Source organism: Acinetobacter sp. WU_MDCI_Abxb74, from assembly GCF_025513915.1.
Classification (GTDB): Bacteria; Pseudomonadota; Gammaproteobacteria; order Pseudomonadales; family Moraxellaceae; genus Acinetobacter; species Acinetobacter calcoaceticus_C.
Genome location: NZ_JAHPRP010000001.1, coordinates 575,599 through 690,941, shown reverse-complemented (window position 1 = coordinate 690,941; position 115,343 = coordinate 575,599). Strand labels below are relative to the sequence as shown.

The following is a 115,343-nucleotide window of genomic DNA, read 5'->3' as shown; positions in this document are numbered from 1 at the left end:
CGGGAGATTTGCGTGTAGACCACAACTATCGTGGGAAATCACTGGTTAAGGTTTTAGCAAAGCATGTAAAACAAACCATGCATGAACCGAATTATAGCCAAATGATTATTTTTGATGATAATCACGCGGCGCGCGCTGCCATCCAAACGGGCAAAACTGGAATGCCTGATTATTATGATGAAGGACTTATCGAGACATTAAGTCTGACTAGCACTGGCGCTAAACGAAAAATCACGGCTTTTTTAAAGAAAGCTAATCAGAGTGATCTTCAAGAGATTCGCACATGTGTTGCAGAAGCTGAACATGTGGAAGCCATGAATCAGTTTATTGCCGATATGGCGCAGTTTTATAATTTTATACCAGCCTATAACTTTGAAGAACTGGCTCAAGGACATCACTATTTTTCAGGGATAAAACTCTCAGATTTTTTACTTTATTTTAAGGGTGAAAAACTAGTGGGGATGTTTGGCTTGTGGGATCAGCATAGCATTAAGCAAACTAAAATTTTACATTACAGTTCAGTCATTGGAATTTTTAGGCCTGTTTATAACTTATTGACTCCGCTAACTAAAGGCATGCGTTTGCCTAAACTTGGTGACTCTATTAAGTATCACGTGTTACACACCTTAATGTGCCATCCACAAGATTTGGCTTTGCATCATAAAATGCTTGAAGATGCCTATAACAAGTCAAAACAGCAGGGCGTTGGTGTGGTGAGCTTTACGCTTTCACATAAAGACCCGCGTTATCAGTTAAACCAGTTTTATAAAGGTGAACGCTTAACTGGAATGCATGGTTTTATTAGTTATGAAGGCGACCCAAGACCACATTTTGATAAAAACCTGATTCCATATTTAGAAGTTGGGCGTATTTGACTTAAGGCTTTGAATTACAAGTTGTACGTTCGGAGTTATGGGTTCAGCAATTAGATAAAATGTCTTTGTACTAGACTTAAATAAGCCCACGGAAGTGGGTTTTTTATGCCATTTTTAATACTGATTAGGGGACTTATAAATCAATTCATAAAAGAAAATATAGGAATAAATTATAATATAATTATTCAATTTAATATTAAATTTTATATTAAATAATAATGAGTTAATTTAATTTACTTTTAATTTTTTTAATATTTATTATGGCTAAGTCACTAAATATAAATATAGCGCAACTACTATACAAATCGAAATTCGACAACATAGTAGTTAAGTGATGAAAAAAAGTTTATTGGGCGGTCTTATTCTGTCTTTGTGTACAACTCAAGCTTTTGCACTAAATATTTTATTGGTTAACGATGATGGTCTAACCAGCAATGTCAAAGCACTTTATGATGAATTAAAAGCAAATGGTCATAACGTACTTGTGTCTGTGCCGTGTTCACCACAAAGTGGCCGCGGTGGCGCAATTGTGATGTACAGCTCAACGACCATTTCTGCGGATAATGATAAGCAAATTGCGGCTGAAAGTGGTTGCCATAATGGCGCAGCACCGATTGGTGCACCTGCTGCTGGAACCTTTACAAAAGCAGGTTATACCAATGGTGACTGGAATTACGCACATGGCACACCAGTCATGGCGACAATTTATGGCCTAGATATTGTTGCGCCAAAGCGTTGGGGTAAAGCACCAGACTTAGTTTTATCTGGTCCTAATGAAGGTCAAAATGTCGGCAAAGTTGTTGTGCACTCGGGTACGATTGGCAATGTACAGTTTTCAGCAGGACGTGGCATTCCGTCTATTGCTTTAAGCGCCGATACAAACACGGTAGACGATAAGACTTTAAACAACCCTAACTCTGCAATTGTGGCGAAACAAACCGTAGTGATATTAAAAGAATTACAAAATAAAGCAGGTAAGGGCCAATTGTTGCCAAAAGGAATTACGCTCAATGTTAATTTTCCAAAAAATTTAACAACCAGCACACCTTTTGCATTTTCAAAAATTGGTACTTATGATCTATATAAATTGAAGTTCCAAGTGACTAAAGACAATAAAGGCAATAACCAATTTGGTTTAGGAATTGATGCGGCACCATCGGCTCCAACAGCCGCGCAAATGTCGGATGAAAGCGCCGTCATGCAAAGCAAAATTGCTGTAACTGCAATGCAAGTTGCTTACGATCAGCGACCAGCAGCTCAAGAATGGCTCAAAATTCGTTTAAAAAGCCTATTTAACAAGTAAGGGGGAAAGACCATGAAACGTTGTTTGTTGGTTTTACTTCTTGGGCTTGGATTGGCGGCTTGTAATGACGATGATCATAATGACCAAACCTCGACTGAAAAACCTGCCTTAGCTCCGAGCTTAGATGTAGGTACCTATATTATTAGTACCGAAACTGAAGAGGAGTTGCCTATGGCGGGTAAATACTACTCTGGCACAGATGGTAATAAATTATTGGTTTTAGATGATGACGAAAATCGTGCCAAAATTGTGATGAGCTATGATGCAAAAACCAAAGCTTGGCAGAGCAATCAGTCTAATCAAGCGATGACAGTTGAATTAGCGCATTATGAAAAAATTGATGATCAAAAACTTTCGATTAATCAATTAGCCGGAACATACGATTTATCTTTTCCAGATGGAACAACGGTAAATGCCGAGGTCAACGCACAAGGTAAGATTGTCTCGAAAGACCCAAATTGTGTGTTTACAGGTGTTATTACTGAAAGTGCTTTAGCAAATACCGCAAACTATCAACTTATCGATAACAAGTGTGATGCGCTAAAAAATAACTCGAAAGGTTATGTTGTGGTAGATGAAGACTTAGAACCTATGAGTTTTAGACTTGTATCTGACACGGTTGCATCAAAAGATATTTGGGTATTTGCACAATCTTAAAAATAAAAGGGCAACGGATTCATTTCGTTGTCTTTTTACCCCAACCTATGTTGGGCTGTTGAAACAATTAACATGGTTTGAAGGTAATAATCTACACGTGATTGATTATTTTCCTTATGTGAGTTATGCGCATTAAAGGCTGCATCATGAAGTTTCACGACTCGAGCGATCGGATTCAAACTACAACGAATTAAATATTCTTCGCGTGTTTCACTTTCTCGTTTGGTTAATGCATCAACGGCATCACGGACTTCTTTTCCAAATAAGCTTTCGATTTTTTCTAGCGTAAGAGGTGTGTCTTCAACGCTATCGTGGAGAAGGGCCGTAATAATATAGACTTCTGAAAATCGATGCTCAATTAATGAATTGACCACACCTTTAATATGGTAATCAAAGTAATCATGAGGACCATACTTTTGACCTTGATGAGATTCTTTTGACAATTTCTCTGCTAATTCAACTTTATTTTGAGTCATTTTTTGCTCTTATCACTTTAAGTATATGACACGGCCTAATTTGCGAGATGGGTCGCTTAAATACAATTTTATACTGAATACTTAGATTAGGCATAACAGTAGTTACTCATTTTTATTTATTCATTCTTAGTTGAGATAGGTCAATCCAGAACTTAATGTTTTGAAATTTTAAACTTTAACTTAATGATATGAAAGTAGATTGTAAATATTACTTAAGAGTTTCCTTAATTATGTAATTAAATGAAAAATAATAACTATTTAAATATTTTCTAGCCAATTTCACATTGACACCTTAAATATTCAAGATTACCATTTGCGGGCTGGCCTACATTGCCAGTCGGTTGTCGCAGACCGTTTAGTAAAGTGCATCAGATTATTCCTTCTGAGGAGTATTCTTGTGTATATCGATCGTCCCTCGCTTGTTGCGGTAGGACGAGTGAGGGACACCTTCGGGTGTGCTGATTCTTTACTATCAGTCTGCGAACCCTTGCTCGTTCTGCCACCATAAATCTTATGCTTTGGCAGAACTCCCAATAAAAAGGAGTTGGCTTTGCACATTCATCATTTTTTGGCAGTCATTGCCAAAAGCTATAACAACACAGCTTAAAACACTTAACGCAGCTTGATCGCCGTAAGGCTTTTTCAGGCTTTAGCTCGTTATTACTTAAAACTTAGCAACAACTAAAACTTGAGATGTGCTGCGCACAGTCTTTACGGCTTTGCTATGCCTTTTTATATCTCATTTATATACAACAATAATTTTTTATAACGGTAAAACTATGCCACATTTAGATCTTCCATTTCGTGCTTTAAGCGTGCTTCATACCTCTCGCTATCTTTTTAATAAACACGGCTTTCATAATGTAGGGGTAGACCGAATTATTGAGTCGGCGAACGTCCCTAAAGCCACCTTTTATAATTACTTTCACTCTAAAGAACGTCTCATTGAAATGAGCCTAACCTTTCAAAAAGATGGTTTAAAAGAAAAGGTACTTTCAATCATCTATGTCCAGAAAGACTTAACGCTAGTTGAGAAACTCCGAACGATTTACTTTTTACATGCAGATTTAGACGGGCTTTATCATTTGCCCTTTAAAGCGATTTTTGAAATTGCTAAAACCCATCCAAAGGCTTATAGGACCGTAGTTGATTATCGAAATTGGCTGATTAAAGAAATTTATCATTTGCTTCTAACATTCAACGAAAATGCCTCAAAACAAGATGCACACATGTTTTTGTTTGTGGTTGATGGAGCAATGGTTCAGCTTTTAGATCCGAACAAACCAGATGAACGAAAGAGATTGCTTGAGTATTTTTTATTACAGTTGTTGTGAGATTTAGGAGTGTGCTTGAAAGAGACACATGCCGTCTTAAACCGCTATAAAATTCTGCTTTGTGATTTTATAATACACAGCAATAACGAAAGTTTAAGCGCCGTGCTAATAAGTAAGATTCAATAGGTACAGCGGTTTTATTAAACAATAAACTTAGAAAATTGAGTACTGGATGCCAAATCAATTTGAAACGCATACTTCAGATGCGGGAACTACGATTCATTTAAATATGAATGGGGAGCTTGTAGAAAATTTAATAGCTTTCGACTGTATAGCGATAATTTTGTTTGACATTCTATTTTTTTATGGTGTTTATGAAGTGTATGTAGAAAATGATGGTGTCCTAACATTTATTTTAATATTCCTAGTATTACCATTTATTTTCTACTTACATTATGAATATAGAAGAAATAAACGATGGGCTAAAAATGCAGAAGAAATATTTTTTATTTCTAAAAACAATCTTCGCATTTCCAAAGAATGCCTTGGGGAAAAATTGTTAACAAAGGATATTAATACTCAAAAGATTATTGAAATTGTATACAGACCTTGGGGTGGAAACTCAAATCCACCGTTTTTGCCAGATTGCAGCCAAGGTACTGTTCATTTAATTGGTTATGATGATGGTTGTTCATTTGGTATTAATCTTAACAAAGAAGAAGCAGAGGCATTTATTACTGAACTACGTTCTTTAATTATGCGATACCAAGAACCTCGACACTTTATTTTTGCCCCGCATATGCATTTAGCAAAAGATTGAGTTGAACTAACTGAGAAAAAATATGAAAGACATTGAAATTTTAGAGATAAAAGAAATTAGCAATTATGAAGAAGGCTTAACGTTATTATTAGAAGATTCTGTAAATAACGGAGCTTCAATAGGTTTACTAGCCCCTTTAAGTTATTGGAGTGAGGTCAACCATAAATTAGTACAAGATTATTACTAAGTTCATGAGCTAGAATGAAAAATAGTTACATCCACTTTTAAAATCTATAGAATAAATATAAATCATTATTTTTTTATAGAAATATTAAATGTTAAAGATTCATGTAATAGATGCGACTCATGGAGATTGTCTTCTTCTTGATTTCGATCATTCAAAAATTCTGATCGATTGTGGTCCAAAATCATTCAAAGCTCGTAGAGATGTACTAGCTAATATAGAAAAGATTTTAGGTGAAAATAGTGTTATTGATATAGCGATAGTCACTCATAATGATGATGACCACATCGGTGGATTTGAATTTTTGCTCGATACTTCTATCAAAATTAACACTATTGTTTTTAATAGTCTTCAAGATATTCCTGACATTATAAAAAACTCACAAAAACAAATTTCATATAACCAAGATAATGCTCTTAAGCAAAGATTATTGGCAGAACGAGGAATTAAAACTCTATGTTTAACAAGAGATTCTGGTCCATTAATAATTAATGATATTACGTTAACTGCGATAACGCCAACCGCTGAAGCGCTAGAATGCATGCTAAATGATGCCAATGTTCAAAAAGAAAGAGAAGAAAAAAAGAGAAGGCAAAAACAGATCTCAAGTTCGAAGACTGAAGAAATAAAGCCTGAGGAGGCTTTACAAAAAATTCAATCTGGTCAAGATGTTTTCGTAAAAGATACATCTATTACTAATAAATCAAGTATAGGATTAGTCATTCAATGCGGATTTTTCTCTGGGCTTTTTTTAGGGGATGCTCATGCTGAAGATGTGATTGAAGGGTTGAATATTTTAGGTTTTAATAATCATCAATTTGATGTGGTAAAAATATCTCATCATGGAAGTGAACGAAGTACAAATATTGAATCATTAAGTCTTTGGGGTAAGACTGACTATATATTGTGTGCAAACAATGAAAAGCATTATCACCCTAATAATATGACATTAGCTAGAATACTAAGTTTAGATAACACCCCAACTATTCATTTAAGCTCAGATAATCCTAGTCTATTGGAAAAAATTAATGATTTTAAAAAACTAGGTTTTAGTATTAATGAATCATATCCGACTAATGGCGTGAATACACTTTGCTATGAATACAAATAATCTAATACAAGTTAAAGTACTCCAAAACGAATCTAGTGGATTTTTTTTCAAGTCCTATGATGAAAATAAATCATTTGTCATCACATCAAAGCATAGTATTTGTGAGTTTAGAAGTACTTGCAATCTTATTGAAAGCTCAGTTAAAGATTGTTGCAGAACCTGTCCATTAGAATTTGATACTCAAAAAATTCAATTACTAAGTAATAATGTTTCTCTTCATGTGGAAAAAATATACTATGAAAAATCAAAAGACTTAGTAATTATCAATGTAACTGAAACAGCTAATGATACTTTAATTATTAATGAAAAAAGCATTAGTGATTACTATGTAAGTTTTGGGTTTAATAGTAGAGATTTTGGCGTAACACCCTTAGTATTTGATGCCCCAAGAATCGTTGATACACTTATTTATTACAATCTACATTCTGACCCAACTCCTAATCTAATAGAAAAAGAAGAAAATTTTAAAGGGATTTCAGGATCATTAATTTTTACACATCATGATTATCCCACAGCAAAAGCACTAATCATCCATAATGAAAATCATAATGATTTTGGAGCAGAAAGTCTTGATACTTTAAATTTCAGTGAAATCAATGATTTTTTTGATTGCAGAGTATTTGATCAGAGACTTTACATTCCAGAAGTACAAAAGATCAGAGAGATTAGTCGACAGGGCTTGGAGCAAGTGCTTAACACGATTGATGACTTTGAATTATCTAGACCTGAATTACACAGTGAGTTTGAAGAAAAATTCAATTCAGGACGATTTATCCAAATTACAGGTTTGTCAGGTACAGGTAAATCAGTTTTCCTCAGACAAATCGCAGAGTCAAAAGCTAATGGCTTACCATTTTTATTTATTAAATCAGATCAACTTACAGGAAGTAATAATTGGTTAGAATACCTATCTAGAGTTGGACTGCCGAGTTTTTCAATTACTGAGTGGCTAATAAGCTTGGAAGCTGTTGAGGGAGTTCCTATTGTCTTTATAGATGGCATAGACAGAGTTAATGAAAACAGTAAACCAATTATTGAAGATTTAATTCGTACAATTTTCAATAATCCTGATTTAACCAATTGGAAAATTATTACGACTTTAAGAGACACGGGACTTGAGCCATTAAAAACGTGGGTCGGTGATCTTTTGAAAAATACATCGATCGAAACTATAAACGTCGATCTTTTAAGTGATGATGAGTGTAACGAATTAGCTCAACGAATTCCTAGCATTAGTAAACTGTTATTTAGAGAGAGTAAAATAAGGAGCATTATTAGACGTCCATTCTTTACTAAAGTTTTAGTAAGTTTAAATTCTAATGATTTTGAACCTGACTCTGAATTAGAACTAATAAATGAATGGTGGAAACGTGGAGGATTTAATGCCACAGGACAAGCGATTTATAATAGACAAGACCTATTAAAAAATATTTCTGAAATCAAAGCTCAAAATCTTAGTAATAGCGTCAAGCGTAGAGAGATTCAGCCTATCGAAGCTTTAGATAGCTTGGTTGTTGATGGAATCATTCATGTAAATTCTAAAAGTTCTACCGTTGATTTTACACATGACATATTTTTTGAATGGGCGTTACTTTATGTTCTGCTTGAAGAACAAGAGGAATGGCTAAGTAAAATAGAAAGCTTTGGACAACCACCTTTTATAGCAAGAGTTGTAGAATTACTTGCTCAACGAGAATTTATTGACAATGAGTGGAGTAAGTATTTATCAAATCCAAAGTTTAAAGAGCTAAGATCCCAATGGTTGAGAGCATGGGTAATTGGTCCCATACAACATCCTAAGTTCATTGAATCAAATACGGAATATACAACTGCTTTAATAAAAAATGATTTTCATCTAGTTGATAACTTATTAATTTGGGTTCAAGCCGAAAAAACAAGAGCTAATCCATTACTTTTAAAACAGAAAAATCAAATAGAAGAGGCCATACATTTTGCTTGGCCATCAGATATTATATTATGGCAAAAACTATTGGATTATATTTTTAATTTAATCCCACGTACACCACATAGGCTTTACCCTAAAATTTTGAAAATTTTTGAGGTTTGGCAATATCTAGGCATTCATATACCTTCAAATCAAATGTCTAAAATGATTTTGGATGTATCAATTGACTGGCTTTTAGAAATTTCTCAACAAGAGAGGTCTAATGCTTGGAAACAAATAGTTAACTTAAAAGATTTTAAATTGGGGCTAATAAATTTAATTTTAGTTTCAATTCAATCAAATCCATCTTACATGGAAAGATATCTAAACTTTTTACTTTCGGAAAATGAAGTTTCTAGAGAAATTTATGCACATATAGTAAGTGCTTCACCTTTTGTTTCGCAACATTATCCAAAATTAATTGCTGATTTAACGCTAAAATTTTTATTAGATGAACTACCTAAGACACGAATAGAGCGTGAAAAAGCGATATATCAGAGAAAAAAACAATACATTAAAAAACTAATGTCTATAGCAGTTGAAGAAAGAACTCAAGAACAACAATCAAAAATAGATCATCGTTCTTTATATGTTAGTCAAGTGCCATATCAAAAAATTCAGCATAAGGATTGGGAAAATTTATCAATTAAATATGAATCTAGACACTTTTATCCTAGCTCACCTTTAAAAGAACCATTTTCTTCATTATTAAAGTATTCGGAAGATTATGGATTACAGCTCATATGTGACTTGTCTAACCATGCTATTCAAGCATGGAAACAATTATGTGAACTTTCTGAACAAACACCTATACCAACTACCATTGAATTTCCGTGGGGAGTACAAGAATTTTGGGGAAATGAAAAGCAATATATTTGGAAAAAACCTGTTTGGATAAATAATGTGATTTCATCGGCTTATATGGCATTAGAAAAATGGGGTTTTGATCAGCTTGAAAAAGGTAGAAATTTTAATGAACTTATTCAAAAAATCACATCAGGACATGAATCAGTAGCAATTCTTGGGGTAATAAGTGTTTTAGCTTTAAACAAGCAAGTTATTTCTAACTCTATATTACCAGTTGTTACTAATTTTAAAATATTGGAACTAGATAAGTATCGATTTCAGCAAGACTTACAAGAGCCTAATATAACTTTAATTTCTCTTCAAGGTGAATCAAAATATCAAAAAAATATTGAAGCTGTCACACACAACTACAATAGAGAAGGTCATAAATTAAATTTAGAGTTTTTACTACGAAGTTACTTTATCACCCCTGAATTTCATGAACTCACAAAAGATAAGTTATCTAATTTTAAAGCTGATCTTCCTTTTAATTTTAAACATGAGATGATCGATGAGACTAGAATTAAATTCTTAGAAGAGCGGGCTAATTTTTATTCGGAATACTGCAATTTGGAAAATTACTTTTATCAAAAAATTGATGAGAATCAAATTGGTATTTTGTTCAAACATCCTCAGTATAGAAAGCGAGCTGAATCGGAACAGCATAAACAACTGGATGAGTTTGCTTTATATTCTGGAGTAGTACATTGGGTTGAGAAATCATTAGAGACTAATATAATTCAAAATAACTACACCCTAAATTCAATTATTGAAGTATTCAAAGATTTAGAAGAAAAAGACTTATTTCAAGATGCTTGTGATTTGTATGAAGATTCGTCTACACGTAAAAGAATGAAACAAAGTGCTTTTAGTGGATTAGCTACCATAATCTTAGTATTTAGAGCTAATAGTAGAGAAGACGATCTAGAATGGGCTCGTGATATTTTAAATCAAGTAGTTCAACTACCATACAATTCTTATGAAGTAGACTGTCCACAAGCTTCCTTAACGTCTCATCCAAAGCAATTTCTTGCACAGGCTTTAGTCAGTGAAATTATTCATAACACTATAAATGATTCAACTTTGAGTAATCTTTTAAATATTGTAGCGAGCCCATCTCATCAAATTTCATTAGTGGCCTTAAAAGAATGTTTTAAATTATTTGATATACAACCTAAATTGACTTGGTCTGCAATTTATTTTGCATTTGCTCTATGTAAAGATTATTTAAAATATCGAATCTATCGATTAGATGAATATCCAGAAGCACAACAAGAGTTAAAACAAGTAAATGAACATCTAAACAACTATTTTAAATCTGAAGATGACTGGTGTTCATTACCTATACCAGATGCTCCTTGGACAAAAGATAATAAAAATGGGTCAAGATGGGTAGAAACAAATAATTGGGATAATGAGTTTTCAGGAAAAATTTTTAAATTACTACCTGAAAAATTACTTCGTAATACTACTCAAACCTATATTCTAGATTTTTTAGAAAGTTGCTTAGAATGGACTATAGAAAAACAAGAACCTTCTTGGCTCGAAGAGAACCAGAGGTTCGATGATAAAGATATTATTTATACATGGAATCATAGCATAGCTAGTGCTTTAGCAAGGGTTGTTGGAATATTTCCTACAGAAGAAATCAAATTACAATTTCTTATACCAATTCTTAATCTTAAAACAGATGTTTGCTGGGAATTGCTTTATCCTTTCATTGAGGATTATATTTGCCGTTATATTTATGATGCACAAAACATACCTAAAAATGCTTTAGATGTGCTGGATTTATGCTTGGAACGTTTTTTAAATGCATCCTTTTTTGATAAAAAAGGTTATAGAGCAGGGCGGATTTTTGGTTTTGATTTACCTAAGATTGCAAAATCACTAATGTTTGTATCAATAGATCAAAATGCACCATTAGCCAGTAGGTTTGTGAATGGTGATTGGTCTGAAATTGATATAATCTTACCTTTAGTTGATAAGTATGTCCTAACAGGAGGTTGGATCGAATATATTATTCAATTGTTCTTAAAATTGTGTGAACGATCAATTCAAAATTATCCATCAAATATTTATGCTGACCAAATCTTAGAACTAATATTATTAGATGAGCAATTGAATTGGAATGAGCAAGTATATCAAAGGATATCTAGCCTTATCCAAATTTTTATAGACAAGGAACAATCTATGCCAATAGAGTTACGACGAAAATTCTTAAAAATTATTGATTGGTTAGTAGATCATGGGGATCGCGGAAGTGCAGCACTTCAGCAAAGCAAATTTTTTCAAAATGTGAAGAGCTCCTGAGCTATATAGATGCAGAAGTTTATACAGCTTCTAATTTTTATTAAAACACTTATCTAATTGCATATACTATGAATAATGAGAACTTAATTAAAGTTATAAGCCCCGAAGAAGCAGAATCTACAGGGTATCTTTTTTTATCTTCTGATGAGAAGAAATCATTTGTTATCACATCTAAACATAGTATTTGTGAAGTAAGAAAAACATGTGATCTTATTATTAATTCAGTTAAGGATTGTTGCAGAACCTGTCCATTAGAATTTGATATTAATAAAATTGAGCTTTTAAAAGGTGAAAATGAAGTTCCAATTAAAATTGAAAATATTTATTACGCAAAAAATAAAGATATAGTTATTATAAAAACTAATGAAATTTCACATGTAAAATTAACTATTAATAAAGAAATTAATAGTGATAAATATATTGCTTCAGGTTTTAATGAAAAGACAAATGAATGGGTTGACTTAGTATTAGACACTCCGAGATGTAAAGATTCAATAATGTATTATAATATATATTCAAATACCACTCCAAATTTAATAGAAAAAAACAAGAATTTTCATGGTATGTCTGGCTCTTTAGTTTTTACTTATGATCCAAAAAATATAACTAAAACGGCAAAATCGGTAATTATTCATAACGAAAGTCATAATGACTTAGGAGGGGAAAGTTTAGATTCATTAAATTTTAAAGAAATTAATAGTTTTTTTGAATGTAATGTTTTTCAAACAATATTAGATATTGAATCAGCGGAACTCAAGCTTCTTTCACAAAAGAATCATGAATGGTTATTAGAATCTTTCTCCGATAATAGAGCAGCAAAACACAGTTTTGGTCAACCTTTAGCTCCAAATGATCCAAATTTGACTAAATTGTTACCTAGAACAACTTTAATTACTAATATCCATAATAGTTTATGTGAAAAGGATATTATTTTTATTTTAGGAAAAGAAGGTGTAGGTAAGTCATGGGTTGCCGCACAAAACTGGCTATCTCTAGAAGATAGACCTTTACATATTTTTCTGACTGCTCAGGATTTTAGTCAATTTAGTAATAATGACTTGGAATTATTTTTAATCAAAAAGATTATTGAACAAACAAATGATGAAGAAAGTGAAATCTCATTTAAAAAATGGTCAGATAGATTCAAAAAATGGGGAAATTATTCAGATGAAAATTATATAAATCTATTAGTAACTATTGATGGAATAAACCAAAAACCTAATATAGATTGGTCTGCTATTATCAATAAAATTTCTCATTTATTTGGAAATAAAAAAGTAAAAATTTTAGTTACATCAAGAACCATCTTTTTTAATGAAAAAGTTAGAAGGAAAATTATAGATGATCATAGAATAAATGTGTTAGCAGTTTCAGAATGGTCAGAATATGAACGAAACGAAATTTTATCTCAAAGACAGATTGATCCAAATTTACTAACATATAGTGTAGCAAAATCGTTATTAAATCCTAGATTGCTAAATATTGCTCTTGGTTTATTTGATAAACAAGAAATTCAAAAAATAGATGAATTAGATGTAAATAGAATACTTTTAGAACATATCAGACAAATGGAATCTGATAATTATGAAGATATATCATACCAAAACTTTTTAGAAAACCTTCAAATTCACGCAAAAGAAATAATTGGAAGATTAACCAAATCAGAAATAGAGGATCTCAATTATTTTAAAGGAAATGTAAAAGCTGCAGCTGAAGGGCGTTTTTTTGAAATTGTTGAAGATGATCTTAATTTATATAAATTAAGAGATGAAGGTCTAAGCTTTGCATTAGGTTTGGAAATAATTCTTCAGCTAAATAAAATGAAGCGAAATGGAAAAAATCTTGATGAAGGCATAGCTAAATTTATCGAACCAATAAATGCATTAGATAAAACATCAGATATTATTATATCTTGTTTAACTATATTGATTTTTGAACCTAAATACTATTCTAGTGAGGTCCTAAAAGCACTAATAATATGTTTTATTTCTCTACAAAATACTGATGAATCACATCTTCGTTATTTTACTACAATTGTTGAAAAGAAAATTTCTGATTTTATAAATATTTTGGAAGAATTGTGTTTAGATGGAGGAAATCAGCCAAATTTCAACTGGATTAAATCCTCAATTACCTGTATTCCTTTTACATCATCAGCTTGGTCAAGTATTGAAGAAAAAATAAAACAATGGCTAATATATTATTCTTTATCGCCAGAAAAAAATATTTCTTATTATTCAACAAATCAAAAAGAAGAACGATTGATTGAAACTAATAAAAATGAAGAAAAAATTTTAGAAAAATTAAAAAAATTATCAAAAGATGAGAATAGATTGTTAAGTCAATTAGTTGAAAATACAGGAAACATAGAGTTATTAGTAATTACGGCTTGTCATATACTAGCAGGTAAACCTTTAGTAAGTTTTGCCTCTGAATTTGTGAAATGGAGTTTTAGTTGTAGTTTAAATTCAAGTTATAACTCTCCTCATAAAGATTTTATCAGCTTAATTAGGTATAACCTTATTGATTGGAAAGAAACTAGAACTAAACTATTAAATGAAGCACAAATTTTAAATTCTTCAGATACTTCGGATATCGCAAAATTGGCATATGTCAGAATACTTTGTTCAACAGGAGATTCTAAAGATGACAATATTGCTGAAGAGATTATAAATAAACTTAGACCTACTGCTCACTCAATAGGTTGGCGGAGAATTGAAGATTATTGTTCTACTGACCCATGTGATCCTGAATCATTTGAACCAGAAAACATTGTAAATACAACTAAAAAATGTGAAGAACTTGATGTTAATCAAATTTGGAATGATCGAAATCAAACTTCAGAAAGTATTCTGCTACACGATATTGAGACAGGTTTAGCACGTTTTAGATCAGCAGAAATTATATCTAAATATAGAAAACTAATTGCTAATATTTTAAGCCGATCTCAGTACCCTTTACGATGTGGAATAATAAATATCTATCAACATAATGTTTTATTCACAAAGGAGCATATCGATAAATTATTAGATTTTCATAAAATAAATAAATATTCAGAAGTATTTAATCAATTGACTGAAAACGATAAAAATTTTGTTAACCAGTATTTGATCATGATGGCTTTACCTTATATTAAACCAATTCAACAGCTTGAAATTTTAATGAGCTTCAAAAAAGAAGATATAGCATTTATTAACCTTATTGAATATATGACAATTATATCATCTCAAGAATTTGAACTAATTCTTGATAGAAATTTATCAGAAAATCAAATTTTTAACCTGATTTGTTATGTAAATATTAAAAAAATAGAATTAAATCCAAAGTTTCGAAAAGTTTTAAAAGAAAATATAACGAGTCATAATTCATTTGTAAGAGCTGAGGTCTTTAAATCAATTTTATTATATGATGATATTGAATTATTGAATTTTTTTATTAGTGCTAGGTGGTCTCCTATTTTAGTAGATAATAATCATGAATTATTTTATGGGTCATCATTATGGTTGCTATCAGCAAAAAATCATTTGGTTACTGAAGAAGATGCTATAAAAAATATTAATCCTTGTGTGTTTGGTGTTGCTAATAAATATCTTTCTAATATAGGGCTTAAAAAAATAGCTTATATAATTAATTATATATTTAATAATATAAATAATACTAAAATTAATTTCCCGACTTTGGAAATATTTGAAAATATACTATTTCATGAAAGAAATTCTTCGATATTTTCAATTGATAAAAAAGAAAATCAGATTGATTTGGAGGAACATTTAAAATTTCTTTCTGAATCTGTTGAGGATTTTGAGAAAAGGCATGAAAATCAAAAGTTGGAATTTAAAAATTATATAAATTATTTAAAATCTGAAGGGGCTAATCTTATCTTGAATGGCATGTTACCAGAAGAATTTGCAAGTATAGTACATTCAGCGCCAGAATTAAAAGATAAATGGTTTAATATTTTTTATAATTTATCTGAAAGTCATATACCGAAATTTTATAACTTTATTTTACTACTAGCTTATGCTTTTTCAAAAAATGACCCTAAAAAATCTCAATTGCTTTGGGATAAAGTCAAAAATAATGAATCTATTATAAATATAACATTTGGTCCAGAAAAGATTTCGCTAAAGCGTATTTCAGTTTGGAGTGGTAAAAATCAAGATTTGAACTCATATCGATTTAACCTACTTGACCAAGCACTTTCAGATGAGGAAATATATAGTCATGTATTAGCAGCAATAGTAAGTAATAATGAAAATATTATTTATGATTATATTAATAGTAAAATTAATTGTGTAGAACCATCTCAAATTGCTAGAGGAGTTCTTGTTGCTGGATGTTTAGATGAAAACTCTTTATCTCAAGAAATTTTTAAAATATATAAAGATTATAAGGGGATAATTGGAGAAGCTTATAAAGCATCGTTGTATATGTATGAAAGAAACATTTGGTCGAAATATTGGTTTCAAAAAATGGTATCTGCAGAAAATAATGAAGATTTTTGGAAAAATATGATTTTATTTACAAAAATAGTAGATTCTAGATTTTATACATGGAATGAATCTATTTTAAATGAAAATATTCTTTTCTATAAATTTTATCAAAGTTTTACAAATGATATTAATAATCGTTGTAAAAAATGGCAAAAAGCAAGATCAAAAAAATTGTTTGGTAATGAGCCTCCAAACCCTATATATATTTATTCACAAGATTAATTGCCTTAACGCGATGGGCGCCAATAATTAAATTAAAGCTTGCAGAAGCAAATTTCTAACTCATCGCTTTATCGATACTAGAGTGGTATCAGTGATAATAACAGTTTTCATAGATATATTCACTTTGACAGGAGAGAGGGGGAAATGGGATGAAGAGGTAAAGTTCCTCGATTGAGAAACTTTCCAATATATAACTTAAAGATGCTTTTGAAAGAAAGGAATAATTTTTTCTAAAGTTTGAGCAACAGGTTTAGGTTGGTCATATAAGTCATAATGGCTCGCATTTTTCACCACAAAGAGGTTTTTATCTTTAGATGCAGCTTTGCTATATAGCTCATAACCGTCGCGATAAGAACCGAATCCACCCGCTATATCACCAATCACAATTTGTAAGGGTTGAGTGAGTAGGTGTTCTGCCAAATGAAATGCATCAAACCCAACAGCAGCGGCTAAACCTGAAAAACGGAGTTTATTTGGTGAACTTTCTGCCTGTCCACGAGAGGTTTTGTAGTAATCAATCGCTTCTTTGATATCAATATCATTGATTCCAGCTTGTTCACGCTCTTGTTGTGAGTTTGGAATGTACTGGGTAATAAAAGGTTCAGCACCACGCGCTTCGGCAGTTCGCTGTGCAGCAATGGCTTCTAAAGTTTTAATAGCAGCTTCTGGTGTCTGATCGCCCTCACGCATTAAACGACCATAGTTTGCTGCCACAACAGTTGCGACCGCTTTAAAACGGCGTTCGGTCATAGCCGCATTGACAGCATAACCACCGCCACCACATACGCCTAATACACCAATACGATTTTCATCTACATAATCGAGAGTTGTTAAATAATCGGCTGCACAACGGAAATCTTCTACACGAGTTGCTGGGTCTTCAAGGAAACGAGGTTCGCCACCACTTGCACCTTGGTAGGAAGCATCAAAAGCTAATGTAATAAATCCTGCTTCAGTGAGTTTTTCACCATAAATTGCACCTGAAGTTTGTTCTTTACAGCTACTAATTGGGTGGGCGCATACGATGGCTGCATATTTTTTGTTTTCATCAAAATCTTTTGGAAAACGAATGGTTGCAGAAACATCGATATTTTTATTTTTGAAAGTTACAGTTTTCATCATTTTATCTCTGAGAGAAGAACTAGGTCGATGAAACAAATATAACCATAGTGATTCATTATGATAATCCACTATAATCAGATAGCACTTATATTGAATACTTATAAATAATGAAAGAAAATTTAAATGATCTGCATACTTTTATGGTCGTTGCTGAAAAACGAAGTTTCACCCGTGCGGCTGCAAAACTAAGAACATCCCAGTCAGCCATTAGCCAAACACTCCGCAATTTAGAAGACCGAATTGGTATAAAACTATTATCACGAACCACAAGAAGCGTAGCGCCTACAGAAGCAGGTGAATATCTACTCAATTTGCTTCAACCTGCAATACAAGAAATAGAGCATGGCATAAATCAAATCAGTGCTTTAAAAAATGATCCAACAGGAACACTACGTATCAGCGCCGATGAATATGGAATCCAAAGTGTTTTATGGCCCGCAGTTGAAAAAGTGATCCAACAATTTCCTAAAGTTTCAGTAGAAATCATATCTGACTATGGTCTTGTGGATATTGTAGAGGGGCGTTTCGATGCAGGGCTTCGAAGAGGCGGTTTGGTTTCTAAAGATATGATCGCTTTACAAGTCAGTGAGCCAATACAAATGCTAACGGTTGCCACCAAAGAATATTTAGCTCGTTATGGTCACCCAAAGCAACCAAAAGATTTAGTTGAACATCAATGCATCAATTTAAGATTGCCTACACATGGTGAACTCTATCGTTGGCAATTTACTAAACAAGGTAAAACACAAACGATTACTGTTAACGCTAAAATTGTTTTTACAACCTTATCTCCAGTACTTCAAGCAGCAAGGAGTGGTGTAGGAATCGCTTATCTGCCCATTGATATGGTTCAGCCTTATATTGAAAATGGTGAACTAGAAGAAACACTTAAGGACTGGCGACATAGCTATGAACCTTATCACTTGTACTATCCACATAGACGTGAGCAAGCACCTTTATTGAATATCTTAATCAATGCCTTAAAGGAAAATTTTAATAAAATATAGTGCTTAATAAGGTTTATCTTTAAGCACATTCAATAATGTTGCATAGACAGTAAAGAGTAACTATTAATGCATTTATATATTAAATATATTTTGTCCGATTTGCGGACAGAAATCTCATAAAGCGGTATTTTCTCTATTCTTTTTATATCCTTAAATAAACTTAAAAATTAGTTTATCCATTACCCAATGGAGATTAATTTATGGAAATCTTAAAAACAAAAATTGCAATTATGGGCTCAGCGCTAACGGGCCTACCAAACAGTGAAATAGAGATTCTAGCGAATAGCGTAATTGAACTATCTAAAAGTATGAGTGGTGAGCAAACCGTAGTCGATGGATAGACCTCAGTGCTCAAAGACTGGATGTAAATATATCAACAAGAAGATTGGAAAACGATTATTAGAATTTAAATTATTTTTTGGAGTTAAATATGAGATTTAAAAAAGGATTTTTAGCACTCAGCCTAGGTTTGCTCTTTATAAACTTGGGATGTACAGACAATGATAGTGCCGACAATATTGGTGCTGAAAGTATTTATATTAATGGAAAAATTTATACCGCTAAAGATAAAGACTCTTTTCAGCAAGCCATCGCAATTGCCCATGATGGAACAATTATAAAAGTGGGGAGTAACGAAGAAATTAAAAAAATTGCAGATAGCAATACACAAGTTTTTGACCTTGATAACAAGGTTTTAATGCCAGGTTTAATTGATAGTCATATTCATGCCTTAGCTTCTGGTGTAGAGGCTGTATTAGCAACCATGGATAGTGACGATACAACAATAGATATTTCTAAGGTGGAAGCAAAACTTAGACAATCGAGTCTGGATGGTACGGGTGTTGCTGGAGATGTTCTATTTTTAAATGGTTTGTCATCAGAATATTGGGAATTAGCTGACCAACTATCCAATGTATTTAACAATAATGAATGGAAAGATCGTCCAATTGCATTAGTGGGTAGCGACCATCATACGGCATGGGCAAACCAAGCACTCTTAAAAAAGGCGGATATAGATGCACACTTCATTCAGCAATTAACCCCAGAGGATCAGCAAAATATTGCACATAATGACAAGTTTGAACCCACTGGTTTTGTGGTCGATTCTGGCTGGGATATGGTGAGTGATAAAATTCCATCTGTATCACATGATCTGCTTTATAAAGGCTCTAAAGAAGCGGTCAAATACTATAACAGTTTAGGCATAACGGCATGGATGGATATTGCTGCGAATGCCAGTCCCAATAAGGGAATTACCAATATTCATAATACAGAGGAAACACTGGGGATGATTCCTATGTATAAAGAATTATCTAAGAAAGGAGAGTTAACGGCGCGAGTTTCTGGTTTGCATGTAATCAACTCAAAAAGTACACCTCAAGTTTTTAACATCATTGAGTCAATCAATAGTAAATATAAAAACATAGATAACTTTAATTTAATTGGCGTAAAGGTATTTGCGGATGGAGTATTAGAGTTTCCAGCCCAATCAGCTGCACTACTTGGCCGATATTCTAATAGTAACAAGCAAGGGACTTTGTTATTCGATCCAAATACCTTTAAGTTGGTTGTTGATGAAGCTGACAAGCGGAATATGCTGGTTCATATCCATGCTGTTGGGGATAGAGCTGTACAGGAATCTTTAAATGCAATTGAATATGCTCGCTCAAAACGTCAGAGCAATGTCCCACATAGTATTACTCATCTCCAGCTCGTAGATCCTAAAGACTATAAGCGCTTTAAACAAAATAATGTGATTGCTTCTATGCAACTAGCATGGGCCTACGAAGACAGTTTTAACAAAGAACTGGTAAAACCTTATATTGATGCATCATCTTATAACGGGATGTACCCTGCGCATTCGTTGTTGGTTAACGGCGCGACAATTGCAGGTGCAAGCGATGCACCAGTTTCAACCGCCAATCCTTTTGTTGCTATGGCTACAGCAATTACAAGAAAAGGAATTGAAGGAGATGTTTTAAACCCAGCGGAAGCAGTTGATCGAGATACAGTATTTAAGGCTTATACGATTAATTCAGCTAAGGCACTTTATTTAGATAAAAGCATAGGCACGCTCGAACCGGGCAAAAAAGCCGATATGATTTTAGTAGATAGAGATATTTTTAAAGTTTCACCTGAACAGTTGGCTGAAACAAAGGTGGTATGGACTATTTTTAATGGGAAGAAAGTCTATCAACAGTAATCAGGCTATTTAGGTTTTAAAGTGGGCTGAGGAGAAATCAGCTCACTAGCTTGGCAGCTTTATAAAGCAATATTAAGCTAAAATTTGCTTCATATTACAAATATAGTGATGAGCAAATATTTGCGCAAAAATTAGAAATTTAAATAAAAATGCGCAAATATATTCACAAAATCTCTTTTTTATAGTATTTTTGAGAAAATATTTGCGCATTTGCTGCTATGAAAAAATTAACAATACAAGCCTTACTAGATAAAAACTGGGTAGATATAGCAGATCTAAAACTGCTAGAACCTAAGTTGGGTTCAACGAGTGGCAGTGAATTAGAATATGAATTGGATTATGCAATTCAATATTTAGACAGACGAGATGAGCATGCCTGTAGTCTATCACTTCCTGTACAAATTCTTATAAAACATGAATCGAACACATGGTTTGGCTTTTTGGATGATATTGTTCCTTCTGGCGCTGCACGCCGTTATTGGGTGAATTATCTAGATTTACAACGTTTAACCTATTCTGAGCAAGAAAGTATTTTGTTAGAAAAAGGGGGGATGGCACCCGTTGGTAATTTACGAATTAAGGAAGCCTTGCCTCCTATAAATCCAGAATCAACCTTACATTTACGTTATTTTAGCAAGGAAGATGTTGCTGAGCGTAATATTGATTTTCTGGAATATGCTCAGCAAATGGGTGCCATTAGTGGCGGTGCAACTGGCGCAGGCGGGGAAGCTCCCAAATTACTTATCCGTGTTTCACCAGAACAAAAAGTCTGGATTGATACTTATCAAGAAAATTTTAATCAGCCAGATCAACATTATTTAGTAAAATTTCCAAGAAATAAACGCAGCGAGATTGATTGTGACATTCTCAGAGCCGAATATTATTACTATCAGGTGCTCACTGAATTAGGTTTCAATACGATTGAAACAACCCAAATGAAGCTTATTGAAGGTACAAAATATCCGTCTTTGTGGCTACCAAGGTTTGATACAGAATGGCGTAATCAACAGTGGCATCGCCATGGTTTAGAATCTGTTTATTCGGTGCTAAATAAATCTTCTGGCAGTCATCTTAACCATTTTGACGTTATTGACGATTTATGTAATTTACTGACTAGCATTGACTCAGATTTTGATGCTTCACAATTCATTTGTGAGTGGTTACAAAGAGACTTACTCAATATTATTTTGGGTAATTCAGATAATCATGGTCGTAATACATCATTTCTAAAAAAATCTGGAAAAATTTCTCTTTCACCTATTTACGATTTTGCACCTATGAAAGCCGATCCAGAAGTTGTGACCAGATCGACGACTTGGGGAAGTCCGTATGAAGAAGGAGGTGAATACCGTTGGGCTCAAATTACTCAAAAACTTGCGCCTTGGTGTGATCCTGATTTATCTCTAGGAACATTAAAGTCTTTGGCAATTAATCTGCTTGGGTTAAAACAGCGATTAATTGATAAAGGAGTACCGAAAAATATTATTGAAATGCCAGCGCTATCATTTGATTACATAGAAGCTAAATTGAAAAGATGGGAACTGCTATGAATATAAAAAATCAGACTCAAGATCGTCAGCAAGTTCTTATCGATTTATATAAACAATATTTATTTAATGAAATTACGCTAGGACAATTGCTGTCGCATTTGCGAAAGAATGTACTGGGGTTGTCGCAAGAACAATATGCAGTTTTGGTGGGTATAAGTCGTCGAACATTAACTGATATTGAGCAGGACAAAGGTAAACTTACTCAATCAGTGTTAGATAAGGTGTTTAAGCCACTGGGTTTAAAAGCAGGTCTTGTACCTACGCATGAACATATTGTTGGCAAAATTATAAAGCCATCGGAGTGAGTGATTAAATTAATAAACGTTCACAAGGGTACGCTTGTGAACAGTGTTCTGGTTCTTTCCAATAAATTTCAGTTGTTTTATTTTTTCTTTTAAAATTTGGAAATTTACCCAATAGATGTTCCTTTCATTCACAATGCGTTTGAATGAGCTTCACCGTTAAACAATAAAAAATATGCAAAAATTCTAGTCAGGCAAATCACTAATTTGAATGAAATTAGTAATAGGAATGCCATTTATTTTTTAATTTAAAGGATTGAAGTAGCCATGACTAGCTTTTCAAATATTGAGTCTCAGTCACAGCAAGTTGTGCAGAAAGACATAAAAAAATCCTTAATTGCGAGTGGCATAGGCAATTTATTGGAATGGTATGATTGGACAATTTATGCTGTCGCTTCCGTATATATTGCTTCAGCATTATTTGATAAAACTGACCCAACATCAGCATTGTTAAATACATTAGCTGTCTTTGCTGTTGGCTTTGTTTCTAGGCCAATAGGTGGATTTGTATTTGGTCCACTTGCAAATAAATATGGCCGAAAAAATATTATGCTGGTCACCATGGTAATGATGGCTTTAGCAAGCTTAATGATTGCTTTTATTCCATCTTATGAAGAGATTGGAGCATGGGCATCAGGTCTATTACTCATTGCTAGATTGGTTCAAGGTTTCGCTCATGGTGGAGAAACCGCAACCTCATATGCATATATTGCAGAAATTGCTCCACCCAAAAGGCGTGGTTTATGGTCTAGCATGTCATTTTTTGCAGTGGGTGCTGGGTCATTATTAGCAACACTTTTTTTAGCATTACTCAATGTGACCTATACAGATCAACAAATGCACGAGTGGGCATGGCGAATTCCTTTTGCTATTGGTGGTGGGCTTGCATTTTTTGCAATTTATCTCCGTAGAAATATGATCGAAACACATATTGAAAAAAATAATGATCAAATGTCAGATGAGGTAAATTGGCCTTTTTCTAAAATTATGAAAGTTGGTATTAAGCTTTTCTTTTATGAAGCGGGTTCAACTTTAACCTTTTATACATGGGTCACTTGTGCAGCTATTTATGCAATTGGTATACAAAAAATGCCTGCAAAAGATGCTTTTATGATGAGCTGTATTGCACAAGTAATTTATCTGATCTGTCTACCATTTCAAGGGCGGTTATCTGATTACATTGGAAGAAACAATAACTCTTTAATCACTTACATTGGTTCATCTTTATTGCTATTCCCGTTGTGGTCATTAATTAGTAATGAGCCTTGGACTTTGTTAGTTGCTCAAAGCATTGGGCTATTTACAATGGGTTTCTTAATGTCTTGCAAACCAGCAGCCATGTCAGAACAAATTCCAACAAAATATCGAACTAATTTTCTCGGCTTCTTCATGTCTTTGGCAGTAACCATTTTTGGTGGTACGGCTTCCTATGTGAATACTTGGCTTTACTCAATAGATAAAGGTTGGATTTTTAATGTTTATCTAATTGTGGTGTCCATAATCGCTTCGATTGCAGTATTAACTTGGAAGAATAATAAAGGCATTGATTTAGATCAGGTTAAGTAAAAACTTAAAAGCAAAGACCGAAATAGAGGTCTTTGCTTTTTTTATGGAAATTTAAAAATATTTAACGGAGTTATAATGCAAAAATTATTTAAGGATAGAAAAGTCTTAATTACGGGTGCTGGTAACGGTATTGGTGCCGCAATTGCAGAGCATCTTGCCCAGTTAGGTGCGACAGTTGCACTAATAGATTTTAATTGCGATCTATTGGTCGCTAAGCATCAAGAGTTGGCAGATAAAGGCTATCACGTCAGTTCATTTTGTGCTGATATTGCTAATTATGAAGCTTGTCAGGCTGCCTATGAATATTTTTATAACGAAATAGGCTTTATTGATACTTTAGTAAACAATGCTGGGATTTCACCAAAGCATCAAGGACATGCCCATAAAATCTGGCAATTATCTCCGGAAGAATGGCAACGGGTAGTAGATGTTAACTTAAATGGATCTTTTAATTTGATTCGTATTTTAGTTCCTCAGATGATTAAACATAAGTTTGGAAAAATTATTAATACATCGTCAGTTGCTGCAAATGCATATCTTCCTGTGGTTGCTTGCCACTACAGTGCAACAAAAGCTGCAATTATTGGCTTAACTCGACACTTGGCTGGAGAGCTGGGTGCTTACAACATTCATGTAAACGCAATTGCACCCGGACGCATAGAAACGCCTATGGTTTTAGAAGTAGGCAATCAAGTAAACCAACATGTGATTGATGATACGCCTTTAGGCCGATTAGGTTCCCCGACAGAAGTCGCAAAAGTCGTAGAATTTCTGGCTTCAAATGACAGTAGTTTCGTCACTGGACAAGTGATTGATATAGCAGGTGGTTGGCTCATGCGATAAAAAAGGGAGAAGTCTCCCTTTTTTCTTTAGCAATAATGATTGGTTTTTATTATTGCCTGTTTCAGGTTTTCTTTATTCAGAGGAGGTTCAAAGTTTTTACTATAGTCATTTTGCAGTGTATGCATAATGATCGTTTCTAACATAGAATCACTGATCTCTTGATGATATCCCAGTTCAGCAATTGTGGTCGGTAAATCAACAGATTTAAGAAAATTAATCAGCTCAATAATAAAAATATGCTCTCTATTTTCTAATACAGCTTGAACAACGGTACCATAAGCCACTAACTCTCCATGTAAATTGGTAGCCAGTTCTGGAATGGCTGTTAAACCCCTTATAAGAGCATGTGCTAAAGATAAGCCGCCACTTTCAAAGCCTAAACCACTTAAAAGTACTGTCGACTCAACGACTCGTTCAACTGAAGGGGTAATATGGTGCTGTTTGACATCTTCATACGCTATTTTTCCCCATGTGATGAGATTACTATAAGTATTATTTGCTAATAATAATGCTGTTTCTAAAGGTGGTGTCGAAAATGAATTCAGGCCATGTGAGTTTTTACATTGGTTTACTTCAAACATTTTACTAATAGCATCCCCAATACCCGCAGCAAAAAAGCGAGCAGGCGCCTGCACAATAGTATCTAGATCAACTAATACAATATCTGGGTTTCGCTTTGTTTTTTCTACACCTTGAACCTTATGATTCGCATCATAAACAATTATGAGCCTACTTGTAGGGGCATCGCTAGACGCGACTGTAGGGCAAATAATAATGGCTATATTTAATTTTTTTGAAATACCTTTAGTGGTATCCATTGCTTTACCGCCACCTAGTGCAATAATGGAATCGATATCGTGTTGTTCCATACTACGACTAAGTCGCTCAATCGTTTCATAGGTACATTCGCCAGGAAACTTATAGCTAATAAAATCTAAATTTGACTGCTTAAGCGACATAGTGACTTTATCTAAAATAGGTCCCTCAATAGCTGGATCATAAATAATTCCAATTTTTTTAAATTGGTGTCTTGTTGCAATATCACCAATATTTCTTAGAGCATGTTCACCTTGAATATATTCACCAGGAAATCCCATTATTTTTAACATATCTAATCCTTTAATAAACTTGGTTAATTTTCAGTAGTAGAAAAGACAAAATGCCAATCACTTTACGAATTGGCATTTCTTTATAAAAGGCAGTTACTATCGGATGATTTTTTCTAATTCACTTTCAGGAATGCCAATATTTTTATAATGTTCTCGTGTGGCTTCTAATTTAGTAAACACATCTTCATAACCTACAGCTTTTCCAAATGGGTCTACATATGTATAGCCGCCATGCACGATAAATAGCGTAATCATTTCAGTAACATCTTCAGGTACGAAAAGAGTATGGGTTTCGCCAGGTGGTTCGTAAGCAAATGATTTTTCTTCTGCAATCCACTCATGCTCAAGATAATACCAACGACCTTTAAGTACGAATGCATGTACTGCTCCGGTATGACGATGTCTAGATAACACACCACTTTTTCGAACACGTAATAAGTTTATGTAGTAACCAGAACTAGTATTTAAAAGCAGAGGTTTAAAACTTACAGAATCAGAGGTAGGTACCCATAAATTATCGTCTTTCAAAGCCGCATCTAAAACGCCTGGAATTACAAGATCAGGCGACATATAGGGAACTTGTGGTAACTGAAAAGGCATAAGTTCTTCATTGGCTGAGTAATCCGGATTTCTTTGCTGTAGCATCACTTTCTCCTTGAAATAAAGCATTCCGATTGAGTTAGATACTAGCAAAAGCAATTTGATCGTAGATTGCATCAAATTCAAACTACATGTGAATAACAGGCAAAGTTTATGTAAATTAAAAGCTGTTATATTCAAATTTACTCTAATGATGTTTGAGAAAAATATTATGGACAATTATCGACAACTGATGGCCTTTATCTGGGCATACGAGCATGGAAGTTTTTCAGCAGCAGCAAGAGCAAATGATTTAACGCCATCTGCAATTAGCAAGTTAATTAACCGGCTAGAAAATCGTTTAGGTGTGCGACTTATTCAAAGAGGAGCAAGACAACTGACATTGACCGAAGAAGGCGTTGCATATTTAAAGAGTGCACAAAATGTTGTAGCTGCAATGAATGAGGCTGACTCTTTAGCTGAAGCATTTCCAACCCGTGTGAGTGGTGTTTTAAAAATTAGAACGATGCCAACTTTTGCACAACATCAAATTTTACCTTGGTTACCTGAGTTTCTAGATAATTATCCATCCTTAAGTGTAGATTTTGAGTTGAATGCGGTATATCAGGATGATTTTGATCGTGGTGTTGATATCGCAATCTATGGAGGAATACTTCCATCTTCATCAAGAATTGCAACTCGAATTGGAGATAGTGAGTGGATAACCTGTGCTTCACCTCAATATCTCGAAAAATATGGAACACCTAAACATCCTCAAGAATTATTACAGCATCGTTGTTTTCATTTTAATTTCTCAAGTAGTTGGAATAATTGGGATTTTGTTGAAAATAATGAAAGTTTTATTGTTCCTGTCAAACCGATCGCATCCTTTTCTCAAGGGACTTTTTTGAGAGATCTTGCATTAAGAGGAGAAGGGATAGTAAGACTAGCAGATTACCATATTGGTGAAGATATAAAACTTGGAAGACTGACACCGATTCTGGGGAATTTTCGTTCTGGAATAACTGAACCTCAGTATATTATTTATGCAAATCGAAAACTTCAAAGCCCTAGAATTAAGTGTTTTATTCAATTTCTACAGCAAAAAACCAAAAATAAACCGTGGCGAATTCACTAATATAAGTAGTAAAAGTTTTGATAGCTACGGTTTCTGTTTGGCTTTTTGGCGTAAGACATACAAATATAAGCTTTCTACTTTTTCACGTGCCCATGGTGTGGTACGTAAGAATCGCAATGATGATTTAACACTTGGATCTATGCAAAAACATCTAATTTCAATTTTACGACTTAAGCCTTCAAATCCACCGTAGTAATCCAATAATTCATCCAAAATGTCAGCAAGTTTTTTGCCGTGTAAAGGGTCATTGGAGGTGTTCATAATAGATCAACAATATTTTGGGAGGCTATTATTATAACCTGAGCTAGTTGGTAAATGAGAGGGTTAGATTGATCTAAACAAGCCATAGAGATTTGCTTAAATTTGTTGTGAAGCAAATTGAGTAGAGGTTTGATTTACACTTATGTTCACCTTAAGTGATATTTATAAATAAAATAAAAAATAAATTATTTAAAATTAATATCTTAATGTATTTATTATTAAATAATAAAAAATTGAGTTCATGAACTAAGGCATTTGATTAGTTTTGGAACAGTTTTATATGAGTATTTATGCATCAAAGAAGATAAGTTAGGAAGAATTACTAGTAATTTATAAATAAAGCCCTCAAAGAGAGAGCTTTTTAAAAACTTTAGAAGAATTAGTTGAATCTTTTAAAAATTAAGCATTTTGAGCTATACCATGATTAGTGTAATAGGCTCTAACGATATTAAATAAAATCAATTGACCAATAACCAAGATACAACCCATGATTCCAATTGCTTCAAAGCTAATATATTGAACTAAAGTACCCGCTAAAATTGGTCCTAAGGCTGCACCGAACATTAACATTGCAGGAGTTCCTGCAACAGCTCGTCCTGTTGGCTCAAGTCTAGCGAGTAAACCAAAAGCATAGGTATGAGTGAATAAAATAGTGAAAACCATACATGAGCCCGCAAGCGTATAAAGAAAGTAGTTATGGCTGTGGGTAAGCACTAATGAAAATATGGCTTGAAAGATGGGGCCAATACAAATAACGGCGAGTGGATTAAAATACTTTTGAGTGAAAGCCGCGATCGGTGCTGGAAAAATAGAAACAATACCGTAAATAATTAATGTGAGTGCGACAGAACTTTCTCCAAAACCTCGTGCAATTCCAATACGTTCATAAAAGCTGACATTCATAGAGTTCGTCATGGCCAATAGAGATATTCCAAAAATACAGCACCAAATGTATTTTGAAAATTTAGGACGATGGTACGATTCAAATTGAATATTGTCCTGTTTTTTATTGATTTGGGGGTAGAATAACAAAGCAATAAACGCGGCAACTGCCATAATTGAGGCAAGAATCAAAAATAGTGTAGAACCACCAAAATTTCTAATTAAATTTAAAGAACCAGCTAAAAATAAAATAGCGAAAATGCCAAGTGCTAATCCAGAAAATCCAAATATTCTATGAGGATTTATACTTCTTCCCATGGTGCCATGAGTAAAGCTCAAGGCAAGACCAGCAGAAAAACCACCTACCAGATGTAATATTGCTAATACTGAGAAATGAGTATTTTTAGAGGCTAAGTAGAAAGCAAAACAAGCAGAAAGGAACCCAATAAAAACGGGCCATTTAGGATTGAAACGGTTAAAAATAGGGGCAAATATCAAACTTGCCAGCATTGCTCCTAATAAGAACAGCGTAACTAGACCACCAGCTTGTTGAAAACCAAAATGATAATTTGCAATGAGTGTGCCTATCCAGATAGGTAAGGCAACCAAGTCAACCATGCCTGCACAGTGGGAGGTCATGAGCGCAAGCATTCCTCGCTTACTTTCGATTTTATACATAATCCTTATTCCTTTAAATAATCCCTTTAAAGATGAGATTTTTTCTTAATTCATCTTTTTATGAGTGAACAAAAAACACTCTGAATAAAAGATAAAATAGAATTAGTTGATGTGTCAACAATAATTGTTGACACATCAACTAATTTTGTATTTTAATAATTCCAGATGAATTAGAAACCTTTGAGTTTTTAGTTTGAAGTTTCTCAAATGGAGTTGAATGCATGAACATTCTTGGCTTAGAAAGTCTGGTTTTTGGAGTATTAGACTTAGATGCGTGTCACCAGTACTTACTTGATTATGGTTTAAATCTTGTTGAAAAAAATGAACGTGGTGGAACTTACGAAGCTTTAGATGGCGGTACTGTTATTTTTAAATTAGATACAGATCCATCGTTGCCAAAGGCGAATGCTCCAGCACCAAATATTCGTGAAACAGTGTACGGCGTTGCTGATCAAAATGAATTAGACCTTATTGCAGCAGAACTTTCTAAAGATAGAGAAGTGAGTGTTGACGATGAAGGAACAATCCATTCTTTTGATGATAGTGGATTTGCAATCGCATTCCGTATTACACGTAAACGTAAAATAGTTGCCCCCTATGTAGGGATAAATGTACCGGGCCAAGAACCTGGAAGAGCCATTAATGAATGTGGCGTATTGCTTGAAGGTCATAGTAAAACACCACGCTCTCTTTCCCATGTTGTTTATTTCGTCCCAGATCATAAAAAGGCTGAAGCTTTTTATGCTGATCGACTCGGTTTCATCACGACTGATCGTTTTATCAATATTGGACCTTTTATGCGTCCAGCTGGCTTAAATGAACACCATTCTTTATTTCTAATTCAAAGCTTTAATCCACATATGGTTGGGTTAAATCATTTTACTTTCCATTTCGGCTCAGGTTACGAGGTTTTAAGAAATGGTTGGGAATTTGCTCAGAAGGGATATAAGAGCTTCTGGGGACCGGGGCGTCATATTATGGGAAGTAATTTCTTTTGGTATTTTAATAGCCCATTTGGTGGAACGATGGAGTTTGATGCAGATATGGATTTGCATGATGACAATTGGACACCACGTGCAATGCCAATGGGAAGTGATACTTCACAAGTGTTCTTATTTGATCAACGTAAAAAATGGTCACCAGGGGAATAATGTTAAATAAAAAAATTTTTATAGCAAAAATTTCGGAACTTAGTCAGAGCAGTGCAAAAGGAATTTCATTAGACGGAGTAAATGATCAACTTTTTTTGGTCATGACAGAAACAGAAGTAGCGGTATGGGTAAATGACTGTCCACATAACCATCGTCCACTGGAATATCAAAAGGATAAGTTTTTATCGGCTGATGGGAAACATATTGTTTGTTATGCACATTCTGCACATTTTGACAAAATTTCTGGAGAGTGTTCTGCAGGCCCATGTAAAGGGAAAAAGTTAAGAAAGATTCAGCATCATGAAGTGAATGGTGAGATTTATGTTGAATCGAAAAGTTTAATCAATCTTAAGGATTAAGAGGTTTTTATGTTTGTTTATTTTCCAAAAAACTATGTTTGGAGTATGTCCACCGTTATTGCTGCAACACATGGTGGAAGTATCGGTGAAATTGATGAGTTTTGCCGTCCATTATTAGAAAAGTCTTCTGATGATGCAGATGTCGGAACTGTCGAATTTCTTCATGCGTGGATTGGCGGTGCAGATAAGCTGATTAAGATGGCTGAACAAGATCTTGAGAAAAACAGAGAATTGTCTGCCGCAAAAAAATATTATCGTGCTGCCTTATATTATTTAATTGCAGAGCGTATGCAAGAACAAGGTCATCCTGAACGTTTAAAAGTATATAAACGTTATTTAGAGTTAGCTGAGCTATACCGAAAATATAAAAAAGATGATGTTAAGCGAGTAGAAATTCCTTATCAAAATAGCCATCTAAGCGCGATTTATGCAAAAGGAAAAACTACGGATGAAAAGCAGGCCATTGTTGTGATGATGAATGGGCTTGATTCTACTAAAGAATTAATGTCTTACAGCCCCTTAGCTGATGAACTCGTAGAGCGCGGGATATCAGTACTTATGGTTGATCAACCGGGTACAGGAGAGGCGATTCGCTTACAAGATTTGCGTGCTGTCTATAACTCTGAAATATGGGCTACTCCAATTGTCGACTGGTTATGTGAACAACCAGAAATTGATCAAAATCGCATTGCCGCTTTTGGTATTTCTTTAGGTGGATATTATTGCCCTCGAGCTGTTGCTTTTGAACCACGCTTTTGTTGTGCAGCAATTTGGGGTGCAAATCATGATTGGCGAGCAGTTCAACAAGCTCGTCTAAAACGTGAAGGCGAGAACCCAGTTCCTCATTATTGGAAACATGTGGAATGGGTATTTGGGGCTAAAGACCAGAAAGAATTTTTTGAGATAGCAGAGAATATGCACCTCAATGGAGTTCTTGACCGTATTAAAGTGCCTTTCTTAGTAACTCATGGTGAGAAGGATCGCCAGATTCCATTGAAATATGCTTATGAAACTTATGATCAACTAGTTAACTCACCAGATAAAGAGTTATTGGTCATTGATGATGAGATGGGAGGCGTTGAACACAGTTCAATTGATAATCCATTAAATGCCGGTGCGTATATTGCGGATTGGTTGGCAGAACATTTAGGCGGTAGAACCTCAAAGTAAATTGGAGAAACAATATGACAGGGATCGTAGATATTGCCATTATCGGTGGTGGCATAGGTGGCATGTGTGCAGCCATCCAACTTAAAAAGCTTGGGAAAAACGTATCTTTAGTTGAAATTAAGGATACGCTCAAGCCCATAGGTGCTGGTATTACCTTAAGTGCGGCAACACTCCGTGCACTTAAAGAAATTGGGGTAGTGCAAGAGTTATTTGAAGTATCAGGGCAGTTTTCACAATTCGATATGTACACATCAGATGGTTATAAGATTGCCGAAGCGCCGATTAAGCCAGCAGTTGGTGCAGAAGATTTAGCTGCAAATAGTATTGGAGTGATGCGGACCAAGTTTGCTGAAGTATTGGAAAATAAATTACGTGAGCTAGGCGTTAACGTTATTTTAGGTACAACTGTCGATAAGTTGGAAAATAACAAAGATTCCGTCAAGGTCCTATTTACCAATGGGCAGGAGCAACAATTTGATTTAGTGATCGGAGCTGATGGCATACATTCAAAAATACGGCATCTGGTCTTTCCTGAATTACCTGAAAGTACCTTTACCCACCAAGGGGCATGGCGAATTGTTGTACCAAAATATTTTAATAACTTTTCAATGCTGATTGGTAAAACGCTTAAAGCTTCTTTTAGTCCTATTAGTGATTCGCAAAGTTATATGTGCGTATTAGACCGTCATGAAAGTGATGATTTTATTGAACAGCATCTATGGCCTGAAAAGTTATCTGGTTTATTAGCTGAATTTGGTAGCGTTGTTCAGGAAGTAAAAGCTGATATCGATCAAGGAAAAATTAAAGCAGAAGATATTCTTTATCGTCCATTACACACTTTACTGGTCGAAGAATCTTGGCATAAAGGTCGTGTTGTTCTATTGGGTGACGCCGTGCATTCCACAACTCCGCATCTGGCCTCAGGAGCGGGTCTCGCAATTGAAGGTGCTATTCTTTTAAGTGAAGAGTTAGCAAAAGATCAACCCTTAGAAAACGCTTTAAATCTATATCAGCAGCGTCATTTTGATCGAGCAAAAATGGTTATTAGTGTCTCGACTCGTCTAGGTGAAATTGAGATGAGTAATGGCTCACCTGTTGAGCATCGAGAGCTGGCAACAAAAGCATTTGAAGCATTAACACAGCCGCTTAAGGCGTAAAACTTAAAGCTGGCCCGAAGAAGTGCAAGATCTTTGGGCTTAATTTTTGAAAGAATAGAGGTGAAACATGAAGTTTGCCACATTAAAAAATGGAACTCGTGACGGTCAACTGGTCTTTGTAAGCCGTGAATTAAAATGGGCACGAACTATTCCGGAATTTGCACAAACTATGCTGCAATTATTAGAGCAATGGGATGAATTGGAAAATAAGCTATATGAAGCTTATGAATTATTTAATGAAAATCCTGAGCAAAATGGTTTTGGATTTGATACACAAAAAACTTTAGCGCCGTTACCACGCTGCTATCAGTTTGTTGATGGCTCTGCTTTTTTAAATCATGGCCGAATTATGAAAGAAGCCTACAAAATTAAAAATGAAGAACCAGAAGGGATTCCGATTTTAATACAACGCCAAAGTGACGACTTCCGTTCAGGCGTAGATGATTATGCTTTTCCCTCTACAAAAGATTTATGTGATTTTGAAGCAGAATTTGCTGTAGCAGTTTCAGATATTCCTATGGGAAGCTCAAAAGATACAATTAAATCTAGCATCAAGTTAGTCATGATTTTAAATGATGTGAGCATGCGAGGTATTTTAAATCGTGAAATAAAAATGGGGTTTGGTTTTATTCAGGCAAAAACCGCCACGATTTTTGCTCCGGTCGCAGTTACACCAGATGAACTTGGAAAAGCCTGGGATGATGAAAAAATTGGCCTAAATATCGAAGTTAAACGAAACGATCAATGGTTTGGGGCACCAAATGGAAAGGAGATGAATTATTCCTTTAGCGATCTTATTTCTCACCTAATTTATAACCGTAACATTAAGGCCGGCACCATTATTGGGTCAGGCACTGTATCAAATAAAGATGCAAAACATACTGGTTCTGCTTGTCTTGCCGAAAAAATTGCTTTGGAAATGATTGAACATGGTGCAGCCAAAAGTGAATTCATTCAATATGGTGAAACCGTCGAAATTAATGTCTTTGATAAAAGTAAGAAATCAATATTTGGACCTATTAAAACAAAGTTTATTCCTTGTTAATGATGACTAGCTTAAATTTTAAAGAGTATCCATCAAAAACAATGGTTGCTTAGTTAATAAAAAAGCTTTATAGAATAACTACCTACAAAGCTTTTTTATATTTTACATTTGATCAACTTTGTTACGCAGTTTTTTTAATAAATTGAATAACTGGTCTTTCTCAGACTCTTCCAGTTCTTCAAGAAGTTGCTTTTCTCTTTCAATTGCAAAATCTGATGCGACTTCATAAAGCTCTTGACCAGCTTGGGTTAAATTAATGACATATATTCGTTTATCTTCAGCATGTCCATTAACTTCAATATACTTTTTTTCCTCAAGCTTTTTAATTGTGCGACTAACGGCTGCCTTGTCTAGGCCCAAAATATCACTAATTTTTTGTACAGAACAATCGGAAGTACCAGATAAAACTGAAATGATCCGCCATTCTGTCATCCCGATACCAAATTTTTGTGTGTACGCGGTACTTGATTTCAACATAAGCTTGTTTGCCAACATGTTGATTTGTGCTGTTGCATGACGGTCAATCTTAATTTTTTGCATTCGATGATCGTAGTAATTAGAGGAGAGAATGAAATTATACAGAATCAATAAATTAAGGATATATTTAACTTTGTAGAAAAATATATCCTTAATATTTATCTTGTTTTTAATCTTTATAAGATAGCAACAGCACGCACAAAACCTGCGGAAGCATGTTTAATTTTATAAGGAAAACACGATACTAAAAATCCATAGTCAGGCAAGCTTTCTAGATTTGCCAATTTCTCCATTTGCCCGTAACCAATATCTCGACCAGCTTTATGTCCTTCCCAAATAATAGAAGCATCTTTTGTTTCGGTAAATCTCTCTTTTGTATATTTAAAAGGAGCATCCCAACTCCAAGCATCTGTACCTACTACTCGAATGCCTTGCTCTAACATCCATAAGGTCGCTTCACGACCAATACCGCAGCCTTTACCTAAATATTCAGGTTGTCCAAAATAAGCCCCAGCTGAGGTATTAATAAGTACAATATCTAAAGGACTAAGTGTATATCCAATTCTGCTTAATTCTTCTTGCACTTCAGATGCTGATACTACATGCCCATCTGGTTTATTACGAAAATCAAGTTTTACACCTGGTCGAAAACACCAATCTAAAGGTAGCTCATCTATTCCATAAGCAGGTTTTCCGCCATCAGTTGTAGAGCTGTAATGCCAAGGTGCATCCATGTGTGTTCCACTATGCGTGGTAATAATTAAACGCTCTGCAGCCCACGCTTCTTCTCCGGGTAAATCCTTTAACTCTAAACCTGGAAACATAGCCTCCATTTCAGGCCAACCTTCCTGATGATCCATATATTCAATTTTCGGGAGCAAAGGAGGAGGGTCCGTATATGGGTTATTCTCTAAAGTAACGGAGAGATCAATATATTTTCGATCTTTAAGAAAATTTTCCATAATTTTGTACCTTTGAAAAAATATTAATTCTTTTAAAATTTGATTGCTGCACTTAGCCAAAAAGTTTGACCTTCAGCTTTATTTTCAGAATCTACATCTTTAATCCAGCTCGCACTGACTAGTGGACCTTTTCCATTCATAAATTGATATTGGATAGCAGGACCAATAGAAAATGATTTCGTTTTTGAATCTTTAATTTCTTGCCCATCTAATTCGTCATTTTCAAGTTGAGTGTAATAATATCCAGTCGCCCCGAAGCGCCAGTTATTGCTGTGGTAAGCAAGTAAGTAATCAATGGTCAGTTCATTACCCGTCTTGTAATTAGAATCTGAATTTTTCCAGTTGAAATTAACCATCGGACTTATGGCTGCTTCAAGTCCATTTTCAAACTTATATTTAAGAGCTACGCGTGGTGCGATCGAAAAATAGTTGCCTGCAACATTCACATCATGACTTTTACTATAAGTGCCGATGGGTAAAACAAAACCTAAACCAGCAACCATTTGCCATTGTTTCTGTTGTCCTTTATTCCATTGAAGAATTAATGGCTCAAATAAAACATCGGAGAGCCCATCATCATTAAGTTTGACATCTCCATATGGCGTGTGTATTTGATTATTTAAATCAACATAAGTTCCGATAATCTCAGATATCGTAATATCTGATCCTAAGATTTTCTTATCCCAAGTGGTTGTAAGTCTTAAAGTTTGTGCAGCCACTTTAAGGTCTTGATCATATTTTTTATTACCATTCTGATCATTAAATTGATCCGCCGTAGAATAACTAGAAATAATTTGAAGATAATTTCCAGTAATTGGAGGAAATTCAGCAATAAAAAATTGGGTGGTGCCGCCAGGCAGAGTAGGGTTACCATTTGGCGCTGCTAAAGTCTGTCCTGATACTATAACTAATGAAAGGCTAGCTAGCGCAAGTAATTGAGGGTATTTAAAATGAATATACATTGTTTATTCCTTGTTCAATCCAAACAGTCCGATGTTTGGAGATAATCCTGTCATCTAGTTTTTTTAGAGCAATAAAGTTCCTTATCCACCTTTTAGAAAGATGAAAATAAAAATTAATTAATTTAACAACTTAAGTTTTATTTTTCTAAATGTTTACCGATCATGAGCATCTCCTATGCGTTTAAAATTCATCCGACAACCCATTAAATACCAACATTGTTGATGTGTCAACAATATAAATATTCTTGAGTTTAATAGCTCCTATAAAAATCCTTACTCAATAAAGAAAAAATGAGTAACATGAAACCTTAGAAGATTTATCATGCTTATTGATTATATGGAGTAGAGACAAAAGGAGAGAATATGAGGTCATTTCGCTTATCTATGTTCAAAAAGACTTAACGCTGGTTGAAAAGCTTCGTAAGATTTACTTTTTACATGCCGACTTAGATGGACTTTACCATTTGCCATTTAAAGCGCCATTTTTGAGATTGCTAAAACACATCCAAAGGCTTATCAACTTGTAATTGATTGTAGAAATTGGCTGATTAATGAAATCTATAATTTGCTTTTAACGACTAACGAAAATGCCTCAAAATAAGGTGCACACATGTTTTTAGTTTTAATGTTTAAAAGGCTATCTATAATAAGAAATCTATATAGCAGCCAGTAGTAGACGCAAAAATACATCTCGTAAAGATGATGTGCAATTCACTAGGGTAAATATAAAAGTGTAATTACAACTTACAGAAAGTTGTCTAAAGAATTACTCTGGCTAAAATTAGAAATAGGGTTAAGCCAATTTAAGTCGTTAAGTTTGCCGCGGCTTAGTAAATTGCTCAAGCAATAGATGCAGTTGAATAAGCTTTTAATAATTCAGTGTAGAAGCATAAACGGCCGTAGTAACAATGCAGAGTAGCCAGAGCCTTATATATGGTAGTTTTCCAAATCTTCTATTTAACATAATATACATTATACGAAGTATTACATATTTAACACTTTGTTTTATATAGCTTTCTTCGCACTAAAATCTAACGATACCAATACAGCCTTTGGCGCTTTGCCCGTAAAATCCCAATCAAAGATCATTGCAGCTTCGGCTGGTAACTTCTGATGAATGTAATCATTGAAGAACTGAGCGCCTTTAATTTTGTAGTCAGTCGATTTAAGACCGATTGCGCCTTGTTCTTTTTCTTTGGCTGAATATTCTTGAAGTACCGTTACGACCGTATTTGAAAACGTAATTTGTTTACCTGATGTCTGGTCACTGAAATCACCCGCAGATTTACGGATACCTGTAACTGTCATAATTGGATGTTGTGAATTGTTCATTTGCTCACCTATGCGATTTTATAGTTGAACTGCGAAACTGGCTCTTCATACCAGTTTGGCAATTGTTGATTGAAGTCGATTTCTACGAGCTTTACGAATGGAATGACGTTTGATGCCTTCTCATCATGAAGGTTCTGTAAATATGCTTTTGAAAAGCCACATTCACACAATTGGGAAACTAGGTTGTAAAATTGAGACTTACCGTAATTATTTTTAATTTCATCAAATCCTTTTTCACGGATAAGACAAAACATAGCGAATAAATTACGCACTTTAGTGTGGGAAACCTTGCCAGATTTGGTCATTACAACTTCTGAGCGTTCAATTGTTTCAAGTACACTTGTATCGTCTGTTAATTTCATAGTTTGACCTCGCAAGGCTTCAAAAATGCTATGAGTAGCTTTGTTCCAGAGTGTTTGAAGTAAATCAGGGTTAGAACGTTGAAACTTAATTAATTCAAAGAGATTGGTAGGAATTCCATTACGTTCAAGCCACCGTTTTTTTAAACGTGATTCGAAACGTAAAAGACCGACAGTCCAGTTAATCAGATCCGAATTGGACATGACATCAACAACTCTTTGAGCTGCCTTATTGTTCTTCTTTGCGAGCATTTTATACTCCTCAAATTGAGCAATAAATTCATCATGCTTCATATAACACTTGTGATTCACAAGTCTTGAAGTCTGACCTCCCCAATAGACTGAACTGTCGAAACGCTTGTTACTCAAACGAGTCTGGCCATTACTGACATTACTCAAGAAATCCAAAACTTTTTTAGCCGTGCTCTGGTCTTTCAATCGTGCTGAGTAAGTCACATCAATATGTGAAACCCAAGCACGAGGCCAATCTAACATGCGTGCAAGAAGCGGATAAGCTTCATGTAAGAAGCCGATCATTTCCATAGCACCCTGCTCTATATTGTCGCTACCAAAGACATTATGACCTTGAAGCAATTTCGCAGGTGAAGCCTTGATCTGTACAAAAGGTTCGAAACTAGAATCAAAAAATACTTTCATTGCCATACCCGTGTAATGAGTCGGAACTGACTCGAACGGATGAAATAGCGCAGCAGCAGAAATTGAACCATCGTCATTCTTATGAACAGAACGAGAAGCAAGCGGAATCTCAATAGAATGCAGATCAATATCTACAAAAAAATAACGCCCTTCAGCATCTACTGAATAGAAGCTGGACTCAAAAGGCGCATTTATGCAAATATGATCCAACATGGTGTGACACCGTTGCATGTGACTGTATGCTGCATTTGTATCACAGTTGCTTGTGACAATGCAACAGTGTCACAATGATAAAATATAAGAATCAACGAGCTTAGAGATGCGTGAAATGTCAAAGACGTATAGAGTTAAAACCGAATATGTGTCACTGATACAAAAAACACACATAGATTTTATTGTAAAAACAAGATTGCCGATTGATGAGGCCGATATCGTCAATGCTCTTATTGCAAAACACTTAAAAGATTTAAAAGCAGAAGACGTAATCGCTTGGCAGCAAGAGTACAAAGAGAAGTAAAATTCCGAAATATCGGACTAGAGTCCACCATTAGAAGACGTGGACTCCCCCAACCTTTCAAAGATTCGCATAATGCAGATTGATGTTAAAAAGCCCCGTGAGACTGGATAATCTTCTCACTGGGGCTTAGTAACATAATCTAGTGTCTATTATGCGAACTTTCAGACACTAAAAAATGCTCATTACTTGCGTTTAGCAAAAGGAGCAGAAACTATCGTAAAAAGTATAAGAAAACAGAAAAATCCAAAACCCAATCTAATAATTAAATCCATAAATAAGACCTCGAGTCAAAGTGTCTAGACTACGCCTTGAGACACGCAAAAGTATACAAAATTCAATGTTTTATGCGGTGTGTCTCAATTCCCCTGAAGACACTTTTTTGCTAAATCTACGTTACATCAAATAGTCGGTTTTTAGTAGTCAAAGAAGAAGGTTTTAAATTAAACCTTGTGACTTAGCTGCCTGATACTTAGCAATAAATTCCGCATCAAATTGTTGAACAGCCTGTGGCGCTTGCTGTACAGGTTGTTGCATAGGCTGGTTTTGTTGTTGCTGTTTTGCAAAGTAATTAAATGGTCTGTCACCATCTTCAATCAAACGTTTGCAATCAGACGAAGGAACATTAAGCCGTGTACCTTGCTGTGAAAATGCATAATATTTGCCCTTATATTTGACGCAACCTGCAAAAACAGGTTGAGCTGTAGCAACGTACTGAGCGTTACCAGATGCGCTGTAAGGATCATTAGGATCGTAGGATACTGGATAAGCAGTTGCAGCTTGAACTTGCTGATTTAAGCGATTCTGACGCTCTGTATTGAATTTTACGCACTGTTCAAGGTGTGAGTTCATTAGATCATTACAATCGACAGGTTTATTCTTTTCTTCTTCAGCAGCTTTCATTTTTGCATCGAGTTGTTTTTGCTGGTCAGCAATAGACATATCAGAGGCAGATTGTTCCGTTTTAACCTCATCATCACCAAAAAACTTATTAAAAAAAGGTGAATTTAAGGAATTTTTGAACGCAAAACCAAAAATAACTAGAGGTAAAAGTAACCAAAAAACCAACTGGAAAGGAATCTGTTTCGATGACTCATGCTCTTCAGCAGAAATATAGAATTTGTATAGCTGCTTAGGATATTTCCAGAACCTCCAAGTTAATGCGTTTTTCATAGTCGATAAACCGAACTGCTCTTGTAGTTCAGCAAATTGATATATGGTAGCCGCCTTAAGTTTAAATAAACGTCTTAAAATTATGTGTTCATTACACGAAGCCCTAACAGACGCATTTAATAAATATGGTTTTTGAGTAATAAAATAAATATCAATACCAAAGTGACCATGAAGGGTTAATGATCTACCAATATCTCTAATATCTTCCTTGGCTTTCTCTAAACGCATTTCCTGTTTTTTCTTTTCTTGGCGCACTAGCTCTTCTTTTTCTTTAACCTTCAAATTAGGGTCAATATTAATTTTAGCTACAGCCAAAATATATTCAGAATCATCAATTTCATAAGTCTTTAAAAGGTCATCTTTTGAAAATGCAGGGTGTTCATGGCATTCATCATAAATAAGGACTGCACCATTTGGTAAGTCACGCCAATCAAAGGGTTTATCCTGTGCTGAAGTAATAGCAATTACGCCTGGATAAGTACAACCAATAATATTTGTATAGATTCTTCTATGAGGTTCTTTTTTTGAAATTTTATCTATGACCTGCATGCAATACAGTGTTTTGCCTGTGCGAATTGGCGCAGAAACTACAATACTCATTAATATTACTCCTCTGTCACATCGTCAGCGTCGCGCGGGCGGCAGGACGCGCTTGCGCACATCCCACCGACCCCCGCCACGCTATCCGCTGCGCCCGATGACTACACGTGCTGTTTTTATATATGCCGCAATTGCGTATGCAGACAAAACCACTGAAATAGCTTGATCAACTTTGTAAAGTTGAATGAAAGCAAGCATATAAACAGGAAGCCCAAAAAATGCATTTTGGACTTGATCCCTAGCAGTCGAAACAAGCTCGTTCACAAAATAAAAAGAGATGATCGACAGACCAGTCGAAACGAAAAGTCTAAAAATAAGACTAGAAATTAAATAGCTTGCAAACCAAGCTAATAAAGGGCCTAAAGCTGGCATATCAAGCCCTCACCACAATGCCTGCTGCTACCATGTAAGCAAAGGCTAAAACTAAGTAACCAATCCAAGAAGATTGAGAACAAAGGTTTTCAAAAGAAATAGATTTATTAATTGTTCCAAAAGGTGTAGACCAATTAATCGGATAATCTGGAGGACAAGAAGAACCACCTGAAGAAATAAGACCAGTATTAAAAGATTGGTTAGTTAATTCCTTAGTCTCAATTTTTTCCCCATTATCTGTAGGTAAAGTTCCACCAGTTAGAAAATTTTTAATATCAGTAAGAAGGCTGTTTGTAGGCTCCATATTTGTTGCAGAACCACCACTACCAATAGGTTTATTATTAATTGCATTTACAACTTCATTTAGCTTATTAGCAGTTGAAGTAGTGTTTGCATCTACAGCACCTTTAACCGTGTTTGCATTCGCTTCTACAGCCGTTTTTACCGTTGTTGCATTAGCATCTACAGCAGCTTTTACATTGTTTACAGCAGCAGTGGTTTCTTTAACCGCAGCAGTGGTTTCTTTAACCGCAGCAGTGGTTTCTTTAACTGATGAATTAACAGTATCAAGCTTCTGGTTTGTTATGCCCAATGTTCTAGAAACATTATTAACCGAGTTAACAATCTCATCTTTAACCCAGCTCAACTTGTTATTAACAGCATTAATTGCATCCAAAATAGACCTTAAAATTGGACCATTATCAGGAGGTATTACAGGCGGAGGCGTAGAAGATGGAGGCGGATTATTAGGGTCATTTGGATCTGGTAAAGGAGGTTCCGAAGCCGGAGGCGGTTGATCGATTGGATCAGTAGGCGGTGGATTGCTATTTTTTACACAGATTTGCTGACCGTTAAAATTGCCCGGAACATAGTTTGAACCACATCCAGTTGGAGGCATATTGCAATATGTCGCATTGTTACTACAGCCCGTTTGAATTGGTGGCGGAGGTGTACCTTCTGGGCAATAAATAGAACCGTCTGCCATACGGTTACAACCATCATCAGGTGGTTTATAACAACCCCCATATGGGTCTTTAGGGTCACAAGAAGACTTTGAAAATTCAGGTGTACATGAAGGGCTTGGAATACTACTGATAGATTGCAAAACAATTTGCTGCTTTTCACTAAGTGAAATAACTAAAGGGTTAGCTTTATTTGCAGCATCATAAACGCAAAACGTACCGTCAGGATTAGCCTTACAAACACGTAAAGGAATAGGTGTATTAGGATCAAAATATACTGGAACTGGTGTGCCAGAATTAGGACATTGAGGCGGAGCGCAAGCAGGAATAGTAGAATTAGAAGTACAGGCTGATCTAATAACCATAGATGTAGAAAATCTATTAGGCTCCAAAGTAGTATTAAAGGTACATTTACCATCCCCATTAGATAAAACTTCTGTATTTGTAAGCTGGGCAGTGCCACTCGACATAATAGGTTTACCATTTATCCAGCCACAAGCAGCAGAAATACTAGAAAATGAGTTAGGATTAGGGAAAGCTTGAAAACCCTGATTCGATGTTAAATAACTCTGATGAACCCAATAATAGCCCGCAGCCGATACAGGTAGAGAAAATAAACTAATAATTATAAAAATCAAATATCTAAAATAATGCATAAATGAACCCCCACATTCATTTAAGCAATCGCGATAAAGCGAAGCACATCACTACGACAATAATCCAATTCATTAAAGATTCATTATTCATAATGATGTGCATCCCCTAATTAGCGACCGAAAATACTAATGAGTTTTCGACCACCAAAGATGACAACAGCGATACCCAACGCCCATAAATAACCCGCGTTAATAGTATCTTCAGAGCCAGACGCAGCAGTTGCCGTATTTACTTCAGCAGCAGTTAAAGCAAAAACACCAGTTGATGCAGCAAGAGCAAAAGCAGCTACTACAGCAATACCTACAACACTTTTATTGATTCCCATTGATTTATCTCCTATCGAAAATGGAAAGCACTCTTCTTGCAATGAACACCATTGCAAAAACCTTGATTACGTATTTAAGAATTTCGTCCCGTGCTTCATTAGACAGCTCAAGTAAACTTGCTGACTCAACACAACTAACCCCGTATTGAACGGAATCAATTATCTGAATTGTTTCGCACAGATACGCCATTATTAAATTTCCGCAATATATATCTGATGACTAAATAAATATTTGATAAAACGCCAGAAATGAAGAAATACCATACTAGTATTGTCATTAAGATATCCCCTGTGCTAATATCAAATATACTCTAAGTTATTGATTTATTTACATATTATACATTATACGAAGTATTACATATTTAACACTTTGTTTTATATAGCTTTCTTCGCACTAAAATCTAACGATACCAATACAGCCTTTGGCGCTTTGCCCGTAAAATCCCAATCAAAGATCATTGCAGCTTCGGCTGGTAACTTCTGATGAATGTAATCATTGAAGAACTGAGCGCCTTTAATTTTGTAGTCAGTCGATTTAAGACCGATTGCGCCTTGTTCTTTTTCTTTGGCTGAATATTCTTGAAGTACCGTTACGACCGTATTTGAAAACGTAATTTGTTTACCTGATGTCTGGTCACTGAAATCACCCGCAGATTTACGGATACCTGTAACTGTCATAATTGGATGTTGTGAATTGTTCATTTGCTCACCTATGCGATTTTATAGTTGAACTGCGAAACTGGCTCTTCATACCAGTTTGGCAATTGTTGATTGAAGTCGATTTCTACGAGCTTTACGAATGGAATGACGTTTGATGCCTTCTCATCATGAAGGTTCTGTAAATATGCTTTTGAAAAGCCACATTCACACAATTGGGAAACTAGGTTGTAAAATTGAGACTTACCGTAATTATTTTTAATTTCATCAAATCCTTTTTCACGGATAAGACAAAACATAGCGAATAAATTACGCACTTTAGTGTGGGAAACCTTGCCAGATTTGGTCATTACAACTTCTGAGCGTTCAATTGTTTCAAGTACACTTGTATCGTCTGTTAATTTCATAGTTTGACCTCGCAAGGCTTCAAAAATGCTATGAGTAGCTTTGTTCCAGAGTGTTTGAAGTAAATCAGGGTTAGAACGTTGAAACTTAATTAATTCAAAGAGATTGGTAGGAATTCCATTACGTTCAAGCCAACGTTTTTTTAAACGTGATTCGAAACGTAAAAGACCGACAGTCCAGTTAATCAGATCCGAATTGGACATGACATCAACAACTCTTTGAGCTGCCTTATTGTTCTTCTTTGCGAGCATTTTATACTCCTCAAATTGAGCAATAAATTCATCATGCTTCATATAACACTTGTGATTCACAAGTCTTGAAGTCTGACCTCCCCAATAGACTGAACTGTCGAAACGCTTGTTACTCAAACGAGTCTGGCCATTACTGACATTACTCAAGAAATCCAAAACTTTTTTAGCCGTGCTCTGGTCTTTCAATCGTGCTGAGTAAGTCACATCAATATGTGAAACCCAAGCACGAGGCCAATCTAACATGCGTGCAAGAAGCGGATAAGCTTCATGTAAGAAGCCGATCATTTCCATAGCACCCTGCTCTATATTGTCGCTACCAAAGACATTATGACCTTGAAGCAATTTCGCAGGTGAAGCCTTGATCTGTACAAAAGGTTCGAAACTAGAATCAAAAAATACTTTCATTGCCATACCCGTGTAATGAGTCGGAACTGACTCGAACGGATGAAATAGCGCAGCAGCAGAAATTGAACCATCGTCATTCTTATGAACAGAACGAGAAGCAAGCGGAATCTCAATAGAATGCAGATCAATATCTACAAAAAAATAACGCCCTTCAGCATCTACTGAATAGAAGCTGGACTCAAAAGGCGCATTTATGCAAATATGATCCAACATGGTGTGACACCGTTGCATGTGACTGTATGCTGCATTTGTATCACAGTTGCTTGTGACAATGCAACAGTGTCACAATGATAAAATATAAGAATCAACGAGCTTAGAGATGCGTGAAATGTCAAAGACGTATAGAGTTAAAACCGAATATGTGTCACTGATACAAAAAACACACATAGATTTTATTGTAAAAACAAGATTGCCGATTGATGAGGCCGATATCGTCAATGCTCTTATTGCAAAACACTTAAAAGATTTAAAAGCAGAAGACGTAATCGCTTGGCAGCAAGAGTACAAAGAGAAGTAAAATTCCGAAATATCGGACTAGAGTCCACCATTAGAAGACGTGGACTCCCCCAACCTTTCAAAGATTCGCATAATGCAGATTGATGTTAAAAAGCCCCGTGAGACTGGATAATCTTCTCACTGGGGCTTAGTAACATAATCTAGTGTCTATTATGCGAATAGGCTTATTATTCAGTGTTAAGCCTTTGATTTATATAGCTTTCTTTGCGTTAAAGTCTAATGCTACTAGTACAGCTTTCGGCTGTTTCCCAGTAAAATCCCAATCAAAGATCATTGCAGCATCTGCGGGTAACTTCTGATGCATGTAATCATTAAAGAACTGTGCGCCTTTAATCTTGTAGTCCGTTGATTTAAAACCGATTGCACCTTGTTCTAGTTCACGCTCAGAATAATTCTGTAATACCGTTACAACGGTATTTGAGAATTCAATAGTTTTACCTGAAGTCTGATCTTGGAAATCACCCGCAGCCTTACGGATGCCAGTTACAGTCATAATTGGTTGTTGTGAATTGTTCATTTGCTCACCTTTAAGCTACTGATTTAAATTGCGATACTGGTGGCTGATACCACTCAGGCAATTGTTGTGAAAAGTCGATTTCTACGAGCTTCATAAATGGAATGACGTTTTTAGCCTTGTTGTCATGCAAGTTCTGCAAAAATGCCTTTGAAAAGCCACAATCGCAAAGTTCAGATAAATGTCTATAAAACGTAGGCTTAGGAAGCATTTCCGCTAACTTCTCTAAACCATGTTCACGTACTAAGCAGTACGTAGAATAAATATTTCGAATACGTGTTTGAGAAACCTTACCGCTATTGGTAACGACAACTGGCGAGTTAGATATGGCTTCCAAAACACTTTCATCATTAATCAATTTCACAGTTTGACCTCTCATGGCATCAAATATTCCGTGCGTTGCTTTAGTCCAAAGTGTTTGAAGTAAATCAGGATTTGCCTTTTGAAATGCTATAAGTTCATAAAGGTTCGTTGGTACTCCATTGCGCTCAAGCCAACGTTTTTTTAAACGTGACTCAAAGCGTAAAAGTCCGACAGTCCAGTTAATTAACCTTGAGTCAGACATGACATCGACAACTCGTTGAGCTGACTTATCATTCTTTTTTGCCAGTTGTTTAAGTTCTTCGAACTGGCTAATAAATTCGTCATGCTTTAAATAGCATTTATGGTTTACGAGTCTGGAAGTCTGGCCACCCCAATACACAGAACTATCAAACCGCTTGTTAGAAAGTCTAGTTTGACCATTGCTGACATTAGCCAGAAAATCCAGAACCTTTTTAGCTGTTGTCTGATCTGACAACTTAGCTGAATACGTTACATCTATGTGAGAAACCCAAGCACGAGACCAATCAAGCATCTTAGTTAACACTGGATAAGCCATGTGCAAGAAGCCGATCATCTCATCAGCACCCTGCTCTATGTTATCGCTGCCAAAGACGTTATGACCTTGAAGTAACTTGGCAGGCGAAGCCTTAATTTGAACGTAAGGCTCATAACTTGAGTCAAAGAACACTTTCATTGCCATGCCCGTGTAATGGGTTGGCACACTTTCAAATGGATGAAATAAAGCAGCAGCAGAAATTGAACCATCTTCATTCTTATGAACCGAACGTGATGCAAGTGGTATTTCAATCGAATGTAAATCAACATCAATAAAAAAATACTCGCCCGCTTCGTTCACAGAGAAGAAACTAGACTCAAAGGGAGCATTGATACAAAGATGGTCGAGCATAACTATTACTCAAGACCACTAATAAAGATTTTTTCTATTTCCCCTACTTCTTTATTTTTATCCATGTTGCCCCCATATGTTTACATGCATGCATAAATGCAATGTAGAGGAAACTAACACAAATATACACGCATGCGCAATACATGCATGCAAAAATACATGTATTATCATCCGCATTGTGAGACAAGGTATGCATACTATGGTTAAGAGCGTTAGGATTAACGACGAAGAGCAAGAAAAACTTAGAAAAAAAGCAGTTGAATTAAACAAGGTTTTAATTCAAAAAGGTCAACAACCACTACGAGATAGTGAATTAGTTCATATTCTGATAGATGAGGGTTTAGATCAATTGGAAGTTGGTAACAGCGGTCAGGTTAAGATCATAAAGTAACCAATAAGACCTCGAGATAATCCGATAAATTCTCAAATTTGAGACTAGAGTCCACCATTAGAAAGCATGGACTCCCCGCCTCGGCTTCAAATTCGCATAATGCCGACTATGTAAAAAAACGCCGATTTGCAGTTGGAATAGTTGCAAATCGGCTATGTTACATAATCAGGCTCACATTATGCGAACTTTCAGACACTAAAAAATATGCTGAAAAATTTCAGTTTTAAAAGGGTAATTTAAGGGATGTATTGATCGTCATCTTGTTGCCATTTCATCTCGCGAATAAGCGAAACCGCCATTGATACTAAAATCAATGTAGCAGTAATAACACCCCAAATAGTGCCAAAGTTATCTTTAACAAATTGCCAAATAACCATCAAATTCCCCTTATTTTTAAAGTGTCTCAAGGCGAGATTAATACTTCTTAAGTGATAAGCTCTCTACCTTCAGAAATTTCCTATCCATTTTACAGCCACTTACCTTTTGCGGTGCCTACGACACTATGCATGTGCGTCGTGCTCGATTACGGCACCGCTGCAATCACGTTTTCCTTCCAAACTCCAGCAAACATTCTGAACGCTCACATATCATCATGTCGAAGTGTCTAGACTACGCCTTGAGACACTCATATTTTACGGTAAATCAATAGATTGTCACGATGTGTCTCAATTCCCCTGAAGACACTCCTTAATAACGCGACGTCACAACATATAGACGGATTTAGTAATCAAAGATGAAAAATTTAAGTGCTAGCAGTCGTAGTCGCAGCTTGAGCAAGTGTCGGTGCCTCAGGTTGAGCAAAGTAATTAAACGGACGATCACCCTTAATTATACGTTTACAATCGGACTGGTTAAGGCCATGAATAATCGTGCCCTGTTGCGTGTATCCAATTAATCTACCTTGACGATCTGTCATACACCCAGATAAGACAGGCTTAGTAGTAACTTGATAGGTCACATTTTCTTGAATTTGTTCAGCAGATTCAAATGGCTTAGAAGGATCATAACTTACTTGCTGAGCAGTTGCCCCCACAGATTCACCATTCTTAGTTAAACGATTAAAGTACTCGATACATTCAGGTTTCTGAACATTAATACCTTTACGGCAATCCTCATCACTCAACTTAACCTGATTAGTAACATCTTTCATAGGTTGGGAATCTTTTTTAGACGCAGAATTTTCAACAGCTTGGCTATATTTCTTAGCATCTTCTTTAGTACCTTTCATTAGATACCAAGCTAAACCCGCAATGATAGCCACAATGATGCACATGCCACCAATAAACCCTAACAACTTGATATTTCGATGAAATGCACGACCTGATGAATTGCCATCTTTTGTAGAGATATATAGCTTGTAAAACTTCTCTTCAATTGTGTAAGTATATTCATCATAAGCCTGTAATTTAGTCGACTTAGTGATTGAATTTTGTACCTTTGTAAAACAGTAGGCTTTAGAAGTTTTACTACCATTTGCCTCACAATAAATATACTGGTTTACCAATTTACGTACATCAGCATTCAATAAAGCAGGATCTGGTGAAGTCATCCAGATATCACAATGGTTATGACGCACCATAGTAATATCTACAATCTCAGAATCTCGACGGCTTGAGAAGTGCTTAGAAAACTTCTCATGTGTCTGTACTTCATCAATAATAATTAAGCTGTAATGTTCACAATCCCGCCAATCTTCAGGTAAAGGCCGAACATATTCACATAACTCTGCATGGCCACGGACATTTGAATAAATGTTCTTATAGATACCACTCTTGTGAGCAGCTACAGCATCTTTAACTGTTAAATATGTTTTGCCTGCCCCAAATGCACCACATGTTAAACGGAGTGTGCCACCCGCTTGAGATTGATCAAACATTATTGTTTTTTCCTTATCATTAATTTGCCTGAGTTAAGAGTCAGTAGAAACAAAGCAACAGAAACAAATGAACCAATAAAATGATCTATTCGACAAATCCCCATCATCTGCAAAAGAGTTGCAGGAATAGAATTAAGATCACCGATCATGGTATTAAATGCAGCTCGTACAGCCACTAAAATACCCACATAACCAACGACAGATAGACCGGCTCCGGCAATGACTTTCTGTACTGAATTTTTTAGAAGCCATTCACCCAGAACGGCAAGAAATTTAAGCATTACCGCTCCTTAAACCAATCATTAAGAAAATAAGACTTCCAAGATAACCAAGCCCCTGTATATAAGGCGCTGCTTGTCCACCAATAGTGCAGAAGAATGTTAAATCAGCATCAAATTCCATAGCACCCGCAATTCCCAAACCAATAACAACTCGTTCGGGGGCAAAAGGACACGTTTTGGCAAATACCACATGATCTTGACGTTGATAAGTTGCAATATCCTCTTGTTCTACTTCTAATTTTTCATCTTTTAATTGTGGTTCTTGTTTCATCCAGTTGTCTGTTTGTCTCCAAGCGTCATACCAACTACAAACAGTAAAAGCCCATTCACAAAAAACAGGGAATTTAATAGAAATTGACTGTGCTGGAGCGTTTGGATCAGATGGTTGTGCTGTACCGTCAGCAGTACCACCATCGGAAATCCATGAGCGATCATTCATATTTGGTGCAGACGGAGTTGGTGGATTTGAATATTGAGGAGCGCCAAAAGGTGCTGGCTTTCCATCTGGTGTCAAAGGAGCATTTTTAATTTTGTCATCCATTTCCTTTGCTAGATCATCACCTATACCAGTTGGATCATGCTCATATGAATTTGCAACTGATTGATTCATCTGACCATTGTTTGCAATTGGGTTGTATAGAGTTGGATCAACTGGATCGTTATAACCTTCACCCATCATGGCAGCGCCAAGCACTTCAGGAGTTAAGGGAATCTTTTCCTTTGCTGCATTTGGGTCATAATTTGGATTAACGTAAGTCAACAATGCAGAAGAACCAGTTTCTGTGGTGCCCGAACCACTAACCCAAGTAAAGCTACATTGTCTAGGACTCTCTGAAGAAGATTTAAATGCATAATTACGTGAAGGAAACTGTTTTTTTAAAAACTCTACTTCGAGCATACAAGAATCACGAACAGTACATGATGTTGTATTAGCTTTTCCGCCATTCTGTGCATAAGTTAGATTCTGACATGATTGATTAGTAGGCTTATATTTCACATATGATTTTGAGCCCTCATCCATAACCCAACCGATACCCTCAATTAGCTGTGAAACGGCATAAACACCCACCATTTGTACGCCTGGATTTCTAGCGTAGAAAGCAACACGTTGAAGCATTGTAGAACCGACTCGACTAGCTGTAGGTGTTGCTTCAGCGATTGCAATCTTAGTAACTGTTCTTGATTTTGCAGTAACGGGATCGGTTTCAACAAAAGACCGAGCAGAACGACCATAAACGCGCTTAGCGTAATCTTCTCGATTTTGCTGTAACGTGATTTCTCGTTGTAGCCACCAATCACCGTTGTCAGTAGCGCGAGCTTCAACAGTGAAAAAAGCAAGATAAATTAGTAATAAACGAATGATCATGCTAATCCCCTGATAAAACTATCCAAAATGCTGCTAGAACTACGACGATGAAGAAGAAAGTCATTTCATTTACTCCAATAAAAAAGGCGGATGCGGTGCGTACGGTCGTGCGCTCCTATCCGCCTTTTTTTTATTGTCCGTTAGCGAAGCATAGACAACGCTTTACGGATTCCCCAAGCTACATAAGTAGGTAACGCTTTAAGCGTACCTGAAGCCATCAAACCACCGATTACAGCAACACCCGCAAGACCAACAGTTAAGTCGATTGATGTAGGCGCATCTTCAGCAAATGCTGTACCCATTGTTGCAAGCGTTACACCTGCTGTAGCAATGGCATAGCGAACTGCTGAATTAGTTTTTTTGATAGCTTGATTAGTAGTGTTTTGGTCTTTAGTTTCCATGGCTATACCTCCGAATCGTTCGAGCCAAGTAGTTTTAAATTAGTACGTATCGCTGATGCGACGTACCATATCAAAGCCGTAGCGGAGATTAATGCAGCCACCTTTTCAGGCGGTAAGTTATTTAATTCATCCATCCAAGACTGTTGATGCAAGACGACGATGCAGTAATTTATGCCGTCAATCACAGTCGTAACCGAGCAATCATCTATTACCATCGCCAGAATCCTTTAGCCTTTACAGTTAGAGATATGAGCCATGTACACCCCTTCATAGAAGAACGTGTTTCCACACTCTTGACAGGTATAGATTAAGCAGCTCATAATATCCCCAATAATTAACGTAAGTTATTGATTTATTTACATATTATACATTATGCGAATAGGCTTATTATTCAGTGTTAAGCCTTTGATTTATATAGCTTTCTTTGCGTTAAAGTCTAATGCTACTAGTACAGCTTTCGGCTGTTTCCCAGTAAAATCCCAATCAAAGATCATTGCAGCATCTGCGGGTAACTTCTGATGCATGTAATCATTAAAGAACTGTGCGCCTTTAATCTTGTAGTCCGTTGATTTAAAACCGATTGCACCTTGTTCTAGTTCACGCTCAGAATAATTCTGTAATACCGTTACAACGGTATTTGAGAATTCAATAGTTTTACCTGAAGTCTGATCTTGGAAATCACCCGCAGCCTTACGGATGCCAGTTACAGTCATAATTGGTTGTTGTGAATTGTTCATTTGCTCACCTTTAAGCTACTGATTTAAATTGCGATACTGGTGGCTGATACCACTCAGGCAATTGTTGTGAAAAGTCGATTTCTACGAGCTTCATAAATGGAATGACGTTTTTAGCCTTGTTGTCATGCAAGTTCTGCAAAAATGCCTTTGAAAAGCCACAATCGCAAAGTTCAGATAAATGTCTATAAAACGTAGGCTTAGGAAGCATTTCCGCTAACTTCTCTAAACCATGTTCACGTACTAAGCAGTACGTAGAATAAATATTTCGAATACGTGTTTGAGAAACCTTACCGCTATTGGTAACGACAACTGGCGAGTTAGATATGGCTTCCAAAACACTTTCATCATTAATCAATTTCACAGTTTGACCTCTCATGGCATCAAATATTCCGTGCGTTGCTTTAGTCCAAAGTGTTTGAAGTAAATCAGGATTTGCCTTTTGAAATGCTATAAGTTCATAAAGGTTCGTTGGTACTCCATTGCGCTCAAGCCAACGTTTTTTTAAACGTGACTCAAAGCGTAAAAGTCCGACAGTCCAGTTAATTAACCTTGAGTCAGACATGACATCGACAACTCGTTGAGCTGACTTATCATTCTTTTTTGCCAGTTGTTTAAGTTCTTCGAACTGGCTAATAAATTCGTCATGCTTTAAATAGCATTTATGGTTTACGAGTCTGGAAGTCTGGCCACCCCAATACACAGAACTATCAAACCGCTTGTTAGAAAGTCTAGTTTGACCATTGCTGACATTAGCCAGAAAATCCAGAACCTTTTTAGCTGTTGTCTGATCTGACAACTTAGCTGAATACGTTACATCTATGTGAGAAACCCAAGCACGAGACCAGTCAAGCATCTTAGTTAACACTGGATAAGCCATGTGCAAGAAGCCGATCATCTCATCAGCACCCTGCTCTATGTTATCGCTGCCAAAGACGTTATGACCTTGAAGTAACTTGGCAGGCGAAGCCTTAATTTGAACGTAAGGCTCATAACTTGAGTCAAAGAACACTTTCATTGCCATGCCCGTGTAATGGGTTGGCACACGTTCAAATGGATGAAATAAAGCAGCAGCAGAAATTGCACCATCTTCATTCTTATGAACCGAACGTGATGCAAGTGGTATTTCAATCGAATGTAAATCAACATCAATAAAAAAATACTCGCCCGCTTCGTTCACAGAGAAGAAACTAGACTCAAAGGGAGCATTGATACAAAGATGGTCGAGCATAACTATTACTCAAGACCACTAATAAAGATTTTTTCTATTTCCCCTACTTCTTTATTTTTATCCATGTTGCCCCCATATGTTTACATGCATGCATAAATGCAATGTAGAGGAAACTAACACAAATATACACGCATGCGCAATACATGCATGCAAAAATACATGTATTATCATCCGCATTGTGAGACAAGGTATGCATACTATGGTTAAGAGCGTTAGGATTAACGACGAAGAGCAAGAAAAACTTAGAAAAAAAGCAGTTGAATTAAACAAGGTTTTAATTCAAAAAGGTCAACAACCACTACGAGATAGTGAATTAGTTCATATTCTGATAGATGAGGGTTTAGATCAATTGGAAGTTGGTAACAGCGGTCAGGTTAAGATCATAAAGTAACCAATAAGACCTCGAGATAATCCGATAAATTCTCAAATTTGAGACTAGAGTCCACCATTAGAAAGCATGGACTCCCCGCCTCGGCTTCAAATTCGCATAATGCCGACTATGTAAAAAAACGCCGATTTGCAGTTGGAATAGTTGCAAATCGGCTATGTTACATAATCAGGCTCACATTATACGAACAATTATATAATTCCTTATTATGTGTTTAGTTCTATCAAGCTTTAGCTACATTTTCTTCTTGCTGTTGCCTTACCATCACAGTTGTACGATAAAAAATATTGCTGCCATTGATGACAACGTCACTGGAATAAAGATTTCTTTATTCAGATAATATTTATAAAACTCAAATAAATGTTGATGATCTTCATGAAATTTAACTACCTGCATACATGACACCATTTGCTCAACTCCATGATCAAATTTCTGTGACTCTAGAATTAAACGAATATTCATTGTGCTTTTGTCTCCAGCACGTGCATCTACTTTGAGTAATTTTCCTTTAGATGTTGTATTTGAATACTACTTATCAGTCCTTTTCTCTAGCCCATATTTCTACCTGATATAGTTTTATTTTGAAAAAAATATACACATTTATATTCCAAGAAGAATTTTAAGAAGCCTTAGAAAGCTAAAATTAGCTTTTGCACCTTAATATATTTAAAATGTGTAATAATTTTTAAATTATGTCTATGTAGTGATCACTTTTGAAAAATAATTTAATTTCCACTTTGTAATTAAAAGGTGTAATTAATCACATTTTAAATAAAATTAGCATCTTACTTCTCTATAATTTATTTTAAATACAAATACTGAAATTATGAAAAATAAATTACATATTTATTAAATATTTAACCATATATTATTTTATTCTTTTATAAAAGTAAAATTCTTAAATTTATATAAATATCAATCATTTAGTTTGATATTGATGGTTTTTGTAGCATTATAATTATTATATTTATTAATAATATTGTAAGAATTTTAACCATTACCTTATTTAAGGTAGTTAATGTGATTTATATCACATGGAAATTAATAATTTTTATTGGTTTAAAGTTAATGATTGTTTTTAAATTAAAAATATTGTATCAAATATATATATAAACTATTTTATAAATAGGCATATAAAATGAAAAATAATATTTTTAAACTTCTTATTCTGATGGTGCTTTCTACTTCCCCACTATTTTGTTATGCAAATAACACAATAATGATAAGAGGAAATATTGTTGAAGATACATGTTCAACAGAACGTAGCGAGATAGAATGTGTTGAGGTAAATAATTTAAATATTAAACTTGATAGTGAATATTTAAACAAAAATAGTCTTTCTAACTTAGCTCAACATACTGAGAAAATGGACACTAGCATTGAAAGCATAGGTTCTAACCACAAAGTCGTGGTTATCAACTATCATTAACTTATTAGGCATAGCACTTAAGGCTATTCCTATAATAAGCTTCATTAAAGAGTGATTTGTCGAACTCATCGCATATTTTGATGAAAAATAGATAAATCACTCTTTTTCTATAAAAAGTGACTATTTGTATGTTTTTTCTGTATACATATGCATAATTTATTCTATATAATTGTATTCTAAGAATTTAAGCTTATTTTTCACATAAATTGTTCAATTCTTTTCTCTTTACATAGTGTTCTTATGTAACTTGCTTTTTTCCGTAATGTCTCTTTTTTATAAAATAAAAAAACTTTTATAAACAGCTATATAAGCTATTTCTTCTCGTTCTATATATCAAATAAAAAGTGTGATTCAATTAAAATTATGAAAAAATAATGTGATCTAGTTTGCATTTTGTTTAAGAAGTGTTAAGATCGCCGCATTACTTTTCAAGATGTCAAACACTGGAAAAGTAAGGAAATAAACTTTTATCCAGACTTTTGAGAAAACACTATGAAAAAACTTGCTTTGATCGCTGCTCTTTCGGTTGTAGGGATTGCGAATGCTCAAGCTGCTGATGGTACAATTACAATTAATGGTTTAGTTACAGACAAAACTTGTGACATCGTTACCCCAGCTGGTAAAGACTTCACAGTTACTCTTCCAACTGTTTCTAAACAAACTTTAGCTGTTGCTGGGGATGTTGCTGGTCGTACTCCTTTCCAAATCAACTTAGCTAACTGTTCACAAGGTAAAGTGGCTACTTACTTCGAACCAGGTGCAACTGTTGACTTTAATACTGGTCGTTTACTTAACCAAGACGCTACTGGTGCTAAAAACGTTAACGTTCAACTTTTAGGTAACAACAACAACTTCATCCCAGTACTTGCTGCGGGTGCAAATGGTGCTCAAGCTAACTCTCAATGGGTTGACGTAGCTGAAGGCGCAAGTGCTGACCTTAACTACTATGCTGAATACTATGCAACTGGCGCTTCTACTGCTGGTAAAGTAACTACTTCTGTTCAATACACAATTATCTATCAATAATTAATTGATAGCGGGGTTTCTATGTTCGCATGGAAGCCCTGTTTTGTGTAACACCTTCCCGAATCTTTCTTGGTTGAGAACTCGAAAAATGAAATTGAACAGTTATAATTTTTTGTTAGGTTTGGCATTTGCTTCAGCGGTTGTCGCACCTGCTACTCAAGCAGAAATTGTAATTCATGGCACCCGTGTAATTTATCCGTCGGATGCTAGAGAAGTTACGCTACAAGTTAGCAATAACGGTTCAAAGCCAGCACTTGTCCAAGCTTGGATTGATGAAGGTGACCCAAAAAGTACACCAGACCAATCAAAAGTTCCTTTTATGATTGCTCCTCCTATTTCTCGTGTTGAAGCAACGAAAAGTCAGACCCTCCGTATTACCGCTTTGCCAAATGCTTCTCAATTAAATCAGAAGCAAGAAACAGTTTTGTGGTTGAATATTTTAGATATTCCACCTAGACCTACTTCAAAAAGTGAAGATACGACACCTGATAATTTCCTGCAACTTGCAATTCGTTCACGTATTAAGTTCTTCTATCGTCCATCATCGATTAAAGAAGATGCGAATTTAGCATCAGATAAGCTTCAATGGATTAAATCTGGTCAAAGTTTAACGGTAAAAAATCCAACTCCTTTTCATATCACGTTGACTTCTGTTTACCAAAAGGCAGGTGATAAAAAAGTTGATTTATTACCTCAAGGGCTAATGATTAAGCCTTTTTCTGAAGCGTCAGTTCAGCTTAAGAATGGCAATCTTCAAGATATGAGTTTTATTAATGTCAATGACTACGGTGGTCGAGTCGAACACCCAATAAAACTTTAGTAATCAGATTTATCTTTTTAATAAATTTAAGCACCTATATGTGTAGGCGGACTTAGCTATGCCAAAAAAAAGGCAAGAATCTTATAAATTATTAAAACGCCATATTTGTTACTACTTGGCTTCTGGTGTTGTCACAATGACAATGCCTGTATTCGTGCATGCTGAAGAAACAGCTACGAGTGCTCCCGTAGAGGCTGAATTCGATTCTGCTTTTTTAATTGGGGATGCACAAAAAGTCGATATTTCTCGTTTTAAATACGGCAATCCTGTTCTACCAGGTGAATATAATGTTGACCTATATGTAAATGGCCAATGGTTTGGCAAACGTCGTATGTTTTTTAAAGCATTAGAATCAAATAAAAATGCTGTAACCTGCTTTACGGGAAATACTCTTGCTGAATATGGTGTTAAACAAGAGATTTTAGCGCAACACGCTCCTCTTCAAAAAGAAAATAGTAGTTGTTATAAAATTGAAGAGTGGGTTGAAAATGCATTTTATGAGTTTGACACATCTCGTTTACGTGTAGATATTTCGATTCCGCAAGTTGCTTTACAAAAAAATGCGCAAGGCTATGTCGACCCAAGTATATGGGATCGAGGCATTAATGCTGGTTTTCTATCTTATAGTGGTAGTGCCTATAAAACATTTAGTCAGTCTGGTGACCAAAGCGAAACAACAAACGCATTTATGGGCGTGACTGCTGGATTAAATATATCGGGTTGGCAATTACGTCATAATGGCCAATGGCAATGGCAAGATACCCCTGCTGAAAATCAATCTAAATCTGATTATCAAGAAACAAGTACATATTTACAAAGAGCCTTTCCTAAATACCGCGGTGTTTTAACGCTAGGTGATAGTTTCACAAACGGTGAAGTATTTGACTCTATTGGTTATCGTGGTATTGATTTCTCAAGCGATGATCGAATGTTACCAAATAGTATGTTGGGCTATGCCCCTCGTATTCGTGGTAATGCAAAAACCAATGCAAAAGTTGAAGTTCGCCAACAAGGCCAACTTATCTATCAAACAACTGTTGCGCCAGGTAACTTTGAAATTAATGACCTTTACCCGACTGGTTTTGGTGGTGAAATTGAAGTTTCTATTATTGAAGCAAATGGCCAAATACAAAAGTTCTCGGTTCCCTATGCTTCAGTAGTACAAATGTTGCGTCCAGGTGTAAACCGTTACTCTTTAACTGTGGGTCAGTTCCGCGATCAAGACATTGATATTAATCCTTGGGTTGTTCAAGGTAAATATCAGCAAGGGATTAACAACTACCTAACGGGTTATACAGGCCTACAAGCAACGGAAAACTATGCCGCTGTGTTATTAGGTGCTGCTTTTGCTACACCAATCGGTGCGGTTGCGTTAGATATTACCCACTCTGAGGCTGACTTTGAAAAGCAGTCATCACAATCTGGGCAAAGTTTCCGTTTAAGTTATAGTAAGTTAATTACTCCAACCAACACAAACTTAACACTGGCAGCTTATCGTTACTCGACAGAAAACTTCTATAAATTACGAGATGCTCTACTTATTCGCGATTTAGAAGAAAAAGGTGTCAATACCTATGCTGCTGCGGGTCATCAGCGCAGTGAATTCCAAATTACTTTAAACCAAGGTCTTCCTGAAGGTTGGGGTAATTTCTATGTGGTTGGCTCATGGGTTGACTATTGGAACCGTAGCGAAAGTACTAAACAGTACCAAATTGGTTATAGCAATAACTACCATGGTTTAACTTATGGTTTATCTGCAATTAACCGTAAGGTTGAGTATGGTTCAAATGATGCATCGCATGATACTGAATATTTAATGACGCTTTCATTCCCGATTAACTTCAAGAAGAATTCAGTCAACATCAATGCCACTGCTTCTGAAGATAGCCGTACTATTGGGGCAAGTGGGATGGTTGGAGATCGCTTTAGTTACGGTGCTTCAATGTCTCATCAGGACTACGCAAATCCATCATTTAACGTAAATGGTCGTTATCGTACTAACTATGCAACTGTTGGTGGTTCTTATAGTGTGGCTGATTCTTACCAGCAAGCAATGGTTAGCTTAAGTGGTAGTGTAGTTGCGCATTCAGATGGTATTTTATTTGGACCTGAGCAAGGCCAAACAATGGTGCTTGTGCATGCACCTGATGCAGCTGGAGCAAAAGTTAATAATACCGTTGGTTTAAGTGTGAATAAGGCTGGTTATGCGGTTATTCCTTATGTAACGCCTTACCGTCTTAATGACATTACTCTTGACCCACAAGAGATGTCGAGCGAAGTAGAACTTGAAGAAACAAGTCAACGTATTGCACCTTTTGCTGGCGCAATTGCTAAAGTAGATTTTGCAACTAAAACTGGTTATGCGGTTTACATTACTAGTAAAACTGCTGAAGGCAACAGTTTACCGTTTGCAGCGCAAGTCTTTAATCAGAAAGATGAAGCTGTCGGTATTGTTGCGCAAGGTAGTATGATTTACTTACGTACTCCACTTGCTCAAGATCGTCTCTATGTGAAATGGGGCGATGAAAGCAATGAGCGTTGTTCGGTTGAGTACAACATCAGTAATCAGTTGCAAAATAAGCAACAAAGCATGGTAATGACTGAGGCTGTCTGCAAATGAAAAGAATATTATTAACAGGTTTTTTATTTACGGCTGGCTTTGGCGTGTATGGTGAAGCTAACGCTTACTGTACATTAGACAATAAGAATTATGGAGCCTCATTTAGTACGGTTGACATTCCCATGGCTGTAGGTCGTGTTGTGGTCCGACCTAGTGACCCTGTTGGAACGATTTTAAGAAAAGCAACTTTTCCAATTAACGAAAATGGTTCAAGAGCTCGTTGTACTTCATATAGTGATACTATTACTGCCGCACTTACCCAAGGTTATGCATTAAGCCCACTAGGGAATAATATCTATTCGACGAATATTCCTGGGATTGGTATTCGTTTATACCGCGAAGCGGAAAATGCAACTAATTTTTCAGGGTATTATCCGTATACCCGTAGTTTAACACCAGGAACATATTATAATCTTGCAGTAGGATATTTTGTTGTCGAAATTGTGAAAACTGCTCCACAGACTGGTTCGGGTACATTAGTGCCTGGTTTATATAGTCGATACTATGTAAGCGGTTATACGAACCGACCTTTTTTAACCAGTACAGTTTATGGTAATGCAATTACTATTGCATCATCTTCGTGTGAAATTCAAGGTAATATCAATAAGGTTGTACAGCTTCCAACAGTAACAAAAGCAGGTTTCAAAGGCATTGGTTCCACTCAAGGTGAACAAACTTTTGATATGAATATCTTATGTAATGGTGGTATCAACCCTACGGGTTACGAAGAGAAAAACCTGATTAGTTTAACTTACGACTTTACCCAAGACGGAACAAATAATCAGGTACTGGCAAATACGGCTGCTGCATCTGAAAAAGCAAACGGCGTAGGTGTGCAGTTACTCTGGAACTATCAAAATAAAAATCAGGTTATCAAAAAAGGTGACAAATTAGCCCTAGGTACATTGTCTTCTAACCAGACAATTCAATATAACGTACCGATGACTGCCCGCTACTATCAAACAGCAACAAATGTGACTGCTGGTAAAGTACGTGCAATGGCTACTGTAACTATTGAATATGATTAATCATATTCAATAGTTTTTAAACCAAATAATTTCAAGTACATAAATATTAATAATAAATTTTACTTTATCACTACTTTCTAAAAATTTAATACTTAACTCGATAGGAATATTTTATAAAAAAATAGGCATAGTTGCTGTTAGTGCAGTGACATTATGTTGGGCTATGTATGAGGCATACCCTGATAATACCAATACAGTAACGCATAGCGAATCTAGCCAAAAAGTAGCATCTAAAACGATTTCATCAACTGCAAAGAATGAAAAATTAGCGCCTCAAATGCCCTTGGCGCAAACGAATTCCCTTAATTCTGCCCAAGTTTGCCGATACAGTTTTGATGCGACTCAAGAAGATTATGATCTTTGGAATAATGAAGACACTGACTATTGGTCTATGACAATATTCCCATTGATAACTGACCAAAAATTTAGTCTTAAAGTAGAGCCTATACCAGAAAATGAGTATGGTATTGTAGAGTATGTAGCTAGAAGTAAAGCTAGTCTTAATTCGTCTAATGACATTGGAGATTTAACAATACCTCACACAGGTATTGTTGCATTTGAAATAGAGCTTAAGATTCCAACATCAGCTCTTGGGAGCTCATCACTTGGAAACTCTACTTATTACTCCTCTGGCATTGGATTTAGTGGTGTAACAAATAATGGTTATACAGTTAGATCCAACTATTGGTTTGATATGGGCACTTATGATCCAGATTTTGGTGAGAATCCTGCTAGATTATACTATTCTGTAGCTTATCGACTTAGTGATAATAGCGGGCCTGACAATCCATATTATAAGGGTCAAAACATGACAAATAGTTCAAATGGATACCAGAGATTAGGCATATATATTAATCAGAACACTAAGCAGGTTGGCTTTATTGTAAATGGTGTTGATGAGGGATATAAATCTACTTTACCCGCTCCACTTGAGAATATAAGCTTTTCTGTCTCAAGTGCTATATCAATAGATGCTGAACAATTATTTGGACAAGAGTTGTCGAACGAACTGATTACTGACCGTAATTCGCTACAGTTTAACTACCCTCAGGGCACAACTGACATGTGTGGTAATGCAATTTAAGATATAAACTATGAAGTGTAAAAAAGGGCTGAATCACAGCCCTTTTTTTATTTCATTTAGAAATGAATGACAGTACGAATTGATTTACCTTCATGCATTAAATCAAAAGCTGTATTAATGTCTTGTAGAGGCATGGTGTGAGTGACAAAAGGTTCAAGTTGAATCTCACCTTTCATCGCATCTTCAACCATTTTTGGAAGTTGTGAACGGCCTTTTACCCCACCAAAAGCAGTGCCTAACCATTTACGACCTGTAACCAACTGGAATGGACGAGTCGAAATTTCTTGGCCTGCACCAGCAACACCAATAATGACCGATTGTCCCCAACCACGATGTGCACACTCTAGAGCCGAACGCATAACATTGACGTTACCAATACATTCAAATGAATGATCTACGCCCCAGCCTGTCATTTCTACAATCACTTGCTGAATAGGTTTATCGTAATCTTTAGGGTTTAAGAAATCTGTAGCACCAAACTGCTTAGCAAGTTCAAATTTATCTGGGTTTGTGTCTACCACAATAATTTGCCCAGCTTTCGCTTGACGTGCGCCTTGTACAACAGCTAAACCAATACCACCCAAACCAAATACAGCAACAGAGTCACCCTCTTGTACTTTTGCTGTGTTATGCACGGCGCCAATACCCGTAGTCACACCACATCCAAGTAAACAAACTTGCTCGTGATTCGCTTCAGGATTGATCTTAGCTAAAGATACTTCCGCAACTACCGTATATTCACTAAAGGTTGAACAACCCATGTAGTGGTAAATCGGTTCGCCATTGTAAGAAAAGCGCGTGGTGCCATCCGGCATTACACCTTTACCTTGAGTTGCACGTACTGCAACACACAAGTTAGTTTTTCCGGATTTACAGAATAAGCATTCTTTACATTCAGCTGTATAAAGTGGAATAACGTGATCACCTGGTTGAACGCTTGTTACGCCCTCACCGACTTCAACCACAACACCTGCACCTTCATGACCTAAAATTGCCGGGAAAACACCTTCTGGATCATCACCAGATAATGTAAAAGCATCGGTATGACATACCCCTGTATGGGTAATTTTTATTAAAACTTCACCCGCTTGAGGTGGCGCAACATCAACTTCAACAATTTCTAAAGGTTTTCCTGGGGCAAAGGCGACAGCTGCACGAGATTTCATCTTTGGGTTTCCTTTAAATCATTCGGTATTTATAGTCGAGCAAAATAGATTATGTAACAGTAATACAAGAGCTTAATTTGCTTAAATTAAAATTGGCTTTTATGACAAGCTATCACAGCATAGCCAGTCGGATACGTCTAAGCAAGCCCATGTTTCAAAAAGAAGGAAACCTCTTGCTTGAAGAGGTTTCTTATCAAATCACTTATCTTATAAACGGCTTATATTTACTTATAGGTAAATATCTGGTGGATATGGTGTGTTATCACTAATTGGAGAATAAAGCGTATTTTCTACAAAAAAGCCATTTGGGGCTTGAGTAGTATCGATGGTAATTGAATCAAACATGACTTGAGGGTATGCCCAGATAAATTGCTTCATTAAACCCAAAGAAACATTATTTTTCATGTCACCAAAAATTCGTTGCCAGATGGGTGTTCGATAAGGTTTTGTTTTATCAAATCCATAAATATAGGCAATAGATGCATCAGGAACGAATCCGGATAAATAAACGACTTTATTTGCAGGATAGCCCAAACCTTGTATAGGTATTTGGGAAACTGCCTGATGTGCTAAGTCTAAGCGAGCTTCTAATAGCCAGTCATAGGCTTCCGTCATCATGTAATCAAAATTAGGATATGAATAGTGCGTGCTTGGATAGTTAATATAAGTTGCTAGTGTCTGAATTGGAGATTGAATAGAAGGAAAGAAAATGAGTGGGCTAACTTTTGCACTGGAGTATTTGGCTTTGATAACGGTGCGAATGTTTTGACAGGTTTGTCCTAATTTATTTCTAAGCCATGTTTTAAACTCATCATACGGCGTTCCTGTTTTATTCATTGCCTCATAAATTGTGCCTAAATCTGGCGCATATAAACCTGTGTCTGCATTAAAGGCCAGTTTTGTTGGATAGTCATACACACAAGGTAAATTTGTGCCAGTGTTATACCACCACCAAGGTTCACCAATCTGCATGTTTACATCACATCCCCCGACAACCATTGCATCTGCAAACTCAATAAAGACTTTATGTAGATAGGCCAAAGCATTTTGGTCACTTAAACTAAAAAAATAGCTCGGTGGTTGGTAGCCTGTTTTACCCAAATTACTATTCCAGTCACGCTGTGCCCAAAATTCGTTGGCGCCCAAAGAATACATTTCAAAACTTACCCCAAAGATGGGTTGCATACTGGCGTTATGTAAAGCCTGAGCATATTTCTCATGCCATTTACGAGTACATGAGTTAACAACAGCCTCACCCGTCACCAATGTATCTGGTATTTGCCATTTATTAATATCACTTTTCCATTTCATTTCAGGGTAATGCGACATGCCACAATAATGATTAACCAAACCTTGATATCCCAAAGCAGCCATATTGTTGACTAAGCGCTGCGGGTTTAAATCGTAATGGTCGTCATAGCTGGTACAGATGCCATAGCTATGCTGAGGCACAACAACACGACTCAGATTTAACTTTGCATTTGTTCCGGTAACAACCGAGTTGGTTAGGCGAATGTAGCCATCTTCAGGCTGGCTTAAAGGTGTGGCTGATTGGCTATTATAATGGCTAGTGAAACCGGAAAATGAGATCCGCTGAATGTTAGTTACTGGGAAGCTATCTGTAGCAGAAAAGCCAGCTTTTACTGTATCCCAGTTAATGTGAATATGTGCTGTACGAGATGAAGGATTATTTGCATATCTAAATAAGACAACATAGGCAACTTTATCTACGCCATTTTCATTATAGTACACCGTTAAAGTTGGCGTTAAACTTGGATTGTTCAGCACTGGCATCGTGGCAGATAACTCAATATCGAAGTCCCAGACCACCCCTGCATAGCTATATTTGGTTTGATAAGCTAAAAATTTATGGTCTTTAATGTCATAAGAATCCCACGTAATTCCTACCAAATCATTTGCCATCCGCGCTCTAAAAGATGCTTCAAAACCATTTCCATAATTAGTAATAGCAAAAGACATCGTTTGTGGACCATCTATTCTCCAATAGATAGGACTAAACCGATCAATAAGTGTATTTTGAGTGATTGGGTGTAGTGATGAATTAGAATTATTTTGCATATTTTGTAGATTAGTTATCATGTCGTCATTCTCTTAATGTATTAAGAGGTTTTATATTAAATAATAATTCTTATTTTATTGTTCAGATAAGTAACAATGAGGTTTAGATTATTTACAGTTAATATTTTTATAAAGCTCAAAATAAAGTTAAACAATAAACTTAATATTATCCTAAAATATTTTTTGCACTGAGGAGATAATAAATGTCAAATTTTATACAGCCTATAAATTTTAAGGCATTGTTTGTATTTACTCCTCTTGTGTTTGCACTAACAGGTTGTAGTGAAGTTTTACATACCCAAAGAACTATACCAATAAAGATGTCTTCAGAAAGTATCGCTTATCCAGAAGTTGATACAGCTTTAGGGGAAAAGTTACAGCCTAATGAGGAAGTGTTAGCCCAGAACATAGCTCAAGTCATTGAAAAGTCAATTCGTGAACAATATACGGCGGGAAATGCTTTACGTGATGCCCACCCTAAAGCGCATGGTTGTGTTCGAGCTAAATTTCATGTCTCAAAAAATATACCGACTCAGTTTGCTAAAGGGGTGTTTATCCCCGACCAAAGTTATCAAGCATGGATTCGTTTTTCCAATGCTTCAAATGATGCCACTAGTGCTGACATTGACAAAGACGCACGTGGTATAGCGATAAAACTTTTAGGTGTATCTGGAGAGAAAATTTTAGAAAATGAAAAGCAAGCAACCACCCAAGATTTTATTATGATTAATCACCCAGTCTTTTTTGCGAATGATGCTAAACGATACCTTTCTTTTATGAATGATGTGAATAGCCATAATATGATTAGAAAACTTCATATTCCATTTGCCTTAGGCTTTAAAGGAACAATGAATGCACTGGGAGCACGCAACTCACAAATTGCAAATCCACTCCATGCGCGTTACTGGTCTATGGTTCCCTATCAGTTAGGGGTTGGTAATGATCGACAAGCAGTTAAATATTCAGTACGTGCTTGCTCAGTGACAGCAAACAATCTACCTAAAAATCCGAGTCATGATTTTTTAAGAGAAGCTTTAAAGAATACTTTGCAAAATACTGATGCATGTATGGAGTTCCTTATTCAGCCGCGGACCTCAAATAAAATGCTAGTCGAAGACTCGATGACAGAATGGGATGAGAAAGCGGCCCCTTTTTATCAAGTAGCGACTATTCATATTCCAAAGCAGGACTTTGACACACCTGAGCAAAATAAGTTCTGTGAAAATCTATCTTTTACGCCGTGGCATGCCTTGCCCGAACATAAGCCATTGGGTGCAGTAAACAGAATGCGTAAAATCATTTATGAAAATATAAGTAGAGTTCGACACGATATGAATTCAGCGCCTAAACAAGAACCTTGAAAGTGATCTTGTCTTACTAGGATCTTTCTCATTTGATGGCTGTTTTGCTGGTATCTACGGTGATTCGATCAATAAAATCTGCTAGCCATAAAATAAAGTCATCTTCATTTTTATGTTTTGGAATCAAACTCATATCTAATTTAATGGGTAACTCATTTTTTACACTCACAACCGTACCTTCGAAGTTCACAAAGTTATATAAAAATTTTAATTCTGTACCAGTAATGGCTTTTTTAATTTCTATAATGAGATTATTTAAGTTTTTAAAGTGATTGTTTGAAGACTTACTTTTAATATTTTTATTAATTTTTTCTGCTAATAATAAGTATTTTGGCATATTTATCTCCTTATTCGTTGTTTAAAAGATATAAGTATAAGATTTCAGTTATAAAAATAAGTTTATAATTTTTATTAAATTGTTGCTGTTTTTTAATTTTAATTGATAGGTTGTGTATAATGCAACTAGTTATTTTTTTGAAGTGTGATGGGGTTTGAATTATATTCTGATTAAATTGATTAGTATTTTAATTTCATCTAAAAGCCATCGATTCAAGTTCTATATTAAATAGGCTCAATATTTAAAATATTAAGCCTATTTAATTTTTAATCTTCACTTATGTCTAAAAGTACTAACCTAGATATTAAGTGAATTTTTGGGAACTCTTCACTTTGTGAATTTTTCCACATTTTCTGCATTCTTTAATTTCGTCATGAGCAATATCAAAATCATATTCCCAGATGTGAATACAGAAAACCTGTCTAAGATTGTGGAGCATAGACACCTCCTTATAAAGAACCAACTCAGCAGTAAGTTCTCTATGAATATACTTAGCTTATTTAGAGGAATTTTCCTCTTTAGCCTTTTCTTCCTTGTGTCTACAGCAGTAACCGAAAACAGCACCCGCACTAAAGAAAAACATAGCTTTGAACATATATATCTCCAAAAGGTAGTTAAGTAAATTTAAAACTAACATTGAAGGTTGTATCTGTTTTTAGTCTAATGAATCTGATTCTGTGCATTATGCAAACTTTTGTGAAAAGTTATAACAATATATTTTATAAGAATAAGGCGAGTTAAATTAAAAAACCGCCCCAGAAGGCGGTTGCTGAATTTACAGCGACATATAGAAGTGTAGTGGACGATCACTTCTATATTTTTTAAACTTATTTTTCTTCTTTTATAATTTTAGTGAAGGCATCTGATTTGAAATAATTAATAATCATCTCTCCATCATCACCTTTCGATGACACTTTAGGAGGCTCTTCATAGTTAAACTTAAAGTCTGGAGGAATAAATTTTGAGATCGGAGGAAGCTTAGCCTCTCCTCCTGTGGTAATTCTTTCAATAAAGCCGGCGAGCCAAAGTATATATTCATCTTTATTTTTATGGTTGGGCATGAGACTCATATCCAACTTAATCGCGCACTCTTCTAACGGCTTGGTTAAGCACTCCTCAAAATCGATAAAATTATATTTAAGTTTAAACTTAGTTCCTTTAATTTCCTTACGAATTACACCAACCAACTGATTTAAGTTCTCTGCTGAGTTTTCTGAAAATAAATTTTTGTCCTCAATCTTTTTGTACACATTCTCAGCAATGATTAAATATTGTGGCATCTCCTTTTCTCCCTTTTATTGTCCAGCTACTCATTCAGCTTTTTAAGGAAGTATGATAGATATTATGTTTTATAATGTAATTGTTGTATTGCTATTTGTAATTAACGTGTTTTTGTGAAACTTAAAAGCATAACCATCCGAAAAAATTAAAGTTTAAGCCTAATAGCAGTTAACTTTTGATTTTTCTGCTCTTCACTATCAGAGCATAATGAAGAAGCTATTAAGATTAATGCGTTAACCTTTTCAGGAAATTGTTCCGCTATAGATCTAGCAATATAGCCTCCAAGTGAGAATCCAATCAGAATAAAGTTTTTTGGTGCATTTTCAGCGATATTTTGGGCAATTTCTTTTATGGTCCGCCCTTCTTTTAAAGTAGCCCGAAATATTTCCCACTCTTTAGGCATCTCATTTACGGCTTCATCCCAGAGAGACTCATCAAGCATATAACCGGGAATTAAAACAACCGAAAGAGTCTCTTTATTCATACTTTTTAACACTTTAATAGGGATCCTTTATAAGTATTTACACTAATCTTAACTGAAATAAAATCACTATATAAATTAAACAGTATTAACTCTAGAAGAACACCAGACTATAAATGATCTTCTCTATCCTTCAAGGAGATATAAATGAAAATTAGAGCCTCACGTACATATTCTGCTGCTTCAAATATCTATTTTATTTCAAAAGAATATAACTGTACTGTTATTCCTGTAAAAGGTATGTGTTTTACAGATATGGGTTTAACTGAAGGTGGAGTAATTCAACCTGTAGAAATTACTGAGGTGACTATAGAGCCTGAGAGCAATTCGTATCATGTTCTTTTAGGGCGCGATACACGTGAATATGAAAAAGAAGAATTAAAAAGAAAGTTTGAAGATATGAAGTCTCATGGTTGGGAATACATAGAAGATTTGCTCTAATGTATGTTTATACCTAATATTCAGTCAGATTACTGACTAAAGTAGCCCTCGTCCGAGGGCTTTTATATAAATCTACATACTCACATCATTATTGAGAGATTAATTATTTTTCCTCAATACTGCCAAAAGCTTTTCTCCAAGCATGAGGACTTGTGCCATATTTTTCACGAAACGTTTTTCTAAACATAACCGTATTGTTGAAACCAGAGAGCTCGGTTATTTGTTCAATAGACAGTTTAGTTGTCTCCAATAATTCACAGCTGTACCTAATTCTTTCTGCGTTGATCCACTCTACCAAAGTCATTCCAGTCGCTTTTTTAAAATGCCGTGTAAATGTCCTACGCGTCATATGTGCTTTTTCAGCTAAGATTTCAATACTATGCTGCTGAGCTAAGTTTTTTCTTAAAAAATCGAGCAGGACATTAATTTGCGCATCTTGACTTGAATTCGCCACAGGTTGTTCAATGAATTGGGCCTGTCCTCCTTCTCGATGTGGGGGAATGACCATAACTCTAGATACTTTATTCGCAATTTGTGCGTTATATATTTCACGAACTAAGTATAAACAACAGTCAAGAGCTGCTCCTGTACCAGCAGATGTAATAATTCTCTGGTCTTCTATATAAAGAGCATCTGAGTCGAGTCTAATATCAGGAAATCTTTCGTTAAAATCTTGTTCGGCCAACCAGTGCGTAGTGGCTTTTTTATTGCTTAACAAACCAGCATACGCTAGTGCATAAGTGCCATAGCATAGACCAACAAGTTTATTCCCTTTTTGATACGCTTGTTGAAGGCTTTCAATAAGAGAAGGTTCTGGCTTATGGTTAAAATCATCCCAACCAGGGATAACGATAAGATCACATTCTGGAATTAGCTCTATTCCGCCATCAGGAATAATGACCATTGACTGTTCTGTTTTTACAGGTTGTCCATCCATCGAAAATATTTTTAGCTTAAATAAGCTCTTATCCTCAATTTTTATATTGAAAATGATATGAGGAATAGAAAAATGAAATGGATTTATATTGGGATAAACAAATAACCCAATGACTGGTATTTCCATACAAATTCTTTAGCTGTGAAAAGTATAAATATAGCATTTTGTCCTAATAGTTTCGATAGTTGTCCTTAAGGACAATTTTTTATATTTATCTCTTTCCTCATAATTTCAATATCAGTAAATTATCTGGAATTAGATATGAAAAAAATCTTAAATAGTTCTCTTATCGCTATTACTTTAGCAACTGCTTCATTCAATTTATATGCGAATGAAAGTGTCCAAAGAGATACGTCAAAGATAACTCATCTACAAGAAATTCGTAATGCAACGGTAAAAATTACGTATGCAGATACCACTTTTTTAGTTGATCCAATGTTTGCAAAAAAAGGTTTTTATGAAGGATTCCCAAATACTTACCGAAGTTATTTACGTAATCCCTTGGTAGATTTGCCTATTAAACCTGAAACGATTTTGGAAGGTGTTGATGCCATTATTGTTACACATACTCATTTAGATCATTGGGATGATGCCGCACAAGCAGCTATACCAAAGAACATGCCTGTTTTTGTACAAAACAAAGATGATCAAAAGACCATTCGGTCTCAAGGTTTTAAAGATGTACGTATCTTAACTCAGACCACATTTGAAGGTGTCAAAATAACTAAAATCGGTGGCCAACATGGTACTGATGAGATGTATCGCAATTCTAAGCTAGGGGCTGCTTTAGGTGAAGCCATGGGTATGGTTTTTGAAGCAGCTGGTCATGAAACAATTTATGTTGCTGGTGATACTATTTGGCGTCCCGAGGTCGATCAAGCTATAGAGAAATTTAAACCAGAAGTGATTGTATTAAATACAGGTAATGCTTTGATGGAAGGATATAAAGAATCCATTATTATGGGTAAAGAAGATACTTATCATGCTACTCAAAAAGCACCCAAGGCTAAAATTGTTGCTGTTCATATGGATGCAATTAACCATATGTCTGTATCACGTGCCCAGCTATCTGAATATGTAAAAGAAAAAGGTATTCAAGATAAAGTATCGATTCCTTTAGATGGTGAAACAATCTCTTTCTAAGTTTTAATACTCGCGTTAAGCTTACATTGGAAAGCCCTGATTGTTCAGGGCTTTTTTGACAAATTGTTTTTGATGCTATGTCACCAAACATACTTTCAAGTTTATTAATCTTGATGCGAATTGTTTCTTTAGATTTTAACTTTACGTCCTTTTCTAAATAATATTTCTCTCAGTGTTTTTTAATGAAAAATGCGGCTTACCACCTTTCTCTATTTCGGCCTTGCCAGATTTTAATTCAAGTAGCTTTAATGCTGCCCACTGCTCACATTCCTTTGCTGTATCCCGAGTACAAGAATATCTTTGTTTGTTAAAAGTCACGCTGATACGGTAAGTTTCCTCACGTTTAATAGGGTTTGGTAGCTTCATTTTTCTGGTGTAGATTTCTTTTTACTTTAACAATTTTATGCCAAATATAGCTATATAAATAACCTTTTGGCGCACATATAGATGACTATAAGATGGGTTTTAAGTAAAGATTATTTGGCTAACATACTGTTTTTTAATTAAATTATAATGGATGAAAATAAGTATGCTTAGAATTCATCAACTCTATCAGCAATATAGTAGTATGGCATTAAATGCTTGGTGCTTTACAAATACACCTTCGTATAACGATACATACGACCCTGATGAGAACGATACAGTGACGAATAGCTTTAATTGGTTAAATGATAAGCAAGCTACGGAAAAAACTAAACAAGGACTAACCGCTTTTGTAGCACTAGATGACGCCTTTATCAGTATCGCTTCTCGTATGTATCTCATTAGAAATGCAAAAGAAAAAATCGATTTACAATATTATATTTGGACAAATGATTTTGTTGGAAATTTAATGCTGCATGAATTACTTACGGCAGCAGATCGTGGCGTAAAAATCCGCTTACTCATTGACGATCAAAATGGCGTAAAGCTTGATGGTGTTCTCAGAAGCCTTCTCCACCACCCTAATTTTGAAATTCGCTTATTTAATCCATACAAATTCAGATATATAAGAATTTTAGACTATATTTTCCGTTTCAAAAAAGTAAACCATCGAATGCATAATAAATTAATTATTGCAGATGGAGTAATTGCAGTAACAGGTGGTCGAAATATCAGTAGTGAGTATTTTGATGCAAGTAGTGAGTTTCAGTTTACAGATCTGGATATTTTATTTTATGGGCATACAGTACAGCATGCTCAAGCCGTTTTTAATGATTTTTGGCAAAGCGAGCTAAGCCAAAACGCCACTGAGTTGGTCGGAACTTGTGCTGCCCACCACTTGCAATCTTTACGACAGCATTATCATGATCTACTTCATGAAAGTGAAAATCATACTCAAACTGAAGATAAGCTTTACGATGCACAAACTTATTTAAAAGAGCTTTTAGAAAGCTATCCAATTCAATGGTCAAAAGCGTATTTTGTTGCAGACTCACCTAAAAAAATTTTAGAAGTAGCTTCTAAAGAAGAGATGCTTTATGGACAAGTTATGGCCATTATGGGTGAACCGAAGCAGCATATAGAGTTAGCTTCAGCTTATTTTGTTCCTACCCAGCAAGGCACTTACTATTTAAAACAGCTAAAAGTGCAAGGGGTTAAAGTCAGGGTTTTAACCAATTCTTTTGCTGCAAATGATGTGGCAATTGTGCATGCTTTTTATAGTCAATATCGAGTCGAAATGCTCAAAAGTGGCGTAGAATTATTTGAATTTAAGCCATTTTTAGAACGCAGACGTAGAACATGGTATGAGGTTGTGACCGGAAGCGTTATCCCCGCAAAAGGTAAAAATAAATCGAGCTTACACGCCAAATTTTTTGATGTAGACGGTAAAGTATTTATTGGTTCATTTAATTTTGACCCACGCTCGACTTACTTAAATACCGAGGTTGGTCTTGTGATTGAGTCGAGTCAATTACAGGCTCAAATTTCTGTGATGCTCGATCAGCACTTACCTCAAGTCGCCTATCAGCTTAAGCTAAATAGTGAAGGGAAAATCATTTGGCTAGATTATCAATCGAATGGGAAAGTTGTTGAATATGAAAAAGACCCAGATACGAGTCTTTTTCAACGTACAATGATTAAAGCCGTTTCATATTTACCAGTTGAATGGATGATGTAAGGACGCTTCAGTTTTATTTATAAAAGACCAATCTCTTTAAAGAATTTTTGATAAGCCTCCGCTTTCTTTTCTAGTGCCAATGGATAAGCTCTAGAGGAAGATGGTAAGCGATATAAATTAATATCTCTTCCTGCAAAATAAGTCGATGTAGACATTCCTATAAGCGGCTTTTCGGTGTTCTCTGGTAAAACTGAAATTAAAGTGTCAGTTGCTTTATCACCTGTAGTCATGATGGTTTGACATAACGGAATCTGTTGAAGTAGAACCGCAAGATCTGTTGGCGTTACTATTTCAAGAAATTTATCGGCGGCATTCCCCTTTAATCGCTTAATTTGGTAAGCAGTATCAAAGATCGCAATACCTGTTTCAATCAAGAAGTTTCGGATACGTTCTTCATTAAAATTTTTTTGGTTTTCACTTAAAAAATAAGTTTTGTCTTGAAAAAAAATTAAACCAAAAATTCGCCACATATCATTTTGAAAGTTCGGATAGTAAAAATCCATTTTCCATTTATTACGAGGTGGTGGAAAACTACCTAACATTAATAGATGTGCATTTTTAGGTAAAAATGGTTCTAGTGGGTGTGTTTCTATCTCAATTATCATAAAAAATCAGTGTTTACTTAAAAACTTTATAAATAAATTAACCTATTTCTTAGCTAATCACGAGTCATGAAATGCAATTTATCTTCATTAAAGCGTTAATATAAGAAATTAGCTCTGAGTTAAATGCATTGAAGCGACACTTTTGGAAGAGCCGCTTCAATAATTTAAAACTTGCAAAGTGGATTGGTGGAACTAAAACTATTAAGAGTTCAGGACTTTAAACACCTTGCCTGTTCTTGGATGAGCAAAGGTATTATCTTGATCTAAATTAATAACTTTATCTGAAATCACAATTTTAGAAAGTGGCAACCAATTTTGCTCCCTCTCAGCTTCGACAAAGTTTTTTTCATAAATATTTTCATAAATTTGTTCAACAACAATTTCCATACCACACATACTTTTAGCGTTAACTTCTTTTAAAATATGGCGCTTTGACATTCTAGTCTCCATTTTTATTATCCGCATCGATAATAATAAAGACTCCACTGATACAGTATGTAAATTTTAATAATGAAAGTGTTTTTTTTGTTTTAATCATACTTTTGTAATAATTAAATGAATAGTTGAGTAATTATTTGAGTTAAAATAATATCTTTAAATTAATCTATTTAAAATAATTATGAGTTTTAATAAAAATTAAAGGGTTCAATTGAACCCCTTTTTATTTAAATTTAAACTTGTACAGTGTGATCCAGTGAACCATTAGTTTGATTTTGAGTCCTGTCTTTACTAGTCACTGAGTCAGTATCACTATCCGTGTTAAAACTTTTACTGTTCTTTTGCTTTTTCTTGTACATAGACATCCCAATCGCAATACCTGTACCTATTACTAAAATTGACTTTAACATTTTGCACCTCTTCGACTGATGGAGTAAATTTTGATAAATCAACTTAAATTAATAGCACATAATTTGTTATTTAACGGCTTTCATTTGCGCCGCTTTTGTAAGGTGTTTAATTTTTATGTTAATTGAAGAGTCCAATAATTAAAAAGAATAAATTTTGATACAAAGCAAAAAGCCTACTCAAATGGGTAGGCCTTTTACTGTATTTCAGGACTAAGCAGTATTATGAATTACTTTTAAGTAATTTTATTTATCTTTAAATACACTACAAATGTATTTAATGCAGATCTTTTAGTCAAGATAGGATTGAGAGAATGCTAATAATTAGTGATTATTGTGATTACTATCACGTTTATTTGATTGAGATAAGAAAAAACCCATTTCTACTTCTCATGAAGAAATGGGTAATGTGAAAACCACAAAAGACCTGAAATACTAAATGTTCTTACATTCAGTAAGGTTGAGTTTAGTGAATTTAACGAATGGTTGACAATTAAACCAATTGTATTTTTTTAAGTCATTTCGGCCAATCAAAAAATGCAAATAATTAGTTATTTTTAATATGTTTAGCTCTAAACTTATTTACCCAAAATTTGGTAAAGCACTTTTTTCCAATTCGTAAAACATAGTTTTTCAATGAGTTCGCTTGAATAATGACGTTGTTGCATACGATTGATCAGCTCGCGTAGCCCTGTAACATCTTCAAGCTCGGCCCCGATGAGCGCGCCGTCAAAATCAGAACCAAAACCCACATGTTCTTCGCCAAGTCGATCTATCAAATAATCTAGATGGTCTAAAATTATATCTATAGATGTATTTGCATTACGTTGTCCATCAGGCCTTAAAAAAGCAACATCAAAATTTACTCCGACCATGCCCTGACTATTTCGAATTTCTTTGAGTTGAGAATCAGTTAAATTTCGCGCTTGGGGACACAAGGCATGTGCATTAGAGTGTGTTGCTACGATTGGCTGTTGCAATAGATCTACAGTATCCCAAAAAGCCCGTTCATTCATGTGAGAAACATCAATTACCATTTTTTTATCGGCACAGCGCTTTACAAAGTCTTTGCCGTCTTGTGTAAGGCCTGCTCCTGTGTCGGGTGAGTGAGGAAACTTAGCATTTAAGCCATGTCCAAAGCGGCTTGGTCTATTCCAAAGTGGGCCGATACTACGAAGACCTCTGTCATAAAACACATCAAGTAAATCGGGGTTTTGTTGTAAAGCTTCTGCACCTTCCATATGCAGCACAATGCCCAGTTTCTGCATGTCTACACAACTCTGAATATCCTGAACTGATGTGCAAATTTGAATGTCTGTAGAACCTTTTGCGAGTTGGTGTGCTATATCGAGTTGCTCTAAGCAAATCTGTTCAATTTGCCGCTGGGTAAAATCAGAAGCATTTTGATCAAATAGTTTATTGGGATGATGCTGTTGAACATAGCTAAATGGAGGTAAAAAAATCGCAAACATTCCACCAACAAAACCTGCTTGCTGGCAGCGTTTTAAATCAAGATGGCCCTCTAGGCGTTCATGAATAAAAGCATGTACGGGATCTGCATGATCACTTAGCCATAGACGCGTTAATGCATCATTATGTCCATCAAAAACTGGAATATTGCTAGGCTTCATGAACATTCCTATTGCTTGCTATTTATCGGTAATTGTGTGGACTGGAATATTTTGTGTAGCACTTAAAGATTTAGAGTTTCTACTGTTCCGAAACACAAGTTGTTGTAGTGGAGCGGCTACATGACTTTCTGCCCGTGCTTGCTCAATCATTTGATGATACGGCGATTTACCACAGACAGGATCGGCATTAGCCGCATCGCCAGTCAACATATAGGCCTGGCAACGACATCCGCCAAAGTCACGATCTTTATCTGGGCAACTGCGGCAGCCTTCAGGCATCCATGCATCACCACGGAAATGATTGAATCCAGTTGATTTGTACCAGATATCTGACAATTTATGTTCACGGACGTTTGGAAATGAAATTGGTAATTGTCGTGCCGCATGGCAAGGCAGTGCCATACCATCTGGAGCAACTGTAAAGAATATTTTACCCCAGCCATTCATACAGGCTTTTGGTCGTTCTTCATAATAATCAGGCACTACAAAAATGAGTTTGCAGGGATGATTTTGCGCTTTTAATTTTTCTCGATATTCATTGGTAATACGTTCCGCACGTATCAGTTGTTCCTGTGTTGGTAGCAAACCTTGACGGTTTAAAAAAGCCCAACCGTAAAACTGACAAATTGCTAACTCGACGGTGTCTGCATTGAGCTCTAAACAAAGATCAATAATTTGTTCAATCTGGTCAATGTTATGCCGATGGATTACAAAATTGAGCACCATCGGATAATTATATTTCTTAACCAGCCGGCACATTTCATACTTTTGTTCAAAAGCATGTTTTGAACCTGCCAAGGCATCATTTACCACAGGATCACTAGCTTGAAAGCTCACTTGAATGTGATCTAGCCCTGCTTGCTTTAGATCGGCAATGCGTTGTTCGGTGAGTCCCATGCCCGAGGTAATCAGGTTGGTATAAAACCCTTGTTGGTGAGCATGTGCAACCAGTTGTTCTAAATCTTGGCGTACCAATGGCTCGCCGCCAGAAAAACCGAGTTGAACGGCGCCCATCTGGCGGGCCTGATCAAAAACATCAAACCACTCTTGAGTGGTCAGTTCATTTTTATGCTGGGCGTAGTCCAATGGGTTTGAGCAATATGGGCATTGTAGCGGACAACGATAAGTGAGTTCCGCTAATAACCATAAAGGTAGACCAACACCTTCTGTCATATTAAATCAATCCAGTGTTGCTGTTTTGCGACCAACATGTAATCCACTACATCTTGATCAATTTCAGCAATATCACCAAATTTTTGCTTTATCTGAGCAATAATTGCGGAAACATTTTGTTGTCCATCAATATATTGACCAATTGCCCCTGCACTTTCATTTAACTTGATCATGCCTTCAGGATATAAAATCACAAAACTATTTTGAGCTGGCTCGAACTGAAAACGGTAACCTTGTCGCCATCTCGGAACAAGGTTTAAATCAAACTGCTCTTTATTCATTTAAATAGTCCTTTGTGCCAAACCCGTTTGCTAGTCACACTGTGATACGGTGCTTCATTGTGAACATATGCCAAAGTTAAAGCATCTAAAATGCTCCATAAAATATCCAGCTTAAACTGCAATATTTCAAGCATTCGTTCTTGTTGCTCATGAGTCGTAAATGAATCAAGCGTAATTGTTAAGCCATGTTCAACGTCACGGCGTGCCTGACTTAAACGTGAACGGAAATACTCATAGCCTTTATCATCAATCCATGGATAGTGCTGTGGCCACGACTCTAGACGTGATTGATGAATTTTCGGGGCAAACAACTCAGTTAAAGAACTACTTGCCGCTTCACGCCATGAGGCACGACGTGCAAAGTTCACATAGGCATCTACGGCAAAACGAACACCTGGTAATACCAGTTCTTCAGAAATCACTTGTTCACGACTCAAGCCCACAGCTTCGGCTAACCGTAACCATGCTTCTCGGCCACCGCCATCAGGATATTCACCATCTTGATCAATCATGCGTTGAATCCATTCTTGACGAACGCGTTGGTCTGGGCAATTCGCCATAATGGCTGCATCTTTGAGCGGGATATTAATTTGATAGTAATAGCGGTTTGCAACCCAAGCCTGAATTTGTTGTTGAGTTGCTTTGCCTTCATACATCATCACATGAAATGGATGATAGATATGATAATACTGGCCTTTATCAATAATCGCTTGTTTAAATTGTTCGGTCGTTAAAGCTTCAGGTGTTTGAGTCATGTTTCACCTTAGAGTTCAATCTGCATGCCATCATAGGCAACTTCTACGCCATTTGCTTTAAGCTCAGCAAACTGGCTAGAGTTTTCATTTAAAATTGGATTGGTATTGTTAATATGGATGAGCACTTTTTTAGGTGTACTCAGCTGATTTAAATAAGACAGTGAACCACCTTCGCCACTAATATATAAATGCCCCATTTCACAGCCAGTTTTTTTACCAACACCCGTTTGTTGCATTTCATCGTCTGTCCAGAGCGTTCCATCAATCATGACGCAGTCTGAACTCTGCATAATTTGCATGATGTGATCATCAATTTTTCCAAGACCTGGTGCGTAAAATAACTGTTTTTGTGTTTTATGGTCTTTGATAATTAAGGCAATGTTGTCGCCGTCATGTGGATCATTTCGATGTGGTGAATATGGTGGCGCAGCACTTTTAATAATTAAAGGTAAAAATTCTAAATTTTCAAAACCATCAATTTTAAAAGCTTGTTTAGGGTTAATCTCGTGATATTGAAGACCACCATTCCAGTGTTTGAGCATATTAAAAACTGGAAAGCCAGTAGTCAGGTCCTGATAGACCATTTCTGTACACCACACATTCATTGGACAACCTTCACGTAAGGTTAAAAGCCCAGTGGTATGATCTAACTGACTATCCATTAAAATAACGCTAGTGATGCCTGTATCACGCAATTTACGCGCTGGTTGAGCTGCTTTAAATTCGAAAAGCTGCTGGCGAATGTCTGGTGATGCGTTTAATAAAATCCAATCTATTCCATTTTCAGAAACAGCAATTGAGGATTGAGTCCGTGCTTTAGCTTGGATTGTACCTGTGCGAACACCATGACAATTGGGGCAATTACAATTCCACTGCGGGAACCCGCCTCCGGCAGCTGAGCCTAAAACATGAATATACATAAAATAATATCTTATTAGAAAGAGATAAGCCCTAGAACAAGACTAGGGCTTATGACACATTTAGATGAAATTGATTAACGTGCTTCGAAGTACATAGTCACTTCAAAACCAATGCGTAAATCAGTAAAAGCTGGTTTAGTCCATTGCATAAATTATCTCCGGTTCATATTAATCTTATGAAATGAATCACTTGATTAAATTTGATAAGGCAATTAAAAATTTATTCTAAATAAAAAATTGGGATTTGTAGACAACTTCTAGCTAAGATATTGTTCGATAATTGTGTTTTTTGTCCAAATTTTAATATTTCTAACCCATCAGCCTAGTTATAGGCTAATAAAATAGAACTTTATTAAAATGGTAAATTTTTTTTATTACGCTAATTTGGCTCGATCATTAACTTTTTTAATGTTTTTCTATTTTTTATCATCTTCATTTTTCATCAAATATTCATACTAAAAGCGTATTTTTTTATCCGTCTTAATTGATCAAATGATAAAAAAATGAAAAATTCAACAACACTATTTAAAGTAACATCGCTTTCTCTGGCGATGATTGTATTGGCTGGGTGTAATGACAATGATGATAACGACACAGCACCACCTGCCCAAAGAAGCAATCAGACCGTAAATATCTTAGCTTTTAACGATTTTCATGGAAATCTTGAGCCACCAAAGCGTTATGTTGAAGCACCTAATCCAAACGATGCAACGCAGTCGGTTCGGGTTCCTGTGGGTGGAGTCAGTTACTTTGCCGATGCAATTAAAAAACTTAAAGCAGAAAATCCAAATAATGCTGTGGTTTCGGCAGGCGATTTAATTAGTGCTTCTCCACTTACCTCATCTTTATTTTTAGATGAACCGACCATTGAAGTGATGAATGATATTCAAATTGACTTTAATGCTGTAGGAAACCATGAATTTGACCGTGGTACAGATGAGTTACGTCGTTTGAAGAACGGTGGATGTCAGCAATACACGAGTACTACACCTTGCCAAATTAATAAAAACTTTAGCGGTGCAAAATTTGATTTTCTTGCAGCTAACGTAGCAATGAAAAATGATGCGAGCAAAACAATCTTTCCTGCCTATAAAGTCAAAACTTACGGCGGTATTCCAGTCGCATTTATTGGTTTAACTCTTAAAGCGACCCCAAGTATTGTTTCCGCTGCTGGCATTAAAGATGTTGAGTTCCGTGATGAAGCAGATACGGTAAATGCATTGATTCCTGAGTTACAAAAACAAGGGATTGAAGCAATTGTGGTTGTAGTACACGAAGGTGCCGCACCAGGTACTAAGTTTAATGAAAAAACATGTGATGGCTTAAGCGGCCCGATTTTAGGTATTTTAGATAAGCTTAATCCAGCGGTTGATATTGTTGTTTCGGGGCATACGCATCAATCTTATATTTGTGACTATGCTACAAAAAATCCGGCAAAACCGTTCTTGCTTACCTCAGCTGGACAATATGGCACGCTTATCACTGACATTAAGGTTGAGCTTGATGGTAAAACTGGTGATGTGATTAAAAAGGATGCTAAACAGGTTCCTATACAAAGTGAAGCCTACACATCTGGTACAACCACTGTAAGTCTTACAGATCTCTATCAAAAATTTAGTAAAACGCCAAGCATTGAGGCCATTTTAGATAAGTACCGCCAAGCTGTGACCACCATTTCAAGTCGTGTGGTTGGAACTGCGACAGCAGTTGTAAGTCGTACTCAAGTCGAAAGTGGTGAAAGCCCACTAGGGATTATGATTGCCGATGCTCAGCAAGCGTTTGCCTTAAAAGCAAGTAACCAAGGTTCTGACTTTACCTTAATGAACCCAGGTGGTGTACGTGCAGACCTACTCATTAATAGCAGTAACCAGATTACCTTTGGCGATGTGTTTGCAGTTCAACCTTTTGGTAACTCTATTGTGACTTTGAGCTTAACAGGCAAACAGATTCGAGATGTGATTGAACAGCAATGGTCTGGTGCAAATGCAAACTCAGCGAGAATTTTACAGCCATCTAAAGAATTAAGTTATCAATATGCGGCAAATACTTCTGTTTCACCGCGAGCAAGTAATATTATGGTTGCTGGTTCACCATTGGTTGACAGTAAAGTATACCGTGTGACGGTAAATAGCTTCTTGGCAGATGGTGGCGATAACTTTACGGTATTAAAAGATGGCCAAAACCGTGTAGGTGGCGGTCAAGATATTGATGCCCTTGAAAGCTATATTGCTAAGAATTCACCGTTAATTATTCCAGCTACAACTCGAATTAAAGTCATCAAATAAGAAATTTAATAAAAAAAGGACAGTTCAGGCTGTCCTTTTTTCATCTAAACTTTTTATTCTGTATAGAGATTAAGCTCAATACTACTAATATCTGCTCCAGTATTTGCAAAAATAATCTCCATGACTTCATGAAGTAATTCATTAACTTTTTCATGCTCATAACTTGAAGCTTCTGATGTTTTAAGACAAATCAGATTACAGCTCATTTTATCTTTTCTGATTTTGTAGATACTTTTACTTTTCCCTAAGAATACCCTTTTGATGAGTTTACGATTTTCAAATTCAGATAAAATTCTATAGATCGTTCCCAAGGTTATTTTATATTCATTTTTAATTTGAGCATAAATATTGTCTGCACTTAAACCTTGGGGATTCTGATTTAAGATTTCAAAAACGTGTATTCTCGATTTTTTTATCGGTAGTCCGTTTAATAATGATTTTGAAGTTGCCGTCATGATTAATTAGCCTGAATATTTAGAAGTATAGAAATTCTTAAAATTATTTTGTCTATACTTGCTTGAAAATTATGGGTATTTATTGATTTAAAAAACAAAGCTTATTCCCCTATGAATAAGCTTTGAGCTTAGTTTTACCTTAGAAACTATAAGTCGCTTTTACAAAGTAATTGCGCCCATAGAGTTTGGTATTAAAGGTTTTGTTTTTATCTTCAAGGTCAACATCGGTCAGGTTTTTTACACCATAATCCAATGTTAAACGTGGTGAAAGTGGTGAAGTAAAGGTGACGTCATAAGTGGTATAAGCTGGTAGCTCTTTAGTTGCTGAGTACATTTGTTTACCCACATAACTTACGCCTGCATTTACACGGAAATCTTCAACGGGCGCCCAAGAAATTGAACCATTAGCGAGCCACTCTGGTCGTTCAGTTAAATCTTTACCTGTAGTTTTGTTTTTTGCATCTAAGTAAGTTGCATTTGCTTTCACACCTAAATTAACTGTGAAGTCATAACCACCAGTGAGCTCAACCCCTTTGAGTTCTGCACGGCTTACATTGGTCCAAATTTTTCTAAAATCACCTTCTAAACGAGGGTCTCCATCACTTAAGGTAATCGCTTCAATCAGGTTTTTCACATCATTTTGGAAAACCGTAACTCCAGCATTCCAATTTGGTCGAGTCACAATTAAAGAAGCTTCATAGTTGGTGCTTTCTTCGGGATCTAAATTAGGGTTACCTCGAATATGACAACTACCGCCACATGAGATCATTGAATAATTTATATCTAGCTGAGCTGGGGATGGGACCTTATATGCCTGTCCTACCCCACCTTTAAGGATAACTCCTTCTGCTAACTCATATGTTAAATAGGCTTTGCCTGTTGATTTGCCATCAAAGTCATCAAAATCGTCATAACGTCCACCTAAAGTTAAGGTCAGCGCATCGTTAATGTGGGTATCATTTTGAACAAATACACCGTAGCTCTTCTGCTGGTTTTTTCCAGTGCCGATATAACTCACAACATCGGTAATTTTCTGATCTTTATAATCAAAACCTGCTGTGGTGTTATTCATCAGCCAATCAAAGTTAGCGAAAGCACGGCCAATTAAATTTTCTTGCTTATATTGACGACTTTGCGGTGCGTCATACTCACTGTCGTAGTCATAAATTTTTGCTGTTTCTTTACCAATGTATGCTTCTGTTTTACCCCATCCCCATTTTCCGCGGTGCGCAATCCCCACATTGGTACGTTTCATTTCTGATTCTTGAATGGAAGTTGCGGCATCTTGGGTAAGAGGTCGTTTATCGTTGTTATAACCCAAATCTAAATCTAAAGTTTGTTGGTCACTAATATTCCAGCTTAAAGTACCATTTACATTTTTAGTGTCTTTTTCTACAAAGTACGCCCCATCTGGATCTGGCTTACCATTTCGGTACCATGCATCACGGTTATAGGCATCACCTGCCAAAGTAAAACTTAAATTATCGGTTAAACCGCCATATAAGTTAAACCCGTAACGGAATTGATCCTTACCATTGCCACGGTCTGCTCGGTTATATTGCCCAAAGATCGAACCATGAAGCTGCCCATCTTCGGCTTTTTTGGTAATAATATTGATTACCCCACCCATGGCATCTGCCCCATAAAGTGATGACATTGGCCCACGAATGACTTCAACACGTTCGATACTATTTAAAGGAATTGCACTCCAGTCAAAGTCATTGCCTCGCCACATTGCTCCGTTTGATGACATGCGTTTGCCATTAAGCAAAATTAAAGTGTAGTTACCCGATGTGTTGAGCATTCCTCGGATAACAATCTTATCTTGTCCACTATTGTAGTTATAAACCCCAGCTTGTTTTTGTAAAACATCAGCAAGACTGAGTGCTGCACTACGTTCAATCTCTTCACTAGTAATCACACTAATCGATGCAGGTGCTTTATCAACATCTTGTTCTTTTAATGCTGCTGAAACCACAATGGTTTTAAGTTTTTGAACAGGTTCATTTTTATCAGATTTTTCTGTGTCCAAATTTGCTTGAGCCGCAAATGGAAGTAGTGTTGAGATGGCGACCACCAGCGCCTTTTTGGTTAATGTCATTTCTCGACCCCTCTGTTAAATAACGATTACCATATGATAATAATTATCATTTGTAATGATGGGATGCATCATATCCTCATGGCTTTCAAGGTTCAAGATAAAAATAAGTATTAATAATATAATGATAATCATTATTGTTTGTGGTGTAAAAAAGCGTTAATATTATACTTGCGTGTGCCTAAAAACCTATTTAAAACAAGCTTAAAGTAGACATAACAATGCTCTCTCGTTTTTTTATTTATCACCCTATCTTTGTTTCTGTCATTGCAATCACGATTCTTATTTTTGGTTTTTTTGCGACTTTGGCCATGCCTGTCGAACGCTATCCTAACCTTGCACCACCGAGTGTTTCTGTTGTTACCAACTACCGTGGTGCTGCTGCTGAAACTGTAGAGGAAAGCGTGACCCAAATTTTAGAACAACAAATAAAAGGTCTGGATAATTTGCTTTACTTTACGTCCTATAGTGAATCATCGGGAACGAGTAGCATTGATATTCACTTTAAAATTGGAACAGATATTGATAAAGCACAGTTACAAGTACAAAACCGAATTAATGGTGCGTTAAACCGTTTGCCAGAAGAAGTTCAAAGGCAAGGCGTAAACATATGGAAAACCACGGGTGATATGCTGCTTATTGTTGGGCTATATGATGAAACAGGAAAAGCCAGCAATATTGAGTTGTCTGATTATATGGTGAATCACTTTGAACAACCTTTAAGCCAGTTACAAGGAATTGGTGAGGTTGATGTTTTTGGTTCGAGTTATGCCATGCGAATTTGGTTAAATCCAAATCAGCTTAGAAATTACCAACTTGTGCCGAGTGATATTGAACAGGCCCTCGAAGATTATAATACCCAAATTGCTGCGGGTTCGATTGGTGCAATGCCTTCCGCTTCTGACCAGAATATTTATGCAAAAGTAAAAGCAGGTTCACGTTTAAAAACAATAGATGACTTTAAGTCTGTGGTGGTTAAAGCAAATATTGATGGAAGCCTTGTTTATTTAAAAGATGTCGCGAGAGTCGAATTAGGTGCAGAAAATTATGAAAGTATTAATACGCTTAATGGTTATCCATCGGCAGGCCTAGGTATTTCTTTAAGCCCTGATGCCAATGCAATTGAGACTTCTGCTCTTATTAAAGAAAAAATGGCTCAGCTTAGCCAGCATTTACCAGTCGGATATAAAATTGTCTATCCAAGAGATAATACCCCCTTTATTGAAGAGTCAATTAAGCAAGTCATTATCACTTTGCTTGAAGCGATTGTATTGGTCGTGATCGTTATGTACCTCTTTTTACAAAATTGGCGCGCAACACTGATTCCAACCATTACGGTTCCTATTGTAATTAGTGGGACATTTGTGGTGTTGTATTTGTTTGGAATGAGTATAAACACCCTTACCCTATTTGCACTGGTTTTAGCAATTGGGCTGTTGGTGGATGATACGATTGTAGTGGTCGAAAATGTTGAACGACTTATGCACGAACAACAGCTGAGTGTACGTGAAGCTTGCTTAATGTCGATGCAAGAGATTAGCGGTGCATTGGTCGGTATTACACTTGTATTAACCGCAGTATTTATTCCAATGGCCTTTTTTAGTGGTTCGACGGGTATGATTTACCGTCAGTTTTCTATTACCTTAGCGGCAGCCATGTTGTTATCGCTATTTGTTGCAATGACTATTACGCCAGCAATGTGCTCAGTTTTATTAAAAAAACATAATAAAAAGCCAAAATGGGGACAAGCACTCGAGCTTGCTCTTCAAAAAGTCAGATCAACTTTTAGTTTTTTATCCATTCGCCTAATTCAGTTCAAAGTCTTTTCCAGTCTGTTAGTTGTGGGCATAGCGGTTATTTTATTTATGATTTACCGCAGCTTGCCTACAAGCTTTATTCCTAACGAAGACCAAGGACTACTCGCTGTTCCCTACAGTTTGCATAATAGTGCTTCGATGAGTCAGACCGAAGAAGTTGGAAAGCTCGTCAATAATTATTTTTTTGAACATGAAGCCAAAAATATTAATACCGTACTTGTGGTGAATGGACAAAATTTTTCAGGAAGTGGGCCAAATCTAGGCATGGCGTTTATTTCGCTTAAACATTGGAATGAGCGTAAAGGCGAAGCCAATACGGCGAGTGCTATTCGTGAACGCGCTCAAACTTATTTGCAAAAAAACTTGCCAGCTAAAGTCATGGTAGGAATGCCACCAACTGTATCTGGTTTAGGACAGTCTGATGCTTTGGAACTTTGGCTTAGAGATGTAAATGGTCAAGGACGCGATGAGTTAATCAAGCAATATAAAGCCCTAGAAAAAGAGGCGCAGAACTATTCGGCCTTTGAAAATCTAAGTCCCCTTGTGAGTGAAGATAAAGCCGAAGTATTTATTCAACTCGATCAGAATAAGGCCAAAATGCTGGGAATTGATCAGCAAGCGATACGTTCAACTTTATCTACCGCTTGGGGTGGAAACTATGTTGGTGATTTTGTTGAAAGAGGTCGAATTAAAAGAATTATTATGCAGGGTGACTCTGAATTTCGCTCTAAACCCGAAGACTTAGCTTACTGGCATGTACGAAACAATACAGGTGGAATGCTTTCACTCGCGCATTTTGCTCAAAGTCAGTGGACTGGTGGACCGGAAGCTTTAACTCGCTTTATGGGATTAGCTGCTATACAACTTGAAGCGAATATCAGTCCAAGCTTTAGTTCAGGACAAGCCATGCAAGAACTTACGGATATGGTTGCTAAACAATCTGGTGTAGACGTTGCTTGGAGTGGCCTCTCGTTACAAGAGCAGCAATCTAATCGGCAGGCTATCTTTTTATATGTCATTTCTATTTTGTTTATTTTCTTATGTTTGGCAGCTTTATATGAAAGTTGGAAAGTCCCATTTATTATTTTATTAGGCCTACCTTTAGGAATTACGGGCACTATTGTTTTTGCCAAGATCTTTAACTTACCGAATGATGTTTATTTTCAAATTGCCCTATTAACGGGGATTGGCTTGTCTTGTAAGAATGCTATTCTCATTGTGGAGTTTGCGACCCAAGCACTCAAACAAGGAAAAAGTAAAATCGACGCAGCAAGTGAAGCGTTAAAGTTGCGGTTACGCCCAATTTTGATGACTTCCCTTGCTTTTTGTGCGGGTGTTATTCCTTTAATTTTTGCGACAGGTGCAGGCGCTGCTAGTCGTTATGAAATTGGCATGAGCGTATTTGGAAGTGTTGTGTTTGGCACCTTACTTGTACCGCTATTTACGGTGTTTTTCTTTGTTATTATTCATAGTGTGCCAAGTTTTCAGTGGTCAATCAGCAAACTCAGGTTTACTCGAACTTTGAAATTTAACCGCCGTATTAAAAAAGATAATACCTCGTTCTAATTGTTAAAATAAAAAAATGGCAGATATTAAATCTGCCATTTTTTATTCTTTCAATTTAAGCGACTAGCTTATCAATCCAAACTTCTAGTGTTGGTTGTTCGGCTAAATCTTCAAAGCTCACCTGTGCACCGTAAGCTTGCCATTTACCTACCAGTGTCATGAGGCGTACCGAATCAAGCCCAAGCATGAGTAAGTCATCATTTAACTGAATGTCTGATGCAGGAATCTGTAGCTGTTCACTCACTGCCAAGACAATACCTTCTTGGGTTAACGGCGATGCGGCTTGTTCAAGTTCCCAAGCTCGTGTGACTTGTTGGGTCATCATGACTTGTGCGCATCTTGTACTAGCATATTTCAAAGCCATATCGTGTTCTTCACGGCTAAAGTCAGCGAGTGCATCACCACATAAAAATGGTTGAATGTTTAGCATAAACGCTTCTGCAGCACTCATGAGACAACCAATATGTGCATAGACACCACAAATAATGAGTTGATCACGGTTTGACTCACGCATAAGTTGCTCGAGTGGAGAAAACTTAAATGCGCTATAACGCCATTTTGTTAAAACAGTATCATTTTTCTGAGGCGTAATTTCCGGCAAAATTTGGGTGATATTTGGATCATCTTTTAGACCTGTCCCCCAGAAATCAGTTAATAACTGGCGATGTTCTGGCGTCTGGTTACCAGGCTGGGCGGTATAGACCACAGGGATATTAAACTTGCGTGCAGTTTCAATCAGTTCTTTGGTATTTTTAATGAGCTCTGGAATAGGCGCTTGAGTCTGATCATAAAAATCTAAAAAATATTGCTGCATATCATGAACCAATAAAACGGCGCGATTGGTATGCAACTGCCAATGTGTTTTATTCGCCGTAAATTCATGCGCTTGGGGCATGCTGTAACTAGCAATTTTTGGAATACTCATCAAATTTTTCCTTTTTTACCTTTAAGCAAGAACATTGGTTTTAGTTTCAAGTTGTTGACGCAATCTTTTTTTGTCGATTTTTCCAAAGGCTGTGTATGGGAATTGCTCGATAAATTCCACGCGATCTGGAATTTTGTAGGTCGCAAGTCCATAGTCTTTAAGGTGTTGGCGTACTGACATCGCAAGACGAATTGGACTTGGATCATCGCTTTGAGATTGCCATGCAACAAAGGCACAGCTTTTTTCACCCATAACCTCATCAGGCATAGCAACCAGTGCTGCTAGGCGAATTTGAGGATGGGTTAGTAGCGCTTGTTCAACTTCTTCGGTGGCAATCTTTTCCCCAGCACGATTAATTTGTTCTTTAGAACGGCCTTCGACAACAATGCAGCCATCTTCACGAATACGGACTAAATCGCCAGTACGATAAAAACCATCGGGAGTAAAAGAGCGCTCATTGTGCTCTGGTGCTTGGTAATAACCGCGAATGGTATATGGACCCCGTGTAACCAAATGCCCCACTTGCCCAGCTTCTACTGGTTGATCGTTATCATCTAGCACTAAAATTTCATCATCTTCTGAAATTTTTAAGCCTTGGGTATGGATAATCTGCTCTTTGGTCATATCAAAATGGGTGTAGTTCACCAGCCCTTCAGCCATTCCAAAGACTTGTTGCAGATTGACCTTAAACTCATCAATTAAACGTGAGGCAACTGCATCAGGTAATCGCGCCCCACCCACTTGTAAGCAACGCAATGTCGATAATATTGGGTCTTGATCTTTTGCAGATTTATCCATCCAAGGTCGAACTAATGCAGGAACTAGGCAGGCATCGGTAATTCCATGTTTTTTTATTAATGGAAATGCCGTGTCAGGACTTGGATCGGTTCCTAAAACGACCGCTCCACCTGCATAAAAAATACCTAAAGAACCAGCTGAGCTCATTGAAAAGTTATGCGCCGCAGGTAAAACCATGAGTAAGCGTGATGACTGGTCCAGACAACAGATTTTTGCGCTCTCACGAACACTGTAGAGGTAGTCGTCATGGGTACGTGGAATAAGCTTAGGAACCCCAGTACTTCCACCAGAAAGCTGTAAAAAAGCAACTTGATCTGCCGTAGTCGGCGAGATCGCCTCATCCAAAATTTTTGTTTCTTTTAATAGGTCTTGAATGGCAGCAAAGTTACCAGCATTTCCAAGTACAAATACATGTTGTAAGCAAGAAGCTGTTTGCTGAAGCTTTTCGGCAAGTTCTCTGTAGTCAAATTTTTGTGCACCAAAATCAGCACAGAAATAAGCTTTTGCTTGAGTCTGTTTGAAAAAACTACTGAGTTCTGCATAGCGATGTGCAGGCAAAGACATTACTGGTAGTGCACCAAGCCGAATAAGTGCAAAAAATAAAACATAAAACTGATAGTGGTTCGGCATTTGTACAACTGCTTTGTCACCCGCATGTAAGCCGTGTTGATATAAATGGCTTGTACAGCAATCGACTAAATAATCAAACTCAGAGTAAGTAACGGCTTTTTCACCATCATAGATTGCAATATTTTTCGGGTACTTTTGAGCACTTTCTCGCAAGAAGTCACTCAAGTTTTGCCCAATCCAATAACCTTTTTTACGGTAAATCTCAGCGAACTCTGCTGGATATGGCACAGCACCATCCAAATAAACTTGTGTTGTCATGTGTTTGATCCTTGGATTGGCAATTGATTGGGTGAAATGTGGAATCCGTCCAGCACAGTACGGAATTTTGCGGCAGTTTCAGCATGTTCAGCTTGCGGACGAGAAGCTTCCACAATGCCTGCACCGGCAAATAAACGCGCAATATTCTGATAAATTCGGGCACAGCGGACAGTCACCGACCATTCACCATTACCTTGTTCATCTGCCCAGCCCATGGTTCCTGCAAAGAGTTCACGATTAAATGGTTCAAGTTGCTGAATTAAATCTTTGGCTACTGGGCTCGGTTCACCACAAATTGCAGGCGTTGGATGTAAGCGTTCAATGAGATCAAATACATGGGTGTCGGCTTGTTTTAACTCACCAGTAATATGTGAAGCCAAGTGCCAAAGACGTTTGGTACGAATAAGAGAAGGTTGCTTAGGAACATGTAATTGCTTACAAAAAGGTGTGAGTTCATCTGCAATCATTTCAATCACAAGAGCATGCTCATGTTGATCTTTTTGTGAGGCAAGTAAAGCTCTGGCGTTATTTTGATCTAGAGTTGGATCGTCATCACGAGCCAATGTACCCGCAACCGGTTTACTCCAAATTTTTGTATTTTGCTTTGCAATTAGTAGTTCTGGACTTGCACCAACAAACCATCCCTCACTTTGAGGGTGCCTTGCGACTGCATAGTTATAGCCTTCGGGATTATGCTTCGCTAAATTATAAAATAAGTCTGAGACTGGAATATTTTGTTCATATTCAAGTTGTAAAATGCGTGCTAGAACAGCTTTATCCAGTTTCTTTGCCTGCATTTGCTGAACTAGATATTCAACTTGCTGCTGGTAATGTTCACCTAACGGGAAATAATCAGCCTTATTTAATCTTAAAGAATTAAGATCTATATCAGATTGTGCGTAGAGTACCTTCTGACATATTTTTGCATTTTGCATGAGCATTAAATTGACATCTGCTGCCGAGCAAAACGGCAGTCCGCCCATAATTTTGACGTCTTTATAACCGTCGTTAATTGCTTGCTGTAATTGAATTCGCGCTTCTTGTAGCCAGTCTTTTAAAAGGCTATTTTTAGCGACCTGAATATCTTGTAATTTCTGATGACTATTGATTGTGTATTCTGGTGTGGTAAAAATAAAACCCGCATCATGTCCGCACTTTAGAACCTCTTGAGCAAGTGCAACGTGGCTTTCAGTAAAATTTTCTCGTTGGATAAAATACGGATGTTGTGCCGACATCTCGTGACTCCTTATACCGTTATTTTGTTGTAATGAATGAGTGTTTAAACGCCTAAAGTGGCTCCCCCATCAACCACAATTTCTTGCATGGTAATTTGTGCTGCCTGATCGGAAAGTAAAAAGCTGACTGTATTTGCAATGTCTTCAGGCTGGGCTAATTTTCTTAAAGGAATGCCTGTGCGGTATTGGCTTAAATCGCCATCAATTACCGCTGGTGGCGGTGTATTGTCCGTCCACAACTGCTGTTGCATTTGGGTTAAAGTTGAGCCCGGTGAAACAATGTTGAGTCGTACCTGATGAGGTGCGATTTCAAGTGCAAGATTACGGCAGTAATGGCTCAGCGCGGCTTTACTTGTAGCGTACATGCCCAGTTGTATCCGTGGCATACGTGAACTATTTGAACTAATCGTGACAATACTTCCCTGTTTTTTTTCACAAAAATGTTTGGCAAGTTGCTGACTAATCGCAATAGGTGCCATGACATTTACCGCAAAAAGTGTTTCCCAATCTTCTGTTTTTGCTTCAAGCATAGAACGTATAATCAAGACACCTGCTGCGTTCACTAAACCTGTAATGTTGTGCTTTTCTAAAAGATCGGCAATAAGCTTTTGAGTAGCTTGTTGCTGTGTAATGTCCTGTGAAATGCCTTGCCAACGTAAACATTCATCTGATGTCAGATTTTTGCTGATTTCCCATTGTTCTGGGTTTTCCTGCCGGTCAATACCGATCACTTGATACCCTTGTTGCAATAATTGCTTTGCAATAGCAGCTCCGATACCTCTTGCAGCGCCTGTGACTACGATGGTAGAGCTCATGTTTAACTCCCGTCTGATTTGTTCACTAAATTGCACAATATAATTGCAAATAATTATCATTATTATCAAGGGCGATAAATATCAAACATCAGATTACAATCTAAATTAAGTTATTTATTAACCATAATTTCAAAGTAAGCTATTGTTTTTAATTAATATTAATAAAAATCATCTTTTTTTATTGATTATAATGATAATTGTTTTCATTTACTAATGAGAATCATTCTGATAATTTGACCGCGCTTTCTTGTCGATATGGATTCAATCATGAAGCCATTTTCTATGCCCTTACACCCCTTGTTTCAACAATCAAATGTTGGATGTGAAACTTGGTGGAATACCGTTAAAAAATTAGGTAATCCCCTTGTTAGTGTGCAAACAAAAAATAAAACTTCTTGCACTTTTGTTTGGCGCAAACCCCAGCACGAAGAGTGTTGCTTCGTTTATATCGATGTCTATTCACAAAGCCCATCTATCTATCAAAAGTGGAATCGTTTTAGCCATATAGCTGGGACAGATGTGTACTTTTTTGAAATAGAGCTCCCTGTGGCGTGGAACGGTAGTTATGTTGTAGTTACAGCTAGTGAGGAAGCACCACAAACAAATTGTGCGGCAACGCGACGATCATGGTGGCAAACCCAGCTTAAACAAAATGCTCAGATTGACTCATTAAGTCATCAGCAGTTTTATAGCGGACACTTGGCTCGTTACATTAATCAAGTTCAACTCGAAAAGACAAAACAATTACTCGCCACTCCTTGCTCTATTACAAAGACTTTTCAGTGGTCAAGTGTGTTATGTGAACAAGACTATTTAGTTGATATTTTTATTAGCGGTCAGGTAGTTCCAAAGCCATTACCACTCGTTATTTTTCTTGATGGGCAAGTCTGGAGTCGAGAGCTTTCAATTCTTTCCGAAATTCGAGATTTAACCAATTTAAAAAAACTCCGTCCAGCTGCATACGTATTTATCCATAGTTTAAACAGCCAACAACGTATAAAAGATTATGGTTGCCATGATGGATTTAGTCTGGCGCTTGTAAATGAATTATTAGAAATTCTTTTAGAACAATATTCATTTATTTCAACAATAAACATCACTTTATGCGGTCAAAGTTTAGGTGGTTTATGTGCTTTGCATAGTGCATTACTTTTCCCAAAAGTTTTTACATCGCTAGTTTTGCAGTCTGGCTCTTATTGGTGGTCAGATTTTTCTAACAGCGCTTTGGGACGAAACCATGCAGGTAACCTTTTAGAACTACTCAATTTATCTCATCCATTACCAAAAACAACTCAAATTTATATCAGTGCAGGCACGTATGAAACCGATATGCGGGACGATGCCCACCAGCTTTATCAACAATTGCAATCATTCAATCAAGTGAGTTTTCAAACTTTTTCAGGCGGCCACGATGCGGTGAACTGGCGTGCAGACTTGCTTAAGGCATTGCAAAAAATTCTTTCACTATAACCATTTGTTTCATCAAGGATAACAATATCATGAGCAACTTACAGGAAAACTATATTAATCCTTTCGATAATGAAAGTTTGTCTTTTCAGGTTTTAAAAAATCAGCAAGGTGAATTCAGTTTATGGCCAGCCCAACATCAGGTGCCATCAGGTTGGGACGTTCAACATGGTCCAGATACACGGGCTTCGTGTATTGCGTATGTAGAAAAGCATTGGGTTGCGATTAACCCCTTTCAGCAAGCGTAAAGGAGTATTGTCATGAATCAGGCATTAAATAATGAATTTACTTCCGATATTTCACAACCAGCTCGTTTTGAATTGGCATCTACTCAACTCGGTATTTTTCTTGCCGATCATTTAAGTTTTATTGAAGACTTATATACGATTGCACACTGCTTAGAATTACCAAAATCTATTGATATTTCAGTGTTTAAGCAAGCAATTCAAATGGGTTTAAATGAAGCTGACACTGTGATTGCTTCATATTCATCGGATCCGGCACAGCCCTTTATTGAACTTAATAAGCAAATGCAGATTCGAATCGAAGAATTTGATTTTTGCCATTTAACCCCTCAAAAAGCTCAGCAACGGTTATGGGATTGGATGCCATCTGACCGCCAATGCGCTAAATCACTTAAAGCTGGTGAATCTCAACTGTTCCGTCAGGTGTTATTTACTACACACGACAAAGTGTATTGGTATCAACGTTATCATCACATCATGCTTGATGGTTTTAGCATGATTAACCTCACAAAACGAATTGTTGAGTTATATCAACAATTACAAGCTGGAAAAGACCTTAGTTCTTCACCTTTTATTGATATTAATGATGTCATCTTAGAGCGTCAGGCTTATGAAAATAGCCATCAATTTAAAATAGACCAAGCTTTTTGGAAGGCTTACTGTGAAGACTTGCCTAGTCCTATTAGTTTAAGTACACACCACTTAGCCTCGAAAACAACAGCCCAATTTGTTAAGCACCAGCTGCGTTTTTCTACAGGAATTTTAGAGCAAATTCAGGCTTTAGCAGCACAATTAAAATTAGCTTTGAATGACATGATGATGTCATTGTCATTACATTATATTTACAAAATGACAGATAAAGCCGAGTTGGTTAACGGTATTCCATTTATGCGCCGTTTAGGCTCAAAAGCAATTCGCTCAACATTACCGACCGTAAATGTATTGCCTGTGAAGTTTAATGTGGCTGAAAAAGACAGTTGGGTGAGCTTGGCTCAACATGTTCAAAAACAATTACGACAAATTCGTCCGCATCAGAAATATGATGCTGAACAAATTTTAAGAGATTTAAATAGTATCAATATCCATGAACGAATGTATGGTCCTATTTTAAATTATAAAGCTTTTGATCAAGACTTGGTGTTAGATGGTGAAAAGGTCAAAACCCATCATATCTCAACAGGACCCATTGATGATTTTGAGTTTTCTTTTATCGTTCAAGATCATGAACTCATTATCGAATTACGTGCGGATGCGCAGCGTTATACTCAAGATGAGTTACTCATGCATGGTCAGCGTATAACGCTGCTATTAGAGCAGACTTTATTACAACCAGAGCATCCATGTAGCAATTTTAATATTACGACGCCACAAGAACTTAGTGCGCTCACAAAAAGCGGTATAGGCCCTCGCGTTAACCATCCTGAACAATATAATAATGTTCTAGATCTCTTCTATGAACAAGTTCAAAAGTATCCGGAACGTATTGCAATTATTAGTGGTGAACGTCCGCATCTACAACAACTTAGTTTTTCTGAACTTGCAATTCGGGTGAACCAACTTACCCGTTTTTTACAGGAAAATGGCGCAAAAAAACATACGGTTATTGCGGGTGCTATTCCACGTTCTATCGATTCAGTTGTTGTGATGCTATCGGTATTAAATTCGGGTGCAAGCTTCTTACCACTCGATTTAGATTACCCAATCGATCGTATGCAAATGATGTGTGAAGATGCCAATCCATTGTTTGTGCTTACAACACAGGCGCTGTCAACCCAATTGCCTCAAAATATTCAGCAAGTACATCTTGACCATATTGATGTTCAAAAGCAGATTCAAAAACAAGAAACGAGTGATATTCCTACCCAGAGTCGTAATTTCGATTTTCAGGATGTGGCTTATGTGATTTTTACATCAGGCAGTACCGGTCGTCCGAAAGGTGTCATGAACACGCATGGTTCGCTACTCAACCTAATTTTATCGCATAAACCTACAATTTATTGGCCTGTACTTAATGCTGTAGAGCAGCGTTTTCCTGATCGTCCATTACGCGCAGCACATACACACTCTTTCTCATTTGACTCTTCTTGGTTGCAAGTTTTCTGGATGCTATGGGGACAAGAGCTACATATTTTTGATGAAAACATGCGCCGTGATGCATTTGGTTTGGTGCAAGAAATTCAGCAACGACAAATCGATACATTAGATTTACCGCCGTCTTTTTGCGCGCAAATGATTACCAATGGCTTATTTTCAGATGGTCAACATCATCCAAGTCTGATCTTGATTGGTGGTGAAGCTGCGCCTTTAGCTTTATGGCAACAGCTTAATGCTCAGCCAGAGCTTTTTGCACATAACTTATATGGCCCAACAGAATATACGGTTGATACTTTCCGTGCAGAATTAAAGCACACATCACGTCCAGTCATTGGTAACCCAATTGGTAATACTCAAGCATATGTACTTGATCGACATTTACAGCGATGTGCCACTGGCGTGATTGGTGAGCTTTATATTTCTGGCTTTGGTATTGCTAATGGTTATTTAGGTCGTGCTGACTTGAGTGCTGCTCGTTTTGTTGCCAATCCATTTGAACATGGACAGCGCATGTATCGTACGGGTGATTTGGTGCGTTGGAATACGGCTGGCAAGCTTGAGTTTATGGGGCGCTGCGATGACCAAATTAAAATTCGTGGTTATCGGGTTGAAATTGGTGAAGTAGAAAATGCACTTTCCGTTTTACCTAATATTGAAAGTGTTGTCGTCATTGCAGAGCCAATTAATAACAGCCACCGTTTGCTCGGTTACTGTGTTGTCAAAGACATCGAACTCGATGAAAAAATAAGTGAGCAGTTAAGTCAGCAGTATTTAAGTCAGTTACGTCAAAACCTACCTGAATATATGGTGCCTTCAGCCCTCACAGTCATGGCTGAATTTCCCCGAAATGTAAGTGGTAAGGTTGATAAAAAGGCCCTACCGCGTCCGAAGGTTCGCAGTCATAGTCGTATGGCAGAAACACCTGAACAGAAGCTTTTATGTCAGATTGTCGCATCTGTGCTGAAACTAGATTCTATTGGGATTGATGACGACTTCTTTATGACAGGTGGTGATAGCATTTCTGCCATCATGGTGTGTACTCAACTACGGCAGCATGGTTACAGCTTAAGACCAAGTGATGTATTCCAATTCAAAACAGTTGCTGCTCTGGTACCCCTTCTGACACGTTTAGATGAGCAACAAACGGCCATTTCAAAACCGTTATTTTCAGCAGACCTAGAACAAAAGGTTCAAGAAAAATATGGCAAAAACAGCATAATTCTACCTTTACTTCCTTTGCAAAAAGGCATGCTGTTTTTATCTCAAGTAGCAAATCAATCGAACTATAATGCCTTTACTCGTCTTAGTTTAAATGGAGATATTGATCCGGTACGTTTACAGCAAGCGCTGATTGCCGTACTAAAACGTCACCCTCAATTAGGTGGACATTTTGATAGCGAGTTGGCTGAAGAACCTGTTTTTATCTATTCTTTACACCCTACTCAAGCTTGGCCAGTTCAGTTTTGTTCGGTCACTCCCGATTTGCTTGAGCAAACCATTCAAAAGGTATTACAACAACCGACTCACCTCGACCAACCCTATGGTCTGATTCGGGCAACTTTAATTCAACATGCTCCTGAACAATCAGAACTATTGATTATGGTGCATCACTTGCTAACTGATGGCTGGTCAACTCCACTGTTTTTACAAGACTTTATTAAAGCCTATCAGCAAACTAACCAACAACTGCCTGTGCTTAAACATAGCTATGAAATGGTAATTAAAGCCTTATCTGGGCGTGATCATGAAACGTCAAAAGTAATATGGCAACGTGATTTAGCTGATTTGCAGCCACTTATTTTATTTAATCAACCACAGCAAGCTGTACAGGAAACTTCATATCGTTTAAGTGCTGAGTTGGGTGCTAAACTTCAACATAAATTACGCCAACAAGGCATCACACTCAATGTCTTCATGCAAATGATCTGGGCAATGACTTTAAATATTTATGCTCATCGTGAAGACATTGTATTTGGAACTCCTGTTTCTGGGCGTTCAGCACCTATCAATGGTTTAGAGCAACAAATCGGATTGTTTTTAAATACTATTCCGGTACGTGTACAGTTGAACATGCAGCAAACACTTTGGGAACAATTAGCTCAGTTACAGCAATTGCATGTTGAACATTTAGAACACGACGGTTTAGGACTGGGTGCAATTCAGCAATTAATGGAGCAAGGTAATCTTTTCGATAGTTTGTTAGTCGTAGAAAATTACCCAGATAACCAATATTTACAGCAAAAACTTGGCGATGCGGCTATTTCTAAGCTCACAAATCGCGGTTATAGCCATTATCCGCTTGCGTTGTTAGTCATCCCTGATCATCAAATTGAATTACTACTCGAGCAACGTGGTGTAATCGATCAGCCAGAACATTTCCTACAGCGAATGGTTCAATTTATTGAAATTGCACTAAATGAACCAGAAACTGCTTTAGGCCATTACTGTCTACAACTGGCCGAAGAGCGCGATTTAATCCAAAAAACGAATCAAACTCAATATTATGTTCGTCCAACAACATTACAGCAATTACTCAGAGAGCAAGCTCGAATTACTCCTGAACAAACGGCGTTATGTGATGAAACTCACCAGCTCAGTTTCAGTGAAGTACGTTTTCAAGTTTGTGCCTTAGCACAGCAATTGCAAAGTGCGGGTGTGCAGGCTGGAGATATTGTTGCCGTTGCCCTGCCAAGATCAGTCAAACTGAGTATTGCTATTTTAGCGGTAATTGAAGCAGGCGCAGCTTATTTGCCACTCGATTTGCAACACCCAACTGAACGCAGCAAATTTATGTTGCAAGATGCCAAATCTAAACTTTTGATTGGTGAACAAAAAGATCTAGCTGCTATTGCCCATCCATCAATAGCCACCTTTGCTTTCGATCAATTGTTTGATGAAACAAAAGTTGATTTAAGCAGCTATAAAACTACAGTCATTACCCCACAACATCCGGCATATTTAATCTATACCTCAGGTACAACAGGTCAGCCAAAAGGCGTCATGGTTTCTCACCAAGCCATTGTGAACCGTATTTTGTGGATGCAATCAGAGTATCCAATCTCAGCAGCCGATACGATTTTGCAAAAAACACCATGTACTTTTGATGTTTCTGTATGGGAATTTTTCTGGTCGTATCTGGTCGGTGCTCGATTGGTTATGGCACCTGTAGATGCACACCGTGACCCGTTGGCATTATTAAATCTCATTCAAAAATATCAGGTAACCACATTACATTTTGTACCATCAATGCTGGCTGTCTTTGAAAATGCAGCAACAGAAATTTTGTCACTTACTCAAAGACAAAGTTTGTCAATTCGCCGAGTGTTCTGTAGTGGTGAGGCATTACCAACGGCTTTAGCAAAATCATTTACTGAGCACTTTAGCTGTGAGCTACATAACTTATATGGCCCAACCGAAGCTGCGGTAGATGTGAGTTATATGGATGCAACGTTGGGATTACATCCTGAAGAAAGTAGCGTTGCAATTGGTTATCCGGTCTGGAATACGCAGCTTTATATTTTAGATCAATATTTACGCCCTGTTCCTGTTGGAGTGGACGGTGAGCTTTATTTAGCAGGTCATCAACTCGCCATGGGTTATTTACATCGAGCAGACTTAACAGCAACACGCTTTGTGGCAAACCCGTTTGTCGCAGGTCAAAGAATGTATCGCACCGGAGATATTGCCCGTTGGCATGCAGACGGCAGTATTCAATATATAGGCCGTGCAGATGATCAGCTAAAAATACGAGGGCAACGGATTGAACTGGGTGAAATTGAGCAACAGCTACGTTTAGCCAGTGGGTTAGATGATGTGATTGTCCACCCTATTGTTTCTGAGCAAAATAAAGTAGACGTTCAACTAGTTGCTTATTTGCAAACACCAACATCTGTTGACATTGATCAGTTGAAGAAACGTATTGCGAAACAGCTTCCTGCTTATATGTTGCCAACACACTATATGTTAGTTGAGCAATTCCCATTAAGTCATAATGGTAAACTAGATCGTAAAGCACTACCGCGACCACAACTTGATACTTCAAATACAGAAAAACAGTACGCCACAACTGCTTTTGAACATGAACTGACACGTATTTTCCAGCAAGTTTTAAATACAGAACAAAATATTGGCATAAACGAAGATTTCTTTGCCATTGGTGGACATTCCATTTTGGTCATGAAGCTTGCAATTGAAATCCGAAAAGTATTTAAGCGGACCATTCCAATTGGTCAGTTAATGAGTCATGTGACTATTCAGCGTTTAGCGGCTTTGCTTCTTACACAAGAACGTTTAGAAGAAGTTGAGCAAACTGGTATGCAACCTATTTTACCAATCCGTTCTGGCTCTGGGCATCCATTGTTCTGTTTCTTCCCAGGTTCTGGTTCGGCATGGCAATACACAGTGCTCAATCGTTATCTGCATTCAGACTTACCAATTATCGGCTTGCAGTCACCTCGCCCAGATGGCCTATTGGCAAATAGCGCAAATATGGATGAGTTGGTTGAAAAACAACTTGAGATTATTCGCAAACAACAACCAACAGGACCTTATACCTTATTAGGTTATTCACTAGGCGGCACAGTCGCTTATGCGGTTGCAGCAAAGTTAACTGAACAAGGTGAACAGGTTGATTTTCTAGGCTTGTTAGACACTTACCCTGCCGAAATTCATCAGTGGTTAGATTTATCTGTAGAAGAAATGAATGCTGAAGCCGAACAGGAACAGCTTCAATTCTTCAATGATATTCTGGTCGATGCAGATACGGCGCTAAACGAAGAAACTCGCCGTTTACAAGAGGATATTTTTGCAAACTATCGTGATGCAGTCCGTTTATTAAAACCTTATAAAATGCCGCACTTTGAAGGTGAACTACATTTAGTTGTTGCTGAAAAAGATTTACTTCCATATATCCAACCAGAACAACAATGGTCGCCTTTAGTTAAAAAGCTCAATATTGTTCGTCTAAATGATGCAGACCATACCGATATATTGTCTCCGCAGCAGCTTGAAACACTTGGCCCAATTTTAAATCGCATGATTTGTCAGGCACGCGATTTAGAGGAGCAAATGTCATGAGTTTTAAATCAATATTGACCGATTTCAGTCTTTTAAAACGTAATGCTCATTTTCGACATGTATTTATTGCCCGCACGCTATCATTACTAACCATTGGCATGTTGGTCGTTGCCATTCCCAAACAAGTCTATGACTTAACTGGTAGTTCGTTAAATGTTGCTGTTGCAATGGCCTTTGAAGGCGTTGCGATGTTTATTGGGTTGTTACTCGGTGGTTTGTTGTCAGATCGCAAAGACCGAAAATGGCTGATTTTATTGGCGCGCAGTGTTTGCGGTTTAGGTTTTGCAGGGCTTGCGATTAATGCTATGTTTGAGCATCCTTCGCTCTATGCCATTTATTTTCTTTCAGCATGGGATGGTTTCTTTGGTGCTTTGGGTGTAACCGCAATGATGGCGATTATGCCTGTGATTGTAGGACGTGAAAATATCATACAAGCCCGTGCGATCAGTATGGTATCTGTACGACTTGCTACCGTTATTTCACCAGCAATCGGCGGTATTTTAATTGCAGTCAGCGGTGTTGCAACGGTGTATTGGGTTTCAACGGTGGGCACCTTACTCACCGTGTTTTTATTGATGGGGCTACCTGCACTTAAACCGCAACACACATCAAATGGTGAAAGTCCTCTTCGTCAATTAGCTCAAGGGTTTAAATTCGTTTTTAAAAACAAAGTGGTTGGCAGCACGATTTTAATTGGAACATTGCTTAGCTTTAGCAGTGCTATTCGCATTATTTTTCCACAAATGGCAGATGAAATCTTTCACGGCGGCGCGTTTGAACTCGGTCTTATGTATTCGGCCGTACCTTTAGGTTCAACCCTAGGTGCCTTACTCAGTGGATGGACAACACGATTACTGCGACCAGGCTTAGTCATGCTCTACACCTGTTTAGGCGTCTTTAGCTGCATGATTATGATTGGGCTTTCACCATGGTTAATCATGACTTTGCCCATTTTATGTGTGTTTGGATATTTGATGTCGATTGCCAACTTGCTTCAATACAGCATTGTACAAGGACATACACCTGATGAATATTTAGGCCGTATTAATGCAATCTGGCTCGCGCAAGATGCGTTAGGTGATTCGATTGCCACAACAACTTTAGGACTTTTAACGCGGTTTTTACCAATATCAGGAAGCATTCTCTTCTTCGGCATATTAAGTTTTGCGGTAGGATTTATGTTCTTATTCAATTCTCAAGATATGCGTGAAACGGGCTTTCAAGATCCTAAATTACAAGAAAATTAATCACCAAATAAAAAAGAAGGCAATTCGTTGCCTTCTTTTGTTTTAAGCAGATATATTCGCTTTAAAAACCCAAGTCATAATGTAGTCTTGTTCCACTTTCCAGCCGCCTTGATAGTGTTCTAAAAGTTGATATCGATTTCGTATTTCTGATGTAAAAGCCAAAGTTAATGCTTGGTTTTCAAAATCAATATCGACTACAGAAGCTTCTAAAAAGTCGATGTATTGTTTAGCAATACGATATACAGCTTTATATAAGCTTTCTTTAACAGAAAAAATTAAGCTCACAAATTGAGAAAAATCAAAAAACTCAGAGGCTTTAATCTTCCAAAGTTCAAGCTCAGAAGGCGTTAAAATAAGATGCGCACTCTCTTGAGCAAATTTTGAGGTCACCCAATGCTCGATATCAATTCCTAAATAACTGGCTTTGTCGGATAGCATAACGATCAACTTATTTTGTGAATGACTAATACTACCCAAAACATGAGTTGGCCAGACGGGCAAATGTTCATGCATAGAAGTTATTGGCTGATCTAAACCAAAATGATGACTTAAAACAGCTTGAGCCAATATTCTTCCACATAAGTACTCGTTTTTACGTTCGACACGCGCTTGAGCAATCAGTTTTGGGGGTTTTAGCTGCTGATCTATATGTAAATGCAATGTTTTTGATAAGTCTAAACCATAACAATAGAATGGCATTTTAAATAAAGTTGGTTTAGAGATTTCAAAAATTAACTTACAAAGAGACTCAGGAATATATAAATAATCACACACAACATTTGACATCAAGTAAAGAATTTTTAACAAGTTATCTCCTATCTTATCGCATGGCAATAAAGTGATAAATAATTATATTTATCATTTGATAATAATTATTATTTACTTATACTATTGGATAAATTTTCCCCTTAATTTATTTAAAAATATTGATCATGAAACTTATAGGACTTTTTTTGACCCTGTTGGGAGCAGTCAGTATCTATTGTAGTCATAGCAACCAAAACCTGTTATCTCAGCATCTTCCCACTCTATTTAAGTATTTAGGCCTATTGTTTTTAGTCATTGGATTAATTGCACTCTTTGCCAGCTTACCCAAAGTTGTTGCCGCTTTTTGTTGGTTCATGCTTATCATTTTTGCATGGTCATTCCTTCCTTTTATGGCGCTTTTTAAACGGAAACTGATTTCATGAAAGCTAAAATTCAGTCTCCTATTCAGCCAGATTGGTGGAGTAAAACTTTTGCTGGTGGTTTTCTAGGGCTAAGCCTTGCTATTGCTTTTGGCAACCTGATTGTTTTATTGGGTCAGCCTTATATTTCAATGGACCTTTTGGCCCAATTAGGCATGTGGAGTATTCCTTGGGTTTGGATGCCAATTATGTTTGGCACCTATTTCTTTGTGACAGGAAGACAAGCAATGGTTTATTTATTTGTTGCCAACGTACTGGCTTATAGCTGTGTGTTTCTAATTCGGGGTTAAATAATGAAAGTACGTTCGGATATCATGAAACTTGCAAAAAGCATGCATACTTGGGTGGGTGTATGTGCAGGGATTTTACTTTTTATCTGCTTTTTTGCTGGCGGCCTCAGCATGTTTCAGCACCATATTAGTAAGTGGGCCACACCAACGCAGCAAGTTTTACCTAAAGTCTCACCCGACCAATATAATGAGCTGATTCAGAAAGTACAGACTGCCTACCCTGCAACCCAACAAGGCTTTACTCTCAATTTATCGTCGAATGAATTTCACTATGCGCCCATTACGTGGAGTGAACATGGACGTGGAGATAGCTTTAATGCTGCTCAGTCCACGTGGATGGCCAGCTTAGATGAAAAAGGTCAGTTAATTGTTGCTCAAGAAAACTTATCTAAAGCGGGCTGGCTGATCGAACAGTTACATGAAACAGCAGGTATACCGGGCATGGCAGGCCATCACGGATTGGGTCTCTATGTGATGGGTGTAGTTTCGATTTTATATTTTCTTGCATTGCTTTCAGGAGTCATTATTCTTTTACCAACCTTGGTAAAGGACTATTTTGTCATTCGTCCTGGTAAGAATAAAAAGCGATTTTGGCTAGATGCGCATAATGTGATTGGAATTACCAGCTTACCTTTCCACATCATTATTAGTATTAGCGTTATTGTCTTTGCTTTTCATGACTTTTTTTATGATGCGATTGGACAACTTGCTCTAAAAGGACAGCCTGTTTTTCAACGTTCGCCTCCTGCGCTTATTCAACCAAAACAAACACAAATTGATGTGCAGCAAATATTAGCTCAAGCCAAAAAAGTTGCGCCTGAATATTCAGTTGACTATATCCAGTTCAGTGGTCTCGATAAACCTGAAAAAGCCAATGCACGAATTGCCCTTTATAGTTCAGATCAGATGTTGCGCGGTGCGAATCATGACTTTATGCGGATGAATCCATATGCAGTTGAGCACTTTAATCATAAAGGCATTAACACGCAGACGGATGCAGGTAATAAGTTAATCAACGCCATGTTTAGCCTACATTTTGGAAGTTTTGGTGGTACGGGTGTACGCTGGATCTATTTTGTTTTAGGTGTTGGCGGAGCTTTCTTATTTTATACGGGTAATATTCTTTGGGTTGAAACTCGTGCACGTAAGCAAAAGCGTGCTGAAGACCCTGTTCCTGTTCAACGTAAAGATGTGGTGTTCCTTGCGAATTTAACTATTGGTGCATGTTTAGGATGTGTTTTAGCTGTAGTGGGCACAATGTTAGCCAGTCGTTGGCTTTTCGCAGCACTCAATATTGAAAGCATGAATCACTTATTTATGTATGGTTATTATGCAATTTTCTTACTGACTTTGATTTACACCTTTGTCATTGGCTATGCAAAAGCTTTACCTCAACTGCTATTAACCTTAGTTTTGGCGTTATTTGCGATTCCTCTAACCTCTCTTACAGCCTACTTAATTCCACAAAGTGGTTTATGGGTTCATGGTGGAGAAATTTTGATGGTTGATTTCTTGGCTGTCATTTTTGCTTTCGCTTTCTGGCGTTTTTATCAACAAGCTCAAGATCGCTTGAAAGCTGCTCCACTGGGCAGTTTATGGGCTGGTTAATAACCATAAATCGACAAGACTGAAATAATGTGTGAAATATGAAAATTTATAAAATCCACATTGTTTCGGTCAGTTGTTTAATTTCTTGAATATCATGACTCACATAAATCATCGGAATTTTTATTTCCTCTTTTACTTTCTGAAAAAAAGGAATAATTTCAGCTTTATGATTCGCATCTAATGCTGATAAAGGTTCATCAAGTAATAACAGCTTTGGTGAATATAACAATGCTCGACCTAGTGCCACGCGCTGCTTTTCCCCACCTGAAAGTTTGATAGGCATACGTTCTAGCAAGTGCTCTAACTTTAATAATTCAATAATGTAATCTGCTTCAAAGTGACGTTCTTGTTGTGCAAGATGTTTAAGGCCAAATAATAAGTTTTGCTTTACCGTTTTATGCGGAAAAAGCTGAGCATCTTGAAAAACCAATCCAACATGCCGCTTTTGCGTGCTCAAATTAATTTTTTGATCGGAATCAAACCATGTTTGGCCCTGTATTTTAATGAGTCCACTGCGCGGAGTGTTCAGGCCAGCAATGGCATGCAATATTGAAGTTTTACCTGAGCCCGATGCACCGAATAAACCAATAACTAAAGCATCCGACTGAAAATTGGGTTCAATAAGAAATTGGCCCATGTGTAGCTGAAAGTGGCAATCAATTAACATAATATTACCGCCCTAAGCGCTTTTTTTGATAACGATGAAACCACTGTGCAAACCATAATGCTAAAAAAGCCACACTTAAAGATAAGACAATCAACCTTTGAATAGCTGCTTCTGTATCGGGTTGTTGCATCAGGCTATACATGGCTAGAGGTAAGGTTCTTGTTTCATCAGAGATATTGCCAACAAAAGTAATGGTGGCCCCAAACTCACCTAAACTACGACAAAAACATAAAATGGCACCAATTAAAATGCCGCTACTGGCAAGTGGTAACGTGACATGAAAAAATGCCCCAAAAGATGAAGCACCTAATGTCTTTGCTGCCATTTCTAAACGTTGATCGACCAGCTCAATTGCGAGTCGAATGGATTGCACTAAAAGTGGAAAACCCATTACTGCCGAAGCAAGAACTGCCCCTTTCCAGTTAAAGGCGAACTCCAATCCTAAAGGTGCTAAGTATTGCCCAATAATGCCGCGGTTTCCAAAGACTTGTAATAGCAAATAACCCGGCACAACTGGAGGTAGTACCAATGGTAAAAAGACCAATGTTTCAATGAATGACTTTCCCCAAAACTCTTTACGTGCCAATATCCACCCTACAAAAATTGCAGGCACAAGGCTGACAATCAGGCAACTTGCTGCAACCTTACAAGAGAGTTGAAGAACGCTGAGCTCTTCTGGGGTTAAAGAAAACATCATGGTTTTGCTGGAGTCAATACACTAAAGCCATATTTTTTAAAAACGACTTTGGCTTGGTTACTTTGTAAAAATTGATAGAACTTTGTTGAGTTCGGATTCTTTTTAATCATCCCGACAGGATAAATAATTGGTAAGTGCGTATTTTCTGGAAATACACCCACCACAGTTACATCTTTACTAATCGCTGCATCGGTTGCATAAACAATGCCCACCTGACATTCACCACGTGCAACGAAATTTAACGCCGCTCGAACATCTTCTGTTTCGACTAATTTTGGCTCAACACGGCTCCACCACCCTAAATTTGTAAATGCTTGTTTGGCATATTTGCCTACAGGCACACTTTTAGTATCTCCAGTACAAATCTTCCCTGTAAACGCTTTATTCGGATCAGTAGTTTTATCTAATTTAACCTTTAATGATTGTCCTTTAGGTGTAATCAGTACCAATCGATTACCTAGTAAGTTTAAACGGTCATTTGCTGTGACTAATTTTTTATTTTGTAGATAATCCATCCATTGCGTATCTGCTGAAATAAAAATATCGGCTGGTGCGCCAGCTTCAATTTGTTTAGCTAATGTCGATGAACCTGCATAAGAGGTTTTAACCTCTACTTTATTCTTTTTTTCGTAAATTTTTTCTAAATCACCCATGGCATTGGTCAAGCTTGCTGCTGCATAAATCGTAACTGATTCTGCATGTGCTGAGTTATTAAATAATAATCCTAAACTCAGCATAGTACTTAAAAGCGTCATTTTCTCAATCTGGGGAGCGCTTAACATTATTTTTCACCTTCTTATTGATTTATGCAGCGATATATATCCAAGAATATAGCGATAAGCATAGCTTATGAAAAGTAGAATTATTTAAAGATAGATGACTAAAATGCTCATAGAAAGTGCATCTTATATTTTTGAGCTATATTGGAGCAAAATATAAAAGAACGATTTTATGTTTAGATTCTATCTAATATCCATCTATGTTTCTTTTTTAGCATGATTTAGATAGGTTTTATGGTCATCACTACATCAAAAAGATAATAGCGATGACCATAAATATCTGTAAACAGATCAGTCGTTTATGCCAGCCACTTTTTTAGATACGCAATAAAAACGTCTATCCCAGACCATCATTTAAGATAGTGCAGAATAGACGTCTTTGTCTGTGTAACTGAAATTGCAGCAGTGCTTTTTCAGCGAGCATTTTTAAACTAAGCAAAAGCCATACCAATCTATTCAATCTATATAAGTTTTTAATCTATTTTCTTTAAATAACTACTCATGATTTGATAATCATGTTCCAAAGCTTGCCTAGCGTTTATTTCCATTTGTCGGTATTGCTCTAAAACTTTCTGGCCCAAAGCTGTGACTGCTGCCCCACCGCCATGTGTTCCGCCCGTTTGAGTTTCAACTAAAGCTGTTTCAAAGCACTGATTCATGGTATCGACCAACTGCCATGCACGGCGGTAGCTCATATTCATAGATTTTGCCGCTTGTGAGATCGAACCAGTTCTCTCAATTGCTTCAAGTAAGTCTGCCTTTCCAGGACCAAATGCAATATTTCGCTCTGAAAGAATTCTGATTTGTAATTTTAATTTATGTTCTTTCATAGACTTAACTCACAAGGTTTTACTTTATGCTCTTTAGGATTATAGGGAAATTTAAAAAGATAGGACATATACATTTTTAAAATGCGATTTCATCTTAAAAATAGTGTGATTAAAAAATCAAAACTGCACAAAGTGGATAAAGATCTGGAAAAAACGGATAGAGCTAAAGGTCTAATCGCGGTTCAATCAGTTAAAAGCTGAATGAATAAAGGATTGAGCAAATGACCTCATCTAATTTAAAACAATGGAATGATTTTGTAGATGGATGTATCGACTTCCGTCCTAAAGATAGCGTGTTTCGTATCGCCCGTAATATGTTTACCGAGCCTGAGCTATTTGATTTGGAAATGGAACTTATTTTTGAAAAGGTTTGGATTTATGCATGTCACGAAAGTGAAATTCCAAACAATCATGATTTCCTAACCGTTCAAATTGGTCGTCAGCCGATTATTGTCAGCCGTGATGGTAAAGGCGAACTGCATGCCATGGTCAATGCTTGTGAGCATCGCGGCGCGACATTAACACGCGTTGCTAAAGGCAATCAGTCAACCTTTACCTGTCCGTTCCATGCATGGTGCTATAAGTCAGATGGCCGTTTAGTCAAAGTCAAAGCACCGAGTGAATATTGCGAAGATTTCGATAAATCAAGCCGTGGTTTAAAACAAGGCCGTATTGCCAGCTATCGTGGTTTTGTATTTGTAAGCCTTGATACGCAAGCAACAGATACTTTAGAAGACTTTTTGGGCGATACAAAACTGTTCCTTGATTTAATGGTTAATCAGTCACCAACGGGTGAACTAGAAGTTCTTCAAGGTAAGTCATCTTACACCTTTGCAGGTAACTGGAAACTACAAAATGAAAATGGCCTAGATGGCTACCATGTCAGTACCGTTCACTATAATTATGTCTCTACAGTCCAACACCGCCAACAAGTGAACGCATCTAATGGTAGCGATCTCGACACCCTTGACTATAGCAAGTTGGGTGCGGGTGACTCAGAAACTGATGATGGCTGGTTCAGCTTTAAAAATGGCCACAGTGTTTTATTCAGTGATATGCCGAACCCAACAGTTCGTCCGGGTTACAGCACAGTTATGCCGTATATGGTTGAAAAGTATGGCGACAAATATGCTGAATGGGCAATGCACCGTTTAAGAAACTTAAACTTGTACCCTAGCCTATTTTTTATGGATCAAATTAGTTCGCAACTTCGTATTATTCGCCCTGTTGCGTGGAATAAAACAGAAGTTATTAGCCAGTGCATTGGGGTTAAAGGTGAATCTGCTGAAGCACGCCGTAACCGTATTCGCCAGTTCGAAGATTTCTTTAACGTGTCAGGACTTGGTACACCAGATGATTTAGTCGAGTTCCGTGAACAGCAAAAAGGCTTTCAAGCGCGACTTGAACGTTGGAGCGATATTTCTCGTGGCTGCCAGTCTTGGGAATATGGCGCGACCAAAAACTCACAAGATTTAGGCATCCAACCAGTCATTACTGGCCGTGAATTTACCCATGAAGGACTCTATGTAAACCAACATGGACACTGGCAACGTCTAATGCTTGATGGCTTAAACAAGAAAGCATTGAAAATGCAAGATATTACTTTCGAAAACAATGTCGTAATGGATGAGGTATAACCATGTCACAAGAACTATATTTTGCTGTATCTCAGTTTTTGTACAAAAAAGCAGAACTTTGTGATGCTTATGACTGGGATGCCTATTTAGAACTTTACGATGAAGATAGTGAATATCATATCCCCCAGTGGATTGATGACCATAACTATGTTCAAGATCCGAATCAGGGTTTATCTTATATTTATTATGCGGACCGTACAGGGCTTGAAGACCGCATATTCCGCATTCGTACTGGTAAAGCAGCTTCTGCAACACCATTACCACGCACTTTACACAGCATGAATAACATTCGAGTTAAAACACTTGAGGATGGTCTCATCGAAGCAAAAGTTGTATGGCAAACGCTATATAACCGCCAAGGCTTAGAAGGCTGTTTTTACGGACATGCTACTTATCTGTTACGCCAAACCGCCGATGGTTTCCGTATCCGTCGTCAGCACAGCATTTTGCTCAATGACAAAATTGATTCCGTTTTAGACTTCTATCACGTTTAAGGGGAATGAAAATGGGACATTCAGTTGCACTTAACTTTGCCGATGGCAAAACCTTTTTCATTTCGGTAAATAACGACGAATTATTGCTCGATGCAGCAGTTCGCCAAGGAATTAACCTACCACTAGACTGCCGCGAAGGTGTTTGTGGTACCTGTCAGGGACAGTGTGAAACTGGTATTTATGAACAAGAATATGTCGATGAAGATGCATTAAGTGAACGTGATTTGGCCGAGCGAAAAATGTTAGCTTGCCAGACACGTGTAAAATCTGATGCCGCTTTTTATTTCGATCATGATTCTGCCATTTGTAATGCTGGCGATACCTTAAAAATTGAAACCAAAGTGACCGCTGTTGAACTGGTTTCTGAAACGACAGCAATTTTGCATCTTGACGCGAGCAGTCACGCTGAACAACTTCAGTTTTTACCGGGTCAATATGCTCGTTTGCAAATTCCAGATACTGAAGATTGGCGCTCATATTCATTTGCCAATAGACCGAACGCAACCAATCAATTGCAATTTTTAATTCGTCTATTGCCAGATGGTGTTATGAGCAATTACTTGCGTGATCGCTGTCAGGTTGGACAAACTCTATTCATTGAAGCACCTCTAGGTAGTTTCTATTTGCGCGAAGTAGAACGACCACTGGTTTTTGTGGCAGGTGGAACAGGATTATCAGCTTTCTTGGGAATGCTTGATAACTTGGTTGATCAGCCTAACTCACCTGCAGTTCAGTTGTACTACGGCGTAAACAATGAAACCGACCTGTGTGAACAACAGCGTTTACATGCCTACGCAGAACAGCTTCCAAACTTTAGCTATCACCCGATCGTGACTAAAGCAACGGAAAGTTGGCAAGGTAAAGCGGGTTATATTCACGAGCATTTAAATAAAGATCAATTGGCTGAGCAGGCTTTTGATATGTATTTATGTGGTCCGCCACCGATGATTGAAGCCGTAAAAAATTGGTTAGATGAGCAATCTTTGCAAAACTATCGTATTTACAGCGAGAAGTTTTTACAGAGCAATACATCACGTTGAAAATATAAATAGCTTAAGTGCAAATAATTTAAAAAAACACTAAACCTGAATGATTCAATATACTCTGTAAGGGGTATATTGAATTTTTATTTAAAAAATTAAAAAACCTTTATATTCAATAATATAAAATAATAAATTCCGACAAAATAAATTGACCAGTTCGTTTGGATTTGTTATAAATTTTGATAGATCTTAAGGAATAAGATCATAATGAGATTAACTTATAGCGCCTTTTATATCCCTCTATTCTATTTCTCGAATTTATTAGACTGATGGACAAAATCCGAATTAAAAATTTGAGAAAATCACATTAATTAGCGGTTAAATTGGTCTGTATTTTGCTTATATCTTATTGTAATTTGCGAGTAACTTAATTTTTTAAGTGCCGTATTTACTTGCTGCATAGTGAAGTTTTAAAGCTTCTGCAACACAAGTAAATACAGGAGTGAGCCAAAAGGGATAAATATGAACCAAGCCAACTCCCCAGAACTCAGTGGACGTCATTTTCAAAATGAGTCTATCTTTACCAATCATAATTTGGTGTTTGATCACCAAGATTTAAGCGAAACCTGCCGAAATGTAGGGCAAATTTTTAAACCGCATGACCTTAAAATCTCTCAACAGAAGCGAGATTTCAGTGCAACCATGCACCATGTTAAAACAGGTGCATTGTCGATTAGTCGCTTGGAATATGGCGCGGACGTCATTATTGAACCGGATCATCTTGATAAGTTTTATTTAATTCAGATTCCGACTCAAGGTTATGCTGAAATTGAATTTGGTTCACAAAAATTTATTTCTTATTCTCAAGTTGCGTCTGTGATCTCTCCGCAGCAATCTTTACGTATGCGCTGGCACGCGAACTCGCCACAGCTCATTCTAAAAGTTTCAAAGGATGATTTTGTACATCACTGCCGTCAACATATTGCCGATTCGGAAAATAACTTACTCGTTTTTGATCCAAAATTAGACTTTGCCACACAAAGTGGAGCCTACTTTTTACAACTTGTTAGAACCTTGATGGATGCTTTAGCATGCGAGCAACATCCACTCCATCACCCTCTAGCCTTTAAACAATTTGAGTCAAACCTGTTTAATGCACTGATTTATGGTCAACCTAATAATGCATTACATAAGATTGATCATTATAAAGAAAAAACGGTCTCTCCTTATTTCGTGAAGCGTACAGAAGCCTATATTAAAGAACATTTACATGAGCCACTTAATGTAGAAATTTTGGCTGAACATGCAGGCGTGAGTGTTCGAACGTTATTTACAGGTTTTAAAAATTATTTGGGGACCACCCCAATGTCTTATCTAAAAGAATTACGTTTTGAACAAGCTCATTTAGAGCTTATGCATAATGAAAATCTATCGGTCACAGATGTGGCATTTAAATGGGGATTTAGCCATTTAGGCCGTTTTTCACAAGAATATAAACGTCGTTATGGTGAATTACCTTCTTCTACTCGCCGCTCTGGTCAAAGTGAAGGCTTAATTACTTCAATTTTTTCTTAAACCAAAAATAGATAAAAGCCTTTTATATTTATTGATATAAAAGGCTTTTTATGATTTAGAAATGATGAACATAGCGAACTTGAAGTCGTGTTCCCTCTGGGCGATTTTCAGCATCTTGCTCAAAATAAGCATTTGCAACCAGATGATCATTTTTAGAAAAACTATACATCGCACCAGGACCAATTGCCCAGACTTGTTCACGTCGGCCTTTGACTTTTTCACCATCAACTTCGGTGTCGGTGATTTGTTTTAGCCAATAGCCATTTAGTCCTAAACGGAACTGTTCGGTAATGGCATAGTCCGTTGCAAAGTTTGCATGAAGAGCTTGTCCTGCCTGCATATCATTTGCTCCAGCAAACGCATAGCTTGGGTCATCATTTTTAAAGTTATAGAGATAATGGATACGTGTTGAAGCTGTCCACTTGGGGTTAAACCAATATGTTGCATCCCAATAAGGATCAAATGAAACGGCGTTATTACTTGGATTAATATCTTTTTGCTGGTCGTATTCGCCAGTAGGTAAATTTACCTGAAACTCAAAACGATGTACAAACTTGGGCCCTTGTGCGTCCATGACTGGATCGAACTGAATAAACGGCCCAATCATAATGTCCCCAAAGCCACTTTGGGCCTTAATTGCAGCATTATTCAAGCCATCATCCATGTCCATTTTACTGACAAAGGGAATTAAAAAATTCATGCCTAGACTGGCTTTATCTTTTACTCGGACATTCGATAAATAACTAATCTGTTCAACCAGTACTTGATAGTTTAAATCAGTTTTAGGTAAACCGAGTTTTTGTCCATTGGCATCGACGAGTTTATTGCTATCGTAATTTTGAAAATAGGTTTGAGCATACCAGCCGGGCCCTGCGGGTAAGCCGCCATCGAGAAAGCTGGTCATACCTAAGTTTACGGTCGGTAAATCATAGGCATGTGTAACCAATGGCAAACCCAACAATGTCCCTGCTAAAAATCCATGTTTTATTAAAGTGCTTTTCATCTTCTTATTTCCTATAAAAAAATCACGACCGGATTGATCGTGATTATGGTGAATTAATGTGCTAATTCTGGATGCTCTGCGGCAATCCGATACTTTCCTGCGTGGAATACCAATGGTTCACCTTGACGTTGTTGGTATTGTTCAATCTGACCAATAAAAATCAGATGATCTCCGCCTTCATACTGATTGATATTGCGGCAAACCAAGGTGGCGAGTGCATCTGCCAAAATTGGAACGCCTGCATTACATTGTTGATGTGCAATGCCTGCAAATTTATCGTCAGCACCTCGAGCAAAATGCCCGGAAAGCTGATGATGCTCTTGTGCCAACATGTGAATGGCAAAATATTCAGCTTCTACAAAATCAGACAAACTTGGTGCTGTTTTTGAAAGGCTCCA

At 36.7% G+C, this 115,343-nt stretch carries 100 protein-coding genes and 4 pseudogenes (2 of these 104 only partly in view); 49 read left to right on the top strand and 55 right to left on the bottom strand.

Translation table 11 applies throughout. From position 1 onward, the window contains the following. The 3 genes from KTH84_RS03325 to KTH84_RS03315 all read left to right on the top strand — a co-directional run. A protein-coding gene (locus tag KTH84_RS03325) for a hypothetical protein (protein WP_262471948.1) crosses the window boundary here: on the top strand, positions 1 to 875 show its 3' portion. 283 nt of this gene lie to the left of the window's left edge; only the last 875 of its 1,158 coding nucleotides appear in the window; the start codon falls outside the window, past its left edge; its stop codon occupies positions 873 to 875. Positions 876 to 1,206: 331 nt separating this feature from the next. Beyond that, positions 1,207 to 2,178 (top strand): 5'/3'-nucleotidase SurE, encoded by a 972-nt coding sequence (locus KTH84_RS03320; RefSeq protein WP_202742024.1) that lies wholly within the window; start codon positions 1,207 to 1,209, stop codon positions 2,176 to 2,178. Positions 2,179 to 2,190: 12 nt separating this feature from the next. Beyond that, positions 2,191 to 2,835, top strand: coding sequence for a hypothetical protein (locus KTH84_RS03315; protein WP_262471947.1), 645 nt, complete (start codon positions 2,191 to 2,193; stop codon positions 2,833 to 2,835). 35 nt (positions 2,836 to 2,870) lie between these two features. Here the strand turns inward: KTH84_RS03315 and KTH84_RS03310 are convergent, their stop codons facing one another. Then, on the bottom strand, positions 2,871 to 3,311 hold the full coding sequence (locus KTH84_RS03310; protein WP_262471946.1) for an HD domain-containing protein: 441 nt from the start codon (positions 3,309 to 3,311) through the stop codon (positions 2,871 to 2,873). Positions 3,312 to 4,090: 779 nt separating this feature from the next. On the opposite strand from KTH84_RS03310, the gene KTH84_RS03305 reads away from it, so the two are divergent. The 6 genes and pseudogenes from KTH84_RS03305 (at position 4,091) to KTH84_RS03280 (ending at position 16,519) form a co-directional block, all read left to right on the top strand. Continuing rightward, positions 4,091 to 4,645, top strand: a complete 555-nt coding sequence (locus KTH84_RS03305) for a TetR/AcrR family transcriptional regulator (RefSeq protein WP_262471945.1) — start codon at positions 4,091 to 4,093, stop codon at positions 4,643 to 4,645. 172 nt (positions 4,646 to 4,817) lie between these two features. Next, positions 4,818 to 5,405, top strand: a complete 588-nt coding sequence (locus tag KTH84_RS03300; RefSeq protein WP_262471944.1) for a hypothetical protein — start codon at positions 4,818 to 4,820, stop codon at positions 5,403 to 5,405. Between the two features lie 22 nt (positions 5,406 to 5,427). After that, positions 5,428 to 5,580: pseudogene (locus KTH84_RS03295) on the top strand (GNAT family N-acetyltransferase); the annotation flags it as partial. Between the two features lie 100 nt (positions 5,581 to 5,680). Then, complete coding sequence (locus KTH84_RS03290; RefSeq protein WP_262471943.1) at positions 5,681 to 6,700, top strand: ComEC/Rec2 family competence protein; 1,020 nt, start codon at positions 5,681 to 5,683, stop codon at positions 6,698 to 6,700. Further along, positions 6,687 to 11,804 carry an ATP-binding protein gene (locus KTH84_RS03285; RefSeq protein ID WP_262471942.1) on the top strand — a complete coding sequence of 1,706 codons (5,118 nt, stop codon included), beginning with the start codon at positions 6,687 to 6,689 and terminating at the stop codon, positions 11,802 to 11,804. The genes KTH84_RS03290 and KTH84_RS03285 overlap by 14 nt, the downstream gene beginning before the upstream one ends. A 68-nt stretch (positions 11,805 to 11,872) precedes the next feature. Beyond that, positions 11,873 to 16,519 carry a hypothetical protein gene (locus KTH84_RS03280; protein WP_262471941.1) on the top strand — a complete coding sequence of 1,549 codons (4,647 nt, stop codon included), beginning with the start codon at positions 11,873 to 11,875 and terminating at the stop codon, positions 16,517 to 16,519. A gap of 195 nt (positions 16,520 to 16,714) precedes the next feature. On the opposite strand, the gene KTH84_RS03275 is transcribed toward KTH84_RS03280, so the two are convergent. Continuing rightward, a complete protein-coding gene (locus tag KTH84_RS03275) occupies positions 16,715 to 17,638 on the bottom strand; it encodes an alpha/beta hydrolase (RefSeq protein WP_262472480.1) in 924 nt (307 codons plus the stop codon). Between the two features lie 110 nt (positions 17,639 to 17,748). On the opposite strand from KTH84_RS03275, the gene KTH84_RS03270 reads away from it, so the two are divergent. The 7 genes from KTH84_RS03270 to KTH84_RS03240 all read left to right on the top strand — a co-directional run bounded on the left by KTH84_RS03270 (position 17,749) and on the right by KTH84_RS03240 (position 25,112). Beyond that, a complete protein-coding gene (locus tag KTH84_RS03270) occupies positions 17,749 to 18,648 on the top strand; it encodes a LysR family transcriptional regulator (protein ID WP_262471940.1) in 900 nt (299 codons plus the stop codon). 200 nt (positions 18,649 to 18,848) lie between these two features. Then, the gene (locus KTH84_RS03265; RefSeq protein ID WP_262471939.1) at positions 18,849 to 18,989 is read left to right on the top strand and encodes a hypothetical protein; all 141 of its coding nucleotides are present in this window, start codon (positions 18,849 to 18,851) and stop codon (positions 18,987 to 18,989) included. Between the two features lie 89 nt (positions 18,990 to 19,078). Then, a complete protein-coding gene (locus tag KTH84_RS03260) occupies positions 19,079 to 20,851 on the top strand; it encodes an amidohydrolase (protein WP_262471938.1) in 1,773 nt (590 codons plus the stop codon). Between the two features lie 218 nt (positions 20,852 to 21,069). Further along, positions 21,070 to 22,401: a type II toxin-antitoxin system HipA family toxin gene (locus KTH84_RS03255; protein WP_262471937.1), complete on the top strand. Its 1,332-nt coding sequence runs from the start codon at positions 21,070 to 21,072 to the stop codon at positions 22,399 to 22,401. Next, complete coding sequence (locus tag KTH84_RS03250) at positions 22,398 to 22,706, top strand: helix-turn-helix domain-containing protein (protein WP_262471936.1); 309 nt, start codon at positions 22,398 to 22,400, stop codon at positions 22,704 to 22,706. Before KTH84_RS03255 ends, KTH84_RS03250 begins: the two co-directional genes overlap by 4 nt. Positions 22,707 to 22,970: 264 nt before the next feature. Further along, positions 22,971 to 24,269 carry an MFS transporter gene (locus KTH84_RS03245; RefSeq protein ID WP_133973577.1) on the top strand — a complete coding sequence of 433 codons (1,299 nt, stop codon included), beginning with the start codon at positions 22,971 to 22,973 and terminating at the stop codon, positions 24,267 to 24,269. Between the two features lie 75 nt (positions 24,270 to 24,344). Next, positions 24,345 to 25,112, top strand: a complete 768-nt coding sequence (locus tag KTH84_RS03240; protein WP_202742036.1) for an SDR family oxidoreductase — start codon at positions 24,345 to 24,347, stop codon at positions 25,110 to 25,112. A gap of 26 nt (positions 25,113 to 25,138) precedes the next feature. Here the strand turns inward: KTH84_RS03240 and KTH84_RS03235 are convergent, their stop codons facing one another. Next, positions 25,139 to 26,221: a glycerol dehydrogenase gene (locus KTH84_RS03235; protein ID WP_262471935.1), complete on the bottom strand. Its 1,083-nt coding sequence runs from the start codon at positions 26,219 to 26,221 to the stop codon at positions 25,139 to 25,141. Between the two features lie 96 nt (positions 26,222 to 26,317). Next, positions 26,318 to 26,866 (bottom strand): 2,4'-dihydroxyacetophenone dioxygenase family protein, encoded by a 549-nt coding sequence (locus tag KTH84_RS03230; protein WP_262471934.1) that lies wholly within the window; start codon positions 26,864 to 26,866, stop codon positions 26,318 to 26,320. A 166-nt stretch (positions 26,867 to 27,032) separates the two neighbouring features. Between KTH84_RS03230 and KTH84_RS03225 the strand changes: the two genes are divergently transcribed. Continuing rightward, positions 27,033 to 27,938: a LysR family transcriptional regulator gene (locus KTH84_RS03225; protein WP_262471933.1), complete on the top strand. Its 906-nt coding sequence runs from the start codon at positions 27,033 to 27,035 to the stop codon at positions 27,936 to 27,938. Between the two features lie 24 nt (positions 27,939 to 27,962). Here the strand turns inward: KTH84_RS03225 and KTH84_RS03220 are convergent, their stop codons facing one another. Further along, positions 27,963 to 28,199 carry a VF530 family DNA-binding protein gene (locus tag KTH84_RS03220; protein ID WP_002058193.1) on the bottom strand — a complete coding sequence of 79 codons (237 nt, stop codon included), beginning with the start codon at positions 28,197 to 28,199 and terminating at the stop codon, positions 27,963 to 27,965. A gap of 399 nt (positions 28,200 to 28,598) precedes the next feature. After that, positions 28,599 to 29,759, bottom strand: a complete 1,161-nt coding sequence (locus tag KTH84_RS03215; protein ID WP_262471932.1) for an MFS transporter — start codon at positions 29,757 to 29,759, stop codon at positions 28,599 to 28,601. Between the two features lie 221 nt (positions 29,760 to 29,980). Between KTH84_RS03215 and KTH84_RS03210 the strand changes: the two genes are divergently transcribed. The 5 genes from KTH84_RS03210 to KTH84_RS03190 all read left to right on the top strand — a co-directional run bounded on the left by KTH84_RS03210 (position 29,981) and on the right by KTH84_RS03190 (position 34,641). Continuing rightward, complete coding sequence (locus KTH84_RS03210) at positions 29,981 to 30,910, top strand: VOC family protein (protein ID WP_262471931.1); 930 nt, start codon at positions 29,981 to 29,983, stop codon at positions 30,908 to 30,910. After that, positions 30,910 to 31,269, top strand: a complete 360-nt coding sequence (locus KTH84_RS03205; RefSeq protein ID WP_262471930.1) for a Rieske (2Fe-2S) protein — start codon at positions 30,910 to 30,912, stop codon at positions 31,267 to 31,269. Before KTH84_RS03210 ends, KTH84_RS03205 begins: the two co-directional genes overlap by 1 nt. Positions 31,270 to 31,278: 9 nt before the next feature. Next, positions 31,279 to 32,439 carry an alpha/beta hydrolase family protein gene (locus KTH84_RS03200; RefSeq protein ID WP_262471929.1) on the top strand — a complete coding sequence of 387 codons (1,161 nt, stop codon included), beginning with the start codon at positions 31,279 to 31,281 and terminating at the stop codon, positions 32,437 to 32,439. 14 nt (positions 32,440 to 32,453) lie between these two features. After that, on the top strand, positions 32,454 to 33,596 hold the full coding sequence (locus KTH84_RS03195) for an FAD-dependent oxidoreductase (RefSeq protein WP_262471928.1): 1,143 nt from the start codon (positions 32,454 to 32,456) through the stop codon (positions 33,594 to 33,596). A gap of 67 nt (positions 33,597 to 33,663) precedes the next feature. Next, entirely contained in the window at positions 33,664 to 34,641 is a 978-nt protein-coding gene (locus tag KTH84_RS03190) for a fumarylacetoacetate hydrolase family protein (RefSeq protein WP_262471927.1), read from the top strand. Positions 34,642 to 34,743: 102 nt separating this feature from the next. On the opposite strand, the gene KTH84_RS03185 is transcribed toward KTH84_RS03190, so the two are convergent. From KTH84_RS03185 to KTH84_RS03175, 3 genes are all read right to left on the bottom strand, one after another. After that, entirely contained in the window at positions 34,744 to 35,181 is a 438-nt protein-coding gene (locus KTH84_RS03185; protein WP_202742045.1) for a MarR family winged helix-turn-helix transcriptional regulator, read from the bottom strand. Positions 35,182 to 35,294: 113 nt separating this feature from the next. Further along, positions 35,295 to 36,080 carry a cyclase family protein gene (locus tag KTH84_RS03180; protein ID WP_202742046.1) on the bottom strand — a complete coding sequence of 262 codons (786 nt, stop codon included), beginning with the start codon at positions 36,078 to 36,080 and terminating at the stop codon, positions 35,295 to 35,297. A 32-nt stretch (positions 36,081 to 36,112) separates the two neighbouring features. After that, positions 36,113 to 37,042 (bottom strand): transporter, encoded by a 930-nt coding sequence (locus KTH84_RS03175; protein WP_262471926.1) that lies wholly within the window; start codon positions 37,040 to 37,042, stop codon positions 36,113 to 36,115. Between the two features lie 365 nt (positions 37,043 to 37,407). On the opposite strand from KTH84_RS03175, the pseudogene KTH84_RS03170 reads away from it, so the two are divergent. Beyond that, a pseudogene (locus tag KTH84_RS03170) lies at positions 37,408 to 37,640 on the top strand (TetR family transcriptional regulator); the annotation flags it as partial. A 407-nt stretch (positions 37,641 to 38,047) separates the two neighbouring features. On the opposite strand, the gene KTH84_RS03165 reads toward KTH84_RS03170, so the two are convergent. After that, complete coding sequence (locus tag KTH84_RS03165) at positions 38,048 to 38,374, bottom strand: hypothetical protein (protein ID WP_262471921.1); 327 nt, start codon at positions 38,372 to 38,374, stop codon at positions 38,048 to 38,050. Positions 38,375 to 38,382: 8 nt separating this feature from the next. Next, positions 38,383 to 39,603, bottom strand: a complete 1,221-nt coding sequence (locus KTH84_RS03160; protein ID WP_262471920.1) for a phage/plasmid replication protein, II/X family — start codon at positions 39,601 to 39,603, stop codon at positions 38,383 to 38,385. Between the two features lie 115 nt (positions 39,604 to 39,718). Here KTH84_RS03160 and KTH84_RS03155 point away from each other — a divergent pair, with 115 nt between their 5' ends. Then, positions 39,719 to 39,907 (top strand): hypothetical protein, encoded by a 189-nt coding sequence (locus KTH84_RS03155; RefSeq protein WP_262471919.1) that lies wholly within the window; start codon positions 39,719 to 39,721, stop codon positions 39,905 to 39,907. 435 nt (positions 39,908 to 40,342) lie between these two features. Here KTH84_RS03155 and KTH84_RS03150 read toward each other — a convergent pair whose 3' ends face one another. The 6 genes from KTH84_RS03150 to KTH84_RS03125 all read right to left on the bottom strand — a co-directional run bounded on the left by KTH84_RS03150 (position 40,343) and on the right by KTH84_RS03125 (position 45,924). Continuing rightward, a complete protein-coding gene (locus KTH84_RS03150) occupies positions 40,343 to 41,677 on the bottom strand; it encodes a zonular occludens toxin domain-containing protein (RefSeq protein WP_262471925.1) in 1,335 nt (444 codons plus the stop codon). Positions 41,678 to 41,758: 81 nt separating this feature from the next. After that, positions 41,759 to 42,049, bottom strand: coding sequence for a DUF2523 domain-containing protein (locus KTH84_RS03145; RefSeq protein WP_262471924.1), 291 nt, complete (start codon positions 42,047 to 42,049; stop codon positions 41,759 to 41,761). Position 42,050: 1 nt separating this feature from the next. Beyond that, a complete protein-coding gene (locus KTH84_RS03140) occupies positions 42,051 to 43,667 on the bottom strand; it encodes a methyl-accepting chemotaxis protein (protein WP_262471923.1) in 1,617 nt (538 codons plus the stop codon). A gap of 110 nt (positions 43,668 to 43,777) precedes the next feature. Continuing rightward, positions 43,778 to 43,993: a hypothetical protein gene (locus KTH84_RS03135; protein WP_262471922.1), complete on the bottom strand. Its 216-nt coding sequence runs from the start codon at positions 43,991 to 43,993 to the stop codon at positions 43,778 to 43,780. A 375-nt stretch (positions 43,994 to 44,368) separates the two neighbouring features. Further along, positions 44,369 to 44,695, bottom strand: a complete 327-nt coding sequence (locus tag KTH84_RS03130) for a hypothetical protein (RefSeq protein ID WP_262471921.1) — start codon at positions 44,693 to 44,695, stop codon at positions 44,369 to 44,371. Positions 44,696 to 44,703: 8 nt separating this feature from the next. After that, positions 44,704 to 45,924 (bottom strand): phage/plasmid replication protein, II/X family, encoded by a 1,221-nt coding sequence (locus KTH84_RS03125; protein ID WP_262471920.1) that lies wholly within the window; start codon positions 45,922 to 45,924, stop codon positions 44,704 to 44,706. Between the two features lie 115 nt (positions 45,925 to 46,039). On the opposite strand from KTH84_RS03125, the gene KTH84_RS03120 reads away from it, so the two are divergent. Beyond that, positions 46,040 to 46,228 (top strand): hypothetical protein, encoded by a 189-nt coding sequence (locus tag KTH84_RS03120; RefSeq protein ID WP_262471919.1) that lies wholly within the window; start codon positions 46,040 to 46,042, stop codon positions 46,226 to 46,228. Between the two features lie 189 nt (positions 46,229 to 46,417). On the opposite strand, the gene KTH84_RS03115 is transcribed toward KTH84_RS03120, so the two are convergent. Both KTH84_RS03115 and KTH84_RS03110 read right to left on the bottom strand, forming a co-directional pair. Continuing rightward, the gene (locus tag KTH84_RS03115) at positions 46,418 to 46,744 is read right to left on the bottom strand and encodes a hypothetical protein (protein ID WP_262471913.1); all 327 of its coding nucleotides are present in this window, start codon (positions 46,742 to 46,744) and stop codon (positions 46,418 to 46,420) included. A 10-nt stretch (positions 46,745 to 46,754) separates the two neighbouring features. Further along, complete coding sequence (locus KTH84_RS03110) at positions 46,755 to 47,972, bottom strand: phage/plasmid replication protein, II/X family (RefSeq protein ID WP_262471918.1); 1,218 nt, start codon at positions 47,970 to 47,972, stop codon at positions 46,755 to 46,757. A 190-nt stretch (positions 47,973 to 48,162) separates the two neighbouring features. Here KTH84_RS03110 and KTH84_RS03105 point away from each other — a divergent pair, with 190 nt between their 5' ends. Further along, positions 48,163 to 48,363: a hypothetical protein gene (locus tag KTH84_RS03105; RefSeq protein WP_262471911.1), complete on the top strand. Its 201-nt coding sequence runs from the start codon at positions 48,163 to 48,165 to the stop codon at positions 48,361 to 48,363. 236 nt (positions 48,364 to 48,599) lie between these two features. Here KTH84_RS03105 and KTH84_RS03100 read toward each other — a convergent pair whose 3' ends face one another. The 7 genes from KTH84_RS03100 to KTH84_RS03070 all read right to left on the bottom strand — a co-directional run bounded on the left by KTH84_RS03100 (position 48,600) and on the right by KTH84_RS03070 (position 54,252). Further along, the gene (locus tag KTH84_RS03100) at positions 48,600 to 48,740 is read right to left on the bottom strand and encodes a hypothetical protein (protein ID WP_262471917.1); all 141 of its coding nucleotides are present in this window, start codon (positions 48,738 to 48,740) and stop codon (positions 48,600 to 48,602) included. Between the two features lie 365 nt (positions 48,741 to 49,105). After that, entirely contained in the window at positions 49,106 to 50,239 is a 1,134-nt protein-coding gene (locus KTH84_RS03095) for a zonular occludens toxin domain-containing protein (protein WP_262471916.1), read from the bottom strand. Next, a complete protein-coding gene (locus tag KTH84_RS03090) occupies positions 50,239 to 50,520 on the bottom strand; it encodes a DUF2523 family protein (RefSeq protein ID WP_262471915.1) in 282 nt (93 codons plus the stop codon). Before KTH84_RS03090 ends, KTH84_RS03095 begins: the two co-directional genes overlap by 1 nt. Then, positions 50,513 to 51,886, bottom strand: a complete 1,374-nt coding sequence (locus KTH84_RS03085) for a hypothetical protein (RefSeq protein ID WP_262471914.1) — start codon at positions 51,884 to 51,886, stop codon at positions 50,513 to 50,515. Before KTH84_RS03085 ends, KTH84_RS03090 begins: the two co-directional genes overlap by 8 nt. 140 nt (positions 51,887 to 52,026) lie before the next feature. Further along, positions 52,027 to 52,287 (bottom strand): hypothetical protein, encoded by a 261-nt coding sequence (locus tag KTH84_RS03080; protein ID WP_111818312.1) that lies wholly within the window; start codon positions 52,285 to 52,287, stop codon positions 52,027 to 52,029. A gap of 410 nt (positions 52,288 to 52,697) precedes the next feature. Next, complete coding sequence (locus KTH84_RS03075; RefSeq protein WP_262471913.1) at positions 52,698 to 53,024, bottom strand: hypothetical protein; 327 nt, start codon at positions 53,022 to 53,024, stop codon at positions 52,698 to 52,700. Between the two features lie 10 nt (positions 53,025 to 53,034). Then, positions 53,035 to 54,252, bottom strand: a complete 1,218-nt coding sequence (locus tag KTH84_RS03070) for a phage/plasmid replication protein, II/X family (protein WP_262471912.1) — start codon at positions 54,250 to 54,252, stop codon at positions 53,035 to 53,037. Positions 54,253 to 54,442: 190 nt separating this feature from the next. Between KTH84_RS03070 and KTH84_RS03065 the strand changes: the two genes are divergently transcribed. Then, entirely contained in the window at positions 54,443 to 54,643 is a 201-nt protein-coding gene (locus tag KTH84_RS03065; protein WP_262471911.1) for a hypothetical protein, read from the top strand. Between the two features lie 261 nt (positions 54,644 to 54,904). On the opposite strand, the gene KTH84_RS03060 is transcribed toward KTH84_RS03065, so the two are convergent. After that, the gene (locus KTH84_RS03060) at positions 54,905 to 55,102 is read right to left on the bottom strand and encodes a hypothetical protein (protein WP_262471910.1); all 198 of its coding nucleotides are present in this window, start codon (positions 55,100 to 55,102) and stop codon (positions 54,905 to 54,907) included. A 676-nt stretch (positions 55,103 to 55,778) separates the two neighbouring features. On the opposite strand from KTH84_RS03060, the gene KTH84_RS03055 reads away from it, so the two are divergent. The 6 genes from KTH84_RS03055 to KTH84_RS03030 all read left to right on the top strand — a co-directional run bounded on the left by KTH84_RS03055 (position 55,779) and on the right by KTH84_RS03030 (position 62,647). Next, positions 55,779 to 56,069 (top strand): hypothetical protein, encoded by a 291-nt coding sequence (locus tag KTH84_RS03055; RefSeq protein ID WP_202742056.1) that lies wholly within the window; start codon positions 55,779 to 55,781, stop codon positions 56,067 to 56,069. 492 nt (positions 56,070 to 56,561) lie between these two features. Then, complete coding sequence (locus tag KTH84_RS03050) at positions 56,562 to 57,095, top strand: fimbrial protein (RefSeq protein ID WP_003651778.1); 534 nt, start codon at positions 56,562 to 56,564, stop codon at positions 57,093 to 57,095. Between the two features lie 88 nt (positions 57,096 to 57,183). Next, positions 57,184 to 57,915 (top strand): molecular chaperone, encoded by a 732-nt coding sequence (locus tag KTH84_RS03045; protein WP_145988275.1) that lies wholly within the window; start codon positions 57,184 to 57,186, stop codon positions 57,913 to 57,915. A 58-nt stretch (positions 57,916 to 57,973) separates the two neighbouring features. Then, positions 57,974 to 60,535, top strand: a complete 2,562-nt coding sequence (locus KTH84_RS03040) for a fimbria/pilus outer membrane usher protein (RefSeq protein ID WP_262471909.1) — start codon at positions 57,974 to 57,976, stop codon at positions 60,533 to 60,535. Beyond that, a complete protein-coding gene (locus tag KTH84_RS03035; RefSeq protein WP_262471908.1) occupies positions 60,532 to 61,563 on the top strand; it encodes a fimbrial protein in 1,032 nt (343 codons plus the stop codon). Before KTH84_RS03040 ends, KTH84_RS03035 begins: the two co-directional genes overlap by 4 nt. Positions 61,564 to 61,726: 163 nt before the next feature. Continuing rightward, a complete protein-coding gene (locus KTH84_RS03030; RefSeq protein ID WP_262471907.1) occupies positions 61,727 to 62,647 on the top strand; it encodes a DUF4882 domain-containing protein in 921 nt (306 codons plus the stop codon). A gap of 56 nt (positions 62,648 to 62,703) precedes the next feature. On the opposite strand, the gene KTH84_RS03025 is transcribed toward KTH84_RS03030, so the two are convergent. Continuing rightward, entirely contained in the window at positions 62,704 to 63,813 is a 1,110-nt protein-coding gene (locus KTH84_RS03025) for an S-(hydroxymethyl)glutathione dehydrogenase/class III alcohol dehydrogenase (protein ID WP_003651772.1), read from the bottom strand. A gap of 228 nt (positions 63,814 to 64,041) precedes the next feature. Then, positions 64,042 to 65,913 (bottom strand): phage capsid protein, encoded by a 1,872-nt coding sequence (locus KTH84_RS03020; RefSeq protein WP_262471906.1) that lies wholly within the window; start codon positions 65,911 to 65,913, stop codon positions 64,042 to 64,044. 182 nt (positions 65,914 to 66,095) lie between these two features. Here KTH84_RS03020 and KTH84_RS03015 point away from each other — a divergent pair, with 182 nt between their 5' ends. Next, positions 66,096 to 67,253: a catalase family protein gene (locus KTH84_RS03015; RefSeq protein WP_262471905.1), complete on the top strand. Its 1,158-nt coding sequence runs from the start codon at positions 66,096 to 66,098 to the stop codon at positions 67,251 to 67,253. 28 nt (positions 67,254 to 67,281) lie between these two features. On the opposite strand, the gene KTH84_RS03010 is transcribed toward KTH84_RS03015, so the two are convergent. The 3 genes and pseudogenes from KTH84_RS03010 to KTH84_RS03000 all read right to left on the bottom strand — a co-directional run. Further along, positions 67,282 to 67,590 (bottom strand): hypothetical protein, encoded by a 309-nt coding sequence (locus KTH84_RS03010; protein WP_133973593.1) that lies wholly within the window; start codon positions 67,588 to 67,590, stop codon positions 67,282 to 67,284. An 827-nt stretch (positions 67,591 to 68,417) separates the two neighbouring features. Beyond that, positions 68,418 to 68,870: a hypothetical protein gene (locus tag KTH84_RS03005; protein WP_133973595.1), complete on the bottom strand. Its 453-nt coding sequence runs from the start codon at positions 68,868 to 68,870 to the stop codon at positions 68,418 to 68,420. Positions 68,871 to 69,025: 155 nt separating this feature from the next. After that, positions 69,026 to 69,355 (bottom strand): annotated as a pseudogene (locus tag KTH84_RS03000) (alpha/beta fold hydrolase); the annotation flags it as partial. Positions 69,356 to 69,499: 144 nt separating this feature from the next. Here KTH84_RS03000 and KTH84_RS02995 point away from each other — a divergent pair. Continuing rightward, positions 69,500 to 69,793, top strand: coding sequence for a hypothetical protein (locus KTH84_RS02995; RefSeq protein ID WP_133973597.1), 294 nt, complete (start codon positions 69,500 to 69,502; stop codon positions 69,791 to 69,793). Between the two features lie 103 nt (positions 69,794 to 69,896). Here the strand turns inward: KTH84_RS02995 and KTH84_RS02990 are convergent, their stop codons facing one another. Then, complete coding sequence (locus tag KTH84_RS02990; RefSeq protein ID WP_262471904.1) at positions 69,897 to 70,856, bottom strand: GlxA family transcriptional regulator; 960 nt, start codon at positions 70,854 to 70,856, stop codon at positions 69,897 to 69,899. Between the two features lie 135 nt (positions 70,857 to 70,991). On the opposite strand from KTH84_RS02990, the gene KTH84_RS02985 reads away from it, so the two are divergent. After that, on the top strand, positions 70,992 to 71,873 hold the full coding sequence (locus KTH84_RS02985; protein ID WP_202742064.1) for an MBL fold metallo-hydrolase: 882 nt from the start codon (positions 70,992 to 70,994) through the stop codon (positions 71,871 to 71,873). 529 nt (positions 71,874 to 72,402) lie between these two features. Beyond that, positions 72,403 to 73,974 (top strand): phospholipase D family protein, encoded by a 1,572-nt coding sequence (locus KTH84_RS02980; RefSeq protein ID WP_262471903.1) that lies wholly within the window; start codon positions 72,403 to 72,405, stop codon positions 73,972 to 73,974. Between the two features lie 17 nt (positions 73,975 to 73,991). On the opposite strand, the gene KTH84_RS02975 is transcribed toward KTH84_RS02980, so the two are convergent. The 8 genes from KTH84_RS02975 to pqqA form a co-directional block, all read right to left on the bottom strand. Then, entirely contained in the window at positions 73,992 to 74,579 is a 588-nt protein-coding gene (locus tag KTH84_RS02975) for a uracil-DNA glycosylase family protein (RefSeq protein WP_202742066.1), read from the bottom strand. Positions 74,580 to 74,780: 201 nt separating this feature from the next. Further along, entirely contained in the window at positions 74,781 to 75,017 is a 237-nt protein-coding gene (locus KTH84_RS02970; protein ID WP_133973607.1) for a hypothetical protein, read from the bottom strand. Positions 75,018 to 76,002: 985 nt separating this feature from the next. Further along, positions 76,003 to 77,055 (bottom strand): dipeptidase, encoded by a 1,053-nt coding sequence (locus KTH84_RS02965; RefSeq protein ID WP_262471902.1) that lies wholly within the window; start codon positions 77,053 to 77,055, stop codon positions 76,003 to 76,005. 18 nt (positions 77,056 to 77,073) lie between these two features. Next, positions 77,074 to 78,228, bottom strand: coding sequence for a pyrroloquinoline quinone biosynthesis protein PqqE (pqqE, locus tag KTH84_RS02960; protein WP_262471901.1), 1,155 nt, complete (start codon positions 78,226 to 78,228; stop codon positions 77,074 to 77,076). Next, a complete protein-coding gene (pqqD, locus tag KTH84_RS02955) occupies positions 78,225 to 78,509 on the bottom strand; it encodes a pyrroloquinoline quinone biosynthesis peptide chaperone PqqD (RefSeq protein WP_262471900.1) in 285 nt (94 codons plus the stop codon). Before pqqD ends, pqqE begins: the two co-directional genes overlap by 4 nt. Beyond that, entirely contained in the window at positions 78,506 to 79,264 is a 759-nt protein-coding gene (pqqC, locus tag KTH84_RS02950) for a pyrroloquinoline-quinone synthase PqqC (protein ID WP_092705809.1), read from the bottom strand. The genes pqqD and pqqC overlap by 4 nt, the downstream gene beginning before the upstream one ends. 8 nt (positions 79,265 to 79,272) lie before the next feature. Further along, a complete protein-coding gene (gene pqqB / locus KTH84_RS02945; protein WP_133973612.1) occupies positions 79,273 to 80,184 on the bottom strand; it encodes a pyrroloquinoline quinone biosynthesis protein PqqB in 912 nt (303 codons plus the stop codon). 74 nt (positions 80,185 to 80,258) lie between these two features. Continuing rightward, positions 80,259 to 80,333: a pyrroloquinoline quinone precursor peptide PqqA gene (gene pqqA, locus KTH84_RS02940; RefSeq protein ID WP_001982218.1), complete on the bottom strand. Its 75-nt coding sequence runs from the start codon at positions 80,331 to 80,333 to the stop codon at positions 80,259 to 80,261. 354 nt (positions 80,334 to 80,687) lie between these two features. On the opposite strand from pqqA, the gene KTH84_RS02935 reads away from it, so the two are divergent. Continuing rightward, positions 80,688 to 82,469, top strand: coding sequence for a bifunctional metallophosphatase/5'-nucleotidase (locus tag KTH84_RS02935; protein ID WP_262471899.1), 1,782 nt, complete (start codon positions 80,688 to 80,690; stop codon positions 82,467 to 82,469). Between the two features lie 53 nt (positions 82,470 to 82,522). Here KTH84_RS02935 and KTH84_RS02930 read toward each other — a convergent pair whose 3' ends face one another. Then, the gene (locus tag KTH84_RS02930; protein ID WP_042896340.1) at positions 82,523 to 82,924 is read right to left on the bottom strand and encodes a transcriptional repressor; all 402 of its coding nucleotides are present in this window, start codon (positions 82,922 to 82,924) and stop codon (positions 82,523 to 82,525) included. Between the two features lie 139 nt (positions 82,925 to 83,063). After that, the gene (locus KTH84_RS02925; RefSeq protein WP_262471898.1) at positions 83,064 to 85,025 is read right to left on the bottom strand and encodes a TonB-dependent receptor plug domain-containing protein; all 1,962 of its coding nucleotides are present in this window, start codon (positions 85,023 to 85,025) and stop codon (positions 83,064 to 83,066) included. A 218-nt stretch (positions 85,026 to 85,243) separates the two neighbouring features. On the opposite strand from KTH84_RS02925, the gene KTH84_RS02920 reads away from it, so the two are divergent. Continuing rightward, positions 85,244 to 88,405 carry a multidrug efflux RND transporter permease subunit gene (locus KTH84_RS02920; protein ID WP_262471897.1) on the top strand — a complete coding sequence of 1,054 codons (3,162 nt, stop codon included), beginning with the start codon at positions 85,244 to 85,246 and terminating at the stop codon, positions 88,403 to 88,405. Positions 88,406 to 88,460: 55 nt separating this feature from the next. On the opposite strand, the gene KTH84_RS02915 is transcribed toward KTH84_RS02920, so the two are convergent. From KTH84_RS02915 to KTH84_RS02895, 5 genes and pseudogenes are all read right to left on the bottom strand, one after another. Continuing rightward, positions 88,461 to 88,649, bottom strand: a complete 189-nt coding sequence (locus tag KTH84_RS02915; protein ID WP_235823111.1) for a phosphopantetheine-binding protein — start codon at positions 88,647 to 88,649, stop codon at positions 88,461 to 88,463. Positions 88,650 to 88,679: 30 nt separating this feature from the next. Then, positions 88,680 to 89,330, bottom strand: a pseudogene (locus KTH84_RS02910) (isochorismatase family protein); the annotation flags it as partial. Positions 89,331 to 89,351: 21 nt separating this feature from the next. Next, positions 89,352 to 91,016 (bottom strand): (2,3-dihydroxybenzoyl)adenylate synthase, encoded by a 1,665-nt coding sequence (locus KTH84_RS02905; RefSeq protein ID WP_262471896.1) that lies wholly within the window; start codon positions 91,014 to 91,016, stop codon positions 89,352 to 89,354. Further along, a complete protein-coding gene (locus KTH84_RS02900; RefSeq protein WP_262471895.1) occupies positions 91,013 to 92,251 on the bottom strand; it encodes an isochorismate synthase MenF in 1,239 nt (412 codons plus the stop codon). The genes KTH84_RS02905 and KTH84_RS02900 overlap by 4 nt, the downstream gene beginning before the upstream one ends. Positions 92,252 to 92,295: 44 nt before the next feature. Beyond that, a complete protein-coding gene (locus KTH84_RS02895) occupies positions 92,296 to 93,066 on the bottom strand; it encodes an SDR family oxidoreductase (RefSeq protein ID WP_133973627.1) in 771 nt (256 codons plus the stop codon). Between the two features lie 267 nt (positions 93,067 to 93,333). Between KTH84_RS02895 and fes the strand changes: the two genes are divergently transcribed. From fes to entS, 4 genes are read left to right on the top strand one after another with little or no spacing between them, the layout of a single operon-like run. Then, a complete protein-coding gene (gene fes / locus KTH84_RS02890; RefSeq protein WP_262471894.1) occupies positions 93,334 to 94,536 on the top strand; it encodes an enterochelin esterase in 1,203 nt (400 codons plus the stop codon). Positions 94,537 to 94,565: 29 nt separating this feature from the next. Further along, complete coding sequence (locus tag KTH84_RS02885; protein ID WP_003651732.1) at positions 94,566 to 94,781, top strand: MbtH family protein; 216 nt, start codon at positions 94,566 to 94,568, stop codon at positions 94,779 to 94,781. Between the two features lie 12 nt (positions 94,782 to 94,793). Continuing rightward, complete coding sequence (locus KTH84_RS02880; RefSeq protein ID WP_262471893.1) at positions 94,794 to 101,948, top strand: non-ribosomal peptide synthetase; 7,155 nt, start codon at positions 94,794 to 94,796, stop codon at positions 101,946 to 101,948. Then, a complete protein-coding gene (gene entS, locus KTH84_RS02875) occupies positions 101,945 to 103,195 on the top strand; it encodes an enterobactin transporter EntS (RefSeq protein WP_202742081.1) in 1,251 nt (416 codons plus the stop codon). The genes KTH84_RS02880 and entS overlap by 4 nt, the downstream gene beginning before the upstream one ends. Positions 103,196 to 103,237: 42 nt before the next feature. On the opposite strand, the gene KTH84_RS02870 is transcribed toward entS, so the two are convergent. Beyond that, complete coding sequence (locus KTH84_RS02870) at positions 103,238 to 103,981, bottom strand: 4'-phosphopantetheinyl transferase (protein WP_262472479.1); 744 nt, start codon at positions 103,979 to 103,981, stop codon at positions 103,238 to 103,240. Positions 103,982 to 104,381: 400 nt separating this feature from the next. Between KTH84_RS02870 and KTH84_RS02865 the strand changes: the two genes are divergently transcribed. Further along, positions 104,382 to 104,672 (top strand): hypothetical protein, encoded by a 291-nt coding sequence (locus KTH84_RS02865; protein ID WP_262471892.1) that lies wholly within the window; start codon positions 104,382 to 104,384, stop codon positions 104,670 to 104,672. A gap of 3 nt (positions 104,673 to 104,675) precedes the next feature. Further along, a complete protein-coding gene (locus KTH84_RS02860; RefSeq protein WP_262471891.1) occupies positions 104,676 to 106,280 on the top strand; it encodes a PepSY-associated TM helix domain-containing protein in 1,605 nt (534 codons plus the stop codon). A gap of 46 nt (positions 106,281 to 106,326) precedes the next feature. Here KTH84_RS02860 and KTH84_RS02855 read toward each other — a convergent pair whose 3' ends face one another. The 4 genes from KTH84_RS02855 to KTH84_RS02840 all read right to left on the bottom strand — a co-directional run bounded on the left by KTH84_RS02855 (position 106,327) and on the right by KTH84_RS02840 (position 109,253). Next, a complete protein-coding gene (locus KTH84_RS02855; RefSeq protein ID WP_262471890.1) occupies positions 106,327 to 106,947 on the bottom strand; it encodes an ATP-binding cassette domain-containing protein in 621 nt (206 codons plus the stop codon). A 4-nt stretch (positions 106,948 to 106,951) separates the two neighbouring features. Next, the gene (modB, locus tag KTH84_RS02850) at positions 106,952 to 107,644 is read right to left on the bottom strand and encodes a molybdate ABC transporter permease subunit (RefSeq protein WP_262471889.1); all 693 of its coding nucleotides are present in this window, start codon (positions 107,642 to 107,644) and stop codon (positions 106,952 to 106,954) included. Then, positions 107,641 to 108,426, bottom strand: coding sequence for a molybdate ABC transporter substrate-binding protein (gene modA / locus KTH84_RS02845; protein WP_262471888.1), 786 nt, complete (start codon positions 108,424 to 108,426; stop codon positions 107,641 to 107,643). Before modA ends, modB begins: the two co-directional genes overlap by 4 nt. A gap of 470 nt (positions 108,427 to 108,896) precedes the next feature. Further along, a complete protein-coding gene (locus KTH84_RS02840) occupies positions 108,897 to 109,253 on the bottom strand; it encodes a winged helix-turn-helix domain-containing protein (RefSeq protein ID WP_262471887.1) in 357 nt (118 codons plus the stop codon). A 221-nt stretch (positions 109,254 to 109,474) separates the two neighbouring features. Between KTH84_RS02840 and antA the strand changes: the two genes are divergently transcribed. The 4 genes from antA to KTH84_RS02820 all read left to right on the top strand — a co-directional run bounded on the left by antA (position 109,475) and on the right by KTH84_RS02820 (position 113,942). Next, a complete protein-coding gene (gene antA / locus KTH84_RS02835) occupies positions 109,475 to 110,890 on the top strand; it encodes an anthranilate 1,2-dioxygenase large subunit (protein WP_262471886.1) in 1,416 nt (471 codons plus the stop codon). Positions 110,891 to 110,892: 2 nt separating this feature from the next. Further along, complete coding sequence (antB, locus tag KTH84_RS02830) at positions 110,893 to 111,384, top strand: anthranilate 1,2-dioxygenase small subunit (protein ID WP_262471885.1); 492 nt, start codon at positions 110,893 to 110,895, stop codon at positions 111,382 to 111,384. A gap of 5 nt (positions 111,385 to 111,389) precedes the next feature. Next, positions 111,390 to 112,424 (top strand): anthranilate 1,2-dioxygenase electron transfer component AntC, encoded by a 1,035-nt coding sequence (antC, locus tag KTH84_RS02825; RefSeq protein WP_262471884.1) that lies wholly within the window; start codon positions 111,390 to 111,392, stop codon positions 112,422 to 112,424. Between the two features lie 465 nt (positions 112,425 to 112,889). Beyond that, entirely contained in the window at positions 112,890 to 113,942 is a 1,053-nt protein-coding gene (locus tag KTH84_RS02820; protein WP_262471883.1) for an AraC family transcriptional regulator, read from the top strand. 55 nt (positions 113,943 to 113,997) lie between these two features. Here the strand turns inward: KTH84_RS02820 and KTH84_RS02815 are convergent, their stop codons facing one another. After that, entirely contained in the window at positions 113,998 to 114,945 is a 948-nt protein-coding gene (locus tag KTH84_RS02815; protein WP_262471882.1) for a transporter, read from the bottom strand. A gap of 53 nt (positions 114,946 to 114,998) precedes the next feature. Beyond that, positions 114,999 to 115,343: the 3' portion of a flavin reductase family protein gene (locus KTH84_RS02810; protein WP_262471881.1), read on the bottom strand. It continues 186 nt past the right edge of the window; 345 of the gene's 531 nt are visible here — the last part of the coding sequence; its start codon lies beyond the right edge, outside the window; its stop codon occupies positions 114,999 to 115,001.

Coding starts and splice junctions, on each gene's coding strand:
- KTH84_RS03225 (WP_262471933.1), top strand. CDS start 27,033: ATGGACAATTATCGACAACTGATGGCCTTTATCTGGGCATACGAGCAT.
- KTH84_RS03125 (WP_262471920.1), bottom strand. CDS start 45,924: ATGTTGGATCATATTTGCATAAATGCGCCTTTTGAGTCCAGCTTCTAT.
- KTH84_RS02970 (WP_133973607.1), bottom strand. CDS start 75,017: ATGTCAAAGCGCCATATTTTAAAAGAAGTTAACGCTAAAAGTATGTGT.
- modB (WP_262471889.1), bottom strand. CDS start 107,644: ATGATGTTTTCTTTAACCCCAGAAGAGCTCAGCGTTCTTCAACTCTCT.
- KTH84_RS02895 (WP_133973627.1), bottom strand. CDS start 93,066: ATGAGCTCTACCATCGTAGTCACAGGCGCTGCAAGAGGTATCGGAGCT.
- KTH84_RS03285 (WP_262471942.1), top strand. CDS start 6,687: ATGAATACAAATAATCTAATACAAGTTAAAGTACTCCAAAACGAATCT.
- KTH84_RS03005 (WP_133973595.1), bottom strand. CDS start 68,870: ATGCCACAATATTTAATCATTGCTGAGAATGTGTACAAAAAGATTGAG.
- KTH84_RS03155 (WP_262471919.1), top strand. CDS start 39,719: ATGTCAAAGACGTATAGAGTTAAAACCGAATATGTGTCACTGATACAA.
- KTH84_RS02935 (WP_262471899.1), top strand. CDS start 80,688: ATGAAAAATTCAACAACACTATTTAAAGTAACATCGCTTTCTCTGGCG.
- KTH84_RS03130 (WP_262471921.1), bottom strand. CDS start 44,695: ATGAACAATTCACAACATCCAATTATGACAGTTACAGGTATCCGTAAA.
- pqqB (WP_133973612.1), bottom strand. CDS start 80,184: ATGTATATTCATGTTTTAGGCTCAGCTGCCGGAGGCGGGTTCCCGCAG.
- KTH84_RS03140 (WP_262471923.1), bottom strand. CDS start 43,667: ATGCATTATTTTAGATATTTGATTTTTATAATTATTAGTTTATTTTCT.
- KTH84_RS03015 (WP_262471905.1), top strand. CDS start 66,096: ATGTCAAATTTTATACAGCCTATAAATTTTAAGGCATTGTTTGTATTT.
- KTH84_RS02870 (WP_262472479.1), bottom strand. CDS start 103,981: ATGTCAAATGTTGTGTGTGATTATTTATATATTCCTGAGTCTCTTTGT.
- KTH84_RS03110 (WP_262471918.1), bottom strand. CDS start 47,972: ATGCTCGACCATCTTTGTATCAATGCTCCCTTTGAGTCTAGTTTCTTC.
- KTH84_RS03260 (WP_262471938.1), top strand. CDS start 19,079: ATGAGATTTAAAAAAGGATTTTTAGCACTCAGCCTAGGTTTGCTCTTT.
- KTH84_RS02820 (WP_262471883.1), top strand. CDS start 112,890: ATGAACCAAGCCAACTCCCCAGAACTCAGTGGACGTCATTTTCAAAAT.
- KTH84_RS03030 (WP_262471907.1), top strand. CDS start 61,727: ATGTATGAGGCATACCCTGATAATACCAATACAGTAACGCATAGCGAA.
- KTH84_RS03115 (WP_262471913.1), bottom strand. CDS start 46,744: ATGAACAATTCACAACAACCAATTATGACTGTAACTGGCATCCGTAAG.
- modA (WP_262471888.1), bottom strand. CDS start 108,426: ATGTTAAGCGCTCCCCAGATTGAGAAAATGACGCTTTTAAGTACTATG.
- KTH84_RS03300 (WP_262471944.1), top strand. CDS start 4,818: ATGCCAAATCAATTTGAAACGCATACTTCAGATGCGGGAACTACGATT.
- entS (WP_202742081.1), top strand. CDS start 101,945: ATGAGTTTTAAATCAATATTGACCGATTTCAGTCTTTTAAAACGTAAT.
- KTH84_RS03235 (WP_262471935.1), bottom strand. CDS start 26,221: ATGTTAAAAATAATGGGATTTCCTGGTGAATATATTCAAGGTGAACAT.
- KTH84_RS03315 (WP_262471947.1), top strand. CDS start 2,191: ATGAAACGTTGTTTGTTGGTTTTACTTCTTGGGCTTGGATTGGCGGCT.
- KTH84_RS02840 (WP_262471887.1), bottom strand. CDS start 109,253: ATGAAAGAACATAAATTAAAATTACAAATCAGAATTCTTTCAGAGCGA.
- KTH84_RS03095 (WP_262471916.1), bottom strand. CDS start 50,239: ATGTTTGATCAATCTCAAGCGGGTGGCACACTCCGTTTAACATGTGGT.
- KTH84_RS03175 (WP_262471926.1), bottom strand. CDS start 37,042: ATGTATATTCATTTTAAATACCCTCAATTACTTGCGCTAGCTAGCCTT.
- KTH84_RS03165 (WP_262471921.1), bottom strand. CDS start 38,374: ATGAACAATTCACAACATCCAATTATGACAGTTACAGGTATCCGTAAA.
- KTH84_RS03065 (WP_262471911.1), top strand. CDS start 54,443: ATGCATACTATGGTTAAGAGCGTTAGGATTAACGACGAAGAGCAAGAA.
- KTH84_RS03075 (WP_262471913.1), bottom strand. CDS start 53,024: ATGAACAATTCACAACAACCAATTATGACTGTAACTGGCATCCGTAAG.
- KTH84_RS03200 (WP_262471929.1), top strand. CDS start 31,279: ATGTTTGTTTATTTTCCAAAAAACTATGTTTGGAGTATGTCCACCGTT.
- KTH84_RS03240 (WP_202742036.1), top strand. CDS start 24,345: ATGCAAAAATTATTTAAGGATAGAAAAGTCTTAATTACGGGTGCTGGT.
- KTH84_RS03215 (WP_262471932.1), bottom strand. CDS start 29,759: ATGTATAAAATCGAAAGTAAGCGAGGAATGCTTGCGCTCATGACCTCC.
- KTH84_RS02900 (WP_262471895.1), bottom strand. CDS start 92,251: ATGTCGGCACAACATCCGTATTTTATCCAACGAGAAAATTTTACTGAA.
- pqqE (WP_262471901.1), bottom strand. CDS start 78,228: ATGACAGAAGGTGTTGGTCTACCTTTATGGTTATTAGCGGAACTCACT.
- KTH84_RS03280 (WP_262471941.1), top strand. CDS start 11,873: ATGAATAATGAGAACTTAATTAAAGTTATAAGCCCCGAAGAAGCAGAA.
- KTH84_RS02995 (WP_133973597.1), top strand. CDS start 69,500: ATGAAAATTAGAGCCTCACGTACATATTCTGCTGCTTCAAATATCTAT.
- KTH84_RS03310 (WP_262471946.1), bottom strand. CDS start 3,311: ATGACTCAAAATAAAGTTGAATTAGCAGAGAAATTGTCAAAAGAATCT.
- antB (WP_262471885.1), top strand. CDS start 110,893: ATGTCACAAGAACTATATTTTGCTGTATCTCAGTTTTTGTACAAAAAA.
- KTH84_RS03230 (WP_262471934.1), bottom strand. CDS start 26,866: ATGCTACAGCAAAGAAATCCGGATTACTCAGCCAATGAAGAACTTATG.
- KTH84_RS03070 (WP_262471912.1), bottom strand. CDS start 54,252: ATGCTCGACCATCTTTGTATCAATGCTCCCTTTGAGTCTAGTTTCTTC.
- KTH84_RS03190 (WP_262471927.1), top strand. CDS start 33,664: ATGAAGTTTGCCACATTAAAAAATGGAACTCGTGACGGTCAACTGGTC.
- KTH84_RS03020 (WP_262471906.1), bottom strand. CDS start 65,913: ATGATAACTAATCTACAAAATATGCAAAATAATTCTAATTCATCACTA.
- KTH84_RS02965 (WP_262471902.1), bottom strand. CDS start 77,055: ATGAAGCCTAGCAATATTCCAGTTTTTGATGGACATAATGATGCATTA.
- KTH84_RS03205 (WP_262471930.1), top strand. CDS start 30,910: ATGTTAAATAAAAAAATTTTTATAGCAAAAATTTCGGAACTTAGTCAG.
- KTH84_RS02990 (WP_262471904.1), bottom strand. CDS start 70,856: ATGGAAATACCAGTCATTGGGTTATTTGTTTATCCCAATATAAATCCA.
- KTH84_RS03040 (WP_262471909.1), top strand. CDS start 57,974: ATGCCAAAAAAAAGGCAAGAATCTTATAAATTATTAAAACGCCATATT.
- antC (WP_262471884.1), top strand. CDS start 111,390: ATGAAAATGGGACATTCAGTTGCACTTAACTTTGCCGATGGCAAAACC.
- fes (WP_262471894.1), top strand. CDS start 93,334: ATGAAGCCATTTTCTATGCCCTTACACCCCTTGTTTCAACAATCAAAT.
- KTH84_RS03085 (WP_262471914.1), bottom strand. CDS start 51,886: ATGATCATTCGTTTATTACTAATTTATCTTGCTTTTTTCACTGTTGAA.
- KTH84_RS03195 (WP_262471928.1), top strand. CDS start 32,454: ATGACAGGGATCGTAGATATTGCCATTATCGGTGGTGGCATAGGTGGC.
- KTH84_RS03290 (WP_262471943.1), top strand. CDS start 5,681: ATGTTAAAGATTCATGTAATAGATGCGACTCATGGAGATTGTCTTCTT.
- KTH84_RS02860 (WP_262471891.1), top strand. CDS start 104,676: ATGAAAGTACGTTCGGATATCATGAAACTTGCAAAAAGCATGCATACT.
- KTH84_RS02880 (WP_262471893.1), top strand. CDS start 94,794: ATGAATCAGGCATTAAATAATGAATTTACTTCCGATATTTCACAACCA.
- pqqC (WP_092705809.1), bottom strand. CDS start 79,264: ATGACTCAAACACCTGAAGCTTTAACGACCGAACAATTTAAACAAGCG.
- KTH84_RS03055 (WP_202742056.1), top strand. CDS start 55,779: ATGAAAAATAATATTTTTAAACTTCTTATTCTGATGGTGCTTTCTACT.
- KTH84_RS02885 (WP_003651732.1), top strand. CDS start 94,566: ATGAGCAACTTACAGGAAAACTATATTAATCCTTTCGATAATGAAAGT.
- KTH84_RS03270 (WP_262471940.1), top strand. CDS start 17,749: ATGAAAGAAAATTTAAATGATCTGCATACTTTTATGGTCGTTGCTGAA.
- KTH84_RS02930 (WP_042896340.1), bottom strand. CDS start 82,924: ATGACGGCAACTTCAAAATCATTATTAAACGGACTACCGATAAAAAAA.
- KTH84_RS03145 (WP_262471924.1), bottom strand. CDS start 42,049: ATGCCAGCTTTAGGCCCTTTATTAGCTTGGTTTGCAAGCTATTTAATT.
- KTH84_RS02815 (WP_262471882.1), bottom strand. CDS start 114,945: ATGAAAAGCACTTTAATAAAACATGGATTTTTAGCAGGGACATTGTTG.
- KTH84_RS02980 (WP_262471903.1), top strand. CDS start 72,403: ATGCTTAGAATTCATCAACTCTATCAGCAATATAGTAGTATGGCATTA.
- KTH84_RS03050 (WP_003651778.1), top strand. CDS start 56,562: ATGAAAAAACTTGCTTTGATCGCTGCTCTTTCGGTTGTAGGGATTGCG.
- KTH84_RS02905 (WP_262471896.1), bottom strand. CDS start 91,016: ATGACAACACAAGTTTATTTGGATGGTGCTGTGCCATATCCAGCAGAG.
- KTH84_RS03100 (WP_262471917.1), bottom strand. CDS start 48,740: ATGGTTATTTGGCAATTTGTTAAAGATAACTTTGGCACTATTTGGGGT.
- KTH84_RS02855 (WP_262471890.1), bottom strand. CDS start 106,947: ATGTTAATTGATTGCCACTTTCAGCTACACATGGGCCAATTTCTTATT.
- KTH84_RS03220 (WP_002058193.1), bottom strand. CDS start 28,199: ATGAACACCTCCAATGACCCTTTACACGGCAAAAAACTTGCTGACATT.
- antA (WP_262471886.1), top strand. CDS start 109,475: ATGACCTCATCTAATTTAAAACAATGGAATGATTTTGTAGATGGATGT.
- KTH84_RS03180 (WP_202742046.1), bottom strand. CDS start 36,080: ATGGAAAATTTTCTTAAAGATCGAAAATATATTGATCTCTCCGTTACT.
- KTH84_RS03060 (WP_262471910.1), bottom strand. CDS start 55,102: ATGAATATTCGTTTAATTCTAGAGTCACAGAAATTTGATCATGGAGTT.
- KTH84_RS03105 (WP_262471911.1), top strand. CDS start 48,163: ATGCATACTATGGTTAAGAGCGTTAGGATTAACGACGAAGAGCAAGAA.
- KTH84_RS03135 (WP_262471922.1), bottom strand. CDS start 43,993: ATGGGAATCAATAAAAGTGTTGTAGGTATTGCTGTAGTAGCTGCTTTT.
- KTH84_RS03245 (WP_133973577.1), top strand. CDS start 22,971: ATGACTAGCTTTTCAAATATTGAGTCTCAGTCACAGCAAGTTGTGCAG.
- KTH84_RS03305 (WP_262471945.1), top strand. CDS start 4,091: ATGCCACATTTAGATCTTCCATTTCGTGCTTTAAGCGTGCTTCATACC.
- KTH84_RS03255 (WP_262471937.1), top strand. CDS start 21,070: ATGAAAAAATTAACAATACAAGCCTTACTAGATAAAAACTGGGTAGAT.
- KTH84_RS03150 (WP_262471925.1), bottom strand. CDS start 41,677: ATGAGTATTGTAGTTTCTGCGCCAATTCGCACAGGCAAAACACTGTAT.
- KTH84_RS02865 (WP_262471892.1), top strand. CDS start 104,382: ATGAAAGCTAAAATTCAGTCTCCTATTCAGCCAGATTGGTGGAGTAAA.
- KTH84_RS03210 (WP_262471931.1), top strand. CDS start 29,981: ATGAACATTCTTGGCTTAGAAAGTCTGGTTTTTGGAGTATTAGACTTA.
- KTH84_RS02920 (WP_262471897.1), top strand. CDS start 85,244: ATGCTCTCTCGTTTTTTTATTTATCACCCTATCTTTGTTTCTGTCATT.
- KTH84_RS03090 (WP_262471915.1), bottom strand. CDS start 50,520: ATGCTTAAATTTCTTGCCGTTCTGGGTGAATGGCTTCTAAAAAATTCA.
- KTH84_RS03035 (WP_262471908.1), top strand. CDS start 60,532: ATGAAAAGAATATTATTAACAGGTTTTTTATTTACGGCTGGCTTTGGC.
- KTH84_RS03025 (WP_003651772.1), bottom strand. CDS start 63,813: ATGAAATCTCGTGCAGCTGTCGCCTTTGCCCCAGGAAAACCTTTAGAA.
- KTH84_RS03250 (WP_262471936.1), top strand. CDS start 22,398: ATGAATATAAAAAATCAGACTCAAGATCGTCAGCAAGTTCTTATCGAT.
- KTH84_RS02985 (WP_202742064.1), top strand. CDS start 70,992: ATGAAAAAAATCTTAAATAGTTCTCTTATCGCTATTACTTTAGCAACT.
- KTH84_RS03275 (WP_262472480.1), bottom strand. CDS start 17,638: ATGAAAACTGTAACTTTCAAAAATAAAAATATCGATGTTTCTGCAACC.
- KTH84_RS02975 (WP_202742066.1), bottom strand. CDS start 74,579: ATGATAATTGAGATAGAAACACACCCACTAGAACCATTTTTACCTAAA.
- KTH84_RS03010 (WP_133973593.1), bottom strand. CDS start 67,590: ATGCCAAAATACTTATTATTAGCAGAAAAAATTAATAAAAATATTAAA.
- KTH84_RS03120 (WP_262471919.1), top strand. CDS start 46,040: ATGTCAAAGACGTATAGAGTTAAAACCGAATATGTGTCACTGATACAA.
- KTH84_RS03080 (WP_111818312.1), bottom strand. CDS start 52,287: ATGGAAACTAAAGACCAAAACACTACTAATCAAGCTATCAAAAAAACT.
- KTH84_RS03185 (WP_202742045.1), bottom strand. CDS start 35,181: ATGCAAAAAATTAAGATTGACCGTCATGCAACAGCACAAATCAACATG.
- pqqD (WP_262471900.1), bottom strand. CDS start 78,509: ATGAATAAAGAGCAGTTTGATTTAAACCTTGTTCCGAGATGGCGACAA.
- KTH84_RS02925 (WP_262471898.1), bottom strand. CDS start 85,025: ATGACATTAACCAAAAAGGCGCTGGTGGTCGCCATCTCAACACTACTT.
- KTH84_RS03160 (WP_262471920.1), bottom strand. CDS start 39,603: ATGTTGGATCATATTTGCATAAATGCGCCTTTTGAGTCCAGCTTCTAT.
- KTH84_RS03265 (WP_262471939.1), top strand. CDS start 18,849: ATGGAAATCTTAAAAACAAAAATTGCAATTATGGGCTCAGCGCTAACG.
- KTH84_RS03045 (WP_145988275.1), top strand. CDS start 57,184: ATGAAATTGAACAGTTATAATTTTTTGTTAGGTTTGGCATTTGCTTCA.